Origin of the sequence: Halobacillus litoralis (assembly GCF_020171725.1) — a bacterium.
In the GTDB taxonomy this organism is placed as follows: domain Bacteria; phylum Bacillota; class Bacilli; order Bacillales; family Halobacillaceae; genus Halobacillus; species Halobacillus litoralis_F.
On record NZ_JAIVAJ010000005.1, the window covers coordinates 173,015 to 288,357 of the forward strand.

At 46.3% G+C, this 115,343-nt stretch carries 108 protein-coding genes and 2 riboswitches (2 of these 110 running past the window's edge); of the genes, 29 read left to right on the forward strand and 79 right to left on the reverse strand.

The annotated features are described in order from the left end of the window. The 3 genes from LCM20_RS10745 to LCM20_RS10755 all read right to left on the reverse strand — a co-directional run. Positions 1–1,412 carry the 5' portion of an ABC transporter permease subunit gene (locus tag LCM20_RS10745; protein ID WP_225195453.1) on the reverse strand. Its footprint begins 589 nt before the window's first position, so only the first 1,412 of its 2,001 coding nucleotides appear in the window; the start codon lies at positions 1,410–1,412; the stop codon falls past the left edge of the window. A 120-nt stretch (positions 1,413–1,532) separates the two neighbouring features. Beyond that, positions 1,533–2,033 (reverse strand): YwgA family protein, encoded by a 501-nt coding sequence (locus tag LCM20_RS10750; protein WP_225195454.1) that lies wholly within the window; start codon positions 2,031–2,033, stop codon positions 1,533–1,535. 12 nt (positions 2,034–2,045) lie between these two features. Beyond that, on the reverse strand, positions 2,046–3,341 hold the full coding sequence (locus tag LCM20_RS10755) for an HD domain-containing protein (protein WP_225195455.1): 1,296 nt from the start codon (positions 3,339–3,341) through the stop codon (positions 2,046–2,048). A 327-nt stretch (positions 3,342–3,668) separates the two neighbouring features. On the opposite strand from LCM20_RS10755, the gene LCM20_RS10760 reads away from it, so the two are divergent. Then, positions 3,669–4,511 (forward strand): biotin/lipoate A/B protein ligase family protein, encoded by an 843-nt coding sequence (locus LCM20_RS10760; RefSeq protein ID WP_225195456.1) that lies wholly within the window; start codon positions 3,669–3,671, stop codon positions 4,509–4,511. 374 nt (positions 4,512–4,885) lie between these two features. On the opposite strand, the gene pta is transcribed toward LCM20_RS10760, so the two are convergent. Beyond that, positions 4,886–5,857 (reverse strand): phosphate acetyltransferase, encoded by a 972-nt coding sequence (gene pta / locus LCM20_RS10765; RefSeq protein ID WP_225195457.1) that lies wholly within the window; start codon positions 5,855–5,857, stop codon positions 4,886–4,888. 243 nt (positions 5,858–6,100) lie between these two features. On the opposite strand from pta, the gene hemQ reads away from it, so the two are divergent. Further along, a complete protein-coding gene (gene hemQ, locus LCM20_RS10770) occupies positions 6,101–6,838 on the forward strand; it encodes a hydrogen peroxide-dependent heme synthase (RefSeq protein ID WP_225195458.1) in 738 nt (245 codons plus the stop codon). Positions 6,839–7,176: 338 nt separating this feature from the next. Here hemQ and LCM20_RS10775 read toward each other — a convergent pair whose 3' ends face one another. From LCM20_RS10775 to LCM20_RS10795, 5 genes are all read right to left on the reverse strand, one after another. Continuing rightward, on the reverse strand, positions 7,177–7,896 hold the full coding sequence (locus LCM20_RS10775; protein ID WP_225195459.1) for an ABC transporter permease: 720 nt from the start codon (positions 7,894–7,896) through the stop codon (positions 7,177–7,179). Further along, a complete protein-coding gene (locus LCM20_RS10780) occupies positions 7,893–8,597 on the reverse strand; it encodes an ABC transporter permease (RefSeq protein ID WP_225195460.1) in 705 nt (234 codons plus the stop codon). Before LCM20_RS10780 ends, LCM20_RS10775 begins: the two co-directional genes overlap by 4 nt. Then, positions 8,575–9,507, reverse strand: a complete 933-nt coding sequence (locus tag LCM20_RS10785; protein WP_225195461.1) for an ABC transporter ATP-binding protein — start codon at positions 9,505–9,507, stop codon at positions 8,575–8,577. Before LCM20_RS10785 ends, LCM20_RS10780 begins: the two co-directional genes overlap by 23 nt. 93 nt (positions 9,508–9,600) lie before the next feature. Then, the gene (locus LCM20_RS10790; RefSeq protein WP_225195462.1) at positions 9,601–10,968 is read right to left on the reverse strand and encodes a sensor histidine kinase; all 1,368 of its coding nucleotides are present in this window, start codon (positions 10,966–10,968) and stop codon (positions 9,601–9,603) included. Then, positions 10,965–11,630, reverse strand: a complete 666-nt coding sequence (locus tag LCM20_RS10795) for a response regulator transcription factor (RefSeq protein ID WP_225195463.1) — start codon at positions 11,628–11,630, stop codon at positions 10,965–10,967. The genes LCM20_RS10790 and LCM20_RS10795 overlap by 4 nt, the downstream gene beginning before the upstream one ends. 136 nt (positions 11,631–11,766) lie before the next feature. Between LCM20_RS10795 and LCM20_RS10800 the strand changes: the two genes are divergently transcribed. From LCM20_RS10800 to LCM20_RS10810, 3 genes are read left to right on the forward strand one after another with little or no spacing between them, the layout of a single operon-like run. Continuing rightward, entirely contained in the window at positions 11,767–12,189 is a 423-nt protein-coding gene (locus tag LCM20_RS10800; protein ID WP_225195464.1) for a cell wall hydrolase, read from the forward strand. 21 nt (positions 12,190–12,210) lie between these two features. Beyond that, positions 12,211–12,648 carry a spore coat protein GerQ gene (gerQ, locus tag LCM20_RS10805; RefSeq protein ID WP_225195465.1) on the forward strand — a complete coding sequence of 146 codons (438 nt, stop codon included), beginning with the start codon at positions 12,211–12,213 and terminating at the stop codon, positions 12,646–12,648. Between the two features lie 57 nt (positions 12,649–12,705). Then, on the forward strand, positions 12,706–12,957 hold the full coding sequence (locus tag LCM20_RS10810; protein WP_225195466.1) for a hypothetical protein: 252 nt from the start codon (positions 12,706–12,708) through the stop codon (positions 12,955–12,957). Here LCM20_RS10810 and LCM20_RS10815 read toward each other — a convergent pair. The 4 genes from LCM20_RS10815 to LCM20_RS10830 all read right to left on the reverse strand — a co-directional run bounded on the left by LCM20_RS10815 (position 12,954) and on the right by LCM20_RS10830 (position 15,891). Then, complete coding sequence (locus LCM20_RS10815; RefSeq protein ID WP_225195734.1) at positions 12,954–13,322, reverse strand: DUF423 domain-containing protein; 369 nt, start codon at positions 13,320–13,322, stop codon at positions 12,954–12,956. The two genes, LCM20_RS10810 and LCM20_RS10815, sit on opposite strands and share 4 nt — an antisense overlap. Before the next feature lie 18 nt (positions 13,323–13,340). Then, the gene (locus tag LCM20_RS10820) at positions 13,341–13,694 is read right to left on the reverse strand and encodes a YwdI family protein (RefSeq protein ID WP_225195467.1); all 354 of its coding nucleotides are present in this window, start codon (positions 13,692–13,694) and stop codon (positions 13,341–13,343) included. A 527-nt stretch (positions 13,695–14,221) separates the two neighbouring features. Next, the gene (locus LCM20_RS10825; protein WP_225195468.1) at positions 14,222–15,580 is read right to left on the reverse strand and encodes a sodium-dependent transporter; all 1,359 of its coding nucleotides are present in this window, start codon (positions 15,578–15,580) and stop codon (positions 14,222–14,224) included. Positions 15,581–15,672: 92 nt separating this feature from the next. Further along, positions 15,673–15,891 (reverse strand): uracil-DNA glycosylase, encoded by a 219-nt coding sequence (locus LCM20_RS10830; protein ID WP_225195469.1) that lies wholly within the window; start codon positions 15,889–15,891, stop codon positions 15,673–15,675. Between the two features lie 77 nt (positions 15,892–15,968). Between LCM20_RS10830 and LCM20_RS10835 the strand changes: the two genes are divergently transcribed. Both LCM20_RS10835 and LCM20_RS10840 read left to right on the forward strand, forming a co-directional pair. Next, the gene (locus LCM20_RS10835; protein ID WP_225195470.1) at positions 15,969–16,685 is read left to right on the forward strand and encodes a TIGR02206 family membrane protein; all 717 of its coding nucleotides are present in this window, start codon (positions 15,969–15,971) and stop codon (positions 16,683–16,685) included. A 161-nt stretch (positions 16,686–16,846) separates the two neighbouring features. Then, positions 16,847–18,547 carry a methyl-accepting chemotaxis protein gene (locus LCM20_RS10840; RefSeq protein ID WP_225195471.1) on the forward strand — a complete coding sequence of 567 codons (1,701 nt, stop codon included), beginning with the start codon at positions 16,847–16,849 and terminating at the stop codon, positions 18,545–18,547. 112 nt (positions 18,548–18,659) lie between these two features. On the opposite strand, the gene LCM20_RS10845 is transcribed toward LCM20_RS10840, so the two are convergent. Together LCM20_RS10845 and LCM20_RS10850 are read right to left on the reverse strand one after the other, a co-directional pair. Continuing rightward, positions 18,660–18,959, reverse strand: coding sequence for a phasin family protein (locus LCM20_RS10845; protein WP_225195472.1), 300 nt, complete (start codon positions 18,957–18,959; stop codon positions 18,660–18,662). Then, entirely contained in the window at positions 18,956–20,614 is a 1,659-nt protein-coding gene (locus tag LCM20_RS10850; protein ID WP_225195473.1) for an ABC1 kinase family protein, read from the reverse strand. Before LCM20_RS10850 ends, LCM20_RS10845 begins: the two co-directional genes overlap by 4 nt. Positions 20,615–20,858: 244 nt before the next feature. On the opposite strand from LCM20_RS10850, the gene LCM20_RS10855 reads away from it, so the two are divergent. Both LCM20_RS10855 and LCM20_RS10860 read left to right on the forward strand, forming a co-directional pair. Beyond that, positions 20,859–21,758 (forward strand): GNAT family N-acetyltransferase, encoded by a 900-nt coding sequence (locus tag LCM20_RS10855; protein ID WP_225195474.1) that lies wholly within the window; start codon positions 20,859–20,861, stop codon positions 21,756–21,758. Positions 21,759–21,870: 112 nt separating this feature from the next. Continuing rightward, positions 21,871–22,734 carry a fructosamine kinase family protein gene (locus LCM20_RS10860; protein ID WP_225195475.1) on the forward strand — a complete coding sequence of 288 codons (864 nt, stop codon included), beginning with the start codon at positions 21,871–21,873 and terminating at the stop codon, positions 22,732–22,734. On the opposite strand, the gene LCM20_RS10865 is transcribed toward LCM20_RS10860, so the two are convergent. Continuing rightward, positions 22,731–23,699, reverse strand: coding sequence for a YbgA family protein (locus LCM20_RS10865; protein WP_225195476.1), 969 nt, complete (start codon positions 23,697–23,699; stop codon positions 22,731–22,733). The genes LCM20_RS10860 and LCM20_RS10865 overlap by 4 nt on opposite strands. 189 nt (positions 23,700–23,888) lie before the next feature. On the opposite strand from LCM20_RS10865, the gene LCM20_RS10870 reads away from it, so the two are divergent. Then, positions 23,889–25,244 carry a YjiH family protein gene (locus LCM20_RS10870; RefSeq protein ID WP_225195477.1) on the forward strand — a complete coding sequence of 452 codons (1,356 nt, stop codon included), beginning with the start codon at positions 23,889–23,891 and terminating at the stop codon, positions 25,242–25,244. Positions 25,245–25,269: 25 nt separating this feature from the next. On the opposite strand, the gene LCM20_RS10875 is transcribed toward LCM20_RS10870, so the two are convergent. From LCM20_RS10875 to LCM20_RS10915, 9 genes are all read right to left on the reverse strand, one after another. Then, complete coding sequence (locus tag LCM20_RS10875; protein WP_225195478.1) at positions 25,270–25,941, reverse strand: type 1 glutamine amidotransferase domain-containing protein; 672 nt, start codon at positions 25,939–25,941, stop codon at positions 25,270–25,272. Positions 25,942–26,458: 517 nt separating this feature from the next. Further along, positions 26,459–27,469 carry an acyltransferase family protein gene (locus tag LCM20_RS10880; RefSeq protein ID WP_225195479.1) on the reverse strand — a complete coding sequence of 337 codons (1,011 nt, stop codon included), beginning with the start codon at positions 27,467–27,469 and terminating at the stop codon, positions 26,459–26,461. A gap of 573 nt (positions 27,470–28,042) precedes the next feature. Next, a complete protein-coding gene (locus LCM20_RS10885; protein WP_225195480.1) occupies positions 28,043–29,290 on the reverse strand; it encodes an aminopeptidase in 1,248 nt (415 codons plus the stop codon). Between the two features lie 58 nt (positions 29,291–29,348). Continuing rightward, positions 29,349–30,776, reverse strand: a complete 1,428-nt coding sequence (locus LCM20_RS10890) for a cryptochrome/photolyase family protein (protein WP_225195481.1) — start codon at positions 30,774–30,776, stop codon at positions 29,349–29,351. A gap of 93 nt (positions 30,777–30,869) precedes the next feature. Then, entirely contained in the window at positions 30,870–31,337 is a 468-nt protein-coding gene (gene ribE, locus LCM20_RS10895; protein WP_225195482.1) for a 6,7-dimethyl-8-ribityllumazine synthase, read from the reverse strand. A 16-nt stretch (positions 31,338–31,353) separates the two neighbouring features. Further along, positions 31,354–32,547: a bifunctional 3,4-dihydroxy-2-butanone-4-phosphate synthase/GTP cyclohydrolase II gene (locus LCM20_RS10900; RefSeq protein WP_225195483.1), complete on the reverse strand. Its 1,194-nt coding sequence runs from the start codon at positions 32,545–32,547 to the stop codon at positions 31,354–31,356. Between the two features lie 14 nt (positions 32,548–32,561). Further along, complete coding sequence (gene ribE / locus LCM20_RS10905; RefSeq protein WP_225195735.1) at positions 32,562–33,212, reverse strand: riboflavin synthase; 651 nt, start codon at positions 33,210–33,212, stop codon at positions 32,562–32,564. An 8-nt stretch (positions 33,213–33,220) separates the two neighbouring features. Beyond that, positions 33,221–34,312 carry a bifunctional diaminohydroxyphosphoribosylaminopyrimidine deaminase/5-amino-6-(5-phosphoribosylamino)uracil reductase RibD gene (ribD, locus tag LCM20_RS10910; protein ID WP_225195484.1) on the reverse strand — a complete coding sequence of 364 codons (1,092 nt, stop codon included), beginning with the start codon at positions 34,310–34,312 and terminating at the stop codon, positions 33,221–33,223. A 129-nt stretch (positions 34,313–34,441) separates the two neighbouring features. Beyond that, positions 34,442–34,593, reverse strand: a riboswitch (FMN riboswitch). A gap of 60 nt (positions 34,594–34,653) precedes the next feature. Next, complete coding sequence (locus tag LCM20_RS10915) at positions 34,654–34,899, reverse strand: hypothetical protein (RefSeq protein ID WP_225195485.1); 246 nt, start codon at positions 34,897–34,899, stop codon at positions 34,654–34,656. A 483-nt stretch (positions 34,900–35,382) separates the two neighbouring features. Between LCM20_RS10915 and LCM20_RS10920 the strand changes: the two genes are divergently transcribed. Next, on the forward strand, positions 35,383–37,044 hold the full coding sequence (locus LCM20_RS10920) for a glycoside hydrolase family 13 protein (protein ID WP_225195486.1): 1,662 nt from the start codon (positions 35,383–35,385) through the stop codon (positions 37,042–37,044). 53 nt (positions 37,045–37,097) lie between these two features. Here LCM20_RS10920 and LCM20_RS10925 read toward each other — a convergent pair whose 3' ends face one another. Continuing rightward, on the reverse strand, positions 37,098–37,550 hold the full coding sequence (locus tag LCM20_RS10925) for an OsmC family protein (RefSeq protein ID WP_225195487.1): 453 nt from the start codon (positions 37,548–37,550) through the stop codon (positions 37,098–37,100). Positions 37,551–37,666: 116 nt separating this feature from the next. Between LCM20_RS10925 and LCM20_RS10930 the strand changes: the two genes are divergently transcribed. Next, positions 37,667–38,572: a hypothetical protein gene (locus LCM20_RS10930; RefSeq protein ID WP_225195488.1), complete on the forward strand. Its 906-nt coding sequence runs from the start codon at positions 37,667–37,669 to the stop codon at positions 38,570–38,572. Between the two features lie 385 nt (positions 38,573–38,957). On the opposite strand, the gene LCM20_RS10935 is transcribed toward LCM20_RS10930, so the two are convergent. The 5 genes from LCM20_RS10935 to pepT all read right to left on the reverse strand — a co-directional run bounded on the left by LCM20_RS10935 (position 38,958) and on the right by pepT (position 42,696). Next, the gene (locus LCM20_RS10935; RefSeq protein WP_225195489.1) at positions 38,958–39,407 is read right to left on the reverse strand and encodes a GNAT family N-acetyltransferase; all 450 of its coding nucleotides are present in this window, start codon (positions 39,405–39,407) and stop codon (positions 38,958–38,960) included. After that, positions 39,404–40,006 carry a hypothetical protein gene (locus LCM20_RS10940; RefSeq protein ID WP_225195490.1) on the reverse strand — a complete coding sequence of 201 codons (603 nt, stop codon included), beginning with the start codon at positions 40,004–40,006 and terminating at the stop codon, positions 39,404–39,406. Before LCM20_RS10940 ends, LCM20_RS10935 begins: the two co-directional genes overlap by 4 nt. An 11-nt stretch (positions 40,007–40,017) precedes the next feature. Then, a complete protein-coding gene (locus LCM20_RS10945) occupies positions 40,018–40,209 on the reverse strand; it encodes an SE1561 family protein (protein ID WP_225195491.1) in 192 nt (63 codons plus the stop codon). A gap of 169 nt (positions 40,210–40,378) precedes the next feature. Beyond that, on the reverse strand, positions 40,379–41,173 hold the full coding sequence (locus LCM20_RS10950; protein ID WP_225195492.1) for a TerC family protein: 795 nt from the start codon (positions 41,171–41,173) through the stop codon (positions 40,379–40,381). 293 nt (positions 41,174–41,466) lie between these two features. Further along, positions 41,467–42,696, reverse strand: a complete 1,230-nt coding sequence (gene pepT / locus LCM20_RS10955; RefSeq protein WP_225195493.1) for a peptidase T — start codon at positions 42,694–42,696, stop codon at positions 41,467–41,469. Positions 42,697–42,861: 165 nt separating this feature from the next. Here pepT and LCM20_RS10960 point away from each other — a divergent pair, with 165 nt between their 5' ends. Next, a complete protein-coding gene (locus LCM20_RS10960) occupies positions 42,862–43,938 on the forward strand; it encodes an AI-2E family transporter (protein WP_318247310.1) in 1,077 nt (358 codons plus the stop codon). Between the two features lie 83 nt (positions 43,939–44,021). Continuing rightward, a complete protein-coding gene (locus tag LCM20_RS10965) occupies positions 44,022–45,212 on the forward strand; it encodes an MFS transporter (protein ID WP_225195495.1) in 1,191 nt (396 codons plus the stop codon). A gap of 52 nt (positions 45,213–45,264) precedes the next feature. Here the strand turns inward: LCM20_RS10965 and LCM20_RS10970 are convergent, their stop codons facing one another. From LCM20_RS10970 to LCM20_RS10985, 4 genes are all read right to left on the reverse strand, one after another. Next, complete coding sequence (locus tag LCM20_RS10970; protein ID WP_225195496.1) at positions 45,265–46,350, reverse strand: DctP family TRAP transporter solute-binding subunit; 1,086 nt, start codon at positions 46,348–46,350, stop codon at positions 45,265–45,267. A 30-nt stretch (positions 46,351–46,380) separates the two neighbouring features. Further along, a complete protein-coding gene (locus LCM20_RS10975) occupies positions 46,381–47,646 on the reverse strand; it encodes a TRAP transporter large permease (RefSeq protein WP_225195497.1) in 1,266 nt (421 codons plus the stop codon). 30 nt (positions 47,647–47,676) lie between these two features. After that, positions 47,677–48,234 (reverse strand): TRAP transporter small permease, encoded by a 558-nt coding sequence (locus LCM20_RS10980; protein WP_225195498.1) that lies wholly within the window; start codon positions 48,232–48,234, stop codon positions 47,677–47,679. A gap of 233 nt (positions 48,235–48,467) precedes the next feature. Then, entirely contained in the window at positions 48,468–49,310 is an 843-nt protein-coding gene (locus LCM20_RS10985; protein WP_225195499.1) for a GNAT family N-acetyltransferase, read from the reverse strand. A 118-nt stretch (positions 49,311–49,428) separates the two neighbouring features. Here LCM20_RS10985 and LCM20_RS10990 point away from each other — a divergent pair, with 118 nt between their 5' ends. Then, on the forward strand, positions 49,429–49,611 hold the full coding sequence (locus LCM20_RS10990) for an SE1832 family protein (RefSeq protein ID WP_225195500.1): 183 nt from the start codon (positions 49,429–49,431) through the stop codon (positions 49,609–49,611). Between the two features lie 72 nt (positions 49,612–49,683). On the opposite strand, the gene LCM20_RS10995 is transcribed toward LCM20_RS10990, so the two are convergent. Beyond that, entirely contained in the window at positions 49,684–51,567 is a 1,884-nt protein-coding gene (locus LCM20_RS10995) for a cation:proton antiporter (protein ID WP_225195501.1), read from the reverse strand. A 303-nt stretch (positions 51,568–51,870) separates the two neighbouring features. Here LCM20_RS10995 and brnQ point away from each other — a divergent pair, with 303 nt between their 5' ends. Next, positions 51,871–53,181, forward strand: a complete 1,311-nt coding sequence (brnQ, locus tag LCM20_RS11000) for a branched-chain amino acid transport system II carrier protein (RefSeq protein WP_225195502.1) — start codon at positions 51,871–51,873, stop codon at positions 53,179–53,181. A gap of 55 nt (positions 53,182–53,236) precedes the next feature. On the opposite strand, the gene LCM20_RS20190 is transcribed toward brnQ, so the two are convergent. From LCM20_RS20190 to LCM20_RS11025, 5 genes are all read right to left on the reverse strand, one after another. Further along, complete coding sequence (locus LCM20_RS20190) at positions 53,237–54,970, reverse strand: S-layer homology domain-containing protein (protein WP_225195503.1); 1,734 nt, start codon at positions 54,968–54,970, stop codon at positions 53,237–53,239. Positions 54,971–55,229: 259 nt separating this feature from the next. Beyond that, complete coding sequence (locus tag LCM20_RS11010) at positions 55,230–56,087, reverse strand: transglutaminase family protein (RefSeq protein WP_225195504.1); 858 nt, start codon at positions 56,085–56,087, stop codon at positions 55,230–55,232. Positions 56,088–56,108: 21 nt separating this feature from the next. After that, positions 56,109–57,071, reverse strand: a complete 963-nt coding sequence (locus LCM20_RS11015) for an alpha-E domain-containing protein (protein ID WP_225195505.1) — start codon at positions 57,069–57,071, stop codon at positions 56,109–56,111. Next, positions 57,064–58,521 carry a circularly permuted type 2 ATP-grasp protein gene (locus tag LCM20_RS11020; RefSeq protein WP_225195506.1) on the reverse strand — a complete coding sequence of 486 codons (1,458 nt, stop codon included), beginning with the start codon at positions 58,519–58,521 and terminating at the stop codon, positions 57,064–57,066. Before LCM20_RS11020 ends, LCM20_RS11015 begins: the two co-directional genes overlap by 8 nt. Positions 58,522–58,657: 136 nt before the next feature. After that, complete coding sequence (locus LCM20_RS11025) at positions 58,658–59,590, reverse strand: NADP-dependent oxidoreductase (RefSeq protein ID WP_225195507.1); 933 nt, start codon at positions 59,588–59,590, stop codon at positions 58,658–58,660. Positions 59,591–59,732: 142 nt separating this feature from the next. Here LCM20_RS11025 and recQ point away from each other — a divergent pair, with 142 nt between their 5' ends. Next, a complete protein-coding gene (gene recQ / locus LCM20_RS11030) occupies positions 59,733–61,880 on the forward strand; it encodes a DNA helicase RecQ (protein ID WP_225195508.1) in 2,148 nt (715 codons plus the stop codon). Positions 61,881–61,940: 60 nt separating this feature from the next. Further along, a complete protein-coding gene (kynU, locus tag LCM20_RS11035) occupies positions 61,941–63,221 on the forward strand; it encodes a kynureninase (RefSeq protein ID WP_225195509.1) in 1,281 nt (426 codons plus the stop codon). Positions 63,222–63,260: 39 nt separating this feature from the next. On the opposite strand, the gene LCM20_RS11040 is transcribed toward kynU, so the two are convergent. The 3 genes from LCM20_RS11040 to LCM20_RS11050 form a co-directional block, all read right to left on the reverse strand. Beyond that, on the reverse strand, positions 63,261–64,787 hold the full coding sequence (locus LCM20_RS11040) for a BCCT family transporter (protein ID WP_225195510.1): 1,527 nt from the start codon (positions 64,785–64,787) through the stop codon (positions 63,261–63,263). A 196-nt stretch (positions 64,788–64,983) separates the two neighbouring features. Further along, entirely contained in the window at positions 64,984–65,157 is a 174-nt protein-coding gene (locus tag LCM20_RS11045; protein WP_225195511.1) for a hypothetical protein, read from the reverse strand. 60 nt (positions 65,158–65,217) lie between these two features. Further along, the gene (locus LCM20_RS11050; protein WP_225195512.1) at positions 65,218–66,696 is read right to left on the reverse strand and encodes a phytoene desaturase family protein; all 1,479 of its coding nucleotides are present in this window, start codon (positions 66,694–66,696) and stop codon (positions 65,218–65,220) included. A gap of 213 nt (positions 66,697–66,909) precedes the next feature. Here LCM20_RS11050 and LCM20_RS11055 point away from each other — a divergent pair, with 213 nt between their 5' ends. Continuing rightward, complete coding sequence (locus LCM20_RS11055; protein WP_225195513.1) at positions 66,910–67,245, forward strand: hypothetical protein; 336 nt, start codon at positions 66,910–66,912, stop codon at positions 67,243–67,245. Positions 67,246–67,316: 71 nt separating this feature from the next. Here LCM20_RS11055 and LCM20_RS11060 read toward each other — a convergent pair whose 3' ends face one another. From LCM20_RS11060 to LCM20_RS11070, 3 genes are all read right to left on the reverse strand, one after another. Beyond that, the gene (locus LCM20_RS11060; protein ID WP_225195736.1) at positions 67,317–68,561 is read right to left on the reverse strand and encodes an aminopeptidase; all 1,245 of its coding nucleotides are present in this window, start codon (positions 68,559–68,561) and stop codon (positions 67,317–67,319) included. Between the two features lie 442 nt (positions 68,562–69,003). Continuing rightward, positions 69,004–70,893 (reverse strand): ABC-F family ATP-binding cassette domain-containing protein, encoded by a 1,890-nt coding sequence (locus tag LCM20_RS11065; protein WP_412098000.1) that lies wholly within the window; start codon positions 70,891–70,893, stop codon positions 69,004–69,006. Positions 70,894–71,020: 127 nt separating this feature from the next. Next, positions 71,021–72,463 carry an alanine/glycine:cation symporter family protein gene (locus LCM20_RS11070; RefSeq protein ID WP_225195515.1) on the reverse strand — a complete coding sequence of 481 codons (1,443 nt, stop codon included), beginning with the start codon at positions 72,461–72,463 and terminating at the stop codon, positions 71,021–71,023. A gap of 267 nt (positions 72,464–72,730) precedes the next feature. On the opposite strand from LCM20_RS11070, the gene LCM20_RS11075 reads away from it, so the two are divergent. From LCM20_RS11075 to LCM20_RS11085, 3 genes are all read left to right on the forward strand, one after another. After that, positions 72,731–73,852: a Fe(3+) ABC transporter substrate-binding protein gene (locus LCM20_RS11075; protein WP_225195516.1), complete on the forward strand. Its 1,122-nt coding sequence runs from the start codon at positions 72,731–72,733 to the stop codon at positions 73,850–73,852. Between the two features lie 196 nt (positions 73,853–74,048). Next, complete coding sequence (locus LCM20_RS11080) at positions 74,049–75,659, forward strand: ABC transporter permease (RefSeq protein WP_225195517.1); 1,611 nt, start codon at positions 74,049–74,051, stop codon at positions 75,657–75,659. A gap of 1 nt (position 75,660) precedes the next feature. Further along, complete coding sequence (locus tag LCM20_RS11085; protein WP_225195518.1) at positions 75,661–76,368, forward strand: ABC transporter ATP-binding protein; 708 nt, start codon at positions 75,661–75,663, stop codon at positions 76,366–76,368. 373 nt (positions 76,369–76,741) lie between these two features. Here LCM20_RS11085 and LCM20_RS11090 read toward each other — a convergent pair whose 3' ends face one another. The 3 genes from LCM20_RS11090 to LCM20_RS11100 are packed head-to-tail and all read right to left on the reverse strand — an operon-like array spanning position 76,742 to position 79,311. Next, positions 76,742–77,263, reverse strand: a complete 522-nt coding sequence (locus LCM20_RS11090) for an acyl-CoA thioesterase (protein WP_225195519.1) — start codon at positions 77,261–77,263, stop codon at positions 76,742–76,744. A 51-nt stretch (positions 77,264–77,314) separates the two neighbouring features. Beyond that, positions 77,315–78,634 (reverse strand): sensor histidine kinase, encoded by a 1,320-nt coding sequence (locus tag LCM20_RS11095; protein ID WP_225195520.1) that lies wholly within the window; start codon positions 78,632–78,634, stop codon positions 77,315–77,317. Then, the gene (locus LCM20_RS11100; protein ID WP_225195521.1) at positions 78,631–79,311 is read right to left on the reverse strand and encodes a response regulator transcription factor; all 681 of its coding nucleotides are present in this window, start codon (positions 79,309–79,311) and stop codon (positions 78,631–78,633) included. Before LCM20_RS11100 ends, LCM20_RS11095 begins: the two co-directional genes overlap by 4 nt. A gap of 248 nt (positions 79,312–79,559) precedes the next feature. Between LCM20_RS11100 and LCM20_RS11105 the strand changes: the two genes are divergently transcribed. Continuing rightward, positions 79,560–80,693 (forward strand): S1C family serine protease, encoded by a 1,134-nt coding sequence (locus LCM20_RS11105; RefSeq protein ID WP_412098001.1) that lies wholly within the window; start codon positions 79,560–79,562, stop codon positions 80,691–80,693. A 108-nt stretch (positions 80,694–80,801) separates the two neighbouring features. Here the strand turns inward: LCM20_RS11105 and cls are convergent, their stop codons facing one another. The 7 genes from cls to LCM20_RS11140 all read right to left on the reverse strand — a co-directional run bounded on the left by cls (position 80,802) and on the right by LCM20_RS11140 (position 88,714). Further along, positions 80,802–82,244, reverse strand: coding sequence for a cardiolipin synthase (cls, locus tag LCM20_RS11110; RefSeq protein ID WP_225195523.1), 1,443 nt, complete (start codon positions 82,242–82,244; stop codon positions 80,802–80,804). Positions 82,245–82,368: 124 nt separating this feature from the next. Then, on the reverse strand, positions 82,369–82,914 hold the full coding sequence (locus tag LCM20_RS11115; protein WP_225195524.1) for a transcription repressor NadR: 546 nt from the start codon (positions 82,912–82,914) through the stop codon (positions 82,369–82,371). Between the two features lie 83 nt (positions 82,915–82,997). Further along, positions 82,998–84,455, reverse strand: a complete 1,458-nt coding sequence (locus tag LCM20_RS11120) for a glycoside hydrolase family 32 protein (protein ID WP_225195525.1) — start codon at positions 84,453–84,455, stop codon at positions 82,998–83,000. A gap of 11 nt (positions 84,456–84,466) precedes the next feature. Continuing rightward, positions 84,467–85,411: an aminoimidazole riboside kinase gene (locus tag LCM20_RS11125; RefSeq protein ID WP_225195526.1), complete on the reverse strand. Its 945-nt coding sequence runs from the start codon at positions 85,409–85,411 to the stop codon at positions 84,467–84,469. A gap of 130 nt (positions 85,412–85,541) precedes the next feature. After that, complete coding sequence (locus LCM20_RS11130) at positions 85,542–86,036, reverse strand: PTS glucose transporter subunit IIA (RefSeq protein ID WP_225195527.1); 495 nt, start codon at positions 86,034–86,036, stop codon at positions 85,542–85,544. A gap of 136 nt (positions 86,037–86,172) precedes the next feature. After that, positions 86,173–87,363 (reverse strand): methionine gamma-lyase, encoded by a 1,191-nt coding sequence (megL, locus tag LCM20_RS11135; protein WP_225195528.1) that lies wholly within the window; start codon positions 87,361–87,363, stop codon positions 86,173–86,175. A gap of 106 nt (positions 87,364–87,469) precedes the next feature. Then, positions 87,470–88,714: an EAL and HDOD domain-containing protein gene (locus LCM20_RS11140; RefSeq protein WP_225195529.1), complete on the reverse strand. Its 1,245-nt coding sequence runs from the start codon at positions 88,712–88,714 to the stop codon at positions 87,470–87,472. Between the two features lie 133 nt (positions 88,715–88,847). Between LCM20_RS11140 and LCM20_RS11145 the strand changes: the two genes are divergently transcribed. Continuing rightward, on the forward strand, positions 88,848–90,437 hold the full coding sequence (locus LCM20_RS11145) for an FAD-dependent oxidoreductase (RefSeq protein WP_225195530.1): 1,590 nt from the start codon (positions 88,848–88,850) through the stop codon (positions 90,435–90,437). A 115-nt stretch (positions 90,438–90,552) separates the two neighbouring features. Here the strand turns inward: LCM20_RS11145 and LCM20_RS11150 are convergent, their stop codons facing one another. After that, positions 90,553–90,729, reverse strand: a complete 177-nt coding sequence (locus LCM20_RS11150) for a hypothetical protein (RefSeq protein ID WP_225195531.1) — start codon at positions 90,727–90,729, stop codon at positions 90,553–90,555. 142 nt (positions 90,730–90,871) lie between these two features. Between LCM20_RS11150 and rarD the strand changes: the two genes are divergently transcribed. Next, complete coding sequence (rarD, locus tag LCM20_RS11155; RefSeq protein ID WP_225195532.1) at positions 90,872–91,789, forward strand: EamA family transporter RarD; 918 nt, start codon at positions 90,872–90,874, stop codon at positions 91,787–91,789. 106 nt (positions 91,790–91,895) lie between these two features. Here rarD and LCM20_RS11160 read toward each other — a convergent pair whose 3' ends face one another. From LCM20_RS11160 to LCM20_RS11170, 3 genes are all read right to left on the reverse strand, one after another. Beyond that, complete coding sequence (locus LCM20_RS11160) at positions 91,896–92,474, reverse strand: putative immunity protein (protein WP_225195533.1); 579 nt, start codon at positions 92,472–92,474, stop codon at positions 91,896–91,898. Positions 92,475–92,585: 111 nt separating this feature from the next. Further along, positions 92,586–92,960, reverse strand: a complete 375-nt coding sequence (locus tag LCM20_RS11165; RefSeq protein WP_225195534.1) for a VOC family protein — start codon at positions 92,958–92,960, stop codon at positions 92,586–92,588. A 64-nt stretch (positions 92,961–93,024) separates the two neighbouring features. Then, positions 93,025–94,089, reverse strand: a complete 1,065-nt coding sequence (locus LCM20_RS11170) for an NAD(P)/FAD-dependent oxidoreductase (protein WP_225195535.1) — start codon at positions 94,087–94,089, stop codon at positions 93,025–93,027. Between the two features lie 70 nt (positions 94,090–94,159). Between LCM20_RS11170 and LCM20_RS11175 the strand changes: the two genes are divergently transcribed. Then, positions 94,160–94,717, forward strand: a complete 558-nt coding sequence (locus LCM20_RS11175; RefSeq protein ID WP_225195536.1) for a hypothetical protein — start codon at positions 94,160–94,162, stop codon at positions 94,715–94,717. A gap of 5 nt (positions 94,718–94,722) precedes the next feature. Here the strand turns inward: LCM20_RS11175 and LCM20_RS11180 are convergent, their stop codons facing one another. The 3 genes from LCM20_RS11180 to LCM20_RS11190 all read right to left on the reverse strand — a co-directional run bounded on the left by LCM20_RS11180 (position 94,723) and on the right by LCM20_RS11190 (position 96,698). Next, positions 94,723–95,178 carry a hypothetical protein gene (locus LCM20_RS11180; protein ID WP_225195537.1) on the reverse strand — a complete coding sequence of 152 codons (456 nt, stop codon included), beginning with the start codon at positions 95,176–95,178 and terminating at the stop codon, positions 94,723–94,725. 51 nt (positions 95,179–95,229) lie between these two features. Then, positions 95,230–96,429 carry an NAD(P)/FAD-dependent oxidoreductase gene (locus tag LCM20_RS11185; RefSeq protein ID WP_225195538.1) on the reverse strand — a complete coding sequence of 400 codons (1,200 nt, stop codon included), beginning with the start codon at positions 96,427–96,429 and terminating at the stop codon, positions 95,230–95,232. A 71-nt stretch (positions 96,430–96,500) separates the two neighbouring features. Further along, on the reverse strand, positions 96,501–96,698 hold the full coding sequence (locus tag LCM20_RS11190) for a DUF2188 domain-containing protein (RefSeq protein ID WP_225195539.1): 198 nt from the start codon (positions 96,696–96,698) through the stop codon (positions 96,501–96,503). 136 nt (positions 96,699–96,834) lie between these two features. Next, positions 96,835–96,943, forward strand: a riboswitch (SAM riboswitch). Positions 96,944–97,013: 70 nt separating this feature from the next. On the opposite strand from LCM20_RS11190, the gene metX reads away from it, so the two are divergent. Then, positions 97,014–98,066 (forward strand): homoserine O-acetyltransferase MetX, encoded by a 1,053-nt coding sequence (metX, locus tag LCM20_RS11195; protein WP_225195540.1) that lies wholly within the window; start codon positions 97,014–97,016, stop codon positions 98,064–98,066. A 70-nt stretch (positions 98,067–98,136) separates the two neighbouring features. Here the strand turns inward: metX and LCM20_RS11200 are convergent, their stop codons facing one another. From LCM20_RS11200 to LCM20_RS11250, 11 genes are all read right to left on the reverse strand, one after another. Continuing rightward, the gene (locus LCM20_RS11200) at positions 98,137–99,381 is read right to left on the reverse strand and encodes a polysaccharide deacetylase family protein (RefSeq protein ID WP_225195541.1); all 1,245 of its coding nucleotides are present in this window, start codon (positions 99,379–99,381) and stop codon (positions 98,137–98,139) included. A 97-nt stretch (positions 99,382–99,478) separates the two neighbouring features. Beyond that, a complete protein-coding gene (kynA, locus tag LCM20_RS11205) occupies positions 99,479–100,315 on the reverse strand; it encodes a tryptophan 2,3-dioxygenase (protein ID WP_225195542.1) in 837 nt (278 codons plus the stop codon). Between the two features lie 13 nt (positions 100,316–100,328). After that, positions 100,329–100,973 carry a DUF4166 domain-containing protein gene (locus tag LCM20_RS11210; protein WP_225195543.1) on the reverse strand — a complete coding sequence of 215 codons (645 nt, stop codon included), beginning with the start codon at positions 100,971–100,973 and terminating at the stop codon, positions 100,329–100,331. 385 nt (positions 100,974–101,358) lie between these two features. Beyond that, positions 101,359–102,882, reverse strand: a complete 1,524-nt coding sequence (locus tag LCM20_RS11215; protein WP_225195544.1) for an RQC-minor-2 family DNA-binding protein — start codon at positions 102,880–102,882, stop codon at positions 101,359–101,361. Between the two features lie 82 nt (positions 102,883–102,964). After that, the gene (gene rpiA, locus LCM20_RS11220; RefSeq protein ID WP_225195545.1) at positions 102,965–103,672 is read right to left on the reverse strand and encodes a ribose 5-phosphate isomerase A; all 708 of its coding nucleotides are present in this window, start codon (positions 103,670–103,672) and stop codon (positions 102,965–102,967) included. Positions 103,673–103,936: 264 nt separating this feature from the next. Beyond that, positions 103,937–104,566: a response regulator transcription factor gene (locus LCM20_RS11225; RefSeq protein ID WP_225195546.1), complete on the reverse strand. Its 630-nt coding sequence runs from the start codon at positions 104,564–104,566 to the stop codon at positions 103,937–103,939. Next, positions 104,559–105,605 (reverse strand): sensor histidine kinase, encoded by a 1,047-nt coding sequence (locus LCM20_RS11230; RefSeq protein ID WP_225195547.1) that lies wholly within the window; start codon positions 105,603–105,605, stop codon positions 104,559–104,561. The genes LCM20_RS11225 and LCM20_RS11230 overlap by 8 nt, the downstream gene beginning before the upstream one ends. After that, positions 105,602–106,318, reverse strand: coding sequence for a cell wall-active antibiotics response protein LiaF (liaF, locus tag LCM20_RS11235; protein ID WP_225195548.1), 717 nt, complete (start codon positions 106,316–106,318; stop codon positions 105,602–105,604). The genes LCM20_RS11230 and liaF overlap by 4 nt, the downstream gene beginning before the upstream one ends. A 69-nt stretch (positions 106,319–106,387) precedes the next feature. Continuing rightward, a complete protein-coding gene (locus LCM20_RS11240; RefSeq protein WP_225195549.1) occupies positions 106,388–107,029 on the reverse strand; it encodes a PspA/IM30 family protein in 642 nt (213 codons plus the stop codon). A gap of 20 nt (positions 107,030–107,049) precedes the next feature. After that, the gene (locus LCM20_RS11245; protein WP_225195550.1) at positions 107,050–107,391 is read right to left on the reverse strand and encodes a flagellar basal body rod protein; all 342 of its coding nucleotides are present in this window, start codon (positions 107,389–107,391) and stop codon (positions 107,050–107,052) included. Positions 107,392–107,996: 605 nt separating this feature from the next. Next, entirely contained in the window at positions 107,997–109,085 is a 1,089-nt protein-coding gene (locus tag LCM20_RS11250) for a M24 family metallopeptidase (RefSeq protein WP_225195551.1), read from the reverse strand. 151 nt (positions 109,086–109,236) lie between these two features. On the opposite strand from LCM20_RS11250, the gene LCM20_RS11255 reads away from it, so the two are divergent. Then, positions 109,237–109,638 carry a hypothetical protein gene (locus LCM20_RS11255; RefSeq protein WP_225195552.1) on the forward strand — a complete coding sequence of 134 codons (402 nt, stop codon included), beginning with the start codon at positions 109,237–109,239 and terminating at the stop codon, positions 109,636–109,638. A gap of 54 nt (positions 109,639–109,692) precedes the next feature. Here the strand turns inward: LCM20_RS11255 and LCM20_RS11260 are convergent, their stop codons facing one another. From LCM20_RS11260 to LCM20_RS11270, 3 genes are all read right to left on the reverse strand, one after another. Next, complete coding sequence (locus LCM20_RS11260; protein WP_225195553.1) at positions 109,693–110,709, reverse strand: PQQ-dependent sugar dehydrogenase; 1,017 nt, start codon at positions 110,707–110,709, stop codon at positions 109,693–109,695. 70 nt (positions 110,710–110,779) lie between these two features. Next, entirely contained in the window at positions 110,780–111,373 is a 594-nt protein-coding gene (locus LCM20_RS11265; protein WP_225195554.1) for a biotin transporter BioY, read from the reverse strand. A 116-nt stretch (positions 111,374–111,489) separates the two neighbouring features. After that, positions 111,490–111,975, reverse strand: coding sequence for a carboxymuconolactone decarboxylase family protein (locus LCM20_RS11270; RefSeq protein WP_225195555.1), 486 nt, complete (start codon positions 111,973–111,975; stop codon positions 111,490–111,492). A gap of 125 nt (positions 111,976–112,100) precedes the next feature. Between LCM20_RS11270 and LCM20_RS11275 the strand changes: the two genes are divergently transcribed. Next, positions 112,101–113,546, forward strand: coding sequence for an Eco57I restriction-modification methylase domain-containing protein (locus tag LCM20_RS11275; protein ID WP_225195556.1), 1,446 nt, complete (start codon positions 112,101–112,103; stop codon positions 113,544–113,546). Between the two features lie 72 nt (positions 113,547–113,618). Here LCM20_RS11275 and LCM20_RS11280 read toward each other — a convergent pair whose 3' ends face one another. After that, a protein-coding gene (locus tag LCM20_RS11280; protein ID WP_225195557.1) for an ATP-dependent DNA helicase crosses the window boundary here: on the reverse strand, positions 113,619–115,343 show its 3' portion. It continues 549 nt past the right edge of the window; only the last 1,725 of its 2,274 coding nucleotides appear in the window; the start codon falls outside the window, past its right edge; the stop codon is at positions 113,619–113,621.

The window sequence follows — 115,343 nt, forward strand, 5'->3', positions numbered from 1 at the left end:
ATCCCTTGATACAGAATCCGCTCGAATTCGGTCGTTGTAAAGCCGCCCATCGGCATTAATAAGACAGGACTCAACAGCACATAAGCGATTAGCGTAAGCGGCAGAAAGTGCATGCCGTCGATCAGCTTTTCCATCCCCTTCTGAAGTTTAGAAGGCAGGAAGAATGCGAAAGGCACCGCTAGAATGAAGCCGATGATCATCCGCATAAAAGCGACGGCGAGGGCGAAAAGAATCGTGTACTTCGCCCCGACCAGCAGTTGGTCGAAAATACTGAATCCAAGCTCAGTCGTCCCGAGAAACACAAATTCCGGGGAGTGTGGAGCTGCACTGACAAGCTTGTTATCCTCGTAAATATGGAAGAACTGATCGACTAACGGATCCGCCGTAAAGGTGTAAACGAGACTGATCGAAAGCATGGTTGTGATTACGAGAAACCCAATCAGGAATTTGACATTTTTAAAATGGGCGCCTACTTCCCCCATGATCTCCTTGAAACTCTTATTTCCCTGCCCTTTCGAATACCCGGAACCGACAAACGTATTCATTTTCCAATTGATGTGATCCGAGGCGTCATCGTCCTTGAAGACAAACACCTCGGTTCCTTGATAAATGATAAAGAACGGCGTGAACAGAAGCAGCATGATCGCTGTTGTGACAATCGGACGGAAGTCATTGAAAAAGGCCGTCGTTATGCCGTTCATATTAAAGATGTATTCAAAGATAAACAGACTGGAAAGCGACACCCAGATGATGATCTTGGAATGGTAGAAGACGCTCTTCATAATATTACGAAGGACGTGGACGTTCAGAATGACACTTTTCTCAAGTCCCTTGCTCCGAGCCATCTGGACGTAGGAGCGTGACACTTCGTCTTCCATCAGCATGAGAATGACTTTATACAACATGATCATCGGCAGGACCGACACGGCTATAATCGGCAAACCATAGATCTTTTCCGAGCCCACCGCTGCAAAGTCTACGAACAGGATTTCCGTCTGTTTATACAACCATACGATGAACAGTTGCAAGCAGAAAGCAAGCAGCAAATCCGGAATTGACTCTAGTAGATTCAAGACACGCTCGACGACGCTTTTTGCCCACTTTGGAAGAAACATCGTCCCGAAAGCGAGAATAAAAGCCACGACCACAGCGAGGATGATCCCAGCGAAAAAGACGATCATCGAATACCGATAAGGCTCCCATAAGTGTTCAAAAAGCGGAACGGGATTGCCTTTGAAGAAATAAACCCATTCAGAAGGGTTCAGAATGCTTCCTACAAGCATTTGCAGTTCAGAGAAATAGGAGGATACATTAAAGAAGGACCCTTCCCTGAACAGTGCAGGTGACGTACTAATCAACAAAATACCAATGACTCCAAGAACATAATAAGACAAAAACCGAATGATCTTCATAATTTTGACCCCTGTTTTTTTATTTTCCAGAAATTTAGTGACGCAGTATTGCCTCTTACTTATGTATCGGACGATAAAAAAATAGATATACTGAATCATTCAGCATATCTATCTTCTATCTTAATGGATGGACCTCATTTTTTCAATAAATTCCCATCCTTCATCCATATCTTCATCGGTATAATTCTGGGTACTCTTCACCGTATAGACCTTTTCCTTCACTTCTTCTTTCGGCAGGTCTTCGAAGAACAACATGGTCGAAACGAGCTCTAGGAAACGGGAGCTCTTCTCATTCATCGCCACGATGTGGTTCTGCAGTGGCGGCATGTTGTTTTCATAGTGTTCAAGAAAAGCCTTGCCATTACCCGTAAGCTTGTACCGGTACTGGTAGTAATTCTTCTTCTCTTCCTTCGTCTCACTGATAAACCCTAAGTTGCACATCTCTTCGACCCTTAGCGTCAACTCTTCTGAATACGGTCCGTAAAAATGGAATTGGTAGCGTTCTTCAAATGGGATTTCACACTTTTTCAGTATGTAAATCATCTTCTGAAGCTTCTTACGCCCGACAATTTCATCCGTGCTTGAGAAAAACTGCATCAACTTTGCGTGATTCTCCAACATGGAAGCTCACTCCTATCCAAACAATATTTCCATAATCCGCTTCTTCGTCTTACTCCGACTGGACATCTCCTCTAGGCGGTCGAGAGGGATGTACAATTTGTGATCGGTCCGCTTCTTCCCTGAAATCGACTCGACAATATCAGACAGCCTGGACAGCTCCCTCAACTCCTGATTCGGCTGCAATAAGTGGATCGGAAGACGCTCTTCTTCCTCTCCAGGCCGATAAAAATCATAAGGAAGGTCGGAACTCGAGTCCACGACCAAATAATAGTCCGGATTCAGCCCGGCCTTGCTGAAGAGCTTGTACAGCTCCATCCATTCTTCCATCTGTGAGTTCGGATTGAACTCGATGTATTTGAACAGCTTACGATTCACAAACCGGTAGCACAGATCACTGAGCACAGGATCCTCTTCGTTCATCCACGTCTGAAAATAGTAAAGCGTCACCGCTTCATCAAGCGCCAGATACTCTGACAGCGTCGGCTTCTCCTTGAAAAAGGACAGGAAATGCGTCGGCTGCAGTTTGAATGTGTAATTCGACTCGTACAGTTCCTTCGCTCGGTGGAGAATCTTCGAGAGAATCACCTCGGCACTCCGCGTCACGGGGTGGAAATACACCTGCCAGTACATTTGGTAACGACTCATGATGTAATCCTCCACGGCGTGCATGCCGCTCTCTTTCACCACGACCTGGTCTTCCATCGGACGCATGACACGAAGGATCCGTTCCATATCGAAGTGTCCGTAACTGACACCCGTAAAGTACGCATCGCGCTGCAGGTAATCCATCCGGTCCGCATCAATCTGGCTTGAGATCAGGCTGACCACCAGCTTGTTGGAATACGTCTTGTTGATGACATCCGCAACCTTCTTCGGAAAACCGGCCTCTACTTTTTTCAATACCTGATTCACTTCCGTATCACCGAGAATGATCGCCTGCGTGTAATCTTCGTGATCAAGCTTGAACACTTTTTCAAACGAATGAGAAAAAGGACCGTGCCCCAAATCATGCAGAAGAGCCGCACTTAAACAAAGCAGCCGCTCCTCATCGTCCCAGTTCGGGCGGTCTTTGAAGTTCTCGATAATCCGTCTGACAATCTCGTACACGCCAAGAGAATGATTAAAACGGCTGTGCTCCGCTCCGTGGAACGTCAAATAAGACGTCCCCAGTTGTTTGATGCGGCGAAGTCTCTGGAATTCAGCTGTTCCAATCAAGTCCCAAATCACACGATCCCGCACATGAACGTACCGGTGAACCGGGTCTTTAAACACCTTTTCTTCACTTAACTTCTCATCACGATAAGCCATCAGCTTGTCCTTTCCACTCGACATTTTTTACTATTATATACCTTTTTATATGACAAAAAAACATCTTGACTTTCATAAAATTTGTAAAAACTATAACAACACCCTTTCTCGAAAGGGTGTCACAGGTTCAATATTCTATCAAAATCTTTGTCGTATGAGTAGACCTTTTTCCAAATGAAAATGACCTTTCATATCTTTCATCCCCTTACCCCCAATCATGACGTCACAAACGGAAAATTTGAGTTCCATTCCATCATTTAGAGTGAACCGGCGTTTTTTTGATATACTGGTACCATCGCAACATTGCAAAGTGAAGGAGTTAACAACATGTCAGAAACCCATAGATTATTACACCCGACCTCATATCGGTTCATCGACCAAAGCAACCTCGGTCCTACCTTTAATGCGCTCCAGTCTTTTGCGACGGATGACGCGCTTTCGATTTCCGTTGGTGAAGGTTCAAGCCCGACGACAGCCCGCCTCTGGGTCCACCACGACACGATCGTGCTCGGCATCCCGGATGCGCGCCTGCCCTACATCCAAGAAGGGGTCGATTATTTGAAGTCAGAAGGCTACAAAGTGATTGTCCGTAACTCAGGAGGACTCGCCGTCGTATTAGATGAAGGCGTTCTGAACCTGTCGCTCATTTTTCCCAATTCAGACGGCGTCAACATTCATGAAGGCTACGATGCAATGGTCGATTTCATCCACGTCTTATTTGAAGACCTAACAAAGGACATCGAAGCTTATGAAATTACACGCTCCTACTGCCCCGGCACGTATGATTTAAGCATTGATGGCAAGAAGTTCGCCGGTATCTCTCAGCGCCGCGTGAAAAACGGTTCGGCTGTTCAAATTTATTTGGACGTCACAGGAAGCGGTTCCGAGCGTGCGCAGTTGTTGAAGACCTTTTATGAAGTAAGCAGAAAAGGCGAAGAAACCAGGTTCACCTATCCGGATATCGACCCAAGCGTCATGGCTTCTCTTAATGAACTTCTCGGAACTACATTGAGCGTTTCCGACGTCCGCGACCGGATCCTGCGCAAACTCTACGATTTATCAGGCCACATCGTAACCGATCCCCTCGAAGGGACGGAAATCACTAATTTTGAAAAACGATTCGAACAAATGATCAAACGAAACGAAAAAGCGCTGGAAAACCTCAAATAGAGGTCCAGCGCTTTTCTTATTGCTAGTTGAGGGGGATTGGGACAGGGACGACTTGCCTGAAGGCGGTGTCTGTCCCATTAAATGCTTTATGGGACTATGAGCCGCTCCATTGGTATGGTGCCTGTCCCATTTATTGTTTTATGGGACTGTGAGCCGCTTCACTGGTATGATGCTTGTCCCATTTATTGTTTTATGGGACTATGAGCCGCTTCACTGGTATGATGCTTGTCCCATTTATTGTTTTATGGGACAACGAGCCGCTCCATTGGCACGATGCCTGTCCCATTAACAGCGACATAGACTTAGGAACGAACACCTCCCCCTAATAAAGAAAAAACCACGACCTTTACGGCCGTGGTTTCATCATTTATTCATTAAACAGACTGCGCTGCTGTAATGATGGCAAGCTTGTACACGTCATCTGCGTTACAGCCACGTGATAGATCGTTGACTGGCTGATTCAGTCCTTGAAGGACCGGTCCGACCGCATCAAAATTGCCTAGGCGCTGTGCAATTTTGTATCCGATGTTACCTGCTTCAAGACTTGGGAAGATAAACGTATTCGCTTCTCCTTTTAATGGAGAGTCCGGTGCTTTTTTCTGTGCAACAGAAGGAACGAATGCAGCGTCGAACTGGAACTCACCGTCGATCAATAGATCAGAGTTCTGTTCTTTCGCAAGCTTCAACGCTTCAGAGACTTTCTCTGTTTCTGGAGACTTCGCTGATCCTTTAGTAGAGAAGCTCAGCATCGCTACTTTAGGGTCGATGTCGAAAAGCTGTGCGGTATCGGCACTAGCCAGTGCAATCTCTGCAAGATCCTGGCTGTCCGGGTTGATGTTGATTGCACAGTCTGCGAATACATACTTCTCTTCGTCACGAACCATTACGAATACGCCGGACGTCTTTTTAATGCCTGGTTTCGTTTTGATGATTTGAAGAGCCGGGCGTACTGTATCTGCTGTGGAGTGTGCTGCACCACTCACTAGACCGTCCGCTTTGCCCATGTAGACAAGCATTGTACCGAAGTAGTTGCCGCCTTGAAGGATTTCACGCGCCTGCTCTTCTGTCGCTTTTCCTTTACGACGTTCAACAAAGCTTGCGACCATCTCGTCGAATTCATCGTAGTTGGCTGGATCGAGAATGTCTGCTCCCGATACGTCTACTCCTACCTCAGATGCTTTCTGTTCTATTTTTTCTTTATTTCCGACTAGTACAGGTTTCAGCATACCGTCTGCACCAAGCTGACTTACTGCTGTAAGGATACGTTCGTCTAATGCTTCAGGGAACACGATTTTCTTGCCTTTTCCGTCAATCTTCGCTTTCAAAGTATCAAATAGGTTACTCATGTTTAACCCTCCATTTTTCATTTCTGTTATATATGATAAGACCTTTTGTGTTTAAATGAAAGTGGTTCGGTTTGAATTTTTTCAAGGAAGCGATTCCAATTTCACTTTACCCTCTTTTGACCATTCTCATTCGTTTGTCACAAAGATGATCTATTTTCCACAAGGCTCGCGAATGAAGGAAGCTGTCAAACTGTGTTATATTGAGTAAGGATATTTCTATATTTGAAAAGGAGCGATCACACCATGCCAGAAGCAGTTACGACAATGGATGGCTGGTATTGCCTTCACGATTTCCGTTCCATCGACTGGACCGCATGGAAGCATGCGAGCAGTGAAGACCGTGAACAGGCGATCCAGGAATTCAAAGAAATGGTTGGAACTTGGGAAGATACAGAGAAAGCGAAAGAAGGCAGCCATGCTTTATATACAATCGTGGGGCAAAAAGCAGACTTCTTAATGATGATTCTGCGTCCGACTATGGAAGAGCTGAACACGATCGAAACAACGTTCAATAAATCCAAGCTGGCTGAATTCACGAAGCCTGCTTATTCTTACGTATCAATTGTTGAACTGTCCAACTACATGGGCAATGCAGATGAAAACGATCCGGAAATTCAGGCGCGCCTTAAGCCGACCCTTCCGAAGTGGAACCATATCTGTGTCTACCCGATGGACAAGCGCCGTCAGGGTAATGACAACTGGTATGTATTAGAAAAAGAAGACCGAGCGAAGCTGATGTATGAGCACGGCATGACCGGCCGTCAATATGCGGGTAAAATCCGTCAAATCATCACAGGCTCCTTCGGCTTCGACGATTGGGAATGGGCCGTTACTCTATTTGCGCACGACCCGCTTCAGTTCAAGAAGCTTGTCTATGAAATGCGCTTCGACGAAGTGACATCCCGCTACGGCGAATTTGGATCCTTCTATGTCGGAAACATTCTGAAGCCGGATGCGATCGATCAATTCTTAGACATTTAATCATGACTTGCAAGGACTCCGTCATCACGGGGTCCTTTTTCTATGGGCGTTAGTTTCTTCGCAGATTCACATAAACAAAAAAGACTCCACTACAGAAGCAGAGCCCTTCATATTCCGTCGAATAGATGACCGATCACTTTTCTAACACCCCGTAGCATCCAAAATAACAGCCTGAGCGGTACCATAAGGAGCTGAGGTATCCATAACAGGAGCTCGATCATCCACGACACGATGTCAAATAGCCACTCAAAACGAGACGATCCCTTTTTCCGATTTTTCTTCATCCACTCCCGCCTTCCTTTCTTTAAATACGGAAAGCAGGGTGCGAATGTTTCAATTCAGACTGCTTTTCTTTGGATACTGACCAAGCCGCCGATAAAGAACACGACCAGACCTCCCAATATCGCTACGAGTAGAGATTCTAGTTGGATGAACCCAGCGAACGAGTCTTCAACAGGTGGCAGCATCATCAAGAAAGGCTGCGCCCATGGATACAGCGGGGCGATCGTTTCGGAGTTGACGATCAATAGGTTCGGCATGGTTAAAATGACGTTGACCGTCACGGCTGCTGCAAAACTGGACCAGACGACCGCCACCCAGAGCGTCAAGGCGGCAAGCGGAAGCGTGGCGAGCCACCCTCCGAAGAAGCTTCGCAGGAACATATCGACCGGAAACTCCCCTTCTATTCCTCTGGACAGCCCGACTCCGATAACCACAGACGTAAAGATGACCTGATTCGCAAAGACGAAGCCGAGAACCGTCAAATACTTCGCTAAAAACACGCGTCCTCTTTTGACAGGCATTGAAAACAGCTGCTTCCATCCATTGTGCTGGTGTTCATAGCGGCATACGAATGCTGCGAAGACGGCCACCATCAGTGGAAGGAATAGCAAGGCATGTATAGAGCCGCCGATACTGAGGAGCATCAGCCACCCCAGCTCTCCTGGGATGGGTACGGCCGAGCAGGCAATCCCAGCAAGGATCGGACTGATGATGATCAGCCACCAAATTCTCGTCTTCTTTATTTTCAACCATTCTGATTGCAACAGATTTTTCATGCGATGTCCCTCCTTTGGAAATCCACGACTCCGATCATGAGAATGACCAATCCTACCACAATCCCCATTCCGACAAACGGGAGTGGGTCTTTGCCCGGGAAGAGAAGCGGCCACTGCCAGATGATCCAGTTCGGTGCATTATGGCTGTATGTGGCGAAGACCGCTCCGAAGATACCGATGGAAAGAGGGACGGACTGGTTGGTCTGGACAATCGAGAGCCAAATCTGGAGAGCCAGCACAGGCAGACCTGCGAGCATCGGATAGAAACTGTTCTCCGCAATCGCTAAAAACGGTGCATCCCACCCGAACCCAAGCCCCACGCCAAGCAGGATGGTACCGATGAATAATAAAACAGAGGATACGAAAATCATGAACGTAAGGACGATGAACTTCGCGACGAACACATCTTTTCTTTTCACAGGCAAGGCTAAGATCTGCTTCCACGACCCCTGCTTATGCTCAAGTGACGCAAGTTGGGACGCGAGAATCGCCATCCCCAAAAAAAGGGCTGATGCGACGAACATATTGGTGAATTGAATCAGCCTGCCCCATTCGTCTGGATACGTGCGCATAATCCAGTCGTAACGGACGCCGTAATTGACGACCTGCAGCGCAATCACTCCGAATGGACCGAGAAAGACGAGGAACCAGAACCATTTGCGCTTGATTTTCAGCCGTTCAGCTTGCAGTGCCTGGAGCATGGAGCTCGCCACCTTTCGTCAAATCTAGGAAGATGTCTTCCAGCGAGTGTGAACGCTCTTCAATGCGGTAGACCGGGATGTGCTGTTCGACGAGCAGCGAAACCGCCTTAGCCACTTCCCGGTCCGAAACGTTCTCAAGTGTGACAAACGTCGAGTCTCCACCCACTTCAAAGCCAGCTGACTGCAGGATGCTCTTCGCTTTCACGACCTGCCCTGTACGAAGAGCGACCTGTGGCAGGGCTTTATTTTTCAAACGATGAATCGAATCTTGATAGATGAGCTTCCCTTTTGAAATGATGCCGACCCGCGTTGCCATCTGCTCCATTTCACTGAGCAAGTGACTGGAAATGATGACGGTAATGCCATATTTCTTCGGCATCGTTTTAATAAGCTCCCGTATCTCCTGGATGCCGGAAGGATCGAGGCCATTCGTCGGCTCATCCAAAATAAGCAGTTCAGGATTTCCGAGTAAAGAGGCGGCAATCCCGAGTCGCTGCTTCATCCCAAGTGAGTACTGCTTCACCGCACGATCTGCATCCTGCGTGAGCCTTACGATGTTCAACACTTCGTCTATACGGGCTTTCGGTGCTTGCAGCAAAAGTCGAAGCGCTTCTAAATTTTCGCGTCCTGTTAAATGCTCATAATAGGACGGCGATTCAACGAGAGACCCCATCCGTTTCAAAATCTCCAGCTGATGGTTCTTTAACGACTGGTTAAAAATTTTTATATCTCCACCTGATGGCTTCATCAAGCCAAGCAGCATTCGGATCGTCGTCGTTTTTCCAGCTCCGTTCGGACCTAGAAAGCCGTAAATGTCTCCTTGATATACTTTCAAATCCACTGCGTTGACGGCTTTCTGTTTTTTAAATGTTTTCGTTAATTGATTCGTTTGCAAGATGATTTCATTCATCTCCCCCACCTCCACTTTCATCATAGATTGTGAGGGTTAAATTCAAGGAAGCGGGTTGTTTAAATTTTGTTTAAAAAAATCGGTGAGAGGAACTTAATCCTGCTCACCGATTCTTGTAGAAGGGTTCTCAATCGATATAGTCGTTCCGTCTGGAGCAGAGTCAACCTGCCACTCAAGCCCCATATCGCGGATCATCAAATCGACGATCGTCAATCCGACACCAGCCCCTTCATGCTTCGAAGAGGAGGCCATACCTGTTCCTCTGTCTTCGATGCAGAGCTTGTTCTGCTTGAGACGGATGGCGATAAAGCGCCCTGAGGCCGCGTGGCGGACGACATTTTGAAAGAGATTGTCTAAGATGCGTTCCATCCATTTCGAATCGATCGCCCAAAGCTGTTCATCTTGTGAAACGTCTACTTCCACTTCCAGCCCTTCCTGCTCGAGGGTGGCATACCAATGAGCCGCAACACGACGTACGAACCGGTTCATCTCAACCTGCTCTTCATGGTAGGGGTATTTCTTACTGGTCAACAGCGAGAGAGAAAGGAGATTATCAATCAAATGACTGAGAGAATCGATTTTCATATTGATGGAATCCAACGACGCCTGCCCCTTCTCCGACTTCACTTCACGACTTACCTCTGCAAGAGAAGCACGAATCGTGGTAAGCGGTGTCCGGAGGTCGTGAGACAAGCTCGCGATCCATTCTCTCCTTAACGCTTCCTCTTTCCTCTCCCGTTCGCGGCTCTCTTCAAGCTCCTTCACCATGCGATTAAAGCTGACTTCAAGCATTCCGATTTCATCATTCGAGGTCCGTTCGACGGGCGTCGGAAGTCCGTTATCCCCCCGCTGCTCCATTGCGCTTTCAAGCCTTTTCAAACGCCCCTGCACCTTACGGAAAAACACCCACGAGAGGACGATGAAGCCAATGAATACCGCTGCGATCGCAATAAAGATGAATACGTCATAGCTTCTTTCCAGCTTCGTAATAGGGGGGCCTAACAACTCCCTGTCGATTTCGATGACCATAAAGCCTCTATTGCTCTCCTCGAGTGAGGCGACGACCGTGAAAAGTTCCCCATCATACCGTTCTTTCATAAATTGAACCGCATCCCCCTGCGACCACTGCTCGGGGATCTCCGCCTGCAGGTTGATCTGTTCTTTCAGCTGTCCATTTTCCCCGACCCAGAACATTCCGGCATCGGGCCAGCGCTCGTGCCATTCAGCCATGCGGCTCAGGATTACGTCTTCCGGCTCATCGGATAACTCCGCCACTTCCTCGTGCCACGTCGCTTCCATATAGTCATAGTCCTGGTACGGGTCTTCTTCATCCTGCATGAGAACCGGCGGAAGATAGACCGTCAGCGAAATCAAAGGCAGACAGAAAGGGAGAAACAAGAGGGCAAGAAAAACCAGTAGAATGTACTTCGTCTGCAACGAGGAGGTCCATTTCACCTTCATGCTCTCACCCTGTATCCGATGCCGCGAATTGTCTCAATGATTTCAGGATGGGAAGGGTCACGCTCTATTTTTTCCCGTAAATGCCTGACGTGCACCATCAGCGTTTTATCGCCTTCACGGTACGGCTCCTCCCACACGCCTTCATACAGCTGCTCCTTCGTCAAAATTTGATTGAGATGTCTCAAGAAAAATTTAAATATGTAAAATTGCTTTCCAGTCAAAATGATTTCTCCGCCCGTCTCTTCGTTGATGACAACCTGCTGCTCCAAATGGATGCGCAAGTGACGGATCGTTAACACGTCTTCTTTCGTTTTCTCGTATTTTCTTGCCTGGATTTCGATTCGCATGATGAGTTCTTCCGGATGGAACGGCTTGGTCATGTAGTCATCCGCAAACTCAAGCCCTTCTAATTTGTCGTCTATCGACGTGCGGGCAGACAGCATGATGATGGGCAATCCTGGATGCTTTCGCTTGATGCGCCTCCCTACAGAAAACCCGTCCAGTCCCGGCAGCATGACGTCCAGAACGACGACCGCATACTGACTGATCGACGCCGGAAGCTTTCCTTCTGTAATCCAGTCGACACGAAAGCCTGCCTCTTCTAATTTTTTCTGGACCCATGTGCCGATCTCAACATCGTCCTCTATGTAAAGAATGTCCATCTCGCTCCCTCCTTCACCTAATATCTTACAACATCCTCACATGATGTGGAGGAATTTTTTAATCATAACTCGACCACCTCTGTACATATAGTGTTAAAGAACAACCATTCATGGCTCTAAAAAGCGAGGTGACCGCATGGCTGTTATTGCCTACAATGAAGCGGACGTTGGCCTGCTTGCCAGACTGATGAGGGCGGAAGCTGAGGGTGATGGGCAACTCGGAATGCTTATGGTCGGAAATACAGGAGTCAACCGTGTCAGGGGAGATTGCATCGACTTCACCGATATCAACTCGATCCGTGACATGGTGTATCAAAACCCCGGTGGATTCGAAGCGACTCAGAAGGGTTACTTTTACCAGCGAGCCCGGGAGAAGGACAAACGACTGGCCAGAAAGACGATCAACGGCAAGCGTTATCACCCGGCTTCGAATTCCCTTTGGTTCTTCAGGCCGGAAGGAGAGTGCCCGGCTCAATGGTATGGTCAATGGAATACAGGCAGATTTAAATCCCACTGCTTTTATTCGCCGACTCGTTCGGATTGTCCTAGTGTTTATTAATTTTGACAAGGAGTGATTCAATTGGCAAAAAATCAACCAATGGGCGGACAGGGACAGGCGATGTACGGCCAAGGTTCATCCCCTTATTATCCAGGCAATCCTTATATGTATTATTACCCGAGCGCCCCGACACCGAGCGGTATCCCTCAAGGTCAAAGTGGAGGGTACGGCGGCATCAACCCGCCTAACATGCTTCCTTCTGAAGAATCGTATATCGAAAACATCCTGCGCTTGAATGCAGGAAAACCGGCTACTGTGTATATGACGTTCGAAAATAATGACCAGTGGAATGCCAAAGTGTTCAAAGGGATCATCGAGGCTGCCGGACGTGATCACATCATCTTAAGTGACCCTCAGACTGGCAAAAGGTACTTATTGCTTATGATTTATCTCGATTACATTACGTTTGATGAAGAAATCCAATACAGCTACCCGTTTAACGGCACCACTCCAAGGTAACAAAAAACTCGCTATTTGATAGCGAGTTTTTCATCTTGAATAGAAAAGGGTGAAAGGATGAAGCATCCTTACGAAAACTATCAGCACGCTCAGCTTGGAACGATCGCATTAGCCGTCCTTCTAGCCATCGTCGGTCTCTTCCAGCTCGAACATCAGTGGATTCTCCTTCTGATGTTCTACGTCCTTGCCGGAAGTTTTTTCTTCGACACCCTCATCGCATCAAAAAAGCAGCAGAAGTTTCAGGCGATGATCCAACTGCTGCGCGGGGTGATCATCTTCTTGTTTGTTACGCTGCTTTATTTTTTCTAAATGTATTTAATGACGGCATATCCAAGCAAGATCCAGCCGATTAAGAAAGACAGACCACCTAAAGGTGTTATCATAGCAAACGTCTTAATCCCTGTTGGAGCGTAAATATAGAGGCTCCCGGAGAATAAAATAATGCCTATGAAGAAGAACCATCCTGCGCCTGTCATCAATCCGGTCTGGATTTTGCTCATTAACAATGCCGTAACGAGAAGCGCCATCGTGTGGAACATTTGATAATCAACGGCTTTGCCCCACTGATCCAGGCCTTTCTGTGACACTTTCCCTTCCAATCCGTGCGCACCGAAAGCACCAAGCGCCACGGCTAAAAATCCGTTCAATGCTCCTAATAGTAAAAAGAGTTTCATCATTATTTGTTCCCCTCTCTAGAAATCAAAGATCGATTCTCCATTTGCCTCATCATCACCTTTTGTCTTCTTGGAGGATTGAGGCTTGTCTCCCCCCATCATCACTCGGATCTCTTCAGGGGTCGGCTCATCGGCCTCGCCCTTCTGTTCCGTCGACTTGGACGTGCCGCCGCCCATCATCGCGCGCACTTCATCACTCGTCGGTTCGATTACCGAGCGTTTGGAAGACGTCTCCTGCTCAAGAAAAAGATCCGCCAGCAGACGGACAGAACGTACATGCTCCTTCACCTTCTCATCATTTCCGTGCTGAAGCATCGCTTCCTGTATCTCATTGGACATTTTCTTTAAGACGGTTTGATTCGAAATTGCCATCGTCGTCAAACTCCTTTTTGCTTATTAAAAATTACACTCTGTCGTAGTTTAACACGTCTGGCGGGATTCTGTCCTACTTCTCGTTGAAGCCTGTTGGATTCAGCAGGTTGGGTGGATGAGGTCAGTTCGGGGAGGGTCGGGTTGTTGGAATGGAGATGGTTTCTTTTTCATCTACAGTTTCAAGAGATATGGCACTGAAAACGGTGATTATATTTTTTAATCGACGCTTTGTGGTGATACGACTCTCGAAACGTCGATTATATCGATTTATTCGACGTTTTGTGCTTATACGGCTCTCGAAACGTCGATTATATCGGTTTATTCTACGTTTTGTACTGATACGGCTCTCGAAACGTCGATTATATCGGTTTATTCGACGCTTTGTGCTGATACGACTCTCGAAACGTCGATTATATTCATTTGTGAGATTTCGAGTGATAAAGCTTCAAACACATCCTTCGAACAACCTAATCCCGAATCTGCAGACAGAAAAAAATCCTGAGGCGAGGACGCCCCGGGATTTTCTATTATAAGAATGGGAAGATGACTGAAAGCAGTCCAACCGCATTCAAGAAAATGATGACAATCAAGATTGGTGCCAAATACTTCACGATAAAGTGCCAGAATCCGCCTATTGGAGAATTGGACAAGTCTGTCGCTTCCAGCGCTTCGCTTTTCTTAAGGAACCAGCCGACTAACAGAGCCATCGACAGTCCGCCGAGTGGCAGAAGGATGTTCGATGCAATGTAGTCCATGGAATCGAGGATGCCTAGGTCGCCAATTGGCGTTACACCTGACCAGACTCCGAAACCAAGTGATACACCGATTCCCATTACGAACATAATCGAGCCCATCAGTACGCTTGTTGCGAATCGGCTCCATCCGAATGCGCGCATGAAGTAGGCTGTCGGCACTTCAAGAATCGATACTGAAGAGGACAGGGATGCCAATACAAGTGCGAAGAAGAAGATCAGTCCTACGACTCCGCCGAATGGCATTTGTTCAAAGATCGTCGGTAACGTGATGAAGACCAGTGGTGGTCCTGAGCTTGGATCGATCCCGAAAGCAAATACGGCCGGGAAAATCACAATACCTGAAATGACGGCAAAGAACGTGTCCATCAGTCCGATTCCAAGTGTTGCACTTGGAAGTTTGTTTTCCTTCTTCAAGTAACTCCCGTACGTAAGCATGGCTCCCATACCGAGACTCAGCGAGAAGAATGCCTGACCCAGTGCTGCAATATAGATTGACGGATCGCTTAATGCGGACCAGTCCGGCGTGAATAGGAACTTCATCCCTTCAGATGCCCCGTCCAGAGAAAGGCTGAAGAATGCCAGAACGATCATCAGCACCGCAAGCAGCGGCATGAAGATGCGGTTGGCCGCTTCTATTCCTCTTTTGACCCCACCGAGTACGATGACGATCGTCAAGGTCATGAACAGTGCTGTCCATATGATCGGATGCCACGAATGGCTGATAAACTGCCCGAAGGCTCCCTCATATCCAACGTCAGGCGACGTAAAGAATGATCCATTAATATAATTCCAGAAATAAAACATCGCCCAGCCTGCTACGACTGCATAAAAGCTTAGAATTAAAAAGGCACTGGCGATTCCAAAGAACCCTGTCAAATACCACGGAGTCTTCGGAGCCAGCTTCTTAAACGATCCAATCACGTCGCTCTCTGCTTTTCTCCCTATACTAACCTCTGTTAACAAGAGAGGAACACCGATTAATACTACGAATAGTAAATATAAAATTAAAAAAGCTCCTCCTCCATTATTACCTGCAACGAAGGAAAATCTCCAAATGTTCCCGAGCCCTACAGCTGAACCCATTGCGGCCAGCATAAAGCCAAGTTTTGTTCCCCATTTTTCTCTTGCCATTCTGTTTCAACTCCTCTCATCCATCATAAATATTCATCAGCATACCATAGAATAAGAGTGTGTAAATATGTTTTCTGAAAATTTCATTATATTTACAGTCGAAAATCGAACCGAGACGTCTGTTGACTCTGCTTTTTGTTCCGTTGCGGCTGCTTCGGTTCAAACTGCATACATTCCGTACCCGTCGTTTTCAGTACAAGCTGGGAAGGCATTTCTTTCGTTTTGAAGCCGTATGCCTTACATGCCCTCGGAAATTTCGGATTCCAAGTTGTATGAAAATGCTTGCACTGAAAACAATTGACTTTTTTCATACAAACCCTCTTTCTGCCATATGAATTATGATAGAATCATAGCACAGTTCATACTGATTCACTAGGATGTGACAACATTGGACAATTGGTTTCAAGCCTATAGTTCCCACCCATTCGTCCCGTTTACGCTCAGCCACTGGATTGCGCTGATCGTCTTTGCTGCCGGGCTTTCTTTTATTCTTTTATTTGCTGAAAAAATATCCCGCCACCCGGGTTCTATGAAATTCATTCGACTATCCCTTCTCATCCTTCTATTTATCTCGGAGGTCAGCTACCAATACTGGGCAGTGACGAACGGGGTATGGAGCACGACGTATTACATCCCCCTTCATTTATGCGGCATCGCCTCGATTGTAGGAATAGCAGCACTCGTCACCTACCACCCGAAGCTGATCAAACTGAACTATTTCATCGGCATCATCCCGGCACTTATTGCGCTGATTACGCCAGATTTATTGTATGACTACCAGCACTTCCGTTTCTGGAAGTTTTTCATTCATCATATGGCGATTATTTGGACCAGTGTCTTTCTCGTCGTCACAGCTTCTGTGAACGTGAGTTGGGGCACCATGTTCAAAGCCTATTTCTGGCTCGTGATCTACGGCGTCGTAGTCGGTTTTATCAATACCATTCTTGGAGCCAACTACATGTTTTTGAACGGACCGCCGGAAGCAGCGACCCCTCTCGACTACATGGGAGACGGCCTTTGGTATTACCTCAACCTCGGGATTGTCGCGCTCGTTGTTTTCGCCCTTATGAAGCTGTTGCACGGAGCTTTAATAAAGAATAAATAAACGAAGCCGGAGGAAATTGCACCTCCGGCTTTTCATTATATTGAAATAATATCCAGCCTTTCAAATGCTTAGTACGTTTTGACTAACAAATGATGCGTTTTATCCGATAGTAAGAATAAGAAGATTGTCCTAAATACATAAATAGAAGGAGAGCGCCTATTATGAAGTTTTGGAAAAACCTAAGTATTGGTTCAAAGTATGCTAGTGCCTTCGGGTTAACATTGCTGCTATTCGCTGTGGCGATCAGCGTGGTGTATGTCCAGTTGGATAAATCACGTGATAACCTGCAGACACTTGATGATGCTGGAACAACAGCGATTGAATTTGCCGAAATGGCTTCCCTTGTCCGTACGAAAGACATTCGAATTGCAGATTATATCCGTGAGCCTCGTGGTTCTTACATTAATGAGTTCGAGGATAGAAGTGAGCGTTTCAACGAAATTCTATCTACATATACCGAGGAATTCAGCGGAACAGAATTTGAAGGAGCTTTGCAGTCTATAAGTGAACTGGACCAGGAAATTAACACGGTCTTCCTGGAGAGTATGGTTGGAAACGTCAGTAACGAAAGAGAAATCAACGAAGCCCGCGAAACCACCTCCAATCTACGTTCTCAACTTGTAGACCAACTGACTATGATTCAACAGCAAGTAGAACAAGCAATGAACGACACAACCGTTACTTCTAAAGACACCCTGCAGGCAACTGTAAACATCCTGTTGATTGCGGTTGCGATTGCCTTCATTCTAGGAGTCGCGGTCATGTGGTTCGTGAATCAATCCGTTAAGAAGCGGATGAACAATCTGATCACTACGGCCGACCAAATCGCTTCCGGCGAGCTGTATCATGATGATTTAGAAAGTGAAAGCAAGGATGAGATCGGAGTATTGAGCGTGTCGATGAATCAGATGAAGCATCATTTGAAACAACTGATTCAACAGATTGGCACTCTATCAAACGAAGTGAAGCATCAAAGTGATGATTTGCGACAGTCCTCGAATGAGGTGCAGGAAGCTTCCCAGCAGGTAGCTGCAACGATGGAAGAGCTGTCATCCGGATCAGAACAACAGGCCGGGGACGCTACGACGCTTTCTGAACTAATGGAAGATCTCGGCCGTAAAATTGCAGCATCCAATGAAACGGGTCATCAAATTGCTGAGCAATCGGAATCCGTACTGGCTCAGAGTGATGAAGGCAAACAGTTGATGGATGAGTCCGTCAAGCATATGCATGCCATCCATCAAGTCATGAAAGAGTCCGTCGAAAAAGTTCATCATCTCGACCAACAGTCTGGCGAGATTTCGAAACTGATTCAAGTCATCCAAGATATTGCAGAACAAACCAACCTACTCGCTTTGAACGCCGCTATTGAAGCAGCACGCGCTGGCGAACACGGTCAGGGATTTGCTGTCGTAGCGGATGAGGTAAGGAAGCTTGCTGAGCAGGTATCCAATTCTGTAGGTGAGATTACGAATATGGTTGGAAACATCCAAACGGAATCTAAGAATGTCTCTGAATCCCTCGAAAGTGGTTATCAAAAAGTAGAACAGGGTACAGAGCAAATTCAGAAAACCGGTGTCACCTTCGAAGACATCCAGTCCTCGATTCAAAATATGGCAGACGGTATTCATACCATTTCACATAACTTGAAAGACATTTCTGACAGCACACAGACGATGAATCATTCGATTGAAAGTGTAGCGTCCAGTTCAGAAGAATCAGCAGCAGGCGTGGAAGAGACAACCGCTTCCCTCCAACAGACAAACAGCTCCATGGAACAAGTTTCCCATTACTCGAAGGAGCTTGCTGATATGTCCAATCAACTGAACGACCTTGTCCATCAATTCAAGTTGGAAAAGTAATTTTTCATACAAAAAAGTGTCCAGTGAGTTTACCTTACTGGACACTTTTTGTATTAGTTTCCGGATGCATTTGAGTGCTCCGTGGGGTGGAAAATAACTTGCCGTAATTGGTTTAGTCTTGAGAGTGGAAGTTTTCTAAACGGCGGAGTCTTGATTCAAGGACTTCATATTCTTCTCTTGTTACAAATCCTAGATCCTTCATCCGGTCTTGAAACTTGGCCTTTGCTTGGCCGCTCCATTCTTTATCGACGTTCTCGCCTTTATTCACCCATTCACTCATCATCGACTTGGCTTGGGAAGGGCTCATTTCGCCACGTTTCACCATTTCGTTGATCATCTTTTCAAACTTCTCTTTTCCACTGACTGCTGCACCAATTCCAAGATAAAATCCTTTTTTAAGTAAATCGTTCATTGTCCATTCCTCCCTTGTTTAGTCATGTCTTTAATCATGCGCCAATGATTCACTAAGCAGAACACAACACCGATTAGGCCGATCCCTGTTATGACTGAAGTGATCCACATGATAGTGAGCGCTTCTACCAGCATCAGCCCTACACCTGCAAGCATCATGATAAAAGATAGCAAGGCATAAAACAGATAGAACTGATGGGACATCTGCTTCTGTTGATGCTGCGTCTTCCAATCTCTTTCTTTATCTCCATCTTCCAAATAGTTCACCAGTGCACGTGGCAATGACAGCAGTGGGCGTGCCGTCTCTTTGGCCACTTCTGTGTATAAAGAGGCCGTGGACTGTTTTTCATCCCCTGATATCCAATCTCTGATGACGGGTCTCCCCCATTCGATCAAGTCGATTTGGGGATGTACGGTACTGAGTACACCGACGATGATGCTGGTCGCCCTGCCGAGGAATGCATAGTCGGCAGGAAGTTGAATCGGCTGGTCCTTGATGAATCCTTCGATTTCTTCGAGGGTTTCATTCATCGTATTCGGATCCAGCTTGTCAAAGTTCCCATCCAAGTAAAGGTCCGTGGATTGTTTCAACAGATTTTTCACCTTATCCGAATCCGCGTTCGGAAGAAGGAAGCCCATCTGCTCCAGGGCCTGCACGACCATGTCATAATCTTCGAGAATGAAGCCCTGTACGATTTTCCGAATGGAGCGTACATCCTCATCGCGGACTTCACCGACCATTCCGAAATCGATCACAACAAGCGTCCCGTCTGGTTTGAGCATCAAGTTGCCCGGGTGCGGGTCGGAGTGGAACATGCCGTTGTACAGAAACTGTTCAATACATAAGTCGAATAACGTTTTAGCAATTCTCTCTCGATCGAGCTGATGCTTTCTAATAAAGGCAAGGTCTGTCACCTTAGCGCCTTCAATCCACTCCATCACAAGGACGCGCTTTGTTGACAAGTTGGAGTTGTATTCCGGAATATAGACATTCGGAAAGTCGTGGAACCGCTTCTTGAATTGATTCCCGTTCTTCAATTCCTTTGTAAAGTCCAGTTCATTACTGATCACCCGGACGACTTCCTGATACAGCGCAGGAAGGTCCGCTTTCCGACCATATCTTGTGAACCGGTTGATCATCCAAAAGACGATGCGCAACGCCTTATAGTCCATTTTGAATATCTCGTCAACCCGGTACCTCCGCACCTTGATTGCCGCGAGCGTCCCGTCTTTCAGCTTCGCCTGATAGACTTCTCCAATGGAAGCCGAGGCGACGGCGTCTTCTTCGATCCACTCTACGTATTCGTCCAAATCGGATTGCCAGTCGTCCTCTATGATGGCTTTGGATTTAGAAAAAGGGACGGGCTTCACCCGATCGACCAGCCCCTCCAATTCTTTGATAAAAGACTGCGGCAGCAAGTCTCCCCTTGAACTTAAAAACTGTCCGAACTTGATGAGCAGACCGCCAAGTGAGATCGCTTTTCTTCTATATTCATCCGCCTGCTTTTGAAGCATTTCATTCCATTTCCGCTCGGTTTCTTCTGTCCAGTTTCGATTCGTTTTTTGAAACCATAGAATCTGCATAAGGAATCGAAACGCCATCCAGACGATGACAGTGATTCGGTAGATGGGTATGTATTTCAATCGTTCCTTCAAACCGGCTCCCCCTTTCATCTAAAATAAGAGTCAGCCTCGCCATGAACCGGTTTCTGAGAAGATACACCCTCTCAAGCTGTTCTACTTATTTTCAAGGTATTTTATCCTGTACCTTGTCCTATTATTTATTTCACTTTACCCTTTTTGGTGTAATTCAATCTCCCTTTTTCACTGACAGGGTCCTCGCTTGCACAACCTGACATGCTTATGACATGATAAACTAAAACGAAAAAGGTGATCTTTCATGAACATTCGCGAACTTGAGGTGAAAGACTTACATAAGGTGGCTGACTGGCTTCACCGCATGAATAACCAGGACCACCATTACGTCGCCTGGCTGGCGTCAGATCCTAATGAAATTTTTGAACAGATATGGACGTTGACTCAATTTACAGATCCCCTTGCCTATGTGGCTTGGAAGGACGATGAAATCATTGGATTCCTCGGTCTGCTTCCATTTTTCGATCAGAAACTGTGCCGTCTGCTCGGTCCTTTTGCGATAGAAAATGAACGAGAAGTGATCGAAAGCTTGTGGGATAAGGCTTCTCTTACGGTCTATCTTCATTTCGATGTCGCCAAGGTTGCCTGCTTCGATTCAAACACCGAACTTCTTTCCTTTACAGAGCGCCACCAGTTCGAGCTTTACAATGTCGAAAAAACACTCGCTCTGCATAAGCACAGCTTCGAGGCGTCCACCTCCGACCACAGCAGCATCGTCAATGTCATCGAGGAAGACTTCCAGGAGATCGACCGCCTTCATCCGAAAGCCGCTTACTACACGACAGAGGAAATGATCCGCTTATCAAGAGAACCGGAAAACCATTTGTGGGGCTATCAGGAAAATGGATCATTGCTCGGCTACATCTATTTTGAAACAATCATTGAAGGCCATGAAGGAGAAATCTGCTTCGTCAATGTTTCGGACAGTGAACAGGGTGCTGGAATCGGAACGACACTGATTGAATATGCGCTGCAATACGCCTTTCACGCCCTCTCTCTCGATGTCGTGACCATCTCCGTACGCACAAACAATGAAGAAGCAGAGAAGCTTTATCGTCATCTCGGATTCCGTACGGTGAACACCATTTTCGCCTATGAAAAGAAGACACAGAAAGTCCCCACCATTTCAACAACGATTCATTAATATTCATAAAACCCGGAAGATGCGTCTTCCGGGTTTTTTATGTCTGAATTTATATTTCGAGAATTCTCAGCTTTTCAAAAGGGTATAGAGTAAGGAAGAAGGAGGGATTCGAGTGAAAGAGGCGATTCAAGCAGGATTACATAGTCTGGAAGACGAATCTACTATACAAGAGTGGAAAAGTATTGGTGGTGGAGATATTAACCGCTCCTATTACGTCAGAACGGAAAAGAACGAATATTTTGTTAAAGGAAATCAGAATGTCCCTTCGCACTTCTTTAAAGCAGAAGCTTCAGGGTTGAAGCGGATTGAGGAAACAGGGACGATTTCGGTTCCTCATGTTCATTATTTTGACGAGCCGGAGAACGACGAGGAAGCCGTTATGATATTGGACTGGGTTCCGACAGGTCAACAAGACGTTTCCAAGCAGCTGGGACATCAGCTGGCGCAGATGCACAAGCATACAGGGGATGCTTACGGCTTCCACGTGCCCACATTTGTCGGAGAGCTCGATCAGCCAGAGGCCGAGAGCGATTCATGGCTCACTTATTATCGTGATGATCGACTGCGGACTCAAATTGAATACGGAAAAAGGAATGGACTCATATCCGGCAGACGCCTCGATCAACTCCAAGAGCTGACAGCGAAACTGGAGCAGTGGATTCCTGATGATCCGGGAGCTTCTTTACTCCACGGGGATTTGTGGGGTGGAAACTGGATGGCCGGTGGTGACGGAAAGCCTTACTTGATTGATCCATCTGTCCTTTATGGTGATTTTGCCTTTGAACTTGCCTTCACAGAATTATTCGGTGGGTTCTCGCGTGATTTTTATAAGGCATACGAGGAGATTCAACCGCTTCCTGATGATTACGAGGTTCGTAAACCGCTCTATCAGCTGTTCTACCTGCTCGTCCATCTCAATATGTTCGGGGAAAGCTATGGTCCGAGTGTCGACCGGATTGCGCGAGCCTACACTTAAGAGTAGGCCCGCCCCTTTCCGGAATCGGAGATCTCGACTAGCTCTGACGGATACGGTTGGAAATACGTCTGATCGTCGAGATAGCCTTCATCAAACCGGACCGTCCATGTGCGCAGGACACTAATGACAGCGCTTAACGGAACCTGCTCCTGTGCATATTGATCTAGCAGAAGCTGAAATTCTTCTTTTTCCCGCCTGCCCAACTGTTTCTTGAAGTAACCGGCAATATGCTGACATACGTTGATATGAGATTTCGGTTTTGCTGGGGTCTGCAGTAAATGCTGGAGCTCTTTTTCATACTGATCGATCACTTCTTCCAAGGAATGGTGATCATGATTGGCCACAACCCGCCCCATTTTTTTGGATATACCGGGGTGATAAGCCATAAACAAATACTTATTCTCAGCTTGGAACTTCTGTAGGGATTTGAAGGAAGCCGCCTTTTTAACCGCACGGAACTCAGCGAGTGTAAACAGCTTCGTTAAAAAATGATGACGAAGTGTAAAGTTTTTCAGACGTCCTTCTTCTTCAATTGCCAGTCCGCCGTGTTGGGCCAGCACTTCTTTGGCAAAAAAACCGCTTGTCTTTCCAATCACCTGACCGTGGTCTGTGCTTTGATAGACTTTGACATCCTGAACGCCGCACGTAGGTGAGCGGTTTTTCAATAAGAAGCCGTCCACATCAGGAAGGTTCTGAATAAACGTCTCGGCGAACTTCTTCATAACATCTGTATAATCCTGACCTGTTTTCGGCTGAACGAGCTGTTCTTCCTCTCCACCAACAATACGGATGACGTCACGCGGGACGCCAAGACCGATTTCCACTTCAGGACAGACAGGTATGAATTCGACATAAGCCTGCATGCGCTGCACGGCTTTATCTGGAATGACAGCACCGTTGTACCTGACTTCTTCAAACTCCAGGCATTGACTGACGACGACTTTCGGAGTAGGGAAAGATCTCAAAGCGATACCCCCTGATTATTATTTTTAGTATAAGCAAGAGTTCCTCTTTCCTGAGATCGATAAACATTTTTTACACAGAATAAAAATTTCCTATTGGCTTTTTTGTCGAATCGTATTAAAATTAGTGTCATTGCATATTTATTCTCTGCACTCATAATAAATGAATTAGACAGCAAGGAGAGATTTTGGATGAAAGCAAAAGATTTTAAAGCCGCTTCGCATTTACGTTTTATTATTCCGTCCTTGATCGGTGTATTCTTATTTATGTTCCCGGTCGCTCAGGGCGATTCGATTACCATCCCCGTTGCGCTTCTGGCGGACGCCTTAAAAGGAGCCATCGGTGAACAGATTCCATTGATCATGACGATCATCATCTCGATCACAGCGATCGGAACGTTGTTGGTTAAATTCGCCGGTCCAGATAAACTGGACGAAACACCATTCTTCAAGTCACTATTCGATGTTCCAGCTGTATGGGTTGTCACGCGTGTTCTTGGTATGATTTTTGCGTTAATGGTTTACTTCCAAGTAGGACCCGAGCCGATTATTTCAGACGTTACAGGCGGTCTACTACTCGGATCCGGAGGACTGCTCAGCACCTTATTCGCTGTCTTCCTATTCGCCGGTTTATTCTTGCCCTTATTATTAAACTTCGGGCTGTTGGAATTATTCGGTGTCGTTCTTACAAAAATCATGCGACCTCTATTCCGTCTTCCGGGGCGTTCCTCCATCGACTCCCTAGCCTCTTGGCTTGGTGATGGAACAATCGGGGTCCTGTTGACAAGTAAGCAATACGAAGAAGGATATTATACAAAACGTGAAGCTGCCGTAATTGGGACAACCTTCTCTATTGTATCGATTACATTCAGTATCGTTGTCATTCAAGAAGTCGGTCTTGGTGACATGTTCATCCCGTTCTATCTAACGGTTGCACTTGCCGGATTTGTGGCCGCTCTGATTATGCCGCGTATTCCACCTCTATCAAGAAAAGAAGACACCTATGTCAACGATGAGCCGGATGATCGTTCAGAAGAAGTTCCTGAACAGCATAATGTCTTCACTTACGGCTATACAAAAGCGGTCGAGCGTGGGAGCAAATCTAAAGGGATCGGCCACTTCTTCAAAGAAGGCGGACAGAACATCCTCGATATGTGGATGGGTGTCGCTCCGATTGTTATGGCGCTTGGTACGATTGCTCTGGTCATTGCAGAATTCACACCATTCTTCGCATGGATCGGAACACCGTTTATTCCATTGCTCGAACTGATGCAGGTGCCGTATGCACAGGAAGCTTCTGAAACGATTCTTGTCGGTTTCGCCGATATGTTCCTTCCTGCCTTGATCGGTGCAGGCATTGAAAGTGAAATGACACGATTCATCATTGCTTCCCTATCTGTGACGCAGTTGATTTACATGTCAGAGGTTGGTGGACTACTGCTTGGATCCAAGGTACCGGTCAATATGAAGGATCTATTCATCATCTTCTTACTACGTACCCTGATCACACTTCCGATCATTACACTCATTGCACACTTACTATTTTAAAATGAAGCCGAAGCAGGCTCGGGGATTACCCGGCCTGCTTTTTTAATTGCTCAATCATCTTTTGAGCCGTTTGTAAGCTTGACTGAGGGTTCTGGCCTGTCACGAACGTTCCATCGACCTCTACATGATCACTCGCCGCTTCTCCTGCTACGAAGTCCGCTCCTGCTTTCTCAAGCTCATCCTCGAGAAGAAAAGGCATATGCGAATCAAGTCCCGTTCCTCTCTCTTCTTCATTGGTAAAGCCGGTCATTTTCTTCCCTCTGACAAACGGAACGTCGTTATGATTCGTGACACCGACGAATGCGGAAGGTCCATGACAAACCGCAGCAATCACTTTTTTCTCAGAAATGAAATGTCTCACGATTTCCTGGATCGTCTCATTGTTCGGAAAGTCCACCATCGTCCCGTGACCTCCACAGAAAAAGATGCCTGCATAGTCTGAAGGGTTCACTTCTGACAATTTCTCCATATCGTGAATCGGTTCCATCACCCCGTCCCATACGCGCGGAAGCTCGTTCTCGTAGCTGTTCGGATCAATCGGCGCACGACCTCCCTTCATACTGGCGGCCGTCACTTCAAAACCCGCCTGCTTCAGTTCAGTGGACGGCTCAACAAACTCTGAAAGCCAAAGTCCTGTAGGTGTATCCTTATCCAATTTCTCTGTATCGGTTACGACCATCAATACCTTTTTCGACATACAGAAACCTCCTGTTTTAATGACTACCACTAGTATGAGCTGATTTCTTTTATTCAATCAAAAAGAGCAGACTGTTAAAGAAGTATGGAGAACGGTCCTGTTACAAATGAGGTGGACAGTGGGGTGGAAAATAGCTCGCTTTCCACGGCGGACGCCGAGCCGCCTCAGGCTTCGCCTTGCGGGGTCTCGCCGAGGTCCGTGCATCCCGTAGGAGTCTCCCCATTTTCCACCCCACTGTATGAAAGTATTAGGAACAGAACCGAGCGAGGTTGAGGAAAGACAAAACGTTATTCTGTGCATCATCTCCTTTTCCAGATATAGCAAAAGAGGTTCCGCCTCCACCTCGTAAATTGATTGGCGAAACAGCGTGACTCCTATGAGAGCAGAGTACAGGTGAGACCTCACAGCACCGAGGAAGCGAGTTGTTTCGCCAACACCTTTTCTCAAGCTTTAAAAAAACCGATAGGACTTTCTCGAGCACTTGAAAAAAAGCGCCCTCGTTTGGACGCTCTTTGTTCTAACGGTATTCACGACTGTGGATCAGCTGGTCCCACTTTTGTTTGACTAATTGCACTCTCCCTTCAATCAATGGCTGAGTCATCGTACGGATGACGCTCGATGATAACAGCAGCACAATGACGAGCGAGACAATCGCAAGCCCGACTACATCAAACAAGTTGTCAACTTTGAACCAGCCGGCTTCTCTGAAGAACTGGATGAAGAAGCCGTGCAGCAGGTAAACGTATAAGGTTTGACTTCCAAGATGTGTGAACTTGAACTCCTTCCCTGGCATCCAGGCGAGGACGCTGACGGTCATCAATCCGGCAAGGACGTAGACGGCCAGTCGAATCAAGCCACCAAGTTCCGGTGTCCCCAGCACTTCATACGATTTGGAACCGAGGAACCAGCCGGAGCTGAATTCTGGAAACGCGGCAATCAATCCAGCAATCACGGCCATGAAGACAAGGCCGAATTCCCTGACACGCTGCGTACGCCACTTCTTTACGTGTTCCTTCGTTAACCAGTAACCCGCAAGGAAGAACGGGAAAAAGACGAAAGTACGGGATAAGCTGAAGCTATGGCCGACTCCATCCAAATATCCGACGACAAGGCCGATCTCGACTGCAATGGCCAATCCAATAAACGGCGGAATCTTTTTGAACCAGAATAAAAGGATGTGCCAGCAAAACAAGCTGAATAAAAACCAAAGCGACCAGTGCGGATAGAATGGTCCGTTCAACCAACCATCCTTCCCGATAAAGAAGAAATAGCCTGTGTACATCAGCTGGAAGATCAGGTAAGGCAGAATCAGCTTCTTAGCCAGCTGAATGATGTAATCCTTTTTTCCAGAACCCTTTGCAAAAAATCCAGCCAGGAAGATAAAGGCCGGCATATGGAAGGTATAAATCCACATATATAGTGTGTACATCGGTTTCGACCCGTCCGTAAACGGTTGGATCAGGTGACCGAAGACAACGAAAAAGATCAGAATGAATTTCGCATTATCAAAGAAAGCATCGCGCTTCATAGTTGTGTTCACCCTTCTTATGGTACTTCTGTTATCTTATATGTACCACAAGAAAGAGCGATAAACTCCTCTTTTATTGCAATTTAAATGATTTGTAACGGTCGTGTAATGACGGCATCAAATTTGTAACAGTCGTCGACAAAAACAGGGGGACTTGGACAGGATTATATATGTGTAAGAGGCATTGGGACAGAGGCGAATCGGCTACGTGTACATGTAGTCCCATTTAGCGAGTTATGGGACTGTGAACCACCTGACTGGTGTGATGCCTGTCCCATTTAAAGTTTTATCGGACTGTCCGCTTCCTGATCGGTGCGATGCCTGTCCCATTTAGAGTTTTATCGGACTGTCCGCTTCCTGATTGGTGTGGTGCCTGTCCCATTTAGAGTTTTATCGGACTGTCCGCTTCCTGATTGGTGTTGTGCCTGTCCCATTTAGAGTTTCATCGGACTGACTGCCCATCAGCGCGACGCCTGTCCGATAAACACTCGGAGTCATCCACAAAACAAAACCCGGACGACGCTTCGATTTACGAATGCGTCATCCGGGTTGATGGCAGGCCTAAATCAGCCTTTATTCACTTCCTTCGTTAAAATCAATCGCCCATGAGCCTTTGCGGAAGATCGGTTCGAACTGGCCGTCGTGCGTTTCACCATCGATGTCCAGTTCGCTTGAGCCCATCATGAAGTCTTCGTGGATAAGGCTGTCGTTTACGCCCTGCGTATCCATCTGCGTTTCATCAAGGGACGATCCGCCTTCGATGTTTGTCGGATACGCTTTACCGAGCGCAAGGTGACAGGACGCATTTTCATCGTAAAGGGTGTTGAAGAAAATGTGACCGGACTGAGAAATCGGGGACTCGTCAGGAACGAGCGCCACTTCACCAAGACGCTTCGCTCCGTCGTCGCTCTCTAGAAGGTGCTTAAGCGTGTCTTCGCCTGCTTCTGCTGTGAAGTCGACGACTTTTCCGTTTTCGAACGTAAGCGTGAAGTTTTCAATCAGATTACCGCCGTATGCCAATGGTTTTGTGCTGGACACTGTACCTTGCACACCGTATTTATGCGGCATCGTGAACACTTCCTCTGTCGGCATGTTCGGATTGAATTCTGTTCCCTCTTGGGACTGGGTAGAGCCTCCGTGCCAGATGTGGTTCTGTACGAGTTCAATCGACAGATCCGTTCCAGGCCCTTTGTAATGAAGCTTCTTATACTGCTTCTGGTTTAAGTATTCGCGTGCTTGACGCAGCTTCGCATTGTGCTCATCCCAGGCTTTGATCGGGTCTTCCTGATCAATACGCGTGATGTATTTAATCTGGTTCCAAAGCTTAGACTGCGCTTCTTTTGGTTCAGCGTCAGGGAAGACCTTCTGTGCCCATGCCTGTTGTGGATATGCGACAATCGACCACGTCGTCTTGTCGTTCATGATGAATTCGCGGTACGTCTTCAACGCTTCTCCGCTCGCTTTATTCGCTTTCGCCACGCGGTCAGAGCTGACATCCTTCAGTAGGTCAGGGTTCGGACCATAGACGGTCAATAGAGAATAGCCGTCCTTGACCATTTCTACAAGCCCATCCGCTTTCCATTTCGGGAAGTTCTCCAACACACTTTCAGGAGCATTCTTCATTTTCAAGAATGTTAACACTTCGTCACTCCACTCTACGTGGACATTCTTTGCGCCTTTTCCATAGGCTTTAGCGGAAATGGTGCGCACAAGGTCAGACGCCTCGATCGGTGCGTTGATGATCAGTCCTTGTCCTTTTTGAATGTTTACGCCTTTTTCAAGCGCAAGTGCTGCATACTTTTCAAGTTCTTTTTGATTCAAAGCAAGTACCTCCTACTATTATCGTTTCTACTATTATTTCATATTGATTGAGCGAATCCTAGCTGGAGCCATCCTTCTGATCCTTGAACATCTCTATCGCCTTGTCTCTCATCGTTTTATGATCGACGACAGGCTCTGGATAATCCTCTCCGATCATACAGCGAGCCTTCTCCTGTTCATTCTCCGGCATCTTGGAAGGGTCATGTATATATTTTTTCGGGACATCCTTGAGCTCTGGAATCCACTCTTTAATAAATCGGCCATGTGGGTCAAAGCGCTCTGACTGCCTTGTCGGATTGAAGACTCGGAAGTATGGAACAGGATCCGTACCGGTCGACGCGGCCCACTGCCAGCCTCCGATATTCGAAGCCGGATCATAATCGATCAACTTCTCAGCGAAATAACGCTCCCCTTTCCGCCAGTCCATCAGAAGGTCTTTTGTTAAAAAAGAAGCCGTCGCCATGCGCAGGCGGTTGTGCATCCATCCTGTTTCATTCAGCTGTCTCATGGCAGCATCAATGACCGGGAATCCCGTTCTGCCTTCCTTCCAGGCGTCAAATAAATCGTCATCATTGTTCCAAGGAAGCCCTCGGTATTTTTCCACAACTTCCTGATCTTTGGACTGAGGATAGAAATGATAGATCATGTTGTAGAAGTCGCGCCAGGCGAGCTCTAAAATATACGTTTCGACGCCTTCGGTATTTTTGCGGAAGTCGACTTCATCCTGAATGTAATGGTAGAGCGACCTTACGGAAACCACGCCTGTTCGAAGGAACCTCGACATCTTACTCGTCCCGTCTACAGCAGGGAAATCCCGCTCGTCATCGTAGTCGTAAATGGGGCCGTCGATGAAGTCTTCGAAGCGATCCCATGCGTCCTGTTCACCGATTCCGTCAAACTCCCTTTCTGTCATTCCGACGAGATCGTCGTACGCCTTCCTGCCATCTTTAAAGGAAGAAGTATAGTCAACAGCCAAGGCTTCCAGCTTCTCGTGATCCACTTTCTGAACAGCAGGCTTCGGCACCTGTTTCCACTGCTTATAATAGGGCGTGAACATTTTGTAATAGCCGCCTGTTTTCTTCGATATTTCCTGTGCTCCGTGCATGTGATGATCGATATAGGCACAAGCCTCTGCTTCTTTGTCGTCCATGTACTCAAGGAATGCATCATCACGCTGCTTCCCGAAACCCGATTCGTCTTGGTTGAAGTACACGTAGTCGACGTCTACTTTTTCAAATAGATCATCGAAAGCTTCCTCCAATGATCCCTCGATAAAATGAAACGGTACTTTCGAATGCTCGACCAAGTGGTTGAGTGTTTGAAAGAAATAATCATGAGTCGCATGGAACGACTTATTCAAGTCGGGATGTATGTGAAAAAGAAGGAGGAGTTCATCACCTTTCTTAGAATCCTCGATCGCTTTTGATAAAGCGGTGTGATCATTCAATCGTAAGTCTCTTCGGAACCAAACGGCTCTTGTCGTCATGTTGTTCACCTTCCTCTACATGCATGATTCCTTATTTTCATTTTTTATAAACAAAAAAACCGGCTCCCTATACAGGAAGCCGGTGAGAGAATATTACTGGAAGTTCTTCATCAATGTCGCCATTTCGATGGCGCCTGTTGCTGCTTCCCAGCCTTTGTTTCCTGCTTTCGTACCTGCACGTTCGATGGCCTGCTCGATCGTGTCCGTTGTGATGACACCAAAGATGACAGGTACACCGGACTGCTGAGAAGCTTGGGATACCCCTTTAGCCGCTTCTCCGCATACGTAGTCGAAGTGTGGTGTAGATCCTCTAATGACCGCACCAAGCGTGATGACCGCATCGAACTTGCCGCTTTTCGCCATTTGATTCGCAACGAGTGGGATTTCGAATGCTCCCGGTACGTAGGCGACTTCCACTTCGTCAAGATCGACACCGTGACGCTTCAAGGCATCAATCGCGCCCTCATACAGCTTGCTTGTAATAAAATCATTGAAACGCCCAACGACGATTCCGACCTTCAAACCTGTACCTACTAACTGACCTTCCCATACTTTAACCATTTATAATTCCTCCTTATTAGAAATGAAATAAGTGCCCCATTTTCGACTGTTTCGTTTTCAAGTATTCTTCATTTTCTTTTCGCGATGGCATCTGAATCGCTACACGCTCGACAACCTCGAGATCATAGCCGCCAAGTCCAGAGATTTTCTTCGGATTGTTTGTCAGAAGCTTAATTTTCGAAATTCCGAGGTCTCTCAAGATCTGTGCTCCTACGCCGTAATCGCGCAGGTCTGCCCCGAAGCCGAGCTTCTCATTCGCCTCGACTGTGTCGTATCCTTCTTCCTGAAGCTTATACGCCTTCAGTTTGTTGACCAGCCCAATACCCCGGCCCTCCTGTCTCATGTACAAAAGAACCCCGCTGCCGTTCTCGGAAATCTGCCTGAGGGCATTGTGAAGCTGGGGTCCGCAGTCACAGCGGTAGGAACCGAAGACATCGCCTGTCAGACATTCGGAATGGACACGGACCAATGTCGGTTCGTCAGGCTTGATGTCACCTTTTACAAGGGCCACATGGTCTTTGTGATCGATGTCATTGCGATACGCAATCGCTTTGAAATCACCGAACGCTGTCGGCATGTTCACTTCCACTTCTTTTTCAACGTGGTTTTCATTTTTATGACGATATTGGATGAGGTCCGCGATTGTAATCATCGGAAGATCGAACTCATCCGCCATTTTTCTCAAATCAGGGACGCGTGCCATCGTTCCGTCGTCTTTAATAATTTCACAGATGACGCCGGCAGGGTTCGCGCCAGCTAATTGAGCCAGGTCCACCGCAGCTTCTGTATGTCCTGCACGGCGGAGGACGCCGCCTTCTCTTGCAACAAGCGGGAAGATGTGCCCCGGTTTATTGAAGTCGTTCGCCGTTGCTTCCGGGTTCAGCATTTCTTTGATGGTCGTCGCCCGTTCATCAGCTGAAATCCCTGTTGTCGTACTTTTGTGATCGATACTGACTGTGAACGCCGTCTTATTCGGGTCCGAGTTGTGATCGACCATAGGCTGTAGATCCAACGTTTCTGCCAGCTCTTCCTGAACCGGCGCGCATACAAGACCACGACCGTACTTAATCATGAAGTTGATCATCTCTGCGTCGGCATACTCGGCAACACCGATCAGATCCCCTTCGTTCTCACGATCTTCATCATCACACACAATAACAAGCTTCCCCTGCTTCAATCGTTCAATCGCTTTTTCAATAAGATCGAACATGTCTCTCACCTCATTTATGCGAAGCCATTGTCTTTAAGAAAATTCATCGACACATCGGGCTTCTGATTTTGTGATTGTTGATTGCTTAAAAAATGGGCCACATATTTGCCGATCATATCGCATTCGATGTTGACCTCATCCCCCGGGCCTTTATCGCCGAGCACAGTGTGGTCAACGGTATGAGGAATCAGGGAAATCGTGACACGGTTCTCCTCCACGCCATAGACCGTGAGCGAAGTTCCATCGACGGCAATCGATCCTTTATAAACAAAATAGTGAATCAGTTCGTCCGGCAGTTCAATTTCATAATAGACCGCATTGGACTCCGGTTTCTTCGATACGATTTTACCGGTTCCATCGATATGTCCAGATACGAGATGGCCTCCAAAACGTCCATTCGCAGCCATTGCCCGTTCTAAGTTGACCGGACTCCCCTGCTTCAATGCATGCAGCGTCGTCGCTCTGTACGTCTCCGGCATCACATCGAAACTGACCGTATCCTTTGAAAAGTCTGTCACCGTCAGGCAGACGCCATTCACGGAAATGCTGTCACCAAGCTGGACATCCTCCAGCACTTTTTCAGCCGTTAACTGAAGCTCCAACGCCTCCGTTTTACTTTTCACGGCTTTCAATGATCCGATTTCTTCTACAATCCCTGTAAACATCTTCTCTGTCACCCTTTCTTGATCGAAACGATTTTCACATCTTCTCCAACTTTATCTGTCGAAACGACTTGATAGGCATCCACATCCGCTAAGTGAGCGATCCCTTTTCCGCTCACAGGGGTTAAGGCGCCTTCTCCGCCAATCAGCTTAGGAGCCATGTATGTGATGACTTCATGGACCTTCCCAGCCCGTACAAAAGCGTCTGCAACCGTGCCGCCTCCCTCGATCAGAAGGGTCGTCACGTTCTGCTCCCCTAAATACGTGAGCACATCAGACGCCTCGATCCTGTCATAAGGCTGCTCAATGATCGATACGTGTGGATATTGGCTGAATGCCTCTTTCTTATCCGCTTCAACTTTTTGACCAACAAAAATCCAAGTCGGGGTTTCTTCATTTTGTATGATTTTTGCAGAAGGGGGAGTCCTCAGCTGACTATCCAATACGACTCGAATCGGATGACGCCCTCCGCCTTCGATTCGGGTCGTCAAAGAAGGATCATCGGCAAGCACCGTGTTCACACCGACGAGAATAGCGTCCGATTGATGACGGTACGTATGTCCATCAAGACGCGCAGCCTCACCTGTAATCCATTTACTCTCTCCCGCTGCTGTCGCGATTTTGCCGTCTAAGCTCATCGCCATTTTCAACCGGACGTACGGTTCTTTGTGCTGGATATAGTGGAAGAACGTTCTGTTCAGTTCGTCTGCTTCTTCTGCGAGGACGTTCTCCACGACTTCCAATCCAGCAGACCTCATCCACTCTATGCCGCGGCCGGCGACCTTCGGATTCGGATCGTGGGAAGCGACGACAGCCCGCTTGATTCCGGCGTCGATTACGGCTTTTGCACACGGGGGTGTTTTTCCGTAATGACTGCACGGTTCAAGCGTTACATAAATATCTGCACCTTCCGCTTTCTCACCCGCCATCGCTAGAGCGTGGACTTCAGCGTGCGGTTCTCCTGCCTTTACATGGACGCCCATTCCGACGACTTGATTATCCTTCACCACAAGAGCTGCGACCGACGGGTTCGGTGATGTCTGACCGACGGTTTCCCGGGCCATCTGAATCGCGAGTGACATGTAATGCTCATCTCTGTCCATCTCGTAACCCTCCTTCTCCAAACCAAAATAAAAAAGACCCTGAAGAAGACATACTTCTCCAGGGTCTGTAGATTCGTAAATTTGCGTATAGCAAAATCAGGCACACCGATTGTGCACCATTTACGTCTCGCTATCCTTCTCCCATCCAGACTTTCACTGTCGGCTTTGGAATTTGCACCAAATCAGGGGGAAACGTGCTTCACACTGCTTCCCCGTCGCGGGCTTGGAACATGATGTTCATTACCGCCGGCTGGGATTTTCACCCGACCCCGAAGGATTCAATATTTAGTTGATGTACTCTTAATATATATGAAATACGATTCGCTCGCAATTCTTTCGTTTCAGCCTTTCTCCAATACAATAACTCCGAACTGTTCCTTCAGTCGAAACGGGCCGTGGAACCATTCAAACTCTCCGTTGGAACGTGAAACTCTTGCAAGTTGTACGCCATCATTCTTTAAGCGATTAATCAAACCTCCCGTAACCTGCCTGTCCAGTTGAAACACGATGGATTGATCGATTCTGACCGCATAATCTCCTCTGATATGAAGCGGAACATCATCTAATAGTAGAGTTTGCAAATTCATTTTGACACCTCTTGTCTATACAATTGTACTCATTAGAGGAAAATAATAGCATAATTTCATTATTTCACTCAATAGGAACGACTGTTCTAATCACCTCTTCTTAAGACCTTAAACCTTCCTGATTCTTATCATAAAAGAATCACTTGTTGCTGTCAGAACAGGGCGTTAGTAGATATGCATGATATTGATAACAGGATAGTTTGTTTTTAAAGACATGTTTAAGGCACTTGAAAGACTAGGACTTTCCCAAGTCTATTTTTCGTGCAACAGGTGATCTGAACGTGATTATCAGATTCTCTTCATCTTAATATTGTCAAACGGAGTGAAATCGTTTACTATGAAAACAGCAAAGAAAACGGTTGCACAATACAGGAATTCAACCTCTTGTTCTCGAATATTCATAATAAGGGGTTTTTATATTAAAAAATGATGCAAACGGTTGCACTTACGTAAACAACATTAGATGAGAAAGTGGGAATGATCATGGAGAGAGTTTGGTGGAAAGAAGCAGTTGGCTATCAAGTGTATCCACGTAGTTTTCAGGATTCAAATGGCGATGGGATTGGTGATCTGCAAGGAATGATCGACCGTCTCGATTATGTAAAAGACCTCGGAATTGATTTCATCTGGATCTGCCCGATGTACAAATCCCCGAAAGATGACAACGGTTATGACATATCCGATTATCAGGATATCCTCGAAGAATTCGGTACGATGGCCGACTTCGATCAGCTGCTTGAGGAAGTTCACAAGCGCGACATGAAGTTGATCATCGACCTTGTGTTGAACCATACGAGCGACGAGCATCCATGGTTCATCGAATCCCGTCAGTCCAAGGACAATCCGAAGCGTGACTGGTACATTTGGCGCGATGGTAAGGACGGCAAAGAGCCGAACAACTGGGAAAGCATCTTCGAGGGCTCTGCTTGGGAGTACGATGAGAAAACAGATCAATACTACCTACATGTGTTCTCTACTAAACAACCAGACTTAAACTGGGAAAACCCTGAAGTGCGTGAAGAGTTGTACGATACGGTCAATTGGTGGTTGGACAAGGGGATCGACGGCTTCCGTATCGACGCCATCAGCCATATTAAGAAGCGCCCTGACCTTCCTGACATGCCGAACCCGAATAACGAAGAATACGTCTCCTCCTTTGATATGCATATGAACCAGGAGGGCATCCACGAATTTCTTCAGGAATTCAAAGACCGCACGTATGACAATTACGACGTCATGACGGTCGGAGAGGCGAATGGTGTCAGTGCCGACGAGGCCGATTTATGGGTTGGGGATAATGGAAAAATGGACATGGTCTTCCAATTCGAGCACTTGGACCTTTGGGACAACGACGGAGATAAGAAGCTTGATGTCGTAGGCTTGAAGCAGGCACTTACCCGTTGGCAGAAAGCACTTGAAAATGACGGCTGGAATGCCTTGTTCGTTGAGAACCATGACAAAGCCCGTGTCGTATCCACTTGGGGAGATGACAAGGAATACTGGAAAGAAAGTGCGAAAGCGATCGGAGCGATGTACTTCTTTATGCAGGGAACGCCTTTCATTTATCAAGGGCAGGAAATCGGCATGACAAACGTCGCCTTCCCATCCATCGAGGATTATGATGATGTAGCCGCAAAGAATTTATATAAAAACAAAAAAGCACAAGGCATGGCGCACGACGACATTATGGAAATTCTGTGGAGCACTTCCCGGGACAACAGCCGTACGCCTATGCAGTGGAGCGGCGATGCAAATGCCGGCTTTACGAGCGGCAGTCCATGGATGAAGATCAACCCGAATTTCAAGGATGTCAACGTCGCGGATCAATGGAATCAGGAAGGATCGATCCTCCAGTTCTATCGTGAGATGATCCGCATGAAAAAAGAACACGACCTTTTCACATACGGCATCTATGATTTACTCATGGAAAACGACGAGCAGGTCTATGCTTATACAAGAACCCTTGATGACAAAGTGGCTCTCGTTGTCACGAACTTGACCGACCGGGAAGCCCACTTTGAATCCGGGCTTACTGTATCAAGTGAGCAGTTAGCGTTAAGCAACTACGACGTGGAAGTTCACAAGGGCGAGACGTCCATAGCATTGAAGCCTTTCGAAGCACGCGTCTACTTGATTGAAAACTAAGAGAAAAGCAATAACACAAAAAGCTCCTCGCATTGAGGAGCTTTTCTTTTGATCTATTTTGATTGAATGCTTGTGTGAGCGTCCATCTCAAGTTCTACGTTGCCTTCGATCGCTCTTGAGATCATGCAGCTCTTCTCTGCTTTTTCAACCAGACGGTTCAACTGACTGAGGTGCTTCTCCGTTGCTTCAGCCTTCAGCACGACTCGCGGTTTGTGGATTATTTTTTTATACGTGAAGACTCCGTCTGTGACATCGACGATTCCTTCCGATTCCATATCCATCTCTTCAAGCGGTAGAGCCGCGCGTTCAATCAGCGCTGCGAGACTTATGATGTAGCACGTAGCAGCAGCTCCGAGCAGCATTTCATCAGGGTTGGTTCCGATATCAGGACCATTCATCTCTTTAGGAATAGAGATTTTCGTCTTCAATTTATCTGATTCAATATATCCGACATTATCGCGTCCCCCGGGCCAATCTGCTTTTAAATGAAAGTGGTGTAACGCCATCCTTCTCACTCCTTCTACGGACTATTGTAATCGTTATGAAAAAGAGAAGAAAGTGTTGTGCACAAAAAAGGAAATCATAGGGAAGAACCGAATATATACGAGTAGGAGGGATTCAGGTGGAAAATTTGTCACAGAACACGTATCAAGCTGCGAAGCAATTCATTCGCGAGCATGCCCGTGAAGTTGAACGCGCGAAGATGGATGACGACACAAAAAGCATGATTGAGGCACTCAAGCCTTACCAAAACCCAGACGGTGGATTCGGACGCGGACTTGAATCAGATATCCGTCTTCCTGGTTCATCAGCTATCGCAACATCCGTCGCATTACAGCACTTAGTAACTGTTGATTCATCTGAAGAAGCGAGAGTGATGATTCAGAAAGCGATTGGCTACCTGGAACAAACCTTTGATGAAGAACGTCAAGGCTGGTTTGCCGTGCCACCAGAAGTCAACGACCACCCTCACGCCTTTTGGTGGTCCGTCCATGAGAATGGACAGTCCTGGATTGATGCAAATTGGGGGAACCCTTCTGCAGAGTTGATTGGATACGTGCTTAAGTACCGGGATTTCACTGAGAAGTTGGATGCAGATCGACTCGTTCGACAATCTCTCGATCACTTCTTATCGCTTGAGTCATTCGAATCCGAGCACGAGATCTACTGTTATCACCGCTTCTTCACCATGCATCCTTCTTTCTATGAAGATGCGCATCGGCAGCAAATGAAGAAGGCAGTCGATTCGATTGTGGTACGAAGCCGTGAAGAGTGGAAGAATTACGTCCCCTTTCCGCTCAAGTTCAAACCATCCCCTCAAAGCCTTGAGGTCGGGTTGTCTGATGCAGATATACAGGAAAACCTCGACTTTTTTGTAGAGGGATTAGAGAAACGCCCCTTGATCAGTCCCCCTTGGACATGGCAAAGAGACGAAGACGTATGGCCGACGGCTGAAGCCGAATGGCAGGGCGTCCTTACACTCGAAGTCCTGACATACCTGGAAAACTATAAACGAATAAAGTCGTGATGAATGCCTCATCACGAATTACAGAGTGTTAAGAAAGTCTTCATATTGATTCTCGGGCTGTTGTACAACTGAGAATATATGCTATGTAGTAGGATGTTCAAATGGATGGTGTTCGCACAAATAATCGAATTAGAGTCTGGTTGTTGTTTAGGTTCTGTATCCACTGTTATCGCAAAGTGGGGTGGAAAATGATGAGACTCCTGCGGGATTTACGGACCACGGTGAGATCCCCGAAGACGAAGTCTGATGCCCCAAAGAATCAAGGATGTTCGAACTAAAACCGCCACGTCCTGTGGCAACATCGAACGACCCAACTTCCTGTTGGGCCGCGGAAAGCGAATTATTTTCCACCCCACTGAACTCTCAATTCCATACAGAACCTTCATCACGACTTTTTCATTTTGACAAAAGGATAGACATCCCCATTTGTCGGCTGCATAAATTCTTCTGTTTCAATGAAGCCATTTTTTTCATAGGCTTTGATCGCTCGGGTATTGAACTTCGCTACGGACAACGTGAATGCAGACGGATTGTACTTCTCCTCTGCAAACTTCAGACCATTTTCGATAAAGGGCCTTCCTTTTCCCTGCCCCGTCCAATCTGGTCGCAGCCCGAGCCCCACGTCTAGAGAACCTTCAATTGGAGTGAACGTGAAAAATCCAATCAACTCTTCTTCAACATGTACACTATATGTATCGGGGTTACGCTTTTCCTCTGAGATGAACTCTTCGTAGTCCTCCTCATCAGCCGTCATGTCATAAAAACTGTACGGCTCCGGATACTTCCAATGAGCAATCCTTTCCGCTTCCTCTTGTGTAATCGGCTGGATCCTCAAATTTCTTCCTCCTTCCGTAATAGCAGATAAGCAAGCAAGCCAATGACAGGAATAATCCCCATCCAGTGCCGTTGATTGACCCGTTCACGCTTCCCTTCCTTCCAAAATATTACAAAGACAGACAAAGCCGTTAATACGAAGAAATCGACAGTCATGACGTGAACGAATTGAGAAGATTGAAAGGCTCTCGCATAAAGAGAAGCATCTCCCTGTGAAAAGCCATACACAAATAAAGCGATGGCCCCCGCGAACAAGAGCGCTTTGAAAAGAGTCGACTGAATCAAATTCTGGACAGACTTTGGTGTTCGCACATTCCTCTTCCGGTCTCCTCTTGATAGGAAAAAGTATGGCATAAGAGCAAATGCCCCGAGTCCAAACGAACCGATGACAAACGGCCAGACAGGTAAAGCACTATCGTCTTCACCAAGAAGAATCAACGCGAATGCCATTGGGTAAACGCCTAGAAGGCTGAAGACCATGAGGAGCAATGGGTCCGGGTCGTCCATCGTGACAAGCTGTTGGAGGTACCCCTCGTTCCCGTCCGGCGCCACCCAGACGGCATAACAAATAAACGCGATCCAGATGAAAAAGAAAACCATCCTTCTCCCAATCATTGCTGCTCCCAATCCTTTTTAAAACGCTCCATTTTCATCTGCAGCTGTTGAATCATATCGAGCACACGATTGAAATCCTCCATATCGACAACGTCCGGATCCATCGTCGATACGACTTGGTTCAGCATTTGAATACGGTTTTTAATATAGTGGAACTGATCGGAAGGCTGTTCTGCTGCTTTACCCATAAGTCATCACCCCTTTTCTTCTATTCTACCCTTGATAATCAGCAACGAAAACAGAAAGGTCTTCACCGAACACCCCAAAGTCCTGACGGGCAGCAAAAAGCGTCGTCCTCCCTTTTTATCAAAAGAAATAGCTGCAGATATTACTCTGCAGCTTTAGTGTATATCGACATTATTCTGATGTTTCGTTTTCTACATCTTTCTTCGGCGACAAGAACCAGCCTAAAGCAGCGATGATGACCAATATGCTATAGAAGGAAACCTTCCACACGGTAGAATGCGAGAAGTGTTCATCAAGGACTTGAACATTCGGGTGAGCCAGCGTTTGTACAAGAAGTTTGACCCCTACCCATCCCACGATGACGAAAGCGGCAATCTCAAGACCCGGACGGGATTTCAACAAGTTTACGAACACGCCCGCTGCATAACGCATGATGATAATTCCGATCATACCACCTGCTAGAACGACAGCGAATTGACCGCCATCTAAGCTTCCCACATCAGGAAGTGCCGTTTCCGGCAAGGCAACCGCCAGCGCAACAGCAGCAAGGATTGAATCTACTGCGAACGCTAAGTCCGCCAATTCCACTTTAACAACTGTAGCCCAGAAGCCTTTTCCTTTTTGTGATTCAGCATCGACAATCTCTTCTTCTTCTGTTTCTGCCTCATCCTTCTTACGATCTCTCCATTTGTCCACGAGGTGTTTAATCGATATGAACAGTAAGTATGCCGCACCTATAGCCTGAACCTGCCAGACATCCACAAGAAATGAAATAACAAATAAAGATCCGAATCGAAGGACAAATGCCCCGAATAAACCATAGAACAAGGCTTTCTTACGCTTTTCTTCCGGTAAGTGTTTCACCAGGATAGCGAGCACAAGAGCATTATCGGCAGCAAGGATCCCTTCCAATCCAACTAATACAAGTAAAACCCAGCCATACTCAATTAATAATTGCACGTCCACAGTGTGTCTCTCCTTTTTCAAAAAAAATTGGCCCCTACCACGACGGTAAAGGCCAAAAAAACAGACCTTTACCGCTGGTGGGTAAAGGTCTCGCTAACAACGTCCGTTGTCAATAAAGCCGGGGATTACTCCCGAAATGACGACTTTATTGTAAAAGCTACTCCCCTTTAGGAATTTGCTTAATTCTTCCTTTATCATAGCATGCGGCCAGATTTTGTCAATGAAGTATTTTAGAAAAAACTTATGGCGTCCTTAGTATTGAACAACCCGATCGCTTTATACAATCTCTTCGACTACTCCGCTTTTTCTTCAAAAAGCCGCGCGATTTCAACGATGACTTTCGCTGATTTTTCCATATTATCTACGGACACATACTCATACTTTCCGTGGAAGTTCTCTCCACCTGTAAAGATGTTCGGTGTCGGCAGTCCCATATAGGAAAGCTGAGAACCGTCCGTACCACCCCGAATCGGCTTGACCAGAGGATCGATGCTTTCATTTTTCATCGCTTCGTACGCAATATCTACAATATGCTTCACAGGCTCAATTTTATCGCCCATGTTGTAATACGAATCCTCGAGCTCAATCGCCACACGGTTCTCTCCGTATTTTTCTTTAAGCTGAGTAGCAACCGCCTGAATCAACTCTTTTTTCTGAGCGAACTTCGCTTTGTCGTGATCGCGGATCAAGTAAACAAGGTTCGCTTGGTCGACATTCCCTTCGAATGAGTTCAAGTGGAAGAACCCTTCGTATTCTTCCGTGTGTTCCGGCGCTTCCTCTGCCGGCAGCTGATTCTGAAAATCGATTGCCAACTTGACGGCATTGACCATCTTATCTTTTGCTGTTCCGGGATGGACACTGTTTCCGTAAAAATGAACCTTCGCTGTTGCCGCGTTAAAGCTCTCATACTGCAACTCACCTAATGGTCCGCCATCTACTGTATAAGCGTAAGAAGCTCCGAACCGCTCGACATCGAACTTGTGTGGACCGCGGCCAATCTCCTCATCAGGTGTAAAGGCCACACGGATATCACCGTGCTTGATTTCAGGATGGGATGCCAAGTGGTGTAAAGCGGTCATAATCTCCGTAATGCCGGCTTTGTTATCCGCGCCAAGCAGAGTCGTGCCATCTGTTGTCACAAGGGTGTGTCCCTTATATGTAGACAGTTCCGGGAAGTCAGCTGGCGAGAGTACAGTCTCTTCGTTCAACTGAATGTCACCACCATCATAATCTTCCACGATTTGTGGGCGCACATTCTGCCCAGTAAAGTCCGTTGCGGTATCAATGTGGGCAAGGAAACCGATCACAGGCACTTCTTTATCTGTATTAGACGGAAGAGTTGCCATCACATAAGCGTGCTCATCCACTGTCACATCACTTAATCCGATCTCCTTCAATTCCTCGACTAATTGATGGGCGAGCTCCCACTGCCCTTCCGTGGATGGCGTTGATGTACTTGCCTCATCCGATTGTGTATCCAGCTTCACATAGGAAGTAAACCGATCCAATAATTCCTGCTTCATCTTTTTATTCATCTCCTTGTACAGTTTCCAACAAAATTTGGTATGCTTATATTATACGCGCTGTAAACAGAGGCGCAAGCAAACCAGAAGTCGTTACTTTTACATAGAAAAAAGGAAAAACGATTCTATAAGCGAATATAACTATTTAAATCCTACATAAAAGGTGTGTCGTCATTGATTCATAAACGTTGGTTCCAAACACTTGTGGCCGCTATTCTCGTTTCCCTGCTCATTCTATTGCTGAATAAGATTCAATTCTTCTTTGATCCAATTCTCATCTATATCGGCGCCATTGCTGTGCCGTTGATCGGAGGGGGCATCCTCTTCTACTTATCAAGACCGGTTCTTGAACTGTTAGAGTCCTACCGATTACCGAGGATCGCTTCCATTGTCGTGATTTTCCTACTTTATATTCTGCTTGGATTCATCATCGTCCAGTTCATCGCACCAATCGCTCAGGAGCAGTTCTCGAAGCTTGCGAACAATTTCCCACGAATGGTCGAGATGTTCGGGGAAACCATTACGTACTGGCAGCAGAACCAGGATATCATTCCGAGCGAATTTGACGGGACGATTCAGAACGTCATTGATAACCTGCAGTCTTATTTGCAGGACGCATCGACGATCATCATTAACGTCATCAGTGAGTTGATCGGGTTCGTCTTCGCGCTTGTACTGATTCCGTTTTTCCTTTTCTTCATGCTCAAGGACGGAGAGAAGTTAACTCCGTTCATCGCTCAGTTCTTGAACAAGCGTGCAGCGAAGAGCTTCAAGAAGTGGGCGCACGCCGTAGATTCTACGTTGCAGTCCTTCATCCTCGGACAAATGACAGTCAGTATCGTAGTCGGGTTGCTGCTGCTTGTCGGTTACTTGATCATCGATCTTCCTTACTCGCTGACGCTCGCTCTGTTCGCCATGATGATGAACGTCATTCCGTTTGTAGGACCGTTTCTCGCCGTGATCCCGGCAGCGCTCGTTGCCTTTTTCCAAGATCCGATTCTCGTTCTCTGGGTTGCGGTCATCATGATTGTCGCTCAACAAATCGAAGGGAACTTCGTTTCACCGAATGTCATGGGAAAGGCGTTGAATATCCACCCTCTAACCATCATTACGCTTATTTTAGCCGCTGGTGGACTTGCTGGGTTCTTAGGATTGATCTTTGCCATCCCAGCCTATGCGGTGATTAAAACAACGATCAGTCACCTCTATGAGGAATGGATAGATCGTCAGGAACAAACATAACCAAATTTATTGAGGATATGAACGAAACCCGCTATGCTTAAACATAGTGGGTTTTATTTTGTCGAAAAAAGGAGGATGACTTCATGCAGAAACCACTTCCAAAGCTTTGGACATGGCCTTTTATCTTTCTTGTCTTAGCGAACTTATTTACCTTTATGAGCTTCCAAATGCTTTTACCCAACCTCCCTCCTTACATAGAATCGATTGGAGGAAGCAACCTTCAAATCGGGTTGATCACGACGACCTTTGCTTTTGCGGCAATCTTAATCCGACCTTTTATTGGGCATTTGCTGTCAACACGACCAAGGAAGGTGCTTGTCTTAGTCGGCGCCATATCCTTATTGATTATGACCGCCTTGTATCCAATCACTCAGATCGTCACGGTTCTATTGGTCATTCGATTCATCCACGGAATTGCGTGGGGCTGGTCCACTACGGTAAATGGAACGGCAGCTGTCGATCTTGTACCAAGGAGAAGAGTCGGTGAAGGAATGGGATACTTCGGATTATCCGTCACCGTCGGGATGATCATGGCCCCTAGCCTAGGAATCTATCTGTATCAGAACTTCACCTTCGATTTACTCGTCTGGATTTCGGTCGGTCTCGGGATCATTGCGATCCTTCTCTTCTCTGTCACGAGTTTTGTCACACCTGACAGCGTCTATGAAAACCAAAAGAATCCACCGAAGTTTTCATTTTTCGGGTCGCTTATTGAAAAGAACAGCCGTTACCCGGCGTTGGTCACGTTACTGAACACGTTCGGTTACGGATCGGTTGTCACCTATATCGTCATATTCGGGAACGAGCAGGGATTGACGGGAACCTTCCTGTTTTACTTCTTCAATGCCGTTCTGGCTACCATTTCGCGTCCGATCACAGGGAAATACTTTGATAAACACGGACCATGGAACTTGATCATCATCTGTTCGGTTCTCTCCTTCATCGCGATGTGGATTCTCGCCTTTGCGAGCAGTAATCTTCACCTTATCCTATCGGGAGCTATTTTTGGAATCGGGTTTGGATCGATGATGCCGGCTCTTCAAGCATGGGTCATTTCCAAAACGACAACGGAACGCAGTGGGATCGCAAACGGGATGTACTACTCATCCATCGACCTTGGTATCGGCTCCAGCGCTCTCATTCTTGGGTTCATTTATCAATTCGTCGAAACAGCTACACTGTTCAAAATCTCGAGCTTTCTGTTTATTGTCGTCCTGATCCTTACATGGCTCGACTACCGTAAACAAACCGAACCATGGGAACCGGTTCAATAAGAACAAAAAGAAAGAGCCTGGAGACAATTCTCCAGGCTCTTTTCATCGTTTATTATTCAGATGCTGAATTAATTTCTTCTTCCAGCTTATCCAGAATCGCTCCATCTACTGTAGAAACTTCTTCACGATAGAAGTCACGTACATCCATCGCTGCATCTTTGAACATTTGACGCTGATCTTCTGTCAGCTCAATGATTTCAGTTGGGTTTTCTTCATCATTTTTAATCGTTTCCAACCACTCTTCATTTTGAGCCTGCTGCTCATCAAATACCCATTGCTGCATTTCTTGTACAGTTTCATCTACCATTGCTTTCATTTCATCATTAAGACCTTCATACCAACCCGTATTGACAGTTGTCATCGCTACGTAGTTGTTATGGTTAGAGACTGTCATGTAATCTTGTACTTCATAGAACGATGCATCTCCAATAAAGAAGATTGGGTTTTCTTGTCCCTCAACCGTTCCACGATCAAGAGCTGTATAAAGCTCAGACCAGCTCATTGGCGTTGGTTCCGCACCATAGGCACGATAAGATTCCAAAATCAATGGAGACGTCTGTGTACGCATCTTGAAGTTTTGGAAGTCAGCTGGTTCTTCTAAAGCAGTACCAGATGAAGTCCACTGCATCGCTCCTTCTGTCCAGAACGAAAGAGGTGAAATATCGAACTCTTCATAACGCTCGCGAAGATCTGTATTCAAAGCTTCACTAGAATTCAAAATTTCCTGTGTTGTTTCTACACGATCCGGGAAAAGGAAATGAAGAGCAAAGATTTGTCCTTCTTTTACCATGTTCCCTGTAAATCCAGGTGACATAACAGCCAATTCAACAGCACCATTTTGAAGCTGCTCAACTTGGTCCGTCTCGCTTCCTAGACCTCCGAATTCATAAACATCGATATTAACAGCGCCGTCAGATTTTTCGTTCATACGTTTTGCAAATTCCTCAGCGTATTCATATTGTACCTGTCCATCCACTTCTTCTGTAACGAAACGCCAGTTATAGGTTTCTCCTTCACTGCCTCCGTCACCTTCTCCACCAGCGTTTTCTCCACTATCTCCGCCACAAGCAGCCAGTACGGTGCTCAAGACGAGTAAGAACGCTAAACTCAGTACATGTTTAAATTTTAAAATGATCATGACCTCCCAAGTTTTTTATAGAAATTCCTCTTATAGAAGAATAAGAGAAATTTGTTCAAAGAATATCAATAGTATTGAAATGGCAACCATCATCAAAATGTATGGTGGTGTGCCCTTAATCACTTCTAAGTAAGGCTTATTAAATACGGCACTCGCCGTAAATATATCGACTCCGAATGGTGGTGTCGCAGATCCCAGTGCAGCCTGGAACGTAATGACGACCCCAAGGTGAACCGGATCGATTCCGGCATCCATCGCTGCCGGGTAGAAAATAGGGGTTAGTACCAGAATGACGACAATCGGGTCGACAAACATACAGCCGACAAAGAAGAAGACGGTCACCATCAGGAGTACGAAGATGGCACTTGGGTTATCCCCAAGCACGGTTTCCGTAATCATCTGCGGAATTCGTGCGAATGAAATGACCCATGTAAAGGCTTGTCCACCAGCTACCAGTACAAAAACGGCTGAAGTGACTAACCCTGTAGACCGCGCAATGCTCGGCAATTGTTTAATATGGATGGAACGATAGACGAGCACTTCCAGAATAAAGGCGTAAAGTACGGACATTCCGGCAGCCTCAGTCGGACTGAATAAACCGGAGTAGATTCCACCGATGATGACGACTGGAAATCCTAGTGGAAGTAATGCTTTTCGCGTCATCGCCAAGCGCTCGCCCCATGTTGCTTTATTCGCAAGTGGAATATCTGCGACCTTCGCATAGATGATGCTGTAAATTGCAAAGCTTAAAAATACAATAATACCAGGAATAATGCCTGCGATGAATAAATCGCCTACAGAGGTTCCAGATACGAGTCCGTAGATGATCATTCCGATACTAGGTGGAACGAGGAGAGCTACGTCACTGGAGTTGATGATCAGAGCCATCGCTGTCGGATCTTTATAGCCGATCTTCAATAAGCGCTCACGCATCGGTTTACCAATCGCCACAACCGTTGCCTGAGTCGAACCGGAAATGGCACCGAACAGCGTACAAGCAGCGGCTGTTGTCACCGCATACCCTCCGCGGATATGACCAATAAATGATCCGATAAAATCTAATAATCGATTAGACGTTTTTCCTGTTGTCATAATATCTGCTGCAAATATGAACAGCGGAACTGCTAATAGAACGTAGGGTTCAATACCTGTTGAGAATTGCTGCATTAAAATCATAGGGTCCAAGTTCGGGAAATAGATGAACATGACGATTAAAGGCGCAACCATCAGTGGAATCATCATCGGGAAGTTCAGTAGTAACAGGACCACCATGATAGCAAGTAAAGTCGCAATCATAACGTTATCCTTTCTTCTGCCGGATTTGAATTACAAGTGTGTTTCATCCATGATTTCTTTCTTATCTTTGTCGTTGTAATCTTTCGCATCGGTACCTAAATAAACCGCATCCCGATCTTTAATATTAATCCACATATTCCGCAGGAACTGTACACCGCCCAGGAAGAAGCCGATCGGTATAAAGATATACAGATAGTATTTAGGCATTTCTAGTGCAGACGTAACCGTTCCGTCCTGATAGACATTTTGTACATATAGTGCCGAGTAATAAGTAAGTACGAACAGAATAATGGCTGTCACAAGTGGAATGATGATCGCCAGCGCTTTCCGGACTTTAAACGGAGCCAGGTCATAGAAAGCAGACATGCTGATATGGCGGCCTTTCCTGGCGGCATAACTGATTCCCATGAATGTCGCCACAACAATGGCAATCTGACTCACTTCATCTGCAAATGGCGGTGTATAAGTAAAGAGAGCTCGACTGATCGCTTTCCCTACCACCATTAAAGCAATGATGATCACAGCGTAACTAAGTATGAATTCTTCTATTTTCAATATGATATTGTCCAAAACCTTTAAGGCTTTCAATGAATTGGGCCTCCTAAACACATATTTAAGGTCAATTACTTAACATGATACCGGAATAATTATGTAACAATCAAACAAGTTTATACAGAACATACAATTTATATCGCCAAAAATAGAACATTTAGAAAACTTTTCATCAGTTATAGACCTATATCATCCTAATCCCTTCATCTTAGTCCGGAATACTCCAAAATCAAAAAGAGATTTGTTATGAAAGGGATAAATATCCACGATTATTGTAATTTATATACAATTGAACTCCCGATTCTCTTATATCCAATCCTTTGATAAATAGAATTAGAAGAAGGATTATCTAGATCTGTATAGAGAGAACAGAACGCCGCTCCTGAACTCAATAGATGTTCGGTTAAGAAATATGTAACTTGAGTAGCGTAGCCGTTTCTTTTATAGGCATCGGGTGTGAAAACGGCATTGATCGTTATCCCATTAGGCGTTTGACGAGCGCGGCAGGCCATTGATACAGGCGTACCATTCATCACCCACAGAAACAGCTTCCCTTGCTCAATCATGTCTTCCGCTAAGCGATCAGCCTGCTCTTCAATATGTTTTTCCTTCACCTCTACACCGTATTGTCGAAACCATGCCTTGGCCAATGTAAGATGCTCTTGATCGGCTTGGATGAACTGTCCTTCCTGAAGAGGGATGGAAGACAGCTGTTCCAATTTATAGATGCCTTGCTTCATCTGGAGACTCGGTTCAGTGCCTTTTCTTCTTTTATAGGCAGCAACGAACCATTCGACTGCCTTTTCCTCTCCGAGTACGCCTGGAACATCAAACGAGCGATCCAAGAGGTAGTCAACAAGAGCTTCAATTGTTTTCTGTGTTGTTGTTGCGAAAGAGGGTAAAATCCATAGATGTGGCGGGGTCCTCATGGTCAGGAAAGTCGTCCTGCCCTTTTCTTTGATATAAATGAGGTGCGGATTGGAGTCTGATTGCCTACTCGCAAGCTGATTCAAAATCCCGATCGGCAGGTTATTCTCAGCCTCTCGTTTCATCAGCAGCCCTTCCGTTTCTTCCTTAAATAATCGTACGTTTTGTTCTTCATATACTTTCATGTCCTTACCCCTCTCCTTTTATTTCGAAACGTATTTTTGTTAAAATTCTGAAATGGGTGTAAAATCCATTATAGTATGTTGACACACCCTCTACAATAGAAAACAAGGAGTGATCAAGTTGACAAAAAAAGAGATACAAGATCAAATTACTTTCTTAAAGTCTGATTATATTCGTATTCAAGGTGACTTGGACAAGTTAGAAGCAAACGGTGGTAATGTGGAAAGAGCTGAAAAGCAGCTGGAGCGCATGGAAAATGAATTGAAGGATTTAAGGAAGCAGTTAGCCGAAGCCGAGGCCTGAGTCCTTAAGGTAAAAATAAAAATCCCCTGACGACATGTATTCGTCAGGGGATTTTCTATATGGGGTGCCGTTTTATTGGCTTTTTGAATCTTGTTTATCGGATTGCTTTTTATTCTTTCCATTCCGATGTTCTTCGAGCTTTTCCTGAATACGTTCAAATTCTTTGCTTGGTGGTGTCAGGGAAACGACTACGTCACCTGTTTCCGCTTTCGGATCCACTTCGTTCGTAAAGAATTCGATTTTTCCAGTCGGCTTCTTAACGAAAAGGAGCAGAGCTGCATCGTCAATATTCGTCAAATACTTCTGATACGTGTACTGTTCTGTAATGTTGGTCTTTCTAAATACGTACCCGTTCTCCACCATCGTATTGAGCTCCACCCAAGATGCCCCTTCCTCAAACAACACCCGTCCTCCGATTGTATGAACAAGGCTCTCCAAGTTGTCTCCTTCCCGTTTGCTGAGGCTCAGCTGGAAGGAATTGTTTCGACCGAATTCAGGTACAAAGGTTGTGCAGACGAGCGCATTGTAAGAGTCAAGCTCTGTTGCAGCCACCAAATATTCATATGGCGTCATATCCAAATAGTACTCTGTCTGCTCAGATAGAATCTCTCCATGGTAGGATTTGATTCCCCTTGACCTTGCACTCGACAAACGCTCCCACGAAGAGTCTGAAATGAGGACAGGAACCTTCAAATCTTCTAATGTCTTAGCAAGCCCTGTAGAAAATTCGCTTCCCCCGGAAATCAGGACACCAGGCGGTCCTTCAGTGGATAAGCCAAGCTTTCGTGCCAGCCAGCTGATCGAGAATCCATGCGCCACAACGGTTGTAAATACGAGAGCGAACGTGATCGATATCAAAATGGACGCATCCTCGTAACCAGACTCTAATAGGACGCTGGCAAAGTAGCTAGCAACGGTCAGAGCTACAATTCCTCGAGGTGCGATCCAACCGACCAGGAGCTTCTCGGATTTCGATAAATCCGTCCCCCATGTCGAGGCAAATATCGATAGCGGCCTTACAACAAACAGCATTAACAGTACGAATGCAATCGTATGGAAGTTAAAGATTTCAAGTAAAGTTTCTCTCGTCAACGAGGCCGTCAGCATAACGAAAATCGTTGAGATAAGTAGTAACGAAATATTCTCTTTAAAGTGTCTCATATCAGCAATAGAGGAAATATGCATATTGGCAAGCGTCATTCCCATAGCTGTTACAGACAAAAGTCCTGTCTCATGTGTAATTTCATCAGCAATGGTGAAGCATGCAATAACGACAGCAAAAACGACTGGCGACTTCAAGAACTCAGGCACATACCCCGTCTCGAACATCCATCCGACACCTTTCCCGCATCCTATACCTAGAATGACGGCAAATATAGAAGCAAGGAAGAACATAAGCAAGGCGGATGGGTTGACGTCCGTGCCAGAGATAAACACGATGATCTCAAAAGCGAAAACGGCCAGCAACGCACCAATGGGATCTACAATAATCCCTTCCCACTTCAAAATCTTAGCCGGCCTCGGTTTCAGCTTTGCCTGTCTTAAGAGAGGTAAAATAACCGTTGGTCCAGTTACAATGAAAAGACCTCCAATTGTGAAAGCTACCGCCCATGAGAGCCCAGCCACATAGTGAGCAGCCAGGGATCCCAGTATCCAGCTCAGGAAGGCACCGAAGGTTACGATTCGGAATACAGGGCGACCAAGCCCTTTTACTTCCTTAAAGTCGAGGTTTAGACTTCCCTCGAACAGAATGACAGCAACAGCAAGCGAAATGATCGGCTTATACATTTCCCCGAAATCCTGTTCCGGGTTGAATAAACCAAATACAGGTCCAGCCATTAACCCTACAATTGACATTACAACGATGGCTGGTAAACGGAACCGCCAAGCCACCCATTGTGACCCGATTCCCAACAGCCCGATGATCATTAATTCCAATAATAGTGAGTCGATCATATAGGTACCTCATCTCTCCACAGTATATGTAGCCATATTCTATAATCCCAAGACTACGATGTAAACTATATTGAATTTTGTCATTTATTGAAAACGTTTAAATGGATGGTAATGTTAAGCTTTTAAATTTTCTTAAAAATGTGTTGACATAATTTTTTGACATTGATAGTATTACGACGTTGTTTAGAAAAATAAATCAGTTTTTGTCGAAACCAGCCGAACCGATTTCGTATGTGTTCTTCCTTAGAATAGGAAGAGCTTTTTTAACTTAAAATAAACAGACATCCAGAGGAGGGACCAAGCATGAGAGCAAAAGACACCGTATTTATCGGCTTCACACTATTCGCTTTATTTTTTGGTGCAGGTAATTTAATCTACCCGGTTACATTAGGATATCAATCCGGGACATCTTATATCCCTGCTATTATTGGTTTTGTATTAACAGGTGTCGGGATCCCCATTATCACAGTTGCCGCAATCTCTTTCTTTAACAACGGAGCTAAACAGCTGGCAGGACGTGTCCACCCTTTATTCGGTCTTTATTTCACTTCGCTCGTCTATCTCGTGATTGGTCCATTCTTTGCCATTCCACGTGCAGCCAACGTTGCTTTTGAAACCGGAGTGGTACCCTTTATTAATGGTTCGCCCCTTACGCTATTTATTTATTCAATTATATTCTTTATTCTCGTTTACTGGGTAAGTTTAAATCCGTCGAAACTGGTCGATCGTGTCGGGCAGGTTCTGACCCCTGCTCTGTTTATAGCCATCACAGGCCTTGTTGTAGGTAGTTTCTTCTTATTAAATGGGCAGACCATTGAACCTACTGAAAAGTATCAAACTCAACCCTTTATCAGCGGCTTCTTGGAAGGATATCTCACAATGGATGCCATCGGTGCTTTAGCATTCGGAATCATCGTTGTCACTTCTTTCAGAGACAGAGGGGTTAAAGATCAAAGTCAACTTACGATGAAGACATTAAAAGCCGGCTCTGTAACGGCTGTGGGTCTGACCAGTGTGTATGTGGCCCTTGGTTGGATTGGTACGAAGATGGCGACGGAAGGATCGTATGATAACGGAAGTGCCATTCTTGCAGGTGCTGCGGACGTCATGTTTGGTCAACCAGGCTCTCTTTTGCTAGGAATTATTGTTGGACTTGCTTGTTTTACGACTTGTGTCGGGTTAACCGTCGCCTGTGGACAGTTCTTCTCAAAACGTCTGTCGTTTCTATCTTACAGAACGGTTATTTTGATTGTGACGTTAATCAGCCTGGCGATTTCTAATATAGGACTGAACTCCATCATTTCTTATTCCATACCCGTTTTAGTGTTTATGTATCCCATTACCATTGTATTAATTGTGCTAACTTTCTTAAGTCGTAAGATCCCTATGTCTTCTAATGTATATAGAGGAGCCATCGCACTCACCGCCCTCATTGGAATTTACGACGGAATCATTGCTTTTGGAATTGAAATGCCTGCCGTAACAAGTCTGATGAGTCAGCTTCCTTTATTTGATTACAGCCTGAGCTGGGTCGTTCCAGCATTTGTGGGAGGAATTATAGGATTTCTCATTAATGTCATTACAGGAAAGAGTCATCGTACAGCTTATGAATAATAGAAAAAGTGCAGGTGCCAAAGACGCCTGCACTTTTTCATTATTCTTCTATGCTTTACTCACCAGAAGTACTTAGGACAAATACAACTTTAGCGGCTTGAGCACGCGTTGCATTTGCTTTCGGGTTGAACTTGTTACCAGCTCCACCCTCCATGATTTCAAGTTCTCTTGCAGCGTCTACATAGTCCCCGAACAACGGGCTGATGTGAGCTTCGTCCGCATAGACATAATCTTCCGATGGCATGTAATCCGCTTCCGTCCAATACTCATAAGCACGGATCGCCATTGCGGCCATCTGTTCACGAGTGATTTCCATACTTGGATGGAACTGCGTTTCCGTTACACCTGTCGTAATACCAGCTGCATAAGCTGCTGCTACTTCATCTTCGAACGTAGAGGAAACATCTGTGAATGGGTTGTCCATATCTGTTTCAAGATCCAAAGCTCTCGCAATGAAAGCGACGAATTGTCCACGCGTTACACTTTCATCCGGTTCGAACGTCATGTCCGTAACGCCATTGATCACTCCGATTTCAGCTAATGGGTAAATGTATTGAGCTGCCCAGTGATCTTCCGGTACATCATTGAACATGATCTCTTTTTCCATCATGAACATATCAGGGAATTGACTTACGATCGCACCGCTGAACAGCTTAGCTGGTGTGAACATATGCCCGTACCCTTCTCGTGCACTTTCCCACACCTGGTCGTAATCTTCTTCCACATAAGAATCAAATGCTGTTACTAACTGATTGACGTGCGTTTGAAGACCATTCGCTAAACCTTCTGCCGGCACGCGTCCTTCTGTTGCTGTACTCATGAATTCCGAGAAGTCCTGACGATATCCGTCAAGGTTAGCCAGAGCTTCTTCTTTCGCTTCTTCATCTTCATTTGCCGTTGCTACGACATAGTCGACGAAGAATCCAATGTGGCTGCTCCAAAGTTCTTCAAAAGCTTCTCCGCCTTCTTCACCATACACGCTTGCAATAGTTGCGGAAAGCTCTTGTGTATTTTGAGTCAACGTAGCTACGTTTGCTTCGTATTCATCAGATCCTTCGATTCCGTTCTGCATCGCCTGCAGCGCAAGTGCAAAGTGCTCTGATAATAGGAAGTTCAAACCAGAACGAAGCTCAGCTGCCGGTGTTACGGCTTTCGTATCATTGAATTCTTCAGAGAACTGGTCTGCAATCGCCTGAGAAAGCAGTTTACTTGGGCCATACATGTGCGCCATTGCTTCACTCTGGCTTTCAAATGCACTTTCGTAATCCTCATCTACATAGTCATTGAATGCCCCAATCAATTGATTGACGTGCATCTCCAGACCATTCGCTAATGAGTCTTCTGAGATATCAGTAGCTTCAGATAGGAAAGCAGCGAAGTTTTCCTTATACTCAGATAGATTATCCAACGCTTCAATTCTTGCATCTTCATCTTCTTCTACTGTTGCTACGACATAGTCTACAAAGTATCCGATGTGCTCGCTCCAAGCATCATCAAATGCTTCTCCAGCTGCATCTCCATACACACCACTGATGGCATCTGTAAGATCATCCGTATTTCCATTCAATGCTTCTACAACTTGGTCATAATCCGGGTCCTCATTATAGCCCTTTCTCATAGCCGTGATGGCTAAAAAGGCGTGTTCAGAGAATAATTGATCCAGTACTGCTCTTAATTCTACTGCCTCCGTGTCTACCGCTGGCTCTTCATGATGATCGGCAAACACCGTTCCTGTAGGCATAATTAGTACGAGTGACAATAATACGAGAATGATTGATTTAAGCTTCACTCAATTTCCTCCTCTTCATTTTCGCACTCACTATGGGAGGATTGAAGTATGTACCAAGTTGATAATCTAGTTCGTCCTTAAATGAATGCGCTAACCCCTATATACCACCCTAAGCATCCTATAAACATTCCTGTCGAATATCAGCCTGTACCTCCCCCCTACTTCCCTTGGTACTGTAGGGGATAGAAGATTTTTTATTTTTGTAAAAAATGTCATCATCAACAAAACAAAAAAAGCCCTGTTGCCAGGACTTTTTCCATTATTGATTCGAATCGATCTGTGTCACACTCACTTTAACAGAGAGGTTCTGACCTCCGCCGCGGTACACACCTTGAAGGGGGCTGACATCTGCATAGTCACGACCTGTTCCGATACGGATGTGCTGTTCCAGTGCTTCTACGTTGTTCGTCGGATCAAGGCCTACCCAACCAATCCCCGGGACCATCACTTCCACCCAGGCATGTGTCGCCGCATCGCCAATTAGGGCAGAATCCTCGCCAACATATAAATAACCACTCACATAACGTGCCGGTATACCCTGCGCTCTCAATACCCCGATCATAACGTGGGCAAAGTCCTGGCAGACACCGCTCCGGAGTGGCCAGGATTCATAGGCTTTCGTTCCCACCTGGGTTGTCGCCGTGTCATATTGGATCGACTGGTGCAGGTATGCCAACAAGTCAATTGAGAATTGAACAGGATCAGATGGATCTCCTACCGCATCTACGATCTCTGCTATCTGCTCCTTATATAAAAAGGTATAAGGCGTCTCATTTAAGTAAGCTAAATAGTGATTACGAAAAAGCTCAGAGTGAAAGATCTCCTTCATTTCTTCTGTAAAGTGAATCATCCGGATAAATGGACTCTTCTGAATGCTTACGGTAGACGTCGTTTTGACAGTCAAATGCTCATGCTTCTCGGGGATGAAGAACGTTTCAACATGATTGCCCCATAAATCGATGTGTTCTTTCGTCATAGAAGACGGATTAATCTCTGTTTGATAGGCAAGAAGCCTCTGACATTCATCTGTTCTCGGCTTCAACCGGACATGGTTCATACTTTGATCTACGAAATTGTCGTAGTAAAACGTGTTGGTGTGTTCGATTCTATACTTCATGTTTCTCCCCCTGGTGTCCTTTCACTTGACGCTGACAGGCTCAACTAAGTAATACGTTTCTGAAAACATTCTGCTGAGCGTCATGCAGCGGTTCTGAAAGTGATCTAAAAAGTACATAAGCTGTTCCATATTCATATTCTCGATGTCCGCTTCTTCGATCTCTTCCTGAATCCTTTCGATCATATCAAATAAGTCCGCAGAATAATGCGAGACTTTACCACCTTCTATACGATGGATGGCTTCTTTTACATGATCGATGCAGTAACGGATGGACCTTGGAAATGCGGGCTCCTTGATTAAAAATTCCAGCACGTGCTTCGGTTCCATTGTAGGCGGATGGTTTTTAATATACGCATCGTATCCATTCGTGAATTGAAGCGCCGTCAGCCAGTAGTAATAACTACTGGTACGTGATTCTGTCTCTTTCCTATTCTTCTCACAAAATACGTTCAACACACGGGATACCTTCTCGCCTCTTTCAAGCCACTTGCCTACTTTAAGGAAGGTATAAGGTAAGTCTCTGCTCATCGAAGACTCCACGACTCCTTGAGCTGTCATAGAAGTCGTCATCACCTTTTTCAAGTAGTGTTGAATATGCTGACTTGTAGCGGGTTGCTCCTGCCAGTCTTTCTGTTCCAGATGAAATTCGTTCAGGACCTCCCACAGCCCTTCCGGAATGATGTCCCTTGTCGCTTTAGCATTCTCCCTTGCATAAACCATACAATTCATGAACGAATTCATATTCAAAGGACTTGTAGCTAAATAATGTGTCACCGTCTCTTTATCTATACGATCATAACGGTCGTAATAATCCTGAATTGATGCACAGATTTCGATAACTTCTTCCCAATTACGGTCCAATAACTGACCTTCAGATGCTTCAAGGATGTGGATGAGCTGAACACTTAATACCCTGGAATTATTCTCGGCACGTTCCATATTTCTTCCCAGCCAATATAATGAATCCGCTACTCGACTAAGCATTCGAATCTCCTCCTTCTGTTAGAATCCACGTATCTTTTCCGCCTCCGCCTTGAGAGGAGTTGACTACTAACGACCCTTCCTTCAACGCAACTCTGGACAGTCCACCCGGCAGTACATGAGGTTCTTCCCCGTTCATGATAAATACACGGAGATCCACATGGCACGGGTAGAATCTGCCTTCTTGATAAGCCGGTGCCCTCGAGAGCTTGATTGTCGGCTGGGCAATATATTGACTTGGTGTCTCGATAATCTTCTGACGGAACAAGTCCCGCTCTTCTTCTGTTGACTGCGGTCCGATTAACATATCATAGCCACCGGACGCTCCTACGTTTTTAACGACAAGCTCGTCTAAGTGCTCTAAAACATATTCCAACCGTTCAGGGTCACTCAGGAAATAAGTCTCTACATTCGGAATAATTGGTTCTTCATCTAAGTAGAAGCGAATCATATCAGGTACGTACACATACATCGCCTTATCATCGGCTACGCCATTGCCGATTCCATTGACAATCGATACGTTCCCCTCTTTATAGGCTCTTAATAAACCTGGCACCCCAAGAGCCGAATCCGGGCGGAAAGCTTCCGGGTCAAGAAAATCATCATCAATTCGTCGATATATGATATCGACACGTTTAAGCCCACGGATTGTCTTCATATAAACGACGTCGTCTTTTACAATCAGGTCCCGGCCTTCTACCAACTCAATTCCCATCTGCTGAGCTAAGAAGACATGATCATAATAGGCCGAGTTGTACATCCCCGGAGTTAAAAGAACCGCAGTCGGTGTCTTTGTAGAGTCAGCATTGAGAGGAACATGGCTGATCAGAATCTGCTGAAGCTCTGAAAGCTGATGCTCGAGGGTTTCGATAGAATGTTGGAAAAACAACTCTGGGTAGACTTGTCTCATTACATAGCGGTTCTGAAAGACATAGCTCATCCCTGATGGGTTACGCAGGTTATCTTCCAATACTCGATACTGTCCCTCATCATCACGAATCAAATCCACTCCAGCGAGGAAAACATGGTTTCGCAGGGGCACATCTAAGCCTTTTACCTGCTCATAGTAATAAGCATTCTGTTCAACGAGACTGCGTGGTACAATCCCCGCTTTTATAATATCCTGATCGTGATAGACATCGTCCAAAAAACGGTTCAGTGCGTTCAGCCTCTGCTTCATCCCTTCTTCAATCTTCAGCCATTCCGGCTTCGGGATGATGATCGGTACGAAGTCAAACGGCATCGTCCTTTCCGTTCCACCTGTGTGGTTATACACTGTAAACGTGATGCCTTTTCTTAAGAAGTTCAGCTGTGCCGTATCATGCTTTTCCCGTAGTTCCGTTCCCGAGAACTGTTCGACCAGTTCATAAAACCATCGATAATGACGCTTCGGTGTTCCGCCAGTTTCCATCATTTCATCATAAAATAAACCTGTATCGTAATGTTTCAGCACTTGCTTCCCCCTCTTTCGAATGTATAATGGTTATATACCCTAGTTTACATCGACTACACGATTTATTGTTAGAATATTTAAAAATTTTCCACAAAAAAAGAAAAAAGACCACTCAAGTGGTCTCTCCTCCTGCTGATTAGATACTGATCACAATCTTCCCTTTTGCATGATGACTTTCACTCACTTCATGAGCCTGACGCAGCCCCTCTTCTGATAGGTCGAAGCGGTGTCCGATGACAGAAGTCAGCTTCCCTTTTTCCATCATCTTCGCAAGTTCAGCCAATTGTTCTCCCTTCGGATCCAGAAAAACAAATCCTGCTTTCACATTATGCCGCTCGGCTTCTTCTTCCTTCGGCGGCTGTGTAATCGATACAAGCCGGCCACCGTCTTTCAAGATTTTATAACTATCAGACTGAATGTCACCACCAAGCGTGTCCAGGACAATATCATAGTCATTCAACACTTCCGCAAAATTCTCTTCCTTGTAATCGATGAACAGATCCGGCCCCAGTTCTTCAACCCAGTCCTTATTCTTACCGCTTGCCGTGGTAGCTACATATGCCCCGAATGATTTCGCAATCTGAATGGCATAATGTCCTACACCACCTGAACCGGCATGGATCAAGACTTTATCCCCTTCTTGTATGTCAGCGAAGTCAACGAGACACTGCCATGCTGTCAGTCCTGCAAGTGGTACGGCAGCCGCTTCTTCAAATGGTATATTATCCGGCAGGTGAGCTAGTAGAGGCTCATCTACGACGACTTCCTCTGCATAAGTTCCCCACCTTGTTGTAGCTGGTCGGGCGAATACGCGGTCGCCTACTTTGAAGTTCTTCACTTCCGTTCCGACTTCTTTAATAATTCCTGCTGCATCCCACCCCAGAATGACAGGGAATTCAAAAGGTATATTATCTTTCATGTATCCTTCTCTCACCTTCCAGTCAATCGGGTTGATGGAAGTCGCCTTCATATCGATTACAACTTGATCGCCTTTCAGTTCAGGGGTTTCCAATTCGCGTTCCACTAATTGTTCACGTCCACCATACTGTTCAATGACAATTGCTTTCATGTTGTACACTCCTCATTTCTTTTGCTGATTACAGAACTATTTTTCCCCTTTGGTTTTATATGAAACATGATAAGATGGGAAAAGACGCTGACCCACAGAGCTCGATATGCTTTAATTCCAGTACGATAAGGATGATGAATATATGATGGATCAAGCTAGACAGCTGCTCCAGACCTATTATGGCTTTCCTTCTTTCAGAAATGGACAGGAACAAGCCATCGAACAAGTATTAAACCGAAAGAACACGTTAGCGGTGATGCCGACCGGGGGCGGTAAATCATTATGTTACCAAATTCCCGGTCTTACCTTGGATGGGACCGCCATCGTCATCTCCCCTCTCATTTCATTAATGAAAGACCAAGTGGATGCTTTGCATGCTTACGGCATTTCCGCTACATATATCAACAGCTCGCTTTCACAGAATGAAATGCGTGAGCGCCTCAGGAACATGGAAGCCGGCCGCTACCAGTTCGTGTACGTCGCACCTGAACGCTTCGACTCCGGACTATTTTTATCTGCGATTCAACAGATTAAACTGTCGTTGATTGCATTTGATGAGGCACACTGTATCTCTCAATGGGGACACGACTTCAGACCGAGTTATCGCTCCATCGTCCCTACGCTGCACCAAATTCCGAACCTCCCTGTTTTGATGGGCTTGACCGCAACAGCCACACAGGAAGTCATCCAGGATATTCAGCGACTGATCCACGTGGAGGATGAATCGATTGTAAACACTGGGTTTGCTCGGGAAAACCTTTCCTTCCGTATGATCAAAGGGCGCGACAAGCGTGAATTCGTCAAAGAATATGTCAAAAGCAGACCGGAAGAATCCGGCATCATCTATACAGCTACAAGGAAAGATGCCGATCACCTTCAACAAAGCTTAGAAAAAGAAGGCTTCCCTGTTGGTAAATACCATGCCGGTATGGGAGAGAATGAACGGAAAGAGATGCAGGTGAAATTCGTCCAAGATGAAGTCAGCACCATCGTAGCGACGAACGCCTTCGGTATGGGAATCGATAAATCGAACGTTCGGTTCGTCATTCACTATTCGATGCCGATGAACATTGAATCTTATTATCAGGAAGCGGGTCGTGCTGGTCGTGACGGAGAACCCGGGGACTGTGTCTTGCTTTTCTCCAGTCAGGACATTCAGCTTCAACGCTTTCTCATTGACCAATCACCTGTTGAGGAAAAGAAAAAAGAAGAATACGCCAAGCTGCAATCGATGATCAACTACTGTCATACCTCCATGTGTCTGCAGCAGTATATTCTGGAATACTTCCAAGACCCGAATCGCACAGAGCCCTGCGGCAAATGTACAAACTGCACGCATGCAGGCGAAGAAAAAGACATGACGAAAGAAGCACAGATGATTCTCTCCTGTGTAAAACGAATGGGCGAATCCTTCGGTGCTGGATTAACGGCTAAGGTTTTAAAGGGTTCGTCTGATAAGAAAGTGAAGCAGTTCCAGTTCGAAAAGCTTCCGACTTACGGGTTATTGTCCCATTACACCGAGAAGCAGCTGACCCGCTTCATCCATTTTCTTACCGCCGAGGGATACTTAAACCCCGGAAACGGACGTTATCCATCTCTGCAGCTGACTCCGAAATCGGTCGATGTGCTGAAAGGGAACAAGTCTGTCATTATGCTGATTGAGTCTACAACAACAAATGTAGAAGAAAATTACAATGTCGAATACTTCAATGAATTGAGAAACCTACGAAAAGAAGTGGCGAATGAAGCAGGACTTCCTCCATACGTCATTTTCCCAGACTCGACACTAAAGGCTCTCTCCATCTATTTACCAGAAACTAAAGAAGAGATGCTGAACATTAAAGGGATCGGAGAACAGAAGTGGGAGAAGTACGGCGAAACGTTTCTTGAAAAAATTCAACCGTGGGCCGAGAAGGCTGAGAAGAAACCGAAGCCATCAGGACAAAGTTTCTCTCAAACCTCTGCCCCTAAACCTTCCACCAACGGAAAGGCCAGTCATTTGTTCAGCTATCAATTGTGGAAAGAAGAACAGAAACCGATCGAGGAAATTGCGAAAGAAAGAGGCATCAGTCCACGAACGGTGGAAAGCCACTTGTTCCGCAGCGCAAAAGAAGGCGAACCGTTCGACTGGGATGAGTGGTTTAATGCGGATGAGGAGAATCAGGTCCTGACGGTTTATGAACAACTCGATGAGAAACGACTTAAGCCGATAAAGGAAGCTTTACCTGAAGAGATCACCTACTCGCAGATTAAAGCCGTCCTTCACAAAAACGACCTGTGGAACGGCTAGCATTCTGGACAGTTTCAACTTGGGACATGCTCTGTATATAATGAAAGCAGGAGGGATTGGATGACGAAGGAAAAGATCACACGAGAGACCGTACAGGAAATGGATCAGAACGACACATTGCGTGCGTTCCGATCGGAGTTTTATACGAAAGATAATCACTACTATATGGATGGAAACTCTCTTGGGTTACTGTCCAAACGAGCGGAAGATGCTGTTCTTACTTCGCTTAAGGACTGGAAAGAGCACGCCATCGACGGCTGGACGGAAGGGAAAGAGCCGTGGTTCTATATGTCTGAAAAAATCGGTGAAAAAACCGCTCCGCTAATCGGAGCCAAACCACATGAGGTCATCAACACTGGCTCGATCACCGCCAATCTGCACCAGCTGATCGCTACCTTCTATCAGCCTGACAAATCCCGTACGAAAATTGTAGCAGATACGCTCAACTTCCCATCAGACATCTATGCCCTGCAGAGTCAAATCGAGCAAAAAGGGCTGAAGCATGAAGAGGAGCTTATTCGTGTCGAAAGCCAGGACGGTTACACGCTGGATGAAGACGATATCATCGCACAAATGGATGAACAAACAGCGGTTCTGCTTCTGCCGTCTGTTCTCTACCGAAGCGGCCAGCTGCTTGATATGAAACGCCTGACCAATGAAGCCCACCAGCGCGGGATTCTCGTCGGGTTCGACTTGGCCCACTCTATAGGCGCTCTGCCTCATCAGCTGCATGATTGGTGTGTCGACTTCGCTGTCTGGTGTACGTACAAATACTTGAACAGCGGACCAGGTGGAGTCGGAGGACTCTACGTTCACGAGAAACACCTTGGTCAAAAACCGGGACTTGCCGGTTGGTTCAGCTCGAAAAAGGAAAAACAATTCGATATGGAACACACACTAACTCCTGCTGAAACGGCCAGCGCATTTCAGATGGGAACCCCGCATATCTTAAGCTCTGCCCCGCTGCTTGGATCATTGGATATGTTCCATGAGGCAGGGGTTGAAGCCGTTCGATCGAAATCCTTACAGCTGACAAGGCTGCTCATGAACCTAATCCACCAAGAGCTCAGTGATTTCGGTTTTCAAATCGTTAATCCACTCGAGGATGAGCGACGCGGAGGACACATCAGCCTCGTCCACCCAGAGGCCGCAAGCATTTGCAAAGCGCTGAAAATGGAAGGCGTCACGCCGGACTATCGTTCGCCTAACGTGATCCGTCTCGCACCGATTGCGCTGTACATTTCTTTCGAAGATGTCTATGATGTCGTATTGATTTTGAAAAAGTTGATGGAAGAAGAAAAGCATAAACAATTCAAAAACGAACGAGGCATCATCGCCTAAAAAAAAGCTGCTGCGTATAATTACGCAGCAGCTTTTCATTTACTTATTAAATTGATCCTTAAACATGTTACGCGCAACTCTCGGTGCGAGCCAGATCATCGGCAGCAACAGCAGAGATACCGGCACAGCGGTTACTACGATGAAGTTCTGTAATTGAGTGATTCCGCTATCTCCTGTAATAAGAAGGATGATCGCAATAGCACCCATCAACACAGCCCAGAATACACGCAGCCATGCTTTCGGATTTCCTTCTCCTGTTACAGCCATCGCAATGGTGTAAGACATCGAGTCACTTGTCGTTACAACGAAAAGAATCGTCAGAAGTAGGAACAGCGGTGACACGATTACAGCCAGTGGAAACTGTTCCGTAATGGCGAACATGGCAGCTGGGTTTCCGGCAGCATTCAATGCTTCTGATACAGAGCCCGGATTCTTGAGTTCATAGAAAATTCCAGATCCGCCGAGTACGGTGAACCAGAATGTTGAAATGACCGGTGCGAATACCGATACAGCAATGATGATTTCGCGAATGGTACGTCCTCTTGAAATACGGCTGACAAGAATGGCCATCATTGGACCGTATCCGATGAACCAACCCCAGAAGAAGACCGTCCAAAGATTAAGCCAGTCTGAATCTCCACGGAATGTACTCATTGGAATGAATTGATCTACGTAATATCCGAAACCGGAAATGAAGTGGTTAATAATGAATCCACCTGGTCCGAAAATAACAATAAAGACCATGAGTCCTAAAGCCAGACGAACGTTGAAGCTACTTAAATATTGAATTCCTTTATAAAGACCTGTGACCGCTGAAATCGTAGAAACAATGACCACAGCAAAAATAATCGTAAACTGAGTGCTGAAGCTGTCAGGTATTCCGAAGATCTCCTGCAGACCGTAACTTGCCTGTAGTCCAAGGAAACCGAGCGGACCAATCGTACCGGCTGCTACAGCGATGACAGAGAAAGCGTCAACCACTGTACCGAACCAGCTGTCACGAAGCTTTTCACCGAAAATCGGATAAAGCAGCGTACGAGGCTTCATCGGCATACCTTTATGATAGTGACCATACATCATCACGACGGCACTGATCGTACCGAGAATCGCCCACGCCAGAAAGCCCCAGTGCATGAAGCTTTGTGCAAGTGCCGGGTTGATCGCCGCTTCTGTTCCTGCGTCAATCCCCATCCCGGACTGAGAAGGTGGGACCGTCAGGAAGTGCCACATCGGCTCTGCGGCTGCCCAGAACACGCCTCCACCAGCGAGGAGCGTAGCCATAATGATCGAGAGCCATTTATACAGCCCGATTTCTGGCTTATCCATGTTCCCCATTTTAATCTTTCCGTACTTAGAGAAGGCTAAGTACAACCCTACGAAGAATGTAGCAAGCATCAGTACTTGCCAGAATGCACCAAAGTACTTGGCTGACCACGCAAAGCTGCTGTTTACAATGGTCTCAATTAAACTAATATCAATAAGTGCTAACATAACGAAAAGGACAAGAAGCCCTCCGCTAATACCAAAGACCGGCCAATCGATGCGACCTGTTTGTTTTTGATTCATGATTATCTCCTTTGTTGTTCGATGTGTTTTAAAATCACAATGGTTGATATTATCACTTGTACATAGGCGTGTAAAGTGGAAACTATCCGAAGAAAATTCTGATTTGAAGGAGCATTGGAAGAACTGTTTATCTCTTCCATAAAGATGAGTATCTAAAAAGGTTACGCCTATTTAACGTAACCTTTTTTGCATTCATTTATTCCGCTTCATCATATTCGATTCCTTTATCTTTATGACGCTTCTGACAATCTGCACAAAGCTTAACCTCAGCTTCTTTTTTGGAAGTCAAAAGTCGTCCACAGCTACCGCATTTCCCGAATTCATTGGGGTTGGCCTGGAAACCTGGAAGTTCATTTTCTGGACCTGGCATTTCACAACATCCTCTCATTATAGACTTACCCTTTTTATTCCCTGAATGCCTCTATCTCAATCATCGCAACGCTTCTCTTGCTGCAGTCAGTCCGGAAAGGGTTACACCTAAGGTTCCGGCTCCAGGAAAAACCGTGTCCCCACAAAGGTAAACGCCGGGGATCCCAGACCTTACGGAGTAACTGTTCAACCAGCTGTATCTTCCCGTTGGTGCATAGCCACCTACTTTACCTTTGGAGCGTCGAAGCCATTTCTGAAAGGTGACCGGTGTTCCAGGCAGAACGAGATCAAGCCCAGCTTCAAAACCCGGGAAGTAGTGATCAACGGTTGCAATCAGCCGATCAGTCATTTCCTGCTTCTTGGTCTCATAGTCCTCTGCCTCCCACCACTGTTCGAGGTTCGTGTGCGTCGAAATCGTCAAGGACCTCTTCCCTTCCGGCGCCATTTGAGTGTCTTCCGCATCTGATAAAGACATCAAGAACTGACCGCCGTCATGAAGGTCATTCGGATGTTCCGGGTCAATAAACTGATGATATAACACATCCGTCCCGTCAAAAACAGAGGCATCCACACCCGCATGGATAATAAACGCCCCCCATGTCTCACGCTGCTCCTCTTTTTCCTGCTTGATCGTGGTCTGCTTCATCAAGTCTTCGGTGAGGGTATCCGCAAGGTTGTGAACGGAATGATTCAGAATTAACTGCTTCGCTTCAAATTGACTGTTCCGCTTAGAGTGCAGTATGAAATGCCCACCCTTTTTTTCAATTCGACGGATTGGATACCTCATAAACACTTCGTTCCCTTTGTCCTCTACATAACCCGCAAGCTGCTCCGCTACCGTGGCAAGTCCACCGTGCACAGCATACGCGCCTTTATGAAACGTCTGAAGCGCAGCATACCCGAGAAATGCCGGACAGTATTCAACGCTCGTCTGGACACTGTCCATTAATTCTCCATTTAAAAATGTCTGGAATCTCTCATGTTGATGAAGCTTATATTTTTTCAGACGATCATACACAGTTTGATTCATATAAGGAAGCAGCCTGAGCGAAGATGTGTTCACCATCGGAAGAAGGCGTGTCCAATCTTTGATGGTTTTCGGCGGAAACACAGGTCGGTAATCAAGCAGTTGATCGACGAGGCTCCCAACATAAAAGACCTCGTCATAGAAGGCTTGGATGGGAGAGGCAGCCTCGGGAAAGTGACGCTCGATCTCTTTATACCACTCCTGTTTTTCCTTGAAATAATGAATGACTCGATCCGGCATGTGGATATCCATGATCGGATTCAACAAGGTCATGGGAGGCTTCTCAATCTGTAGAGAATGATAGAGCTTATCGAAAACTCCCCCTGCTTCAAATCCCATGCCGACCGTCGCTCCTGATTGGAAGCGATAGCCGTTCCGCTCATACTTCCCCGCACTTCCTCCAAGTTCATTTGATGCTTCAAAAACAGCAACGTTCTTCCCATGCTTCGATAATTCAGCGGAAGCTGCCAGTCCGCCAAATCCAGCTCCTACGATTGCGACATCATACACCATGTTCATCCCACCCTTTTCGTTACGTATTCCCTTTATTCTCTCTAGCTTTTCGTTTCTTAGCACATTCGGGGAGAGCATCCATGCGACTCGCTTCAATGGGGGTGATTTTCTACTTTGAGAGGAGGTGGTGGTAAGAGAATTTCTTTATGTTCTCGACTTTCCAAGGGTTCTGCTACCTCGAAAAGGTGATTATATCTTTTTATCGACGTTTCTTTGACGTCTGAACCTCATAACGTCGATTATCTCCTTTTTATCGACGTTTCTTTGACGCCTGAACCTCATAACGTCGATTATCTCCTTTTTACCGACGTTTCTTTGACGTCTGAACCTCATAACGTCGATTATCCCCTTTTTATCGACGTTTCTTTGACGCCTGAACCTCATAACGTCGATTATCTCCTTTTTACCGACGTTTCTTTGACGTCTGAACCTCACAACGTCGATTATTTCCTTTTTATCGACGTTTCTTTGACGTCTGAACCTCACAACGTCGATTATCCCCTTTTTATCGACGTTTCAATGACTCCTGTACCTCGAAAGGTCGATTAAATCCTTACCGCCTACACAATCGCCTACAAAAAAAAGAGCGAGACTCAAAAAGCCCCGCTCTACCTGATCTTTTACTCGTCAAATGAAATCGCCCAGCTGCCGTTTCTCATGACAGGTTCGGTTGTTCCATCTTCCAGTAAACCATCAATATTCAGTTCGGCAGATCCCATCATGAAGTCAACGTGAGTCAGGCTGTCGTTCACACCTGCTTTGTCGAGTTGGTCTTCATCCATGTCAGAGCCGCCTTCCATGTTGTTCGGATACGCTTTTCCTAAAGCAAGGTGGCATGATGCGTTCTCATCATAAAGCGTATTGTAGAAGATCAGTCCGGATTGAGAAATCGGTGACTCGTGAGGAACGAGCGCCAATTCACCCAACCTGCGTGCGCCTTCATCTGTATCAAGCAGGTGCTGAAGGGTTTCTTCTCCTGCTTCCGCTTTGAAGTCCACGACTTTTCCTTCTTTGAACGTTACGCTGAAGTTGTCAATGACATTTCCGCCGTAGTTAAGAGGCTTCGTGCTTGCAACGGTTCCGTTCACTCCGTATTTATGAGGAGCCGTGAAGACTTCTTCTGTCGGCATGTTCGGGTTGAACTGTACGCCGCCTTCCACCGTCTTCGAAGGGCCGCCTTTCCAAATGTGACCTTTTGGCAGGTCTACTTCAAGGTCTGTACCCGGCGCTTTATAGATCAGCTTCTGATATTGCTTTTTATTCAGGTACTCGCGGGCTTTAATAAGGGTCTGATTATGCTCTTCCCAGGCCGCCACTGGATTGTCACGATCGACGCGGACGATGCTGAAGATTTGTTCCCACAGCTTCTTCACAGCAGTTTCTTCGTCTTCTCCAGGGAAAATTTTCTGAGCCCATGCTGGAATAGGGATACTAACGATGGACCATTGGATACGGTCGTTCATCGTATAGCCGCGGAATGTAGACATCGCTTCTGCTCTCGACTTGTTGGCTGCTGCTACTTTCCCAGCGTCGATTCCTTTAAGTAGGTCTGGATCTGTCGAACGTACGGAAAGGATGGCCGCTCCATTCTCTGCGAAGTATGTGAACTTATCTTTCTGCCACTCCGGTACCTCAGACAAGGTCTCCTGATCGGCATGTTCGTACTTCATGCGTGTAAGCTCATCATCACCCCAGTTGATGTGAACATCTTTCGCTCCCATTTCGAACGCTTTTCTCGCGATAACGCGCGTGAACGCTGCGCCTTCGATGGTCGAGTTGATCATTAAGTATTGGTCTTGCTGCAGATTTACGCCTGTTCTAAGGGCTAGGTCTGCATATTTTTCAAGCATTTCCTGACTTGGCATGTACATGTTTTATGTCCTCCTTCATCTGTTGTATCCGTATTCATTATTCCATATTTGTTCCTTATTCACAAAAAGAAGCGACTGAGACAAATTTCTAAGGTCTTACCATTTCCCCTATTTCGTCGTGGCACTTATCGGTTCGCTGGGATTGAGAGAAACAACTCACTTTCCACCGGCGGCCAGTGAGATTCCTCCTTCGCTTACTGCGGGATTTCCCCCTGCCCTCCATTCCGGTAAGAGTCTCCTCGTATCTCCAACTCCTTTACAAAAAGAAGTATGAACTTCTGCTCAATGCGTATCCACTAGAATTCAGCATTCTAACCAAAAAGAAAACCGGACGCAGCATGGAATGATTGCGTCCGGTTTCTTCTCTATAAAAATTCAACGGTCTGTAAAACTACTATTAATCATATTGAAGAATTGTTGATACATGGGAAACAAATTACTGGTTCATCTCTTCGACAATGAGAGACAGTTCTTCCCATCGTTCCATTTTGGCTTCGAGTTCCTGCTCTACCTGTTCCTGTTTGGCGTAGAGTTCTTGGACTTTTTCACTGTCGCTGGAATGGGTTTCGACGTCTTCTGCGACTTGTTCGAGCTGGGATTCCAGCTCTGCGATATCGTCTTCAATCGTTTCCCATTCTCGTTTCTCATTGTAGGAAAGTTTGCGTTTTCGGTTGTTACGGCGTGTTTCCTCTTGAGCTGAGGCTTCTTTTCTTTTCTCTTCGACCGCTCTCTTTTCTTGTTTTCTTGTATCCAGGTAATCGGAGTAGTTTCCTTGGAACCGGCGGACGTGACCCTCTCCTTCGAAGGCAAGCAGGCGGTCGACGACGCGGTCTAAGAAATAACGATCGTGGGAGACGGTGATGACGACCCCTGGGAACTGTTCCAGATACTCTTCTAAAATACTTAATGTCTCCGTATCCAAGTCGTTCGTCGGTTCATCTAGGAAAAGAACATTCGGCTCGCTCATCAGGACACGAAGCAAGTAAAGGCGACGGCGTTCTCCTCCTGACAGTCTGCGGATGTACGTCCACTGCTGAGACCTTGGGAAGAGGAAGCGTTCCAGCATTTGTTCAGCTGTAATCTCGTCTCCATCAGCCGTATGAATGACTTCTGCTACTTCTTTAATATATTCAACAACCTTAAGCGACCCATCAATCTCTTGATGATCCTGTGTGTAATACCCGATTTTCACCGTCGAGCCAACGTTTATATCCCCACTGTCCGGCTGGATTCGGTCTGCCATAATATTCAGCAGCGTCGTCTTGCCTGAGCCGTTAGGTCCGATAATCCCTAGACGTTCCCCTGGTACGACCAAGTAGTCCAAGTCATTTACAATCGTCTGCGTTCCGAAGGCATGAGTGACTCCTTCAAGCTCCAGCACCTGCTTTCCGAGGCGCTTGGAACCGATGGCCATATCCACCTGTTCCTGATCCGTGTTGAAAGAGGTCTCTTTCATCTCTTCTACACGTTGGATGCGGGCCCTCTGCTTCGTACCACGTGCCTTCACTCCGGCTTTCAGCCAAGCCAGTTCACGTTTTAACGTATTTTTGTGTTTCTGCTCTGCCTGAAGTTCCTGTTCTTCTCGTTCTGCCCTCTTTTCTAAAAAGGTTTCATAGTTCCCTTCATAGATATAAAGACTTCCCCGCTCAAGCTCGTAAATCAAGTTCGTAACGCGGTTCAAGAAGTAACGGTCGTGCGTAACAATCATCAATGAGCCTTTATAAGACGACAAATACTCCTCAAGCCACTCAATCGTTTCATTGTCCAGATGGTTGGTCGGCTCATCCAGTAATAAAAGATCCGCTGGCTGGATCAGAGCTTTTGCAATCGCCACTCTTTTCTTCTGACCACCAGAAAGCTCACGAACTTTTTTCTGGTACCCTTCAATGCCAAGCTTCGACAAAATCGTCTTAGCTACGGTGTTTGCTTCCCAAGCCTCTGTCTCATCCATCTTTTGTTGAAGAGAAAGCATACGCTCCTGAACAGACGTATTCTCAGGGTCTGACGACAGCTCTTGGAGGACCTGCTCATATTGGCGCATCGTCCTCATCATCTCCGAGTCCCCATAATAGATCTGTTCAAGTACAGTCAGGTCTTCTTCAAGGTCCGGTTCCTGCGGCAGGTACTCGACCGTGAAATCTTTCGCGTGGTCCATCGTCCCTTCATCCATGGACTCGATGCCTGCCAATACTTTCAGCAAGGTCGATTTGCCTGTTCCGTTCACTCCGATCAGACCGATCCGCTGATGATTGGTTACGGTAAATGATATATGATCAAATAAATCTTTATCTCCAAAACTCTTCGTCAGTTGTTCGACTTGCAACATACTCATATGAGCTCATCCTTTTCACAAAAATGCTGAACCTATCATATCACATTCAAGTGCACTGGACGTGATAGGGGTTCTAAACCAAAAGAAAAACCCAGGACATCGTAATGCCCTGAGTTCTCCATTATTCACCCATCTTCTTCTGCTCTTCATGAGAAGCAATGTCCTGATCCCTGCGCCAATACTCCATTCCTTTTACGCCTGGTAAATGGTCTTGGTAGAAGATCGGATCTTTCCCCTCTTTACGCTGTCTGGCATAGTCTTTCATGGCTTTGAAAGCGACAGGAGACAGGAGGGTAATTGCATATAAGTTAATGAGAATCATAACCCCCATCGACAAGTCCGCTAAAGACCAGACGATTTCAAACTTCGCTAACGCTCCGAACATCACCATCCCAAGTACAGCAAGACGATAGATGAAGATATTCGTGGAGCTTTTCTTAATGAATTCAATGTTCGTTTCCCCGTAGTAGTAATTTCCGATGATCGAACTGAAAGCAAACAGGAAGATCGCAATGGCAATGAAGATGGAAGCCCATGCCCCGACCTCTGACTCAAACGCCATCTGCGTAATGACGATTCCATCCGCGTCCGGGTTATCTAAGTAACTACCTGAGAACAAAATAATGACAGCTGTTGCACTACAAATAAGTAAGGTGTCTGTAAATACGCCAAGCGTTTGAATCAGACCCTGCTTGACCGGGTGTGTCACTTCTGAAGTGGCCGCAGCGTTAGGCGCACTCCCCATTCCTGCTTCGTTCGAGAATAGACCACGCTTGATCCCGATCAGAATCATTGCTCCAAACGTACCCCCTGCAATTTCTCTGAAACCGAACGCTCCTTGGAAAATTTGAGCGAGCATCGTTGGTACTTCAGAGGCATTGATAATCAAGACGTACAGAGCCATGATGATGTAGAGAATGGCCATGACGGGAATAATGTATTGAGTTACTTGGGCAATACGCTTGAGCCCTCCGAAGATAATCAAAGCTGAAATGATAACAAGAATCGTCCCCATCAGTAATCGATTCACGTCAAACGAGTTTTCAAAAGCGAGACGAATCGTATTGGACTGCACTGCACTGAATACAAGTCCGTAAGTAAAGGTGATTGTCACGGCGAAAGCAATCCCGAGCTTACGGTTATTCAACCCTTTTTCCATGTAGTAAGCCGGGCCACCGCGGTATTGATCTTTATCCGGCACTTTATAAACCTGTGCCAGTGTACTTTCGATAAAGCTGGATGCACCGCCGACAACGGCAACGATCCACATCCAGAATACAGCCCCTGGTCCACCTACAGCAATCGCAGCAGCTACACCGGCGAGGTTCCCTGTACCAACACGGGATGCTGTACTGATCGCGAACGCCTGAAACGGAGACGTACCTTTCTTCCCTTCTGCAGAAATCGCCCTTTTATCAAATAAGACACGGACCATTTCGGGAATATAGCGGAACTGCACAAAGCGGAACTTGATGGAAAACCATAAGCCTAACCCTAACAATGCGTAGACGATTATCCATCCCCAAAATAGATTGTTCAGCCAATCTAGAGCAGACTGAATCATTTCTACACCTCCAAATGCTATTTATTACCAACTGTGTTCCCCTCATCCTCTGAGAAAAAACACACTCACCAAATATTTATATAGATTATTCCAATAAAACACTTTACTAATAAAAAGCGCTAAAATCAATGGTTGATCTTTTCCAACTAGAGGAAAGGTCAGTCTTTTCAAAAAAATAACTATTGACTTGAGAAACATTTTCATTACAATGGTAATTGGGATTGAAAATCAGTATCAATTAAATGTTACATAAGGAGCGTATCAACGATGAAGAAATGGTTTTTATTCAGCTTAATCCTTCTACTCACTGTGCTTGCTGCATGCGGCAATACGGAAGAGCCACAGGAAGAATCAAGCAGTAACGATCAAGAAGAAACAGAACAGGAAACAGCAGAAAATGAAACAGAAAACGAAACGAATGCCTCCGAAGAAATCGGCGGAGAAGTGAACTTATACACTGGTCGTCACTACGAAACGGACCAAGAGCTTTATGACAAGTTTACAGAGCAGACGGGTGTCAAAGTAAACGTCATCAAAGGGGACGATGACGAACTGATCGCACGTATGGCTCGTGAAGGAGAAGCTTCTCCAGCGGACTTACTGATCACAGCGGATGCCGGTCGTCTATACCGCGCCCAAAGTCAGGACCTTCTACAATCTGTAGACAGTGAAGTATTGAATGAGAACGTACCAGAGAACCTTCGTGAAGAAAGCGGACAGTGGTTCGGTTTGACGAAGCGTGCACGTATTATTGCTTACAACAAGGAAACTGTGAACCCGGAAGAGATTCAAACGTACATGGACCTAACAAACGAAGAGTTCCAGGACAAAGTATTGATTCGTTCTTCTTCCAATATTTATAACCAGTCTCTTCTCGCGTCTATGATTGCACTTGAAGGAGAAGAAACGGCGAAGCAATGGGCAGAAGGAATCGTCAATAACATGGCCCGCGAACCGAAAGGTGGAGACCGCGACCAAGCGAAAGCAGTCGCTGCCGGTGAAGGTGATTTAGCCGTTATGAACACGTACTACCTAGGAAAAATGCTGAATTCTGAAGATGCTGAAGAAGTGAAAGTCGGCGAACAACTTGGTGTGATCTTCCCGAACCAAGATTCTACAGGGGCTCACGTCAACATCAGCGGAATCGGAATGGCAGCAAGCTCTAAGAACACAGAGCAAGCTCAGGCACTAATGGAGTTCCTAACAACAGAAGAAGCACAGAAACAGTTTGCAGAAGCGAACTATGAGTACCCGGTAAACCCGGATGTCGCTCCATCTGAACTTCTTCAAAGCTGGGGAGAATTCGAAGCACAGGATATCAACCTGTCTCAGCTTGGTGAAAACAACGATGCTGCTATCAAGATCATGAATGAAGTGGGTTGGAAATAATCCACCATGCGCCGCTCTACTCGAGCGGCGCACTTTTTATATACAAAACAATTGATAATTGTTATCATTGATATTAGTGTTCCATGTTGAATCATGTGTATTTGAACAAAGGTATATATGATTCAAGGTTGAACAGAAACTGTAGATGGTAAGGGACGTGTAAGGGTTGAAATGGCTCAGGAAACTACCAGGATATATGAACATATGGACGTGGCTCAGCCTGATCATCGTCGTTCTGATTCTATTGCCGAACGTCACGATTTTCATAAATTTCTTTACACAGGAGGCAGAAAACTGGGGACACATACAGGAATTTATTCTCCCCGACCTCTTGAAGAATACCAGCTTATTAATGGTCTTTACCGGGATTTTATCGATTCTGATTGGGACGAGCCTGGCCTGGCTCACATCAGCTTACGATTTCCCGATGAAACGCTTTTTCAAGTGGGCGCTTATTCTGCCTCTTGCAATCCCTCCCTACATCGCAGGGTACACGTATAATGGGATTTTAAATTACACGGGAGTCATTCAAACGACACTCCGGAACCGCTGGGGGATGGAAGTCGATCAGAAGTACTTTGATATCTTGACGCTTCCAGGTGCCGTATTCATTTTCACACTGTTCCTTTATCCATATGTGTACACGATCACACGGGCTTTTCTAGCGAATCAATCGGCCTCGATTATTGAAAATGCACGGTTGCTTGGACGGAATGCGTGGGAGATCTATTTCCGGATCGTGCTTCCCATTTCGCGCGGAGCCATTGTAGGTGGTGTCAGCCTCGTCCTGCTTGAGGTGCTGAATGACTACGGCCTTGTGCAGTATTTCGGAGTTCCCACCTTCAGTACAGCCATTTTTCAAACATGGTTTGGGATGAACGACTTAACATCGGCTATTAAATTGTCGGCCACTTTAATGTTCATCGTTTTCGGAATCTTAGTACTAGAGAAAGTATTGCGCGGACGAAAGAAATACAGTTACTCCAACGCGAAAGTACGTCCTCTGACTCCAATAACATTGAAGGGCGGGAAAGCCTGGGCTGCGTTCAGCTATAGCCTGATCGTCTTTTCACTCGGATTCCTTATTCCTTTTATCCAACTTGTTGACTGGATGTTCCTGACGTACGACAAAATAGCATCGCCAGAATTCACATCACTGATTACCAACTCACTTGTGGTGTCCTTTATCGGTGCTGCTATGATTGTCGTGTTTGCTGTCATTATCGCGAATTTCGCACGCATGCATCACAGCATCGTCTCGAAGTCAGCGGCCAGAGTGACCATCCTCGGGTATTCGATTCCCGGTGCGGTCATTGCAGTAGGAATCAGTACCGTGTTCATACAAATCGACCAAGTGCTGTTCGGTTTTTACGATATGATCGGCATAACGCCTACACTGGCGTTGAGTACGAGCCTGTTTATGCTTATTTCCGCATACGTTATCCGCTTCCTGGCTGTCGGGTACAATTCCATCGAGTCAGGATTTGATAAAGTCGGAAACAAGTTCACCGAGGCATCAAGAATGCTCGGGATGAACGTCACCAAGTCCTTTTTCAAGGTGGACGCCCGAATGATCAGAGGTTCGCTTGTCAGCGCGTTTATCCTTGCGTTTATTGAGATCCTGAAGGAACTTCCCTTGACCCTGATCCTGCGTCCGTTTAATTTTGACACGTTGTCCACAAAGGCCTTCCAATATGCAAGTGATGAACAGATTCACGAAGCGTCGCTTGCTTCGATCATCATCGTCTTGATTAGTGGCGTCGCGATTTATGTTTTCCATCAAGTTTTAGAAAAGGAGCAGAATTGATATGTTTGTTCAAATCAAAGACCTTTGCTTTAGTTATGGAAAAGAGAATACCATTCAGAACTTCAACTTATCGATAAACCAAGGACAGATTGTCTCGATTTTAGGTGAAAGCGGCAGTGGAAAAAGCACCGTACTCCGCCTGCTTTGCGGATTAGAAACGCCGAACCGTGGAGAAATTTCGATTGGTGGAGACGTTATGACCGATGACCGCCGCTTCGTTTTACCGGAGAAGCGCGGGATCGGCATGGTCTTCCAGGACTATGCGCTTTTCCCTCATATGACGGTCGCTGAAAATATTCAATTCGGACTGAAAGGCTACGGCAGAAAAGCCAAGAAGCAACGGACGGATGAAGTGCTGGAGCTCGTGAACATGACGACGTTAGCCAAGCGCTACCCCCATGAATTAAGTGGCGGTCAGCAGCAGCGAATCGCTCTTGCACGTGCCCTCGCACCGAAGCCATCTCTTCTTCTATTGGACGAACCGTTCAGTAATCTGGATGCAGACCTGCAGATCAAAATTCGGAGTGAACTGAAGGAGATCATCAAGCAAACGGGTACCACCTCTATATTCGTCACCCATGACCGTGAAGACTCCAAGGCGATTGCGGACCGGATCATCACGATGCGTGACGGCTCTGCTTATGACTGGGATTCGATCTGTACAATCAAATCCGAATTCCCTGAAGAGCAGTGGACGACTGTCCAATAAGGCCGGTTGATGGGTAACGGGACAAAGAGCGGTACTTTTTATGGCTCACAGTCCCATTAAAATGTGATCGGGACTGTGAGCGTTATACCTCTGTGGTTCCTTGTCCTATTAGAGCGTTATTGGGACTATCAATGCCTTACCACCATGGCTCCTTGTCCCATTAGAGCGTTATTGGGACTATCAATGCCTTACCACCATGGCCCCTTGTCCCATTAAAGCGTTATTGGGACTATCAATGCCTTACCACCATGGCTCCTTGTCCCATTAGAAAATAATTGGGACAAGGATGAGCCCTACACCACTCAGCTTGTCCGAATACACTATCGCATCAAAAAAAGAAGCCCTGCTACCACCTGGTAGTAGGGCTTCTCTGTTATGAACGGTCCATCCAAGGTAAGCCTGTACCGAATTTCTCGGCAAGCTCTTTCGATTCTTTTCTACGTTCTTTACGGTGAAGGCGACGGCGTTCAGCACCTTCGTGCAGCCATTTCTCCTGTTCCGATTCTGGATACACGCCTGGAACCGGTGTCGGTTCGTTGTTTTCATCTACTGCCACCATCGATAAGAAGGCGGTCGCACAGACTTTCCGGTCTCCAGTAAGTAAATTTTCCGTGATGGCTTTGACAAACACTTCCATGGAGGTGTTGTGGGTGGCCGTTACGAAGGCTTCCAGACAGATCGTATCTCCTTCAAATACCGGCTGAAGAAAGTCGACGGAGTCCGTAGACGCGGTTACGACCGGCTTTCGACAGTGTCTGACGGAGGCAATCGCCGCGACGTCATCAATATAGGCCATCAGCTTTCCTCCGAAAAGAGTGCCGTGGCTGTTCGTATCTGGTGGGAGTACGTGGGAATTCTTTACGGTTAGTGATTCAATACAAGGTTTTGATTCCATATCTTTTCCATCCTCTCTTTGATGCCTTTTTCTTATGCTTATTATACCATGCTAGTCGGAAGGCAATTCGATTTCGAAAACAGCCCCTGATTCGTTATAGGCTTTGATCGATCCTCCGCTCCTCTCGACAATGGCTCTCGATATCGCAAGGCCCAGTCCTGTTTCCCCGCCTTTTCCTTTCATGAAACGTTCAAACAGCTGCGAGAGAAGTTCTTGCGGGATTCCCTCTCCATCATCGCTGACCTTAACGACCAGGGATTGATTCTTTTCGAATGTCTCCACCCTCACCTCATGTTCGGCGTGACGGATGGCGTTACTGATGATGTTGATGAAGGCCTGCAGAACCCGCTCGTGGTCCACTTCGGCATAAAAGGATTCATCGGTTTGTATGGACAAGGCGACTCCTTTTTCCTGTGCAAGTGGGAGTAGACGGTCATGTGCTTGCGTCACTAAACTCATGATGTCCGTTCGTTCCGGATGATAGACATCTTCACTGCTGTCTAATTTGGCGAGCAGAATCATTTCATTTACGATTTTCTTCAATCGTTCGGTCTCGCTGATCATGACGTTATAGCCTTTTTCCGCTGCCTCCCCTTCGAAGATGCCGTCGCGTATCCCTTCTGCGTAACCTTGAATCGACTGCAGGGGGGTCTTCAATTCATGAGAAGCGTTTTGGAAGAACTGCTTCTGGCTGTGAATGTATCGGGAAAGCTCACTCGCCATATTCCGGACGCTCTGCTCTACTTCTTTGATCTCACCCGTTGCTTCGACGGCTTCAAGCTGGTCGAACTGCCGTTTCTCGATTTTCTTCAATTCGAGCTTCAATCGGGACAGAGGCGTGACCAACCTTCGTGTGAAAAAGTAGCTGATCAATACGGCTAAGATTAATCCGATTAAGATGACGACAATCATTCGAAGCGCGAATACTGATTGTACGGCTTGAAGATCGTTCAGAGGAGTCGCCATGACGAGCACTTGGTCGCTCCGCGGAGACAGTGGGAAATCATAAACGACGAAGCGCTCTCCCCCGCCTGCCCACACTTCCTGATTGACGAGTTCTCCTTCATATCTTAGCACCCACTCCTGTGCTATGTTCGCAGGCATTGTCCGAAAAAGGATCACATCCTCCTCTTGATTGAACAGAAGCATCGGATAGTTGCGGTCCTGAACAAGTTGCGATAATGTAGGTCCGCTGGATGGGCTTTGATCGTTGATGACATCAATCAGGATGTCAGCCCGTGCCTCGAGCTGCCGCCTTTCATCTAAGATCAGCATGTCCATTAATAAGGAATAAATAAAGAACGCTGTAATCGTCATCAAAACGAGAATCAAAGCGGTGAATGCTGCATTCAATTGATAGTGCAGCTTCATGAAGACTGTCCTCTCAGCCGGTAGCCGTGACCCCATACTGTCTCGATCGGCACGTCTTTCATTTTCTTACGCAGTCTTTTCACTAAATCATCGACCGCTCTGTCGCTGCCAAAGTAATCGTCCCCCCATACACGGACGAGTAGTTCTTCCCTTGAGAAGGCACGGTTTTGCTGTGAGGCCAGAATCTTAAGAAGCTCGAATTCTTTCGTCGTGACATCGATTTCCTTCCCTTGAAAATAAGCACGACGCTCTGATTCATTCAGCTCCAGGTCTCCCGCTTGAATCCGGTCCGACTCCTGCTCAGGCTGCATCACCTGCCACCTTTTCAAATGTCGTTTGACCCGGGCGACCAGCTCTCTTGGGCTGAACGGTTTCGTTAAGTAATCATCTCCGCCGAGCTCAAGTCCTATAATCTTGTCCACTTCTTCATCTTTTGCTGAAATGATGATAATGGGAACTTCAGAAGTCTGCCTGACCCGCTTACAGAATTCATAACCATCCATTCCAGGCAGCATGATATCAAGCACCCATAGGTCCGGCGACTCTTTTTCGAAAATGTCCCATGCTTCTTCAGCCGTTTCCACCGCCTGAACGACATACCCTTCTTTCTTTAAATAGCCTTCGACAATATCACGGATGTTCGGGTCATCCTCGACGAGTCCAATGAACTGATCCATGGTCATCCCCCTTCCTATCGATTTGTTTTTCTATTTTCTCATAGATTCCATCACTTCTCCCTCTTTACACACTTATTCCACATTTTCTCCAAATTCATTCCATAGGTGATCCGTAGAATAAGAATTGTCAGAGGGAAACAGCCAAGAAAAAAAGCGATGGGCCTCTTAGCAGCTATGGTGAATCCGGCTCTCGCTTTCCATCAATATAAGTACTCTAAGCTCTAGAAAGGAGTTACTTGTCAGCTATGATGAATAACGAAGAGAAGAAGAATCAGAGAAACTACAAACGTTCTGGATTAGCCTTTAGTGTGCTGGGAGCCATCGTCGCAGTCTTCACTGTTACGACAGTCTTCCAATGGCAGGGTATTTCCGTAGATATTAATACAAGTCCACCGACAGCACAAGCCAATGAGTTAGATCTTGGTCAGAGCCAAAATGCTGTATCCCAAGCCATCGATGAAACATCGAAAGCGGTGGTGGGCGTAAGTAATATTAAAAATTCCCAAAAAGCCGGCACAGGATCTGGGGTCATCTATAAAGAAGATGGAGATCAAGCATTTGTCGTCACGAATCATCACGTCGTAGAAGGGGCTTCATCCCTTGAAGTCATTTTGAGTGATGGCGCGAAAGTAGATGCCGAATTAATGGGCAGTGACCCACTCACAGACCTAGCCGTTTTACAAATAGATAGCGAACATGTCGAAAAGGTTGCAGAATTCGCGAACGCCGATGATGTAGCGGTCGGTCAAACAGCCATTGCGATCGGTAACCCGCTGGGCATGGAATTCGCAGGTTCCGCTACGAAAGGGATTGTCAGCGGTCTTAACCGTAATATTCCGGTAGATATTAACGGAGACCGACAGCCAGACTGGCAAACGGAAGTGATTCAGACAGACGCAGCCATTAACCCAGGTAATAGTGGCGGTGCTCTGATCAACCTTCAAGGTGAAGTCATCGGAGTCAACTCGATGAAAATCGCCAAGGAAGAAGTTGAAGGCATTGGATTCTCCATCCCTATGAATGTAGCGAAGCCAGTCATTGAAGACTTAGAAACAAACGGTGAAGTGGAACGCCCTTACATGGGAGTTTCTCTCCAAGACGTCGCCCAAGTCCCTCAGGCAGCTCTGCAGCAGCAATTGAACCTTCCTGCTGATGTTACACAAGGTGTAATCGTCAGAGGAGTAGAGCAAGGTTCCGCCGCTGCGGACGCTGGACTCAAGCAGTTCGACGTCATCACCGAAGTGAACGGCGAACAAGTCGAATCACTTATGGACCTTCGCCAATTCCTTTATAACGAAACAGAAGGTGGCGAAACGGTCGAACTGACGGTGTACCGTGACGGTCAACCGTCAACTGCAGAACTCACGCTTTCCTCCCAGTAAAGGAAAGACGTTAGAGAGGGTTTCCCTCCCTCTCTCTAATAAAACCCATACAACCTCTCTTGAAAGAAGAGCGCTCCGTCTTATGACAGAGCGCTCTTTTTGTTTGGATTATAGGATTGGAGAAAGCAGACGTGAGATGGCTTCTTTGAAGCGGATCCATTTCGATCTTGATTGGTAGAGCTTATACGTCAGTTCAGACGAGTCGACCATATCCTCGTGAAAACGGTCGGCGAGAACTTCTGCAATTTCAGGATGATATAAGAATGCGTTGGCTTCGAAGTTCAGACGGAAGCTTCGTACATCGATGTTTGCCGTGCCGACGGATGCGATTTCACCGTCTACTACAATGGTTTTAGCGTGAAGGAATCCTTTTTGATAGACATAAACGGAAGCCCCCGCCTGCAGCATGTCTCCGATATTCGAGAACGTCGCCCAGTACACAAACGGGTGATCCGGCTTATTCGGAATCATGATCCTGACGTCGACTCCAGACAAAACCGCAATGCGCAGTGCGTCAAGCAGACTGTCATCTGGAATGAAATAAGGCGTCTGGATGTAGACATATTCTTTCGCGGACATGATCATCTTCATATAGCCGTGCTTAATCTGTTCCCAGTCGGAATCCGGGCCGCTTGAGACAATCTGCATGCCGACGTCCCCTTTGGATTCCGCGTTGTAAAAACGGTCTTCATATAAAATATCCTTACGGGAGGCCTGATTCCAGTCGAGAATGAAGCGCGTCTGCATGTGGTTGACCGCTCCACCTTCCACTCGTAAGTGCGTATCCCGCCAGTAGCCGAATCTCTTATTGAACCCTAAGTATTCATCCCCGATGTTGAACCCGCCGATGTATCCTACTTTTCCATCAATGATGGCAAGCTTACGGTGGTTGCGGTAATTGATTTTCAAGTTCACCTTCGGGACGAGGGAAGGGAAGAATGCTTCTACATCCCCACCTGCATCTTGAATGCGTTTCACGAATTTGCGACTTAAAAGACGCGAACCCATGTCATCATACAGCAGCTTGACTTCTACACCCTGCTTCGCCTTTTCGATCAGTGCGTTGGCAAGCCGCTCCCCGAGATTGTCATGGCGCACAATATAGTAAAGCAGATGCACATGGTCCTCTGCCTGTTTAATATCCTCAATCAGAGCGTGGAATTTCTTCTGTCCGTCGGTAAACAGCTCCACCTCATTATCCTGTGAGAGAAGTGCATCATTATTCTTCAGATGCATGTAAATCAAGTCTTCATACTTCTCCATCGCAGGATGATGCACCTCGAAGGTATCCTCTTTAATTGCGTTCAGCTGTTCCTGAACAGAGGTGAGCAGTCCGAGCCTGCTCTTTTTATCCCACGTAAAGATTTCTTTTTTGCTGAGCCTGCGTCCGAAGATTAAGTAGAGTAAGAATCCTGCAATCGGAAGAAACAACAAAACCATCAACCACGCCCAAGTGGCACTGGCATCTCTCCGCTCTAAGAAGATGATGGCTAATGCCAATAGTACGTTCAAGAAAAGGATAAAACTCAATATATAAGGAAAAAAGTTCACTTGGCACACCAACCTTCATTTAACAAGTCATAGAGGGAACCATTCTATCACTTATACCTATCTTACCTTCAAAAAAGAAGAGATATGCTCCCTATTCAAAGCATACCTCTTTTCTCTTCATGATTCATTCATTTTTCATTAAAATTCCAGCTTCTTTCAATTCGTCGATCGCTTCCTCTAAAGCCTCTTTGCTTTCAGAGGCAATCGTGTGGGTGTGAATGCCGCCTGTTAACTCCAGTAAGAAGGACGCATTCGTTGACTCCACCTGTCCGATAAATTTCTTGACGTCACGTCGGTTGGAGATTCTAAGCTGAGCTGTCAAATCTCCGTAGATCGGATGCTCGACGACGACATCTTGTACATAAACGCCATGATCCACTAAGATGTTCAATTCATCCTCTGTCTCATCTGCATCGTGCTGACAGACAATTGTTCGCTGATAGGCCAGTTCATCTTTTGCATCGGTCATAAACAGATACCCCTGGCTTGTCGCTACAATTGGTTCATTTCGAGCTTTCAACAATGAAACATCTCCTACGATAACTTGCCTCGTTACGTTCATTTCTTCGGCCAATGAACTTCCTGTGACGGGCGTTCCGCGCTGTTTCAACAGAGTTAGGATGTGTTCTCTTCGTTCACTTGCTTTCATTTTTTTGGATGATTGACTCATAGACAAACGGCTCCTTCGTGCAATTTACATAACGTTATCTTACCACAAGAGATGGGACTTCCGGAAGAGATAGGACATGTCTCTTATTCGTACTGAAATCCGGACAGCTTCCATTGCTCAATAGAGAATGTGGATGCCCCAAGGGAAGTGAATAGAATATGCTCTTCCTCAGGCTGTGGATAGATCCTGGATGTAAATACTTCTTCTCCGTCGTTCACAAAGATCTCAAGTGTGGAATGGTCGATGAACATGCGGATGTTGTTCAAGCCATCCGGAAGCGCAACACGGCGGAATTCCGTTTTCTCCTTATCTTCCAGATGAGGTCTTGATAACGTCATAACCCCATCCTTATAACTTAGTGACGCGTATTGGAATAATTCAATGGCAAACTGCTCTCCGATTGATTCGAAGTCGATATTCAGCTCGATGCTTCTTCCTTGAATACCGCGGACTGCTTTCTGATCATTTTCAATCGTAATGGATGAATGGAGAAGAACCGGCCCTCTCATATCCTTGAATTCATCAAGCGGCTGTTGAATGATCTTCTGTCCGTTCCATGTCAGCTGCCTCGGTATCGTCAAGCAGTGAATCCACTCTTTTTCAACTGTCGGGTGAGCCTGCTCATATTGATCAGGTACTCCCATCCAGCCGATCAGAATCCGACGTCCTTTTTCATCTACGGTTGTCTGGGGAGCATAAAATTCAAATCCACGATCCAATTCCGTGAAGGCGCCATGTTCAAGCTTCGGTGCTTGATAATCGAGTTCACCTGCAAAGTATCCGCTTTGATAGACGTTGGCATAATTCATTCCGTCTTCTTCAAGACCCTGAGGGGAAACGATCAAGACTTCCTGACCGTCTAAATCGAAGACGTCCGGGCATTCCCACATGAATCCGAATTCGCCCATGTTTCCTTCTTTGCTCCCCGTAATCGGACCTAGAAAATCCCACTCCGTCAAATTCTCCGAACGGAACAGAACCGCTTTTCCTTGCTCCTCTTCGCTTTGGGCACCGATGACCATGTAGAAGTGGTCGTCATGCTCCCAAACTTTCGGATCTCGGAAGTGAGGCGTATAGCCGGCAGGCAGCTCTGCGACTACTCCCTTTTTCTCAAAGTTGATGCCGTCTTCTGACACAGCGAGACACTGATACGTTTCACGATTGCCGTTCTCGTCTTTTACATTTCCTGTGTAAAATAAGTACAACTTCTCTTCATGAACGATCGCACTGCCCGAGTAGACACCATTTTTGTCAAACCAGTCCGACGGTGTTAAGGCAGGCTTCTCATGGGTGTAGTTGACGAAATCTTTGGTCGTATAATGCCCCCAGAACTTGGCACCGTGACCGGTATCAAACGGCATCCACTGATAGAAAATATGATACGTGTCTCCCCACTGCACAAAACCGTTCGGGTCATTCAGCAGGCCGACTGGTGGCATAAGGTGATAGTTTAAACGGTAGGGATCCGCTTCGACTGTTTCTGTATGCTTCTGTACTTCTTCTTCTGCTAGCTGTCGTAACTCCTGGTCTCGTTCTGCCATTCGATCGCCTCCTATTTCAAGTATCCGTCGACTTCATCGCGTGTCGGAAGAGCCGTCATCGCGCCCTTCGTCGATGCAGCTAAAGCTCCGGATACGCTCGCAAATTTCGTGATTTCTTCCAGTTCTGTAAGGGTCAGCTCTGACGTCGGCTTGTTCCGTTCACTCAATTGGTAAAGCAGACCTGAAACGAACGCATCGCCCGCTCCCGTCGTATCGACAGCTTGTACTTTCATGGCAGGAACAACAGTGTGCCCCTCTTTCGTGAACACATGACTCCCTTCCGCTCCGAGCGTGACATACAAGACAGGAATGTCATAATGGGACAGCTTCTCGACCCCTTTTTCAATATCCGTTTCACCTGTCAGGAATTCAAGCTCTTCTTCAGAGATCTTCACAATATCCGCCTCTGCAAGCATCGATTCAATCGTCTCTTTGGCCTGCTGTTCAGATTCCCAAAGGCCGAGACGTAGATTTGGATCGTAGGAAACAATGACGCCGTTCTCTTTTGCAAGCTTGACGGCTTCTTTCGTTGCCGAGCGTGAAGGCTCATTGATCATTGAAATCGAGCCGAAGTGAAAGACGTTATGGCTTTCAAACAGGGAAGCATCCACTTCCTCTTTTTCTAAGAAACGATCCGCACTTGGGTCAATGTAGAAGTCAAAGCTACGCTCCCCGCTCTCATCAAGCGTGACGAATACAACGCCGGTCCGAATGTCCTTTGTAAACAGCATATTTTCTGTTTTGACACCATAAGACGTCAGCGTGTCATGGAGAAAGCGTCCTAGCACGTCGTCCCCTACCTTACCTAAGAACGAAGAGTTCGCTCCCAATCGAGCAAGCCCTACGGCTACGTTCGCCGGAGCGCCTCCTGGACTCTTCTGGAAATTTATATTTTCATCATCTAATGGGATGAAGTCAATCAGCGCTTCACCTAAGCTGATTACACCTTTATTCATGTTTCCACAACCTTTCCGAGTATGTAGTCTTCCCCTATTATACCTGTAACGAGGGTCATCTTTCCAATATTCTTAGAACATAGAAAGACATCAAAAAATCCTGAAGCATGAAGCTCCAGGATTTTTCATTTTATTTCGTTTTCAATGTAGCTATGGATGTTTCGCCTGCAGTTGCACCGTCTGAGTAAGAAGCGTCAAAGCTTTCCACGACGTCGTCATAGTTTGTAATGATGACCGGTGTAATCGTACTTTTCGCTTTCTCTTTGACTAGTTCAGGGTCGAAGGTGATCAGGTGGTCGCCTGCATTTACTTTATCGCCCTGCTTGATGTGTCCTTCAAATCCTTCTCCTTCCATAGATACCGTTTCAAGACCGATGTGTACAAGTACTTCAACGCCTGATTTGGTCTTGATTCCGACCGCGTGATTCGTAGGGAAAAGTTGAACGACTTCTCCAGATACGGGGCTGACCACTTTTCCATCCGCAGGTTCAATGGCTACACCGTCACCCATCATCCGTTGACTGAAAACCGGATCATCCACTTCATCCAAGGAGACGACCTTTCCATTGACTGGCGCTACAAGCGTTTCCTCTACACTTTTTTTACCGAATAATTTTTCTAACATGTATGAACAATCCTTTCTATCAGAGAGATTTGTTTCAAAAATAGTTTTACCTAGTATAACATTCCCCTCTGGTAAAGGGCTAAACTAAAGAAACACATGCTCTCATTGAAAAAGCACGTGTTTCCTTGAATCATTCTTATGATAGATCTTCCCACTCCAGAGCCTGTTTGAGGTCGTCCCATATATCCTCCACGGCCTCAAGACCTACTGACAACCGGAGCATCGTGTCCGTAATCCCCATCTGCTGACGCCTTTCAGCCGGGATGACAGCGTGCGTCATCGTGGCCGGGTGCTGGATCAACGTTTCAGCATCTCCCAGGCTGACCGCGATTTTGATCATCTTCAGCTCATTCATCATTTTCTGAGCATGTGCCTTAGTCCCTTTGATATCAAATGATAACACGCCTCCAGCTAAACGCATTTGCTGTTCGACGATGTTTTTTTCCTCTTCATCACGAGAACCAGGATAGTAGATATTCTCGACTTTCGGATGATTCTTGAGCTTGTCAGCGAGCCACTTCGCACTCTGACAATGCCCCTCCATTCTTACATGCAAGGTCTTTACCCCTCGTAACAACAACCACGCGTCGAACGGGGAGAGCACCCCACCGACATCCTTCTGCTCTCGTTTGGCAAGCAGGGTCATATAGTCTTCTTTCCCAATGACCAGACCGGCTACTACGTCTCCGTGTCCGCTGATATATTTCGTGGCACTATGTACAACAACATCACACCCTAGGCTGAGAGGCTGCTGCAAATAGGGCGAACAGAATGTATTATCGACAATGACGGGAATTCCAAGCTCACGTGCGACCTTTGCTACCATCTTAAGATTTAGAACCTTCATGGTCGGATTGACCGGTGTCTCTATAAAAATACAAGCCGGGGTCCGTTCTGCGAGCGATTCGCGCAATGAGGTTTCACTTTCCATTGAACTGAACGAATGAGTGATTTGGTACTTTTCGTTCAACCACTGAAGCAGACCGAATGTGCAGCCGTACAGTCCGTTGGAACAAAGGATGTGATCGCCTGCCTTCGTTAATGATGTCAGAACGGCAGATACGGCCGCCATGCCGGAAGAAAAAGCAAGTCCCTTTTCTCCTTCTTCCAGAACAGCCATCCGCTCCTCCAGCGCACGAACCGTCGGATTCCCCAGACGAGAATAAATAAACCCTTCTTCTTCAGCCGCAAACCGCCTTTCTCCCTGTTCAGCAGAAGAAAAGGAAAAGGTGGATGTTTGAAAGATCGGTACGGTTAAGCTTCCTTCATACGAACGTCCATCCTTTGCACCACCGTGAATCATCTCGGACTCTATTCTTCTTTTCATCTTGTCCTCCCCCTTCACTCTTAATCTATTCCAAGAAAACGCTTACATTAACGAAAATATGCAAAATAAAAAAACTTCCCGCAATAGGAAGTTTAGATATTCGCTATCAGGCAGAGAAATGATCCTCATACAGCTGGTCTGTCCAGGCAATCGATTGACCATAGATTTCGAAGACCTCATTCAACTGAATGTCGAGTCTCGAGAGTTCGTTCTCTAAATAATCAAAATCGGCCTGCTCCATAGCAATGACAACATCAAGAATCTCCCGATAAAGGTTCCGTTTTTCATTCAGGGCATCTTGTATCCCCGTATCCAGTGGGAGAGAATTTACGATTTCCTTCATAGGGCGCTTCATGACCACGTCAATCAACGACATGAACCCCGCTAAGAAGTATCCATCCGCTTTTCCGGGGGATTGCAGCCTCACAGCAATCTGCTCGGACATTTTGGCCCGGGTCAGACTGGTCTTCATAATAAGAGACGGAGCTTTATCTTGATTCACCCCTGCTTGATCAATGGACAATACGTAAAGCCATTTCTTCAGTGATTCCGTACCGAGCAGCATCACCGCCTGACGGATGGACTCGATTGGGATGGTACCCGGCCTCACCGTCGTATTAATCAGACGAAGCAGCTTATACGTCAAGGACAAGTCCTGACCGATGATTTCTGTCACTCGTTCAATATCGATTTGATGATCAGAGACCGACAGTTCCTGAATCATCAGGAAATACGTTGAATGGAAAAAAGGAAGTTCTGTCCCCGTCACGATATAAGGCTTACTGAAGTAAAAGCCTTGGAAAAGGTCGAATCCATCCCTTTTACACTGCTCATAGTCTTCACGAGTTTCCACTTTTTCCGCTAATAAAATGATGCCTAAACGCTTCGCTGCCTGGATGATTTCAGTCCGTTCACAATCCGATACAGCTTTAATGTCCATTTTAATAATATCTATGTAAGGCATAAACGCGATGTAGTCTGAACTTTCCATCTGATCGACGTCGTCTAAGGCAATTTGATAGCCTTTTTGTTTCAATTCACGGCAGACCGCAATGATTTCCTGCGTAGGTGAAACATCCTCTAAAATTTCGACAACGAGTTGTTCCGGGGAAAAATACTCAGGTACTCTCTGCAGGAGAAGCTGTTCTGTGAAGTTAATAAAGCATGGCTTATTTTGTGACATCCGCTCAAGACCAATCGTAAGGAATGTATTTCGCAAAACTTCAGAAGTAGCCTGGTTTCCATCCATAGGTACAAACTGATTTTTCAAGCTGTTTCGATAAAGAATCTCATACCCATACACATCATCATTCTTCTTCAAAATCGGCTGCCTCGCCACAAATACGTCCATCCTTCTCCCCCCTCTAATCACAGGTCTATTATACTACATCCCAACTAGAAAGTTAATTTGATCCATATTTTTTACATGAAAAAAGTGATCTCGGTAAAACTGATAGTAAAGCGTCTATTGGAGGAGGACTATTATGAACCATGAGCAACAGGAATGGACACGACCGGAGCCCCTTTGGCGGGAGGATTGCAAGATCGATTCCTTCGAGCCATTGAGAGAAGATGCATCGACCGAAGTCTTAATTGTCGGTGGAGGGATCACCGGAATCACCACCGCCTACTTACTCGCAAAAGCCGGGAAACAGGTCACTCTGATTGAAGCGGACCAGCTCGTGAACGGTACAACCGGTCACACTACCGCCAAAGTGACGGCCCAGCACGGACTGATTTACAACGAATTCCTCAACCACTTCGGAGACGAACAAGCCTCCTTGTACTACCAGGCTCAGATGAATGCTCTCCATTTCATGAAAGACTTGGTCGACCAGTATTCCATCGACTGTGAGTGGACAGAAGAGGATGCTCACTTGTTTGCGACCACGAAGCAGGGAGCTTTAAAGCTTGAAAAGGAACATAAAGCTTACTTACAACTCGATATCCCAGGGACACTTTATGAATCCCTTCCTTTTGATATGGAAGCAACAAAGGCGTTAAGTATGAAAAACCAAGCCCGCTTCCACCCGTTAAAGTACTTACAAGCCCTTGTCAAAGAACTGAAAAACCTAGGCTGCACCATCCATGAGCAGACCACGGCTACGGATGTAAAAGAAGAGGACCGCATCCATGTGAAGACCGGAAACGACTGTACGATCACGTGCGACAAGCTCGTATCATGCAGCCATTTCCCTTTTTATGATGGAAAAGGATTTTATTTCAGCAGGATGTATGCTGAACGTTCCTACCTCATGGCAATCGAACCGGAAAAGGAGATTCCAGAGGGGATGTACCTTTCCATCGACGAACCGAAAAGGACGGTGCGGACCGCTTCATATAACGGTAAACCTATCCTACTTATTGGAGGAGAGAGCCACAAAACCGGTCAGGGAGTTGATACATCCTTCCATTACCGAGTGCTTGAAGAGTTCGCAGCCCGGACGTTCGGGATTAAGAAGAAGCTGTTCCAGTGGTCTGCTCAGGACTTGACGACGTTGGATAAAGTTCCTTATATCGGACCGATTACGAGAAGGAATCAAAATGTGTTCGTTGCGACTGGATTCCGCAAATGGGGGATGACGAACGGAACACTAGCCGGACAATTGATCAGTGACTATGTACTCGGGGAACAATCATTATTCCACGAGTTGTTCACCCCGTCCAGATTCAAAACGGACCCAAGTATGAAGCAGTTCCTATCGCAGAACTTCGATGTCGCCACCCACTTGATCGACGGAAAGCTTGAGCTTGTCGCTGACCGTCCCGAGCGGCTTCATAAAGGGGAAGGGAAAATCATTCAATGGAAAGGCGAGCGCGCCGGCGCTTTCAAGGATGAAGAAGGCCAAGTATACATGGTTGATACGACCTGTACGCACATGGGATGCGAGGTGGAATGGAACGGGGCAGAGCACTCCTGGGATTGTCCATGCCACGGTTCCCGCTTCTCTTATGACGGCTCCGTGATGGAAGGACCTGCTGATCAACCACTGAAAGACCTGTCCCACGAACTGATGCCACTAGGTGAACACAAGCGTGAAGGACAAGAAGACCAGCTTGAGGAAAGTGAATGATATAGGGAGAGGGTGAGAGTGCTTCACCCTCTCGTAAAAAAAGCACGAAACATTCAGTATTGAAATGTTTCGTGCTTTTTATGTATTCAGCGTTTTAGATGAGACAGCAAGTACCCTATGTATCGCTATTTTTCTCATCTGTTTTCTTCTTCGCTATCCAAAACGCAATAATCACGAGCGGGATCACGATGAAAATAGAAATATTGATGTGACTGCGCGTAATGACGGCAAGGAAAAATAATGCCGCTATTCCTATAATGATGTAAAAGCAGCCTCGGCCAAATGTCTCCATAATACTCCTCCCTCCCCTAACAGCCTAACATTCCCTACATATGCTATAAATGGGATTTACTATTACTTCAAACTTTTCTCTGGTAAAGGATGAGCGATCAGGAGTACAATGTAAAGACACTGCGAAAGAAAGGATTTACATTATGATTCAAGACCAGAAACTCGGCATTCTTTACACGGCAAGTGCTTATATATTGTGGGGTTTCCTCCCCATCTATTGGAAACTGATTCAACAAATCCCTGCCTTTGAAATACTCGCCCACCGAATCATATGGTCCTTCGTATTCATGGGGATGATTGTCTTGATCACTAAAAAGAAAGGCCCCTTTATTGAACAGATCCGTTCTATTGCGGGAAACCGAAAGCAGCTGACAGGCATCACGCTTGCATCGGTTGCCATCAGCATCAACTGGGTCACCTACATATGGGCTGTGAATTCAAACCATGTTATCGAAGCAAGTCTTGGATATTACATCAACCCGCTTGTCAGTATCCTTCTCGGCATGATCGTATTGAAGGAAACATTCTCTAAAGCCCAATGGCTCGCCTTCCTGCTCGCTGGAATCGGCGTACTCTATATGACGGTCAATTTCGGATCTGTTCCTTGGATCGCCCTCCTGCTCGCTTTCAGCTTCGGCGCATACGGGCTGCTAAAAAAACTGGTTCCGCTCAATGCCATGTACGGGTTAACAATTGAAACGATGATTGTCACACCTGTCGCTCTGCTCTACTTATTGAATCAACAGAGTGGGCAGTTCCAGCAGGTCGAATGGGTATCTACGACAAGCCTTCTTGTCTTTGGTGCTGGTATCGTCACCGCTGTGCCTCTGCTGTTGTTCTCTGCCGGAGCCAAAAGGATTCCACTGTCTATGGTCGGGTTCTTACAATATTTTGCTCCGACAATCATGCTGGTGATCGGTGTTTTTCTATACAACGAACCCTTCACGCACGTTCACGCCGTCTCGTTCACGTTCATTTGGGCTGGTCTTGTCGTTTATACCATCACAAGGATGAAGCGTCTCAAGCGTTATGAAAAACGAGAAGTTGCTAAAAGAGCTTAGAGGGCTGCCCTCTAAGCTCTTTGTGCTTCCAATCGAATTTCATTCATCCAGCCTTCTAATGATTTCTGCAGGCTTCCCACCGACGATGACGTTCAGGCTGAAACATTCAACGACTCTCATTTCTTCTTTTCTCTTTATTCGGCTTGGTGTCATCTAGCAAAAAGCCCGCCCAGTTCACGTCAAGTGTGACGGTCGTTTTCTGCCAGTATTGAAGCCGTTCATAATACTGCTGGATTCTTTCTCTTACCGGCTTTTGATACTGATCCTTGCCATACTGATGAACCAGAGACGTCAATTCATAGATTGGCAGACCTAAGGCATGGGTTTCTACATGTACGGTCGCTCCAGCATGTCCGATCGCTTGGCATAATAGACCATATTGGAGATCTTCGACTTCTTTAGCGACCGCGTGCGAATTTAAGATCGCCTTTCTCGCTGCCGGCATCTTCACTCTACCCCTTGCCCATTCTTCACACGTTTCAAGACAGATTCTCGGCCGCCGCTCGTTCGGATAGGCTTTTTCAAAAGTATGCAAAGGTTGGACTGCACCATCCAACGCCCACATCACGAGAGTTCGATGATTCTGCTGTTGAATCAGCTCAATCAGTTCCTGTAGACAGTGGCTGTCACGGGAAAATAACAATTTGTTCTTTTTCTTCATTTTAGCTTCTACATCTGAGAACATGTTTTTCCCCCTTCGCCTCCAGCTCACTCATTTTCTTTGTATAATATGCCTGTCTGTTAACCAGCTCTCACGAATAAAAGCCAGCATCGAATACTGGCTTCTGCTCACTATCTATTTTTCCATAACTGCAAAGTAATTCTCTTCATGATCAGCGAAATTGAACACGCGTCCAGTCGGCATGTTCACGATTTCCCCGACCGTGATTCCCTTGCTTTGTAAGTCCTTATACAGCTCATCAAAACGATCCGAATAGAACATCAAAGAAGGTGTATCCAAGTTCAATCCCGGAGATAGTCTGGCAACAACCTCTTTGTCGTGAAGAACGATCGTGGTTTCAGCTTCGTCACGAGGAGTCACTTCAAACCATTTCATTTCCCCATTCTTCTCTTCAGAGGTAATGACGAACCCCAATTGCTCAGTCCAAAACTTCACACCTTCCTCCTGATGATCCAAATACAACATGACCTGTCCGACTTTAGTAAACAAAAGGTCCCCACTCCCTATACGTAATACTCTAGTATTCGCTCTATAGGGTGTGAATTCCTCTGCTTTACCAGCTCAAAAATGCAGCCGCATCCTTCCCGGAAAGGTAGGCACTCTCAAACCTTGTGCGGCCTGCGGAATCATTCTCACGAAGAAATGCATCCCCCGCGCAGACAAGCGTACCTTCTCCTGTCAGATCCAAATACGGGGAGCGGATGACTTTGTTCGCTTGAGCGTAACGCCATCGCTTCAGCTGTTCGGACTGGATATCGTCAAAGTCCAGATAAGAGGCTGCTTTCTCCTTCATCAGCCCCATAACATAGTCTTCCCCATAGTGGCGTCTGGACCAATCGCCCGTCATGTAGATGCTGACGATGACATCGTCAGAAATCTCTTTCTTCTGATGATCGACGATGCGCTCCATTCCATCAGGCAGGTCTTGATCGACTTGTCCACTTCCAGGGAGGCTCGTCGCATGCTGAAAATGAAAGATCCCTACGTAAGTCGGCTCGAATGCGATGCTCTTCAGCTGCTTCATCGTTTCGACCGGCACATTCAACTGACTGTCCTTCATTAACTGGACGACTTGCGGGACCGGCATGGTGAGCAGAACTTTCTCGGACTTCCACGTTTTCCCCTGGTCATCGATCAGTTTGTAAAATCCGTCCTGGCGCTTGATCTCGACGACTTTTGATTGCAGCAGCGTATCGAAGCCTTCACTCAACTGTTTTGCTAGTCGGTTCATGCCGTCGACAGCCGTGTACCTTGGGTAGTCTTCGCCATACCAATGTCTGATCCACCCTTTTTCCAACCAGTCTTCTACATCTTCATTCAATTCATCCGTTCTTACCGTAAAGAATTGAGCTCCGTGATCTGCTTTTCCATTCGCTACCCGTCTCGTTGCCAAACGCCCTCCAACACTCGTACTCTTATCTACTAATAAAATGCGGTCACGTCCCTGCTTCTTTAACCTGCGTGCTGCTGTGATGCCTGCAAGCCCCGCTCCCACAATCGTAATTTCATAGTTTTGCATCTGACTGACACCTCCACCTTTATTGTATGTGTTCTCTATCAAGTCATGTGGCCTATTTTGACCACTGTCCTCCCCTGCATTCTCTATTAAGCTATTCATTTTTGTGTTACGATATCCCCAATCCTATTTCCTATATCTTACATAATTATTCAGAAAAGGAGTAGTTTTAATGAAAAATAAGTGGTTTGTGATCCTAGTAACGTTGTGTTTATGTATCGTTACAGCGTCACCTGTTCAAGCAACGCTCTTTGAAAAAATGGACCCTGCCGAAGTTGAAAACAGAGCAGCCGTGATTGTGAAAGGTACGTTCGATTTCACAAGTGAGCACCGTTACACCGAGCAGACAGCTCCCTTTGCGGCTGTCCCTTTTCATATTAGCGACACGTATAAAGGAGAGCAGGAAGACCGAGTGACAGCAGGTGTTGATATGTTTGATTTACACCTTATTGAAAAGTTCCAAAAGGGTGGTGGTGAGTTTCTTCTTTTCCTCGAGCCCTCACCAAAAGGATTCATGACTTCTGTCGGTGGGCCGAACGGCGTAGTGTACATAAAAGATGGGAACGTTGTACAGGAAGAAGCAGAAAGGAAAGAGTACTATCAAAACGTGATGGACAGCCACAACTACTTGAATGGGACTGTCCTTTTGATCAGCAGCTTCGGTATCGTCTTGGCTTTTGGCTTAGTCCGCAGACAAAGAAAGAAATTGAATCCTTCACGAAAGTCGTAACGTGCTTAAACTTTTTCTACTTCTTCAATCTCGTCTAATATCGGGTAAACGGCTTCGACGCCTTCTTCTGCGACCAGACAGGCGACACCAAGCGGCGTTTCCCAGAAGGAATCCGGAATATATGGATTCTTCAATCCTGCAGGCTGGAACAGTGCCTTGTAAATCCTGGCCAGATGCTGTTCCGTTTCTGCCTGGTCGCCTTTACGCTCTCCACGGGCGAGAAAAAACACAAACCTCATCGATTGAAACAAGTTGTCCCCCGGCATGAATGTGTATTCCTTGAAGAATTGCAACTGCTTTTCTGCTTGTTCAGTCAACCCGGATGAAACGGCCAGATCTGAAAGGTGTTCATGTAGATGACGATACACCTGTTGAAAAATCCGCCGCTTCTCATCCTGCATAACGCGATCGGTATAAATGTCCTGCAGCTTGGCATAAGCCTGCTCTTTCGTCCAATTCATCGTTTATCACCTCAACGTTAGCTTCGATACCAGATGCCTAGTCTCCTGCTTTCACTCATATCCGAATGACTGCGCTTCCATCAGGACGGATCCATGCAGCAGTGGCATGTCCCCTGTTTCCGCCTTCAAATGGTCGGCAAGACGCGGCACGATCTTATTCCAAACCATAGGGTTCGCCGCCATTGACTGGAACAGCGCGACTTCATTCGTCGTCCACTTACGAAGCGATTTGATATAGTCGATCGTCAGCTGGAATCCCGGCATCAACTGCTCATCCCTTTTTTGCTGATAAGCTTGAAGTGCCGTCTCTTCGTCTTCACTGTTCAGAGCCTCAGCAAGAAGGAAGGACTGCATGAAGGCATCATTAATCCCAAGACCTGTGCTTGGGTCTTTACTATGCCCGGCATCCCCGATCAGCGCCCAACCTTTTCCGTATGCCTGCCTGAAATGGTTCGGCATCCCTTTGGTACCGATGATTTTGCCTTCCAGTTCAGCGCCTTCCATGCGTCGGTCCATGTCATAATGCTCACGGTACATCGCTTCGAAGCTTTCTTTCGATTGTTTCATCATGTCCTTGAATTCGTCGGGATGGATCTCTATCCCAAGGCAGTCCCGCCCTTCCTCCATCGGAAACAGAAAGCCAATCCGCCCCTCTTGTAAGAAAATTTCTGTGGTCGGCTTCGAAAGAGGTTCGATGCCTTTAAAATAGCCATACAGAACCGGGCGCAGCGGCTCATGCGTTTCGTATTCAGCCGCTTCCACAAATCGCGCCACCTGCGAGTGTTTTCCATCTGCCCCTACGACCCAGGTAGCCTCGATTTGTTCTGTCCTGCCTGCTTGATCGACCACTTCAATTCCTCTCACCTGCTCACCTTCCCAGACGAGGTTCGTGACGGTGGTCCTCTCCATAACTTCCACATCAGTAAATGACTCTGCCTTCTTTAGTAACACATAATCCAGGTGGTCACGCCTCGGAATAATCGTGTAGCTTGCTCTTGGTCCTTCTACAAAAGCTGAACCTATGTATGTACGCATTCGCTCGATTTTCCTGAGTCCGGTCTTCTCCACTTCCTCCAGCACGCCCAACTCCTTCAGATACTCGGTATGTGACATGTGGTGAGTGGACAACGTGTCACTCGGAAAGGAGGCTTTATCAACCAGTAGAACGCTCTTTCCCTGCTTTGCTAACAAGATGGCCAGGCTGGACCCTGCAACTCTGGCGCCTACGATGATCACGTCATGCTGTTTCATTCTATCCTCATCCTTTTTTCCTTCATATTACCAAAAAGAAAACAAGAGGGGCAATGAAGGGCCCCTCTTGCTTAAAAGGTACGTTCTGATTCGACCTCATGATTCTGGTCCATGATCAGTACGCGGCTTGGCTTATTGTTTTCAGCTAACTCCACAGCCTTCTCGACCGCTTGATCTCTTTCATCAAATTCATCAGTCGGAGCAACGTCCTCGATTTTGACAAACCAACCTGTTACATCTTTATTCGGTACTACGCTATATTCTTTCATGGTTTAACACTCCTTTTTGTTCGTTGGTAAACCATTCCCAATGATGTTTCCGTTCAAACCTTAAAGACTTGAGTTTGACATTTGAAGGGATGCCATTTATACTTTTATCAACTAAATAATCGGAATAGTAAAAAATCTCTTATCGAGAGTGGCAGAGGGACTAGGCCCTGTGACGCCCGGCAACCTTCAAGTTCGACTTGAAAAGGTGCTAATTCCTACAGGTTATTTGACCTGGAAGATAAGGGGAGGAATCTATACATATAACCTCTTCTTATTTTGGAAGAGGTTTTTTTATTTTTCCAGAGGAGGACATTCATGTCTTTAAAAAATCCGGTAACTTGTAATCGAACATCCGACAGCATCGAGATCGGTCCCTTTACATTCGATTCTGGGGAGAAGCTGGATCAGGTGGAGCTTGCCTATGAACGAGTCGGACCTGTAAAAGCGCCTGTCGTATTAGTCTGTCACGCGCTAACAGGGAACCAGCAGGCTGTCGGGCCTATGACATCTCCCGGCTGGTGGTCAGGGCTGATCGGCTCTGATGCCCCAATTGATACCGACCGATTTCAAGTCATCACCTTTAACGTTCTCGGAGGTTGCCACGGCTCTACGGGACCAGCAAGTATCAATCCGGAAACAAAAGAGCCTTATCGACTCGACTTCCCGAGCGTGACCATCCGGGACATGGTCAACGCTCAGCATCAAGCTCTTCAGAAACTGGGGATCCATCATGTTCATGCTGTTGCAGGCGGCTCTTTAGGCGGAATGCAAGTGTACGAGTGGGGATTACTCTACCCGGACTTCATGGAGAAGCTGTTCATCCTGGCCGCCACGCCGTATTTGTCGGATTACGGCATTGCGTTCAACCATATCGGGGCACGGGCGATTCAAGATGACCCCCACTATAACGCAGGAAACTACACGTCAAACGAAAGTCTTCGAGGCTTTGAAATTGCGAGGATGGCCGGGATGGTCACTTATCGGAGCAACAAATTATTTGAACAACGATTCGATCGTGGACAGCAAACCCCTACGCAATACGAAATCCAGTCATATTTGAATTATCAGGGCGAAAAAATAAAGCAACGTTTCGATGCCAACAGCTACTTATACTTACTGAGCGCAATGAACCACCACGATATCGGACGCGGCAGAGAGCACTGGCAGAAAGCTGCAGCGCACTATCACGTTCCCGTCTATACCATGAGCTTCGAGCATGATCTGCTTTACCCACAGGAAGTCATGGCCTCCTTCAGCCAGAAAGTCCCTCAAGGAGAACACTGCCACATCTCAACCGATTACGGCCACGACGGATTCCTCGTCGAATTCGAACGCTGGGGAGACTGGATCAAAGAAAGATTGGATTAAATCGTTCTTTCATTGAAAAAATAATCATTGTACTACAAAGAAGCCTGCGGATTATCCGCAGGCTTCTTTGTTATTTCGCTAATCGATGAGCAGGGACAAAATCGTACCCTTCAGCTGACAGCTTTTCAATGATAAGATCCACCGCTTCGACTGTATTCGAATCCAAATCCGACAGCATAATGATGGAGCCATCCTTCACTTTCGTTACAACTTCTAAAGCCATCTCTTCCGGCGATTTGTCCTTTGAATTCTCGATCGTCACATTAGGAGAAACAGAGTGAAGCTCCTGATTGAACGCCATCTGCTCACCGAACGGGAGGCGGATGATCGTTGGAGTGTAACCGACTGCTTCTCCGATCACCTGCTGTGTTCGTTCAATCTGTTCGTCGACTTCTTCAGAGGTCAACCTCGTCACCCTTGCATGATTCCACGTATGGTTTCCGATTTCATGACCGGCCTTTGAAACAGCCTGCGCCACTTCCGGATAGTACTGAACCCGTTTTCCAATCATGAAGAAGGTCGCTTCGACTTCGCGCTCTTCCAATACGTCCAGAACGTCTACCGTCACTTTAGGATGAGGACCGTCATCAAATGTCAACGCAACGCGCTTATCCGCTTGCTCAGATGCTTTCGCTCGATTGGATAAAGCAGCGCTTGGCCACTCTTTTGCTACATCCGACTCTGCTGTATCGTGGGAGGTCCCTTTGATCGTCTTCAGCAAATCTGCATATTTTGGTTTCAGAGCCGTCTGATCGACAAGCTCTTTTCCTGTCGATTGGTAGATGGCAAGACCATTCTTTGTCCACGCAAACGACTCGTCCGCAAGAGAAGTCGTTAAAGTAGAGTCTTCGCGTAAGAAGTCCTCTGCCTTCAACAGCGTTCCCTTGTCCTTATCGAAATTCATAACCGTTTGGCTCTCGATTGGATTCCCGGTTCCTAAGTCAATAACTTCTTCAAAAAGGACGACAAAAACAGCGCCGTCCTGATGCAGAACTTCAAAGTCGATGTGTAATTCGTGTGCTTTCTTAGGGTCTTGATTCTGCAGAGCCTCGTAACTTTTCCGCTTGAACTCTGCTTTTCTTTCATTTGTATAGTCAATGATCATTTGGTCGATTTTGTTGTTTTGCGTTTTCGGGTAGTGAATCGTCATGTGGTACTCGTCAAACTCTGTAATATCCGTGGCTAAGTCAACGTGATACTCGGGCTGCAGATCCTCTCCTTTTTCGTCGGATGAACTGTTGGCATTCGCAATGAATGAGCATCCTGTCACGAGAAGAAGGGACAGCGTGATGATATATAGAAAAGGTTGGTTCATTTTTTATACCTCATTTTTTAGTCACTAGTCGTCTACAGCCCATTGTAACACAAATGTAATATTGTTTTAATTGCTTTGTTATTTTTTATTCAAGAAATCATAAAGAAGTGCGGACATCCCACAGCTCTGGGAAGAAGCGGTGATCGAGCACCTTTTTCAAGTACCCTACACCTGAAGACCCACCCGTTCCTTTTTTATGACCAATGATGCGCTCTACAGTCTTCATATGTCGGAAACGCCACTGCTGGAGGCGGTCTTCGATATCGACCAGCTTCTCAGCCAGTTGATACAAGTCCCAGTACTGATCGACATTTTGATAGACCTTACTCCAAGCCGCTTCAACGGATGCATCCTCTTCATACGTCTTTGTATAATCGCGTGCTATCAGGTCAGGATTGATGTCAAAGCCAGCTTCCACGAGTTTTTCAATCGCAGCATCATAAATGCTCGGGGCTTCGTACGCCTCCTTCAATTCCTTATGTAGAGCTGGGTCTTTCTCATAAATTTTCAGGACGTGAGGGGACTTATATCCAAGGGCGAATTCGACCATTCGATATTGATACGACTGAAAACCGGACGCTTGTCCAAGAGAATCCCTAAACTCAATATATTCCGCTGGCGTTAACGTCGACAGCACATCCCAGGCCTGAATGATCTGCACTTGAATCGTAGAAACACGGGCAAGCATCTTAAATGCCTCTTGAACATCCCCTTCACGGATATTCGTAATAGCCGCTCGAAGTTCATGAAGAATCAGCTTCATCCAAAGTTCACTCACCTGATGAATGACAATGAAAAGCATCTCATCATGGTGTGTGGAAAGACGGGTCTGAGCGGATAGAAGATCACGCAGCTGTAAGTACTCGCCGTACGTCATCTTTTCTTTAAAATCTGTGTGGACCTTTTCATTTTCCTTCGAATCTCTCTGAGTCATGATGAAACGCTCCTTACGTTAAAATCCCTCGTTCGGGTATATTTTTATAGGTCATGGGTAGAAATTCTGTATAGAACAAGCCTTCATACATGAGCACGGTTCCGAATAATGGATGACCGACGTGAACATGGATTTGAAAGGCTTCTTCCTTTTCATTATAGTGCTCGTACACTGATGTCTGCGGACCCGGTAATTGTACTTTTCCATCAAAGGTCATGTCTTTTGACTGCATGAATAACCCGCCATCAGATGTTACATGAAGATCAAGTTCCACCTTAAGCTTTCCTGATTTACCAAGGTCATCGACAATCGTTCCACTTTCTTCATCGTAGTGCATCGATGCATCAAAGCCGCGAATCGAATAAGGGAAGAAGAAGCGCCGGATCCAACTGACTTTCTCACGCCCGTCATCATCTTCGTAGGCAAAGTTCTCAAGCGTGAACGGAACGTCCTTTCCTCTTTCTGCAAAAACGATATGATCCCAGACACCGAATTGGAGAAACGGACGCAGCAAAGGATTCATGCCTCTGATCTCTGTCATCCGCCCCTGCCCCAGTGCCATTAAGTTTTGTTTACTGGTTAAGCCAAACTTCTTTTGTAATTCCGGGTGCAATCTATGAAATTCGTCTCCGAGTGCTTGATGGTAAATCGATTTCATTCCGATTCCTCCTCAAATTTCATTATCAAAATTATAACACATGAGAGCGTTTCCACTCATGACGAAAGCGTGACTGTTTTTTTGCTTTCAAAAGGTTCTGGATGAAATAAAGTGAGTCGTGGGGTGGAAAATGGCGAGACTCCTGCGGGATGCACGGACCTCGCCGATATCCACTCAGGCGATAGCCTGAGTTCAAAAATGAACAAGGATGTTCGAACTAAAATCGCCACGTCCTGTGGCAACGTCGAACGACCCAACGTCCTGTTGGGCCGCGGAAAGCGAGCTATTTTCCACCCCACTGTCCTCCTTATTTGTAACAGAAGCGCTCTCCATACTTCTTCAACAACCTGAAAAAAGGCCGCTCTCTATGAGCGACCTTTCTTCTTTACATGACTTCTTCTGCATAATCACTGACTGAATATCCTTTTTGCTGCTTCATTAGCCAGCCCTGCTTCTCGAGCTGGTTGAATAATCGTTGGATGTGCTTCTCCGGCCAGTCTGACAAGAGGCCGAACCACCTTGTTTCGTGCAGCTTCAGCGTTCTCAGCTTATTCGTTGCTTTGCCTGCAAGCACTTGTGTCAGCGTGTGAGCTGGGTAGTCTGTTCCGTAATAGTGGATCAAGTCCAGGATCTGCTGCGTTTTCGCGTACGTCAAGGCGTGCCCTTTAACTGTCAAAATAACATCCTCGTCATCGTAGCGGACTTCCTCTAGCTTAAGATTGAGTTCATCTCGCACGTGGTGCGTTAAAGGATATACGTGCTGCGGAAGTATTTCAAGCCACCTCGGTAACTCCTTGAAAATGGTGACCTCTTCAAGCTCAACGTCTGATAGCCACAACAGATGGGAACTTTTACGCTCTGGAATCATAATGTTACTCAACTTGCTGTACATATATAAAATGGGATAATCGTTCAAATCCATCTTCTTCTGCTCGTATCTTGCTATGAGCTGAGCGGTTTCCAAGCTTTCATCGAGCGTGTCAGCAGCCTGAGAAAGCTTTTTCTTCAAATCACGCATTTGGTCAAGCTGCCCTAACAGGTGCGTATTCTGTTCGGCAATTTCGTTGAACTGCCGCTCAATCGTATGGAACCTTTTCTCCGCTCTAGCAACGTCAAAATGTTCAGCGAAACTTACACTCTCATCGTCAACGTGATAGTAGAGATGGAAGTCACACGTTTCACAACAGCAGCATATCGTACGGTGGTGTGCGTCAAAGTGCAGCTCCTTTATGTGCGAGCAGCTGCCCTCTCCCCCTTCCAACCAGTCTTCCGGCATCGCGCGGAAGGGCCGCATGACAATCTCTACACGGTGTCTCCAGTACGAAATGTCTTCCGGATATTTTAGAACGGAAAGCAGGGAAGACTGATTCATCGTTTCAACAGAATCCATCACATCACGCTTTTCGTGAATCAAATGAACCAATGGGTGACGGTGGAAAGATAATGCGATTTCCTCGAGCCAGTGGTCCCTTGAATATTCGCTTATTTCAGCCAGGAACATATACTCTTCAAGTACCTGCCCCACGTGTTCGGTCAGCTGCTCAGAAGACAGCTGGGTGAAATCTTTCGGATATAGGTACGTCTGCTTAAGAGGTAGTCCATGTTCTGCAGGAAGCGACCTCCAAAGAAACAGTTCTGGTCTAAGCAGATGTGGATAGACCGTTTCATCCTTTTGCAGCGATACAGGAAGGACAGCTTCTCCTGTAACTCCCAAATAACGCCTGATTTTAGAAACATCCCAGCCTTTATAATTAATGTAATCCATAATCGTATCATTTAGTCTTGACAGAAGCCCCCGCTCGAATTTATGACCAATCGACCTGATCTGTTTGTTTTTCTTTCCTATCGGCGCAAGGGCAAGAAGTGGATAGCGTTCATCCTGATAAGTAATCCTCTCTGGCAGTCCCATAATGATTCTCCTTTGAATGAAGGATTTACTACTATTATAGAAAAAGTATTAAAGTTGACCATTAAATATAAGTGAAATGGGCTTAAACCGTCATAATTTCCACTGAATACCCAATGAATAAGCCCGTCTCGATGACGCCCGGAATGGCACTGAGCTCCTTTTCCATATCATTGCTGATGGTATCAAAGCGGACATCCAAAATCAGATTGCCTGATTCCGTTATGACCGGTCCGTCTTTCGACTCGGCCATCCTCAAGCTCACTTCCTTTACAGGATAACGCTTAAGAGTGGTCTCCACCAAATGAACGGCTCTAGGATCAACCTCGACCGGAACAGCAAAGGCTTGTCCCAGCGTCTCAACGAATTTACTCTCGTCTACTAAGATATACGTCTTAGGTGCGCTTGCCATGACTAACTTTTCGGCAAATAACGCGCCGCCCCTTCCTTTGATCAGTCGATTCTGACCATCCACTTCATCGGCACCGTCGAAACCCCAGTCAGGACGGGCTCCGGCGAGCGTCGTTGTTTTCAATCCGAATGTCGCACAGTTCATTAAGGCTTCCTGTGATGTCGGTATCGCCATCACGTTCATGCCACCACGCTTGACCCGCTCGGCAATCGCCTTCAGAGCTAAGAAAGATGTCGACCCGGAACCCACTCCAATGATGTCTCCATCCTTTACGAAGTGACTGACTTGCTCCGCCACCTTCTGCTTGGACTCCTGGTTGGAAATCGGGCTTGACCAATTTTCATTTATCGCTAACGAATTGTTCCATTTCAAAAGCCTCACCTCTTTACTACTGGTATTCCCGAAAACGGGGAAAAACAAGCACTGCGCTGATAAATTAAGTGTACCAGATCTCACCGTTTTGCAGGCTGAATTCGGAAGGATGCCAGGCATCTTTTACATCATTTTTACATATTCTGAGGTAAAGGGAGGAACCAGTATGAATCGAATCTATTTCAAATTGGCTGCCTTTTACCTCATCCTCATTCTCGCCTTCTATTTTTTTATTATGTAAAAAAAATCCCCCTCACCTTCTCCAGGCAGGGGTTAGACTAGATTATGCTTAAATGCGTAAATGACTGCTTGGGTGCGATCTTGAACCTCAAGCTTACCGAGGATATTGCTGACATGTACTTTGACCGTTTTCAGGGCGATGTACAAGTGATCGGAGATTTCCTGATTTGTTTTTCCCTCAGCCATCAGCAGTAGGATTTCGATTTCACGATTTGTAAGCTGTTCATGAAGGGGCTTCGTTCCCGAAGAACGCATCTTGGTCATAATCTTCCCGGTCACTTCCGGTTCAAGAATGGACTGCCCTTCATATGTAGCTCTGATGGCTTTCGCGATTTCATCGGCTTTCGATGTTTTGAGCATATAACTGGTTGCACCAGCTTCAAGCGCCGGGTACACCTTCTCGTCATCAAGAAAGCTCGTCACAATGATGATTTTAGCATCGGGCCATTGTTCAATAATCTGCTTTGTCGCTTCGATGCCGTCCATTTCCTTCATCACGAGGTCCATCAAAATAATATCAGGACGATGGTCCAGCGCAAGATCGACCGCTTCTGTCCCGTCATCCGCTTCAGCTATCACCTCAATATCCGCTTGGGCTGACAAATAAGCGGATACCCCGATTCGGACCATCTCATGGTCATCAGCAAACAGTACTTTAATCAACGTATTCCTCCTCCTTCTTCTTCCGGTATGGGACTTTCACTTCCAAGCGTGTGCCCTGCCCTTTCAGGCTGACGATTTTCAAGGCGCCCCCCACTTCCTCTGCCCGTTCCTGCATGTTCTGCAGTCCATAGGAGCTTGCCTTTTCTTCTTCGACATTGAAGCCGATTCCGTCATCCACGACGCGCATGATGATATTCTGATCCCTTTCAATCAGCCTTACGTCCAACTTTTCGGCTTTCGCATGACGGAGCGTGTTCGATACGGACTCCTGCAAAATACGGAACAACTGGTCTTCGAGTCCTTTTTCAAGCGAGACTTCCTCGACCGACCACGCCACGTCCATCGGCACCTTTTGAGTCAATTCATGCAACAGCTCTTCAATGCCTTCAGCAAGCGTTTTGTCCTTTAACGGGACAGGTCTAAGGTGAAGAAGCAGCGCCCGCATTTCGAGCTGGGACTGGTGAATCATGTTCTCGACCATACCGAGCTGTTTTTTCAATTGATCGTCCTCAGAAGCATTCGTGTCGTTAATCGCGGACATCATCATGGAGGCAGCAAAGAGCTGCTGACTGACCGAATCATGAAGCTCCCGCGCAAGTCGATTCCGTTCTTGTATAACAACCTCCTGCAAGCTCTTCTCGCGATCTTCGGCTCTCTCTGTTGCGATCTTCTGGGCAAGCGCCGTCTGCTGCTCAAACTTCTGCTCCAACTGCTTCATTCTCGCTTCAATTCCGTTGATTTCCTTTACATCCGACTGCCCGTAGACCACTTGATTCCCTTTCACGACTTCACCGAGCTGGTAATCTACAGACTGTAGCGTCCGCTTCCAAATCCAGCCCTGCGTGAGACCGATGACCACACCCATTGAAATCGAAAAAGTCAGGACTAGAAAGATATACGGCAGATCAAGGACCGTCCGGTACCACAAGTCCGACCATTCGTTAAAAGGAAAGGCGATGAACGTAAACCCAAGAAGGACCAAGGTAAAGCCGAGAAAGGTCAGAATGCCGACAACAATCTGTCTCTGCCAAATACTCATATCCGCTTCACCTCTAAATCTCCGGACAACAAAGAGGTTACGATTTTTACACGGGGCCGGTGTTTCGCATAGTCAGGCGTATGATAGGATACGACTTGGTTGAAGACCTTTGATTTTTGATATTGGAAAACGGCCGTCTTTCCGAAGACCGCACTGTGCAGAATGGATACTTCCACATCATACGGAACATAAATGACGAGGTTCCCTACCAGGTGGCGAATCGAAATGACCGCCTCATCTTCAGGAAGAACCGTCTGACTGAGATCAATCACACGATCACCGAATCCACCATGAATATTGATATCACGCCATTCATACGATGAATCAGGTGTCGACTGACTTCCGAAAAACTTCTGCCTCAGAATGGGTTCGTCCGAATCAGGCATGTCCTGTCGAATCACTTCCGGAACGATTTGTTCCGGAGACTTCTTCGATCGATAATAATCCCTCACCATTAAGAAAATCACAGCGACGATGAAGAAGCGTACCGCAATCATACTGAGTATCGTGAAGACGAGCACGATCAGCCCGATCCAAAAGAAAATCTTCCCCCACGTTTTGCGATATTTTTTCCAACCTATATAAGCCATCAATCCGAAGAAGAGTAGTGAGAATACCAGCCCTCCTTCAAAGAAGACGACTTCCACGACAAGGAGGATCACCCCTATGATTAAAATGGTGTTCATCGTATCTGTAGAAATTCTTTTAAACATACCGGCCATCCTCCTTTGCAAAATCAGATAAAGACGCAGATTACTGCGCCTTTATCATACCATGATTCCTTAATTCACTGTAACGTTGTCTGTATCCTTCATATCTTTCTCAAGCTTCGCAATCTTACTATCGAACGTGTTCCGGTAATAAGCGCTGTTCACTTTGTATTCCAAGTCTTCAATGTAGCGGTCGATTTCAGAAAAGCGGGAGTAAGGCTTGTCCGCTGTATCTTCAATCACTTGATTCATACGGTGATGTGCTCTCGCGATGTTCTCTCTTCCCATCAGTTCCATCCGCCTCAGATGCATGTCCTTCAATTTGTGCTTCATCTCTTCATACTTGCGTTCCAATGTCTCAAGCTGCTCGATGGCTTCCTGTCTGGACGCTTTCAAACGTTCCGCTCTCGCTTCGTATTCCTGCTGCTCCTGGTAAGCAAATGCATGCATCGACTCTTCGCCGGCACGCTCTGCAATCTCCGCCTGACGCTTACGCTTCTCTGCCATATCCTCAGCCTTCTGATATTCGCGGGTGAACTCGTCCTTCAAGCGATACTGGCGCTCGACAAGCTTACGCACTTTCTCCGTTTCCTTCTCACTTTCACGCAAATACTGATTCAGCATGGCAACAGGGTTTTTCTGTTCCTTTTCATCTAAAACGCTGTGCAAGTCTGCTGTGATGGAATCCTTCATACGAGTAAATATGTTAGCCATTGATTCATCTCTCCCTATTCTTATTTGTTAAGATCTGCCCATTGTCTTTCAAAATTCGTGAATGGATCATCTGATTTGGTGACTGTTTCTTTTTTGCCTGTCCAGTTTTTATAAATCCAGTACAGGCCGTAAGCAGCCGCTAAACCGATGACAGCGTAAATGTTCGATACAGCTACGCTTAAGATGATTAAGCCAAGCACGACCCAGGCGATTTTGCCTGCTGTCGACTCACTTTTCATAAACTGTTTGAACACGACATAAAGCAACCAGACGCTTACACCAAGCAGGATCATGGGACCAAGGTTCGCAAGTAAGATCGTTAGTGCCACTAAGCCTGCGAGAAATAACAGAAATTTTTTCATCGATTTTTCCCTCCTTGCTGATTTCTTATTTTCATCTTACCGAGAATCAGATTTTGTCGTAATGAGCCTGAGCTATATTTTGAACTAAGACCAGAGGCGTATAAGAGCATTTCCACCTTGCACAATCATGAGAACCAAAAAAAGAGCCGCTGCAATGAGCGACTCTTTCCTCAGAGTGTCGAGAAAGTCCAAGCTGTTTTCTCAAAGCTTGAGAACTTGAGAAGCGGTGTTGACGAATCAACTCGCTTTCCATGGGCGTCCGATAAGTCACGTTGTTCCGCCCACACCTTTATCAGGTGTAGATGGCACCTCTTAAGCAACCATCCCCAAAAAGGCAATGATTGCACAGAATAACGTTCGGCCTCCACACCCCTGTACGGTTCTGTTCCAACTACTTGCGTAAAGTGGGGTGGAAAATGGCGAGACTCCTGCGGGATGCACGGACCACGGCGAGATCCACTCAGGCTTTAGCCTGAGTTAGCTCGGCGTCCGCCGCCGGAAAGCGAGCTATTTTCCACCCCACTGCCCACCTCATTTGTAACAGAACTAGTCCCCTACTTTTTTCGACAGTTAAAAAAAGAGCCGCTATCAGCGACTCTTTCCTGTTATTCGACAATACGTAATTCTTTTGGTGTTTTCGTTAACGTTTCATACCCATCTTCTGTGACCAGCACATCGTCCTCAAGGCGCACTCCGCCGATTTCAGGGTCATAAATACCCGGTTCAAGTGTGTAGGTCATGCCTTCCTTCAGCACACCATCATTCAGGTGACTCATAGACGGAAACTCGTGGACATTGATTCCGAGCCCGTGTCCGATACGGTGAGGGAACAAGTCTCCATAACCAGCTTCCGTAATTAAATCACGTGCCGTTTGATCAAGGTCGCCTATGCGCGTGCCAGGTTTACTGATAGCAAGGGAAGCATCGAGCGCTGCTTTGACCGTCTCGTAAATTTTACGTTGTTCATCAGAAACTGACTTATAAGCAAATGTACGCGTGATGTCAGAAGTGTATCCCTTCCATACAACACCGAGGTCAAACAGAACGAAGTCTCCAGGGTTAAGCGTACGGTCTCCAGGATTTCCGTGCGGGGATCCTGATTTCTCTCCGAATAGAACCATCGTGGAGAATGACATTTGAGAAACGCCCTTCTTCTTCAGTTCATATTCAATCATAGCAAGCACTTCCATCTCACTCACGCCTTCGCGTAGTGATTCAACGCCGACTTTCACACCGAAATCCGCAAGCTCGGCCGCTTCACGCATGATCGCCACTTCCTGCTCGTCTTTTACAACGCGCATTTCGTTAAGCGCGGGTTCGATATCCGCTACATCGACTTTATCGAACAAGGAGGTAAAGGATTCACTGCGCCCATAAGAGAGCACTTCCTTCTCAATCCCGACTGTCTCCGCTTGATTGACTCCCTTTTCGCTAAGAAGCGCCCACGGATCTTCGTGGTCAGCGTAACCAACGATCTCGTGCTTCCAGCCTGCGTCCTTCAACTGACCTTTCTCCATTCCAGGTAAAACGGCTACCGGCTGTTTATCCGGGAAAACGACCAGCCCGAGCAGTCGCTCATGCGGATCTGTCGAAAAGCCCGTTAAGTAGAAAAAGTTTTCGGGTGAGTTGATGAATGCGACATCTATTTGGTTATCTTTCAAATAAGTTGAAAAATCTTTCAATCTTTGTTCCATACGATCACTCCTTCACCATCATCATACAGGAGAGACTGAAACAATCCAAACGGGTGAACGTTTTGCGAAATTTCAGTAAGAGAAATGTTTTCCTATTTCCATTTCGATATAATAGAGTAGGTTACGTTTAATTATGTAGGAGGTCGTTCATATGGATCGCACGCGCTTTTTTGTTAGAGTAGCGGCTATTTACGCATTAATCGGAGCGTTTATGGGTTCTCACATGGCAGGCGGTGGCGGATTACAGCTCAGCGCTATTCACGCCCACATCCTCGTTGTCGGTTGGCTGTCGTTGTTTGCCTTTGCCATTTATTATCGCGTTTTTACGATTCCGAAAGATTCCAAACTTTCGGTCGTGCACGTCTGGAGCTCCTTCTTCGGTGTACTCGGACTAACGGTTGGAATGTGGCTTTATTACACTCAGCCGATTGAAGGCATGCGCGCCTTCAACACTGTATTCTTCATCGTCGGGGGAACCGTTCTTCTGATCGCCTTCGTCGTATTCGCCATCATGGCGTTCGTACACGGCAAGCATATTTCAGAAGAAGGATAGGTAGAGTTTCATAGAATACTAAAAAAAGGCAGGTGCACAGCACCTGCCTTTTTTCTATGGAGAATACCGAACAAGTCGATCATCATTGTCAGCGGGGGACCCGCGTCCATCTGTGTTGTTCGTTATAAAGAACAACACCCCCTCCTGTTCTACAACATCCCGGATGCGGCCATATTGCTCCGTGACCACCTCAGGATTTCCGCCCTCAAGCGAAAGGGTACGAAGGGCTGTCCCTCTCAAAGTGGCAATCCACAACTGATCCTCATAAATGGTGATACCAGAAGGAGCCCACGTCTCTGTTCCTGTGTGAAAAAGGGGAGCTGTTACGGAATCATCGTGCTCATCCCCGACATAGTCAGGCCACCCATAATCAGCGCCTGCATCAATTCTGTTGATCTCGTCATGAGCATCCGGCCCATGCTCAGAGGCATACAGCTGCCCCTCCTCAGTCCAGGCAAGCCCCTGCGGATTACGATGACCATAAGAGTACACGTATGAATTGTTGATCGGATTGTCAGAAGGGACACGGCCATCCATGTTCATTCTCAGAATTTTACCCGATAAAGAGCTTAAGTCCCGAGCTGTGTTTTCTTCAAGAGCATCTCCCGTCGTTACGAAAAGAAAGCAGTCCGGACTCATTTCGATTCTCCCCCCGTTGTGAAAACGAGCACCCGGAATATTCTCTAAAACAGACTCGATCTCTATCCACTCTGATCCCTGATTCTCGACTAGTACAACCCGGTTCTTGAGTCCGTTGTCTTCATAGGTATGATAAGCGAAAGCCAGGTTGTTCGTTTCATAGTCTGGATGAAGGTGAAACCCGAGCAGCCCTCCCTCACCGATTTGAACAATCTCTTCAGACGTTTGGAGCGGCGCTCTGTTCACTTGACCATCAGCCACCGTCACTACATTTCCTTCACGTTCAGAGATGAAGTAGTCTTCACCGTAAATCTCTAAATCCCACGGAGAGCGTAATTCATCTGCAAGAACCTCCATACTCCCATCTACTTCTGGAGATGACTGACACCCCGCGGCAAAGAATAGGAACAACAACCAGCTGATTCGCTTCAAAGCATGCCCTCCTATTGTAAGTTGATTCCATTATATCAGGGATCACAGAAGGAAGACGGCTTGAAGCTCATTAAGATGCTTTCGCCTGTCTCAAAGGCGTTCGGTGCAGGAATGACTTCTCCAGTCGATAGGCAAATACCCCTGCCACGACAGCCAGTACGACATCTTTAATTAAGAAAGGGACCATGCTCGACCAGGCGATAGCATAGTTGATGCCCCCACCTTCAATCCAGAAATTCATCGCAGCATAGAACAGGTTGACACCAATCAAGTAATTGACGGCTGTTCCTACAAGCGCTGCCGCAATGTAGATATTCAAGCTTCGTTTCATCTCCGCAACTTTTCCCGCGCAGAACGCAATCGCTGTAAAAGAAAGTATAAATCCGAATGTTGGGGAGAAGATGATACCAGGTCCACCTTGAAACGAAGCAAAGATCGGGGCCCCAACCAATCCTAGAATCGTATATACAATAATTGAAAATGCGCCAAGACGGCTGCCTAAAATAATTCCAGCTAAAATGGCGAAAAAGGTTTGCAACGTCAACGGCACACCAAAAACGGTCAGAAAAGGAACAATATATGTAATATTTGCCCCAACCGCCATTAAAGCAACAAACAAGGCTCCCAACGCCAAATCATAAGCTGTCATACGTGACTTTTCCATATAAAAATCTCCTTCCAGTTTACAAGTCTTACTTATAAACTACTGGAAGGAGAATCATAATGTCAACTATATTTTTTTGCGGTTAACAAAAGTTAACGCTATAATGAATTCTTTTATTACAGGCCAAGCCCTATCGATAGTTGGTTGGTATAGGAAGTATAGGCGACCGTCTGATTGATTTCGACAACTTCTTCCTCAGAAAACCCAAGATCCTTCAAACGGATTACATCTTCTTTTGTCACTTGAACAGGCTTTGCAACTAAGCGATCCGCGTATGTTAACACGGCTTTCCACTCATCCGACATGTCGGAATGCTGATAATTTGATAACCAGTCCAGAATATCTGTTTGATTGACAAGGTCTTTCAGGATTTCAGAGTGGCTCTTCGTACAGTATTCACAACCATTTTTCATAGAAACGAACGTTATGATCACCTCACGCAGATCTTCCTGCAATGAAGTCTCTTTGATTGCACGTTGAAGAGGAAGGAAACTTTCATACGTTCCTTGGTGATTGGCAAGCAGTCGATCGAACACCGTAGCCGACTTACCCTCATACGTATCCTTATAATTTGTTAGGCGAACAGGTTTCACCCATGCCATAATCATCATCTCCTTTAGTCCTTTTTATTTACTTTTAAAGAAAATTTTAATAGATAAAAACCACTATTATAGTGACATTTTCCTACAAATATATTAGTGTATACATAAAAAATGGAGGGATTTGGATGTTATCTCCTCAACGAGCTATGGGGCAGTACAGTACCCCCCAGGAAACCGTGGACTACATGGTCAACACGGTAAGCAGACACCTGGAATCCCAACATGAAGAACCTCAAATATTAGACCCTTCAACGGGTGATGGAATCTTCGTTCGAACGTTGGTACAGTCAGGTTACACACCATCCCAAATCCATGCCTATGATGTCGACCCTGCCATTCCAGCACAATATGAAGGGATCCATTATGCACATCAGGATTTTCTGAAAGCAGAAGGCACGAATCGATTCGATGCCATCATCGGCAACCCTCCCTATAAATCAAAACGTCAAAGTTCGTACTTCACAGAAAACAGAGACGTTCTGGCTGAACAGTTCCAAGATATCGGTGTGCATAACATGTATTCCCTGTTCATTTATAAAGGGCTGCAGTTGTTAAAAGAGGGCGGTATTCTTACTATGATCGTCCAGGATTCTTTCTTAACGAATGTTTATTATAAACACTTTAGAAACTATTTATTAAATCATTCTGAAATTCAAGAAGTGATTCTGGCTCCACGTAGATTGTTTCATCATGGAAAAGCAGACGTTCGGACTTCCATCCTGACAATCAAAAAAGCCCCTGCGAAAGATGGGCATACTGTAAGACTAGTGGACCGACTAACCTATCAGCAATACGAAAACCCACCAGAAACGAGTGTTCAATACCTGCCTCAAACCGTTTTTAAGAAACTGCCAAACTATAATTTTGCAATTAATGTGCCGGAGGAAGTGCTTGAACTCTTCCGATCCCATTATAAACCGTTAGAACACATTGTACCTATTAAAACGGGAGTCTCAACCGGCAATGATGGACGCTTCTTACGCAAGGCGGACGAAATTACAGACGCAGAAGACTGGATTCCTTTCTACAAAAACGGAGGCGCGAAAGATGGGTGGTATTACCCGCCCAAGCATTATATCCACAAAGACTGGAGGTCACTCAGTCAAAATGAAAAGAAGTTCACAATCCGTAACCCTTCCTATCTCTATCAAGAAGGAATCACCTGCTCCTCAATGGGGGTGAAGTTCTCTGCCTCCTATCTTCCAAAAGGAAGTTTATTCGGAGTCAACGCGAACTTGTTTCCTGATAAGCAGGAAGATTTGTATTATCTGCTCGGCTTACTGAACAGCAGCCTGGTCAAATACATTTTGCGGAAAGTATTGAATCGAACAAATATGGTGACTTCTGGCTACATTAAGAAGATTCCATACATCCGCCCTTCTGAAGAACAGAAATCAATAGTCGTCAAGAAAGCTGAAACATTAGTCGAAAAGAAAAAAGAGAACCCTGAGTACTCGACTGAACAGCTCCATCAAGAAATTGATGATATCATCTTTGACGTCTATAGAATCAAAGAAGAACACCGTGAAGAGATGCTTCATTTCTGTGAAAATGTACTGGAATGCCTATAAAAACAACACCGCCCATTAGGAGCGGTGTTGTTTTTCAGTACCTTTTCCGACATCATTTCCCGGGAAATGACACTACTTCACAATTCGGTAATCGCCCCAGTCTTCAGGCAGAAGCGTCGTGTACCTTGGAGTGAGGAAACGGTCGTCAATCAGTTGGATCGAGCCTTGGTCCGACTCGGAACGGATGAGACGTCCTCCCGCTTGCAGCACCTTGTTCATCCCCGGGTACACATACGCGTAGTCATACCCGTTGCGGCCTTTTTCCTGGAAATAATCTTTGATCAATTCTTTCTCAAGGCTTCTCGGAGCAAGTCCGATTCCGACAACGGCCACCCCATTCAATCGATCCCCTCTTAAATCGACACCCTCTGAAAAGATGCCACCGAGCACTGCAAATCCGACGAGCTCTCCTCCAGGAACGAATTGCGAGAGGAAATCCTCTCTCCTATCCTCGTCCATTCCTTGTTCCTGAACAGCGACGTCCGCCTCATATTGTTTAAAATGCTGATAGACAAGATCCATGTAATGGTAAGACGGGAAGAAAAACAGATAATTTCCTTTCTGCTTCTTCACCTGTTCATATAACAGACCTGCCAGCCTTCCAGCCGTCTGTTCCCTCGTTTTGTACCGTGTCGATAAGGGAGCTACGACTAAATCGATCTGCGAAGAGTCATAAGGCGATGGGAGCTGTAAAATATAATCGTCTTTCTTTCCACCAAGCATATCCTTGTAGTATCCAAAAGGAGATAGAGTTGCAGAAAAGAATACAGAGGACCTGAACGCTTTAGTCGTTTCACTCAGAACATGAGAAGGGTCAAGGCAGAAGAGCTTGACGTTGAATTCCCCTTGGCTTATATCCCCAATCACTTTGAAATGTTCATCCACTAATTCAAGAATCCTCAGAAAGCTCTGGGCTGTAAAATAAACATCCAGCAAGTGCTCGGACTGATCGTCAACTGGTTCACTCTGCAATTGCCGCTCCGCTTGTTCAAGGAAGCGCTCTAACGATTCTTCCCATTCCCCTTGCAGATCTTCCACTACAAATGATTCAGATGCCTCTCCTCTGAGTCGGACCAAGTCTTTATAGATCGCCTCGGCTGCCTTTGAGAGACGTTCATTTTCGTATTCCCAATCTTCACTCAGAATCAGAAACTCACGTTCAGGCAGATGAGCAGAGTACATCTCCCTGGCTCTTTCCACTAAGTTGTGAGACTCATCCACAAGAAGCGTCGTTTTTTTCTTTTGATCGGGAAGCAGCCTTCTTAAAGACACCTTTGGATCATAGATGTAGTTGTAATCACCAATGATAACGTCCGCCTCATTCGTTAGATCCAGTGAAAATTCGAATGGACACACTTTATGTTTTTTCGCATAGGACTCGATGACCGGTCTCGATAGAAGCGTTTCGTTCATGAGTATATCGACTAGCGCTTCATTTATCCGGTCATAATACCCGTCTGCAAATTCACAGTAATCCGGCTGACAGATCGTTTCATCTTGAAAACAGATTTTATCCTTTGCTGTAAGCGTCACCGAACGAAGGACCAGCCCTTTGTCCCCCATAAACTGAAGCGCCTCTTCAGCGGTTGTCCTTGTAATCGTCTTCGCGGTCAAATAATAGATTTTCTCCATACCTTCAAGATCCATCGCCTTCACAGCTGGAAAGAGAGTCGAGATCGTCTTTCCGATTCCAGTAGGGGCCTGGGCGAATAAGTCCCGCTTTTCCTGAATCGTTCGATAAACACTTCCCGCAAGCTTCCTCTGTCCTTCCCGGTAACTCGGAAAAGGAAACGATAA

Excerpts from the sequence above, each read along its gene's own strand:
- LCM20_RS10750 (WP_225195454.1), bottom strand. The coding sequence starts at position 2,033 with ATGTTGGAGAATCACGCAAAGTTGATGCAGTTTTTCTCAAGCACGGAT.
- LCM20_RS10755 (WP_225195455.1), bottom strand. The coding sequence starts at position 3,341 with ATGGCTTATCGTGATGAGAAGTTAAGTGAAGAAAAGGTGTTTAAAGAC.
- LCM20_RS10760 (WP_225195456.1), top strand. The coding sequence starts at position 3,669 with ATGTCAGAAACCCATAGATTATTACACCCGACCTCATATCGGTTCATC.
- pta (WP_225195457.1), bottom strand. The coding sequence starts at position 5,857 with ATGAGTAACCTATTTGATACTTTGAAAGCGAAGATTGACGGAAAAGGC.
- hemQ (WP_225195458.1), top strand. The coding sequence starts at position 6,101 with ATGCCAGAAGCAGTTACGACAATGGATGGCTGGTATTGCCTTCACGAT.
- LCM20_RS10775 (WP_225195459.1), bottom strand. The coding sequence starts at position 7,896 with ATGAAAAATCTGTTGCAATCAGAATGGTTGAAAATAAAGAAGACGAGA.
- LCM20_RS10780 (WP_225195460.1), bottom strand. The coding sequence starts at position 8,597 with ATGCTCCAGGCACTGCAAGCTGAACGGCTGAAAATCAAGCGCAAATGG.
- LCM20_RS10785 (WP_225195461.1), bottom strand. The coding sequence starts at position 9,507 with ATGAATGAAATCATCTTGCAAACGAATCAATTAACGAAAACATTTAAA.
- LCM20_RS10790 (WP_225195462.1), bottom strand. The coding sequence starts at position 10,968 with ATGAAGGTGAAATGGACCTCCTCGTTGCAGACGAAGTACATTCTACTG.
- LCM20_RS10795 (WP_225195463.1), bottom strand. The coding sequence starts at position 11,630 with ATGGACATTCTTTACATAGAGGACGATGTTGAGATCGGCACATGGGTC.
- LCM20_RS10800 (WP_225195464.1), top strand. The coding sequence starts at position 11,767 with ATGGCTGTTATTGCCTACAATGAAGCGGACGTTGGCCTGCTTGCCAGA.
- LCM20_RS10810 (WP_225195466.1), top strand. The coding sequence starts at position 12,706 with ATGAAGCATCCTTACGAAAACTATCAGCACGCTCAGCTTGGAACGATC.
- LCM20_RS10815 (WP_225195734.1), bottom strand. The coding sequence starts at position 13,322 with ATGAAACTCTTTTTACTATTAGGAGCATTGAACGGATTTTTAGCCGTG.
- LCM20_RS10820 (WP_225195467.1), bottom strand. The coding sequence starts at position 13,694 with ATGGCAATTTCGAATCAAACCGTCTTAAAGAAAATGTCCAATGAGATA.
- LCM20_RS10825 (WP_225195468.1), bottom strand. The coding sequence starts at position 15,580 with ATGGCAAGAGAAAAATGGGGAACAAAACTTGGCTTTATGCTGGCCGCA.
- LCM20_RS10830 (WP_225195469.1), bottom strand. The coding sequence starts at position 15,891 with ATGAAAAAAGTCAATTGTTTTCAGTGCAAGCATTTTCATACAACTTGG.
- LCM20_RS10840 (WP_225195471.1), top strand. The coding sequence starts at position 16,847 with ATGAAGTTTTGGAAAAACCTAAGTATTGGTTCAAAGTATGCTAGTGCC.
- LCM20_RS10845 (WP_225195472.1), bottom strand. The coding sequence starts at position 18,959 with ATGAACGATTTACTTAAAAAAGGATTTTATCTTGGAATTGGTGCAGCA.
- LCM20_RS10855 (WP_225195474.1), top strand. The coding sequence starts at position 20,859 with ATGAACATTCGCGAACTTGAGGTGAAAGACTTACATAAGGTGGCTGAC.
- LCM20_RS10870 (WP_225195477.1), top strand. The coding sequence starts at position 23,889 with ATGAAAGCAAAAGATTTTAAAGCCGCTTCGCATTTACGTTTTATTATT.
- LCM20_RS10875 (WP_225195478.1), bottom strand. The coding sequence starts at position 25,941 with ATGTCGAAAAAGGTATTGATGGTCGTAACCGATACAGAGAAATTGGAT.
- LCM20_RS10880 (WP_225195479.1), bottom strand. The coding sequence starts at position 27,469 with ATGAAGCGCGATGCTTTCTTTGATAATGCGAAATTCATTCTGATCTTT.
- LCM20_RS10890 (WP_225195481.1), bottom strand. The coding sequence starts at position 30,776 with ATGACGACAAGAGCCGTTTGGTTCCGAAGAGACTTACGATTGAATGAT.
- ribE (WP_225195482.1), bottom strand. The coding sequence starts at position 31,337 with ATGGTTAAAGTATGGGAAGGTCAGTTAGTAGGTACAGGTTTGAAGGTC.
- LCM20_RS10900 (WP_225195483.1), bottom strand. The coding sequence starts at position 32,547 with ATGTTCGATCTTATTGAAAAAGCGATTGAACGATTGAAGCAGGGGAAG.
- ribE (WP_225195735.1), bottom strand. The coding sequence starts at position 33,212 with ATGTTTACAGGGATTGTAGAAGAAATCGGATCATTGAAAGCCGTGAAA.
- ribD (WP_225195484.1), bottom strand. The coding sequence starts at position 34,312 with ATGGACAGAGATGAGCATTACATGTCACTCGCGATTCAGATGGCCCGG.
- LCM20_RS10915 (WP_225195485.1), bottom strand. The coding sequence starts at position 34,899 with ATGAATTTGCAAACTCTACTATTAGATGATGTTCCGCTTCATATCAGA.
- LCM20_RS10920 (WP_225195486.1), top strand. The coding sequence starts at position 35,383 with ATGGAGAGAGTTTGGTGGAAAGAAGCAGTTGGCTATCAAGTGTATCCA.
- LCM20_RS10925 (WP_225195487.1), bottom strand. The coding sequence starts at position 37,550 with ATGGCGTTACACCACTTTCATTTAAAAGCAGATTGGCCCGGGGGACGC.
- LCM20_RS10940 (WP_225195490.1), bottom strand. The coding sequence starts at position 40,006 with ATGGTTTTCTTTTTCATCTGGATCGCGTTTATTTGTTATGCCGTCTGG.
- LCM20_RS10945 (WP_225195491.1), bottom strand. The coding sequence starts at position 40,209 with ATGGGTAAAGCAGCAGAACAGCCTTCCGATCAGTTCCACTATATTAAA.
- pepT (WP_225195493.1), bottom strand. The coding sequence starts at position 42,696 with ATGAAGCAGGAATTATTGGATCGGTTTACTTCCTATGTGAAGCTGGAT.
- LCM20_RS10965 (WP_225195495.1), top strand. The coding sequence starts at position 44,022 with ATGCAGAAACCACTTCCAAAGCTTTGGACATGGCCTTTTATCTTTCTT.
- LCM20_RS10970 (WP_225195496.1), bottom strand. The coding sequence starts at position 46,350 with ATGATCATTTTAAAATTTAAACATGTACTGAGTTTAGCGTTCTTACTC.
- LCM20_RS10975 (WP_225195497.1), bottom strand. The coding sequence starts at position 47,646 with ATGATTGCGACTTTACTTGCTATCATGGTGGTCCTGTTACTACTGAAC.
- LCM20_RS10985 (WP_225195499.1), bottom strand. The coding sequence starts at position 49,310 with ATGAAAGTATATGAAGAACAAAACGTACGATTATTTAAGGAAGAAACG.
- LCM20_RS10995 (WP_225195501.1), bottom strand. The coding sequence starts at position 51,567 with ATGATCGACTCACTATTATTGGAATTAATGATCATCGGGCTGTTGGGA.
- brnQ (WP_225195502.1), top strand. The coding sequence starts at position 51,871 with ATGAGAGCAAAAGACACCGTATTTATCGGCTTCACACTATTCGCTTTA.
- LCM20_RS11010 (WP_225195504.1), bottom strand. The coding sequence starts at position 56,087 with ATGAAGTATAGAATCGAACACACCAACACGTTTTACTACGACAATTTC.
- LCM20_RS11015 (WP_225195505.1), bottom strand. The coding sequence starts at position 57,071 with ATGCTTAGTCGAGTAGCGGATTCATTATATTGGCTGGGAAGAAATATG.
- LCM20_RS11025 (WP_225195507.1), bottom strand. The coding sequence starts at position 59,590 with ATGAAAGCAATTGTCATTGAACAGTATGGTGGACGTGAACAATTAGTG.
- recQ (WP_225195508.1), top strand. The coding sequence starts at position 59,733 with ATGATGGATCAAGCTAGACAGCTGCTCCAGACCTATTATGGCTTTCCT.
- kynU (WP_225195509.1), top strand. The coding sequence starts at position 61,941 with ATGACGAAGGAAAAGATCACACGAGAGACCGTACAGGAAATGGATCAG.
- LCM20_RS11040 (WP_225195510.1), bottom strand. The coding sequence starts at position 64,787 with ATGAATCAAAAACAAACAGGTCGCATCGATTGGCCGGTCTTTGGTATT.
- LCM20_RS11045 (WP_225195511.1), bottom strand. The coding sequence starts at position 65,157 with ATGCCAGGTCCAGAAAATGAACTTCCAGGTTTCCAGGCCAACCCCAAT.
- LCM20_RS11050 (WP_225195512.1), bottom strand. The coding sequence starts at position 66,696 with ATGGTGTATGATGTCGCAATCGTAGGAGCTGGATTTGGCGGACTGGCA.
- LCM20_RS11060 (WP_225195736.1), bottom strand. The coding sequence starts at position 68,561 with ATGCCAAGTCAGGAAATGCTTGAAAAATATGCAGACCTAGCCCTTAGA.
- LCM20_RS11065 (WP_412098000.1), bottom strand. The coding sequence starts at position 70,893 with ATGTTGCAAGTCGAACAACTGACGAAGAGTTTTGGAGATAAAGATTTA.
- LCM20_RS11070 (WP_225195515.1), bottom strand. The coding sequence starts at position 72,463 with ATGATTCAGTCTGCTCTAGATTGGCTGAACAATCTATTTTGGGGATGG.
- LCM20_RS11075 (WP_225195516.1), top strand. The coding sequence starts at position 72,731 with ATGAAGAAATGGTTTTTATTCAGCTTAATCCTTCTACTCACTGTGCTT.
- LCM20_RS11080 (WP_225195517.1), top strand. The coding sequence starts at position 74,049 with ATGAACATATGGACGTGGCTCAGCCTGATCATCGTCGTTCTGATTCTA.
- LCM20_RS11085 (WP_225195518.1), top strand. The coding sequence starts at position 75,661 with ATGTTTGTTCAAATCAAAGACCTTTGCTTTAGTTATGGAAAAGAGAAT.
- LCM20_RS11090 (WP_225195519.1), bottom strand. The coding sequence starts at position 77,263 with ATGGAATCAAAACCTTGTATTGAATCACTAACCGTAAAGAATTCCCAC.
- LCM20_RS11095 (WP_225195520.1), bottom strand. The coding sequence starts at position 78,634 with ATGAAGCTGCACTATCAATTGAATGCAGCATTCACCGCTTTGATTCTC.
- LCM20_RS11100 (WP_225195521.1), bottom strand. The coding sequence starts at position 79,311 with ATGGATCAGTTCATTGGACTCGTCGAGGATGACCCGAACATCCGTGAT.
- LCM20_RS11105 (WP_412098001.1), top strand. The coding sequence starts at position 79,560 with ATGAATAACGAAGAGAAGAAGAATCAGAGAAACTACAAACGTTCTGGA.
- LCM20_RS11115 (WP_225195524.1), bottom strand. The coding sequence starts at position 82,914 with ATGAGTCAATCATCCAAAAAAATGAAAGCAAGTGAACGAAGAGAACAC.
- LCM20_RS11120 (WP_225195525.1), bottom strand. The coding sequence starts at position 84,455 with ATGGCAGAACGAGACCAGGAGTTACGACAGCTAGCAGAAGAAGAAGTA.
- LCM20_RS11125 (WP_225195526.1), bottom strand. The coding sequence starts at position 85,411 with ATGAATAAAGGTGTAATCAGCTTAGGTGAAGCGCTGATTGACTTCATC.
- LCM20_RS11130 (WP_225195527.1), bottom strand. The coding sequence starts at position 86,036 with ATGTTAGAAAAATTATTCGGTAAAAAAAGTGTAGAGGAAACGCTTGTA.
- megL (WP_225195528.1), bottom strand. The coding sequence starts at position 87,363 with ATGAAAAGAAGAATAGAGTCCGAGATGATTCACGGTGGTGCAAAGGAT.
- LCM20_RS11140 (WP_225195529.1), bottom strand. The coding sequence starts at position 88,714 with ATGGACGTATTTGTGGCGAGGCAGCCGATTTTGAAGAAGAATGATGAT.
- LCM20_RS11145 (WP_225195530.1), top strand. The coding sequence starts at position 88,848 with ATGAACCATGAGCAACAGGAATGGACACGACCGGAGCCCCTTTGGCGG.
- LCM20_RS11150 (WP_225195531.1), bottom strand. The coding sequence starts at position 90,729 with ATGGAGACATTTGGCCGAGGCTGCTTTTACATCATTATAGGAATAGCG.
- rarD (WP_225195532.1), top strand. The coding sequence starts at position 90,872 with ATGATTCAAGACCAGAAACTCGGCATTCTTTACACGGCAAGTGCTTAT.
- LCM20_RS11160 (WP_225195533.1), bottom strand. The coding sequence starts at position 92,474 with ATGTTCTCAGATGTAGAAGCTAAAATGAAGAAAAAGAACAAATTGTTA.
- LCM20_RS11170 (WP_225195535.1), bottom strand. The coding sequence starts at position 94,089 with ATGAATAGCTTAATAGAGAATGCAGGGGAGGACAGTGGTCAAAATAGG.
- LCM20_RS11175 (WP_225195536.1), top strand. The coding sequence starts at position 94,160 with ATGAAAAATAAGTGGTTTGTGATCCTAGTAACGTTGTGTTTATGTATC.
- LCM20_RS11180 (WP_225195537.1), bottom strand. The coding sequence starts at position 95,178 with ATGAATTGGACGAAAGAGCAGGCTTATGCCAAGCTGCAGGACATTTAT.
- LCM20_RS11185 (WP_225195538.1), bottom strand. The coding sequence starts at position 96,429 with ATGAAACAGCATGACGTGATCATCGTAGGCGCCAGAGTTGCAGGGTCC.
- LCM20_RS11190 (WP_225195539.1), bottom strand. The coding sequence starts at position 96,698 with ATGAAAGAATATAGCGTAGTACCGAATAAAGATGTAACAGGTTGGTTT.
- metX (WP_225195540.1), top strand. The coding sequence starts at position 97,014 with ATGTCTTTAAAAAATCCGGTAACTTGTAATCGAACATCCGACAGCATC.
- LCM20_RS11200 (WP_225195541.1), bottom strand. The coding sequence starts at position 99,381 with ATGAACCAACCTTTTCTATATATCATCACGCTGTCCCTTCTTCTCGTG.
- kynA (WP_225195542.1), bottom strand. The coding sequence starts at position 100,315 with ATGACTCAGAGAGATTCGAAGGAAAATGAAAAGGTCCACACAGATTTT.
- LCM20_RS11210 (WP_225195543.1), bottom strand. The coding sequence starts at position 100,973 with ATGAAATCGATTTACCATCAAGCACTCGGAGACGAATTTCATAGATTG.
- LCM20_RS11215 (WP_225195544.1), bottom strand. The coding sequence starts at position 102,882 with ATGGGACTGCCAGAGAGGATTACTTATCAGGATGAACGCTATCCACTT.
- LCM20_RS11230 (WP_225195547.1), bottom strand. The coding sequence starts at position 105,605 with ATGAGTATTTGGCAGAGACAGATTGTTGTCGGCATTCTGACCTTTCTC.
- liaF (WP_225195548.1), bottom strand. The coding sequence starts at position 106,318 with ATGTTTAAAAGAATTTCTACAGATACGATGAACACCATTTTAATCATA.
- LCM20_RS11240 (WP_225195549.1), bottom strand. The coding sequence starts at position 107,029 with ATGGCTAACATATTTACTCGTATGAAGGATTCCATCACAGCAGACTTG.
- LCM20_RS11245 (WP_225195550.1), bottom strand. The coding sequence starts at position 107,391 with ATGAAAAAATTTCTGTTATTTCTCGCAGGCTTAGTGGCACTAACGATC.
- LCM20_RS11250 (WP_225195551.1), bottom strand. The coding sequence starts at position 109,085 with ATGGAACAAAGATTGAAAGATTTTTCAACTTATTTGAAAGATAACCAA.
- LCM20_RS11255 (WP_225195552.1), top strand. The coding sequence starts at position 109,237 with ATGGATCGCACGCGCTTTTTTGTTAGAGTAGCGGCTATTTACGCATTA.
- LCM20_RS11265 (WP_225195554.1), bottom strand. The coding sequence starts at position 111,373 with ATGGAAAAGTCACGTATGACAGCTTATGATTTGGCGTTGGGAGCCTTG.
- LCM20_RS11270 (WP_225195555.1), bottom strand. The coding sequence starts at position 111,975 with ATGGCATGGGTGAAACCTGTTCGCCTAACAAATTATAAGGATACGTAT.
- LCM20_RS11275 (WP_225195556.1), top strand. The coding sequence starts at position 112,101 with ATGTTATCTCCTCAACGAGCTATGGGGCAGTACAGTACCCCCCAGGAA.